This window comes from Niastella sp. OAS944 (assembly GCA_024809215.1).
GTDB lineage: Bacteria > Bacteroidota > Bacteroidia > Chitinophagales > Chitinophagaceae > Niastella.
The window spans coordinates 1-115,343 of sequence record JANUBW010000011.1; the positions used below are offsets into that span (position 1 = coordinate 1).

The following is a 115,343-nucleotide window of genomic DNA, read 5'->3' on the forward strand; positions in this document are numbered from 1 at the left end:
TGAATCTGTTAATTTTTTCGAGTCGCTAAATCTTACCTTGATTTACTTGAAAGTATTTCAAGTGCTGTTGCTTCCAAACTTTCAAAGATCTTTAAGTATATTAAGTTTTCCTTACCTCTATCCACTCTTCACTTACTTGCTATCTGCTTTGTTATTTTTGCTCTCTCCTCTTCTTCTTTCTTCGCTATCCCATCGTTTCGATTGGGGCTGCAAAGTTAGTGTTTTTCGAATATTGCTTCCTAATTTTTTTCTTCGTTTTTCACAATTTCTTTTCCACCGTTTTCGTTATATTCTGTCGCAATATTCTGTAAAGAGCTTCGTTCAAACCGGGCTGCAAAGATAAGGTCATTTCTTTTTCACTTCCAAACTTTTTTCGATCTTTTTCTTCCAGTTTCTCCTCTCAAAATGGCGCTTATTTTACCTGTGCAGTTGGTGAACTTTTGTATGAAAAGAGCTGTGTGATGTGTGCTTTTTTGTAAAGCGGGCGGCAAAGATAGGAGTGTTTAACTTACTGCCCAATAATTTCACAACTTATTTCTACTATTTTACAAAAAACATCCAACAACGCCACTATCATGCTTAACCGCTTTTAACATTTCAGCTTTTTGAAAAGTAATGTTCGGGATACTCTACTTTTCGCAAAAACAAACCATGCCCGGGCACCGCAAAATCGGCCTTTGTACAGTCCTTCGCTTCCACAACATGCCTTAATTCCTGCAACGTTATTTTACCCCTTCCCACCTGCAACATAGTACCCACCAAACCCCGCACCATACCCCTCAGAAACCGGTTCGCTTTTACCCTAAAAACAGCCCCCTGCTCCAACACTTTCCACTCACTGTACACAATGCTGCAGTTAAAAGTATGCACCTGCGAATTGCGTTTTGCAAACGAGGTAAAGTCAGTATACTCCTTTAACACCCCGGCCGCCGCCTGCAACGCCTCCCAATTTAGCGTATAGGGGTAAAACCAGGCCCGGTCAACCTGGAACGGATCTTTAACCTGATGTATAAAGTATTCATACTCACGGGCTATAGCATCAAAGCGGCAATGCGCCGTTTCGGGCACCGGTACAATTTGCTTTATAGCAATATCGTGTGGTAAAATAGCATTGAAATTATATATGGCCTTGGGATTCAATGGCTTTTCAAGGTCGAAATGGTAAAAGTTCTGACTGGCATGCACTCCGGCGTCGGTACGGGAAGAGCCGGTTAGGATAATTGGCTGCCGGCAATACACCGCCATGGCCTTTTCAAGCTCCGACTGCACCGTTAAGGTATTCAGCTGCACCTGCGACCCTGCATATCGCCCGCCATGATATGATACTTCGAGAAAATATCGGTTCATCGGGCGAATATAGTTCTTAGTTCATAGTTCTCAGTTTACAGTTCTCCCTTATTCGGGGCTCGCAATAAATCAGGTTATTCAGTTTGTTCAGTTCTATAACTCCAGACTCGCAACTAATGGCTATCACCCCAAATTTCAAAGCGACAGGCTCCATCATTCCTCCTAATCTCCTCTTATTCTCCTTCTGATCTCATGGCACCTTTCTCCCGGGATTCTCCCACTTTCTCCAGGCAAACCTGCGAAAACCCGGGAGAAATCCGGGACAAGTCCTGAACGAGGTCAGAACAAGGTCGGGAGAATTGGTTGACGAGTTGACAGGTTGACGAGTTGACGAGGCTTCTGCGCGGGCCTCCACCAAAGCCAGCCCCTTCAACTTGCCTTGGGTCTTATTTTGTGTAGCTTAACTTATATTAAAGAAAATACTTAATTAAGGACTAAAAAAGAAAAAACTAAGGTCAAGCAAAGGAAATCTTCTTATCTAGTCTTTGTTTGGTCTTTGTTAGGTCTTTGTTTCGTCTTAGTTTGAATGTACCATAAACACACCCAAACCTTGCCTTTACCTAGTGTTTTAAAACAAAAAAGCCCTCCCGACGAATCGAGAGAGCTCCCATTATCTTTAGCCATTTTGCGTATTACTGCAAACGCACCAGCTTTTTAAACTTTGTTACATAGGCTTCTTCGCCCAACAGTTCATACAATTGTTTGAAATTGGCCGTATCGGCTGCAAATGGATAAGCCAGTTCCAGGAACTTATACTTGCTTTCATCACTGGTAAACAGTTCGGACAAACCCTTTATTTGCTTTGCATACAAACACATGGTTTTGAAATACTTATTAGCAACAGTGAGCTTCTTTTGCAGGTCGCTTTCGGCCATCATTTTAACCCGCATTTTATCTACATCATTATCGGTAGCCAGTTTTATACAATCTGAATTTATCATTACCAGTTTGGTGGCCTCTGGTTTCTTTTCCTCAACCACCTGGGGCTTTTCGGGCTCCGGCTTTTTTACTTCAACCGATGGTTGCGGTTCTGTTTTTACCACCGCGGGCTCTACTTTTTCTTCTTTTACTTCTGGCTGAGTAAGCACGGCTTTTGGCTTTTCCTCAACAACAGGCCTGGCCGTTTCAGCTTTTGTTTCCTCCTTTGGCCGGTATAAAGGCTGTGGCTCGGCAGTAGCTGCCTTTTTTAACTGGCTCGATTCCAAAATAATGGTGGTGGTATCTTTTGCCAAAGTCTTCTTCTCTTGGACCGAAGCTGCAGAATACGTTTCTTTTTTAATTTGCTCAGCCACCGCTTCTTTAGTAACCGGGGCTGTTTTAACTGTATCTTTCGCAACAGGCGGTGTAGCATTAGTTACCACTTCCACCTGTAACTCCTGTTTAACCGAAGGCAAAACCGTCTCCTGCCTGGGCTGGGGCTTAGCCACTTCTACCGCAGCAGCACTATCAGCCGCTTTTTTATCATCTTCAATATAAACCGTCACAAATTTCGCCGGCGATTCACTGCTATCAACGTAAACAATTTTGGTTTGTCCATCTTTTGTCTGCTGTTGAACTTTGGCTACCCCGGCCGGTTTCTCAGGCTTATCGCTCAGTCCTTTTTCTTTGGGGTCATATTTTGTTACCACCGAATCAATCGTAGTTACGGCCTTAGTTTGTGCCGAATCAGCAATGACAGGCGTTTTGGCCAGGTTAGCGGTTTCCACCTGGGGCGTATTGGGAGGCAGTGCGGCAGTAGTGCTATCCACAATTACTGCTGCCTTTTCTTCTACCTTAACCTCCTGCTTTTCTGCCGGCTTTTCTACATTAGCGGCCACGGCAGGCACAGCTGTATTTTCTTTCTTAACTATTGACGTGTACAGCACCGAGGAATCGTTTACTACAGCAGCCATCAAATTGGCAAAGGCATCATCGCTTTTGCGTTCACCATATAATATAGTTGTATTACCGGTTTCCTTTACAGGCTTTATAATTTCATCGGTTTGCCAGTCTTGCAGGGCATACCCCTTTGAACCGTTCTTAATAAGCTGATAGCCATGATCGCGGTTTTGAAGGGGAATAGCAAAGCGCTGCGGTTGAATGGCGTGTTGTGGAAAACCAACTTCAAAACTGCAGGTTTGATCGGGCAGGTTGCTGATCACCAAATGCCCAATGCTGGAGGAACTATATACTTTATCGCCTATTTGCACATAGAATGGCTGCCAGTTCTCCGACTGCAAATAGACAAATAAAGACTGCTGTGCCAGTGCTGTTGTACATGAAACTATACAAAACCCTGTTACAAAAACTAATAGCTTTATAACGCGGTAACGATTGCTCATAAAGGCAAATCTAGTTAATTGCCTTTTCATGACAGCCACTTATACTTTTTTTTACATTTCTTAAGCACCTCCTTGCCTATATTTACCGCCTAAATTCTAAAAATTGATTATGAAGAAGCTTTCGTTAGTATTTCTGGCCCTGGGAATTCTGCCTTCGCTCTGGGCTCAACAGCACGAAGAGGCTGCTCAGGACACCTCCTGGAAAAAGCTGTACCGGGAAAGCGCTCCACGTATTAACGACCTGGTTCACACCAAACTAGACGTTAAGTTCGATTACAGCAAATCACAAATGAATGGTAAAGCCTGGATAACCCTGGCCCCTCACTTCTACCCTACCGATTCGGTTACGCTCGATGCCAAAGGCATGGATATTCACAAAGTGGCCATCGTAAAAGGAGCTTCTTCACAACCTTTGAAATTTGATTACGACCAATGGCAGCTGGATATCAAACTCGATAAAACCTATAAAGGCGGCGAAAAGTATATTGTATATATAGAATATACTGCAAAACCCGATGAAGTAAAAGTACAGGGCAGCGCGGCTATCACCGACGCCAAAGGTTTATACTTCATTAACCCGCTTGGTGAAGAAAAAGATAAGCCTACACAAATTTGGACACAAGGCGAAACGGAAGCTACCTCGGTATGGTGCCCCACTATTGACAAGCCCGACCAAAAAACTACCAACGAATTTGCCATGACCGTTCCGGCCAAATACGTTACGCTTTCAAATGGTAAACTGGCCTTGCAAAAGAACAACAGCGATGGTACCCGCACCGATACCTGGAAAATGGACCAGCCACACGCCCCCTACCTGTTCTTTATGGGTGTTGGCGATTACGCTATCATAAAAGACAGCTATAAAGGCAAAGAGGTTAATTATTATGTAGAAAAACAATATGCACCCGTTGCCAAAAAAATTTTCGGCAATACCCCTGAAATGATGGGCTTCTTTTCAAAAGCACTGGGTGTTGAATATCCCTGGGTAAAATATTCACAAATAGTGGGTCGCGATTACGTGAGCGGCGCTATGGAAAATACCACCGCTACCCTGCACCAGGAAAGCGCTCAACAAGATGCCCGCGAACTGCTCGATGGCAATGGCTGGGAAAGCACTATTGCTCACGAACTGTTTCACCAATGGTTTGGCGACCTGGTTACCTGCGAAAGCTGGAGTAATCTTACGTTGAACGAATCGTTTGCCAACTACAGTGAAACCCTGTGGGATGAATATAAATATGGTAAAGACGCCGGCGATGCACAGAACTTTGGCGATATGCAAGGCTACCTTGGCAGCCAAAGCGACAAAAAAGACCTGGTACGCTTTTATTATAATGACAAAGAAGCGATGTTTGATGCAGTTAGCTATAACAAAGGCGGCCGCATTTTACATATGCTGCGTAGTTATGTAGGCGATAGCGCGTTCTTCAAAGCACTTAACCTGTACTTAACTACCAATAAATACAAATCGGCCGAAGCACATCAACTGCGTTTGGCTTTTGAAGAAGTTACCGGTAAAGACCTTAACTGGTTCTGGAACCAATGGTATTTTGGTGCCGGTCATCCCAAACTTTCAATAGACTATGCATACGACGATAACGCCAAAAAAGTAAAAGTTACTATTACGCAAACACAAACCAGTGATAAAACTTTTACTTTACCCATTGCTATAGATATTTATAATGGGGCAGAAAAAGTACGTCATGAGGTTTGGGTGAAGAACAGAGAAGAATCTTTCACTTTTAATTACACCGCCCGCCCCGACCTGGTGAATGTAGATGCCCAAAAAACATTGCTGACCGAGAAAAAGGATAATAAGACGCTGGAGAACTTTATACATCAGTATAAATATGCAGGCCAGTACCTCGATCGCCGCGAAGCAATTGAATTCGCAAGCAAAAGCCAGGATAATCCAAAAGCACTGGCGCTGATGGCCCTGGCGTTAAAAGACAAATACCATGGCTTACGTTCATTTGCCATTAGCAAGCTCGATTTAAAAAATGAAACAGTAAGAAAAGCAGTTGAGCCTGCTCTTGCTGAAATAGCACAACGCGACCCAAAAACAACTGTACGCGCCAATGCCCTGGGAGCACTTGCCCTGTATAATGATGGTACTTACAAATCGCTTTTCACCAAAAGCGTTAACGACTCATCATATACTGTAGCTGGTACAGCCCTTGAATCACTCTTCAAACTGGATAGCGCAGCCGCTGTTGCCGAAGCAAAACGCCTTACTAAATATGAAGCCAAGAACAAGCTGATGGAAGCCATCACTGTTATCCTGGTTAAATCGGGCGACGAAAACAGTTTTGACGTAATAGCCAAAGCGTTTAAGAACATGCCTATTTCACAGGCGAAATTCAATCTGCTGCAACCCTTCTGCGATTTTCTTACTATAGTAAAAGACACCAAAAAAGTAAAAGAGGGTGTTGACCTGGTAGTTGATTTCAGAGATGAGCTGGCTCCGTATGGCGCTGTTCCTTTTGTAAATAATATGTTGCAAACGGTGATCAATAAAAAGAATGCCGCCTTTACTGCCGAAGCAGATAAAGCAAAAGCGAAAGAACAAACTGATTATATCAATTCGAAAATAAAAGGCGACGATAAGAAGAGTTTCTAAGTAGTTGCTTAATTAAATTAATAAAGGCCATCCCAATAACGGGGTGGCCTTTTACTTTTATGAATGTCTTAATAATTCACTAATCATAACTTCCTGAGGCGCCGCCACCATCGCTGCTGCCACCACCCGAAGAGCCGCTATCACCAGAAGACAGCGATGAGTCGAAAGAAGATGAGGAAGAATCTGAACTAAATGAAGAAACTGATGCCGCTGCGTTATTGTTTGATGACCAATCGTCATTACTGCCAGCATAAAATACAGGCGAGCTGTCGGGAGTATTATCATCAGAAGCTCTTGTGCTACTTGCAGCTCCTGAAGATCCTTTAAATATCGACTGGCCAACCACAAAGAAAATGATCAAAACGATAAACACAATAAATATAAACATAAGCGTGCTTTTTAAACTTATTTGCATACCGAACACCAACCGTGCACATTGTGAACAACAGGCATTTACAAGCCTTACAAATGAAATTCAAGAGCACCTACCGCTTATTTTTTGCAACTTACCAACTCCCACTGGCGCCGCCACCACTGCTGCTTCCACCACCATAACTACCCGAAGCACCACCAGACGATGAGCTGCTGCTACCCGAATTAGAAGAACCGGATGAACCTGAAGAAGAACTTTTACTACCGCTAAACCAGCTGCTGCTGCCCGAACTACCAAAATTAAACCAACTTCTTCTGCGGTTTGAACCACCATTGCCACTGCCCCAGTTATTATTGCTTATTCTGTTTATATTATTAACAACTACACCATCGCTATTATACCCGTTACCGGAATAAACACCCGGCCTGCCAAGTGCCGCTTTCTTTAACCTGTACCTGAAGTACAGCCATGCCAGCGTAACCAGGGGAATAAATCCATACATGAATTTAGCAAACGTCATTTCTTCACGCGGCTGCGCTACCCCCTCACTGGTATAAGCGGGTTGCGTTTGACCCGCAGACATATTGGCTACATCCTGTGCTTTATTGGCTGCTTCATTATCATCGATATGTGATTCAATATCTTTAACGGCATCTTTCAACCCGGTAAAATACAGATCGGCTTTGAAGTTGGGTACCATAGTATGGTTTATGATGCTTGCGCAATTGGCGTTTGTAAGCAGGGATGCCATACCCGAACCGGTATGTATTCTTATACGGCGGGGTTGCTTGCTAAGCAAGATCAATACGCCATCATTTTTTACATTATCGCCAATACCCCATTTATTGAAATAGAGCTGTGCCGTTTCTTCAATAGTAAATTCGGTACCCTTATTATCGGTTAAGCCTGGAAGTGTGATCACAACTACAGAATAGCCTTTTCTATCCCGAAAGGACCTTAACTCTCTTTCGAGGTTAACGTTTTCGACCTTTGTAAGGAACTTACCAAAATCGTTCACCAGCTGCGCAGGCAAAGGCTGATCTTTAATAAAGGTAGATCGCTTTTCCTGGGCAAAAGAAACTATGTTCAGCAGGAATACGGCTACAAATAAGAGGAATCGATTCATAGGGGTTAGTTACAGATATTAAAAGACCAGTTATTCAGTTGGTCAGTTAGTAAGTTCAGTTGAAGGCAACTCAATAACTTACTAACTGAACAACTTACCAACTACCAGCTTCCACTGGCGCCACCGCCGCCACTGCTGCCGCCGCCAAAACCGCCGAAACCACCACCACCGCCGCCAGACCAGCCGCCGCCACTGCCCCAGCCGCTATCGCCGCCCCAGCCGCCACTGCTGCCACGACCCATCATATTACCTAATATAAAGGGGCCAAGCCAGCCCGAACCACGACGACTCATGAAGCCACCACCGCCGCCGCGATTGCGGCCACCGAAGATGGCAATAAGGATGATGATAAATACCAGGAAGCCGAATGGCAGGGCGCTACCGCCGCCTTTCTTCTTTCTATAATTTGCAGGCGCTTTATATTCACCGGCTGCAGCTTTAATTATTGAAGCTGCCGCATTTGATAAGCCCTGATAATAATCACCCGATCTGAAATTGGGTTTAATATCGTTTTCTATAATATGATTGGCAATAATATCAGGGATGGCCCCTTCTAATCCATAGCCAACCTCTATACGAAGCTTACGATCTTCAATAGCAGCGAGAATCACCACTCCATTGTTATTCTTCTTATTACCAACGCCCCAATCACGAAACAGCTTTGTCGCATATTCTTCAATGGGATAATCGTTGAGGGTATTAACAAGTACAATAGCTATCTGGTTACTCGTACTGTCGTCGTAAGCTACCAGTTGTTGTTCAAGCTGTTGTTCTTCCTGCGGTGATAATACGTTGGCGAAATCATTTACCAACCTGGGCGGGTTTGGCCGGGCAGGTATGTTTTGCGCCACCGCCAAAAACGACACGAATAACGACAACGAAAGAAGAAGGACTCTTAATTTACTCATTACTGTAGGTATAATTCCTGTCACGTTGTATCTGTTTCAGGTTACAAGTTTCAGGTTCCAGGGGTTACCCGTGCAACTTGCAACCTGTAACATGTAACCCGCTTACTTGCCAAACACAATGTCATCGGGTAATTCATTTTTATCGTTCGACCGGTCGTATGGGAAATGCGTTTTCAAGGCCTGCCCCACATCATTTATCACCGCTTCAATAGCTTCGGCCGGATGTGCATTTGAAAAATGCGCTTTCATAACCGATACTTCCTGGTTCCAGAAAGCCTGTCCTACCTTTTCGTGAATACCCTGGTCGGCCAGCACAGCAAACTGGTGATCTTTCATGGCCACGTATATCAGCACTCCGTTACGGTCTTTTGTCATATCCATTTTCAAACCCCAGAAAATTTCTGCGGCCCTGTCGAGCGGATCAACAAAACGGCAACGGCTTTCGGTATACACTCTTATTTCACCGCTGGTTTGTTGCTCGGCGTTACGGATAGCACTTACGATACGTTCCTGTTCGTCGTGCGAAAAAAATTCTTTCCTTTTTGAGAAGGGGAAAAATGCCATGGATATTATTTTAGAATGCTACTTTAGGCGCTTTTTCTGAACCGGCATCGGCAGTAAAACCTTGTTTTACACTAAAGCCAAACATACCGGCGAAGATGTTATTAGGAAAACGACGCACTGTAGTATTATATGTCTGCACAGTGGCATTAAAATCGTTACGGCTATTTTTAATGCGATTCTCAGTTCCTTCCAACTGTACCTGCAGATCTCTGAAGCTTTGTGTAGCCTGCAACTGCGGGTATTGTTCAGCAACAACAAGCAACCTGCTCAATGCACCACTTAACTGGCCTTGTGCCTGTTGAAATTGTTGAACTTTTTCAGGTGTGAGGTTTTCGGCATTCACATTAACCGATGTAGCTTTTGCCCTGGCTTCAATTACCTGGGTAAGCGTTGTTGTTTCAAAATTGGCAGCGCCTTTTACTGTGCTTACCAGGTTTGGTATAAGGTCGGCACGACGCTGGTAATCGCTCTGTACATTGTTCCAGCTCTTCTTTACATCTTCATCAAGATTTACCATTTTATTATATCCATTGCAACCACAACCGCCCAATATCAATATGAATACAACTACAACGATCAGCACCAGATTACGAGATTTCATAACTATTTAGAGTTTTATGTCTTATAAATATACAATTTTTCACTACACCTCATCTATAATTCCTATGATTCACAAATGGTTAAGAACAGCCCTTTCATTACGCCGGGCTTTAACGCCCCACATTGTGGATCTTACCTTATTTAGTCGCAACACTATTACTTTAATTACAACCGCTGCTATTGTTTTTGCAAAGTGGTAACGTTGGTTGTGTTTGTGGTAACCTTTTGCGTTATGCCGGCATCGGTTTGTGTGGTGGTCTCATTTATTGCCAGCGTGAGATACAATTTATTGCCATCGGATTTCAACTTGTAACCGGCCGGCTTTGTTTCAACAGACCCATTGAGGCCTATGCCAGTAACAACACCTATGGCAAAGTATAATGAATCGGCACCTATTTTTTTGTAATAAGCTGCTGAGGTAGTAGCAGGCAGCGCGCCGGTAAACGGCACCTGCTGGGTAACATTGAACACGCCATTGGTATAATAAGAGACCTGCATGGTACCATTTGCGGTAAACGCCACACTGGTGAAGAACATGGCGTTACCATCGAACCTGATGTTACCGGTATTATTTTCTGAAGTATATTCCCTGGTGGTAATTGTTTTTATTGCATCGCTCCCCGTATTTACTTCAACTATTTGGGAAGTAGTTTCTTGAAAAGAAATGAATTTCCAATTGCCTGCTTCGGCCCCGCTGGCATTTCCATTACCGTTACCCGTGCTGCCGCCAGGTGTTATATTGGTGGTATCAACACTTCCATCCTTTCCGCAGGAAACGAATAGCAGCAAACAGGTGCCGAAAAACATCAGCCGGGTGAAATATCGCATTCGGGTTACTTTCATAACAAAAGTAATATTTCACCCAGCATATGCAACTCCGGTAGCGACAATTATGATAGTTGCGCCAAACTAATACAACAAGGCAGTTATTAATTTTTCTGTAATGTGGCTACCAGTTCGGTATGCACCTTAATTTTTGCCGGAACACCCTGGTAATCCTGGGTTGTAACAGTATCGAATATGATGGTCATTTTCATGAGGTTGCCTTCAAACTTCAGTTTGCAACCTGTTGGGGTGCTTGGCAATAAACCACCTGTGAGGGCATTTAAAAAACCACCGTCGGCAAAATGAAGCGAGTCGGCGCCCACTTTGGTATAGGCAGAAGTAGCATCTTGTGCAGGAAATGATTCGTTAAGGGGCGTTTGCCTGGTATCGACCAACACACCATTGAGGTATGTTTTGGTAGTGGTAGTTGCATTGACCGCCATGGTAATTCCATTGGCTGTCATGGTTGAATTATTAAAAGTAACGGTACCGCCATTGTTTTGTGAGGTAAATGAACCGGTGTTCTCTAATTTTCCGCCCACACCAGCCTGAGAAAATTCGGCGGTATTGGCCATGGTGCCGGTGAGATTTACAAATTTCCAAACACCTACCTCGGTATTACCGGTTGGTGTTGTGTCTGTAGGTATAGGCCCACCAGCTGTAGGCGGAGGTTGCGTAACTCCGTCCTCATTGCTTTTTTCTTTTTTACAGGAAATAACAGTTGTCACAAAGGCAACGAAAAGCAGCAAATAATAAAATTTTCTCATATAATTGATCTTTCAGGCTACGAGTATGTGCTAAAAAATAATGCCACGCACTTTTGGGGTACGTGGCATCAACTATATAACGAAGTTACGCTTTAAGTATGTAGCATGTGAATATTAGTTATGGGCTAGTGGTAAATGGAAAATGGCCAGTGGGGCTTTTATTTAAGACTCGCTATTTTCCGTAGTTTCCGCTACAGTCAGCATTTCCTTTTAACTTATTACCACTCTTTGCCTTTCCCTACTAGCCGCTCTCTACTAGCTACTAGCTGTTTTTTATAGCAGCTATACCGGGTAATTCTTTTCCTTCAAAGAATTCGAGCATGGCGCCACCACCGGTTGAAACATAGCTAACCTGATCGCTATAACCAAACTGGTTAACAGCAGCCACAGAGTCGCCACCACCAACGAGAGAGAAAGCGCCATCCTGTGTTGCTTCGGCAACTGCGGTTGCAATAGTTTTTGTACCGTGCTGAAATTTTTCCATTTCAAAAACACCCATAGGGCCATTCCATAAAATGGTTTTTGAGCGTTTTATTACATTGGCAAATTGTACGCAGGCGTTTGGACCAATATCGAGCCCCATCCAGCCATCGGGGATATTATTGCTGGGTGCATTTGAAGTAAGTGCATTTGCATCGAACTTATCGGCGATCACTGAATCGCTGGGGAAATGCAGACATACACCTTTTGCCTCTGCTTTCTTCAATAGTTCGCGGGCCATATCGAGGCGATCATTTTCGCACAGCGAGTTACCAATGGTTCCGCCCTGTGCTTTTTCGAACGTATAGGCCATACCACCGCCAATGATAATATCGGTAGCTTTTTCGAGCAGGTTTTCGATAATGAGGATCTTGTCAGAAACCTTGGCGCCGCCAATGATAGCAGTGAAAGGCTTCTCGGCATTGTTCATCACTTTTTCAGCACTGGCCACTTCATTTTCCATGAGCAAGCCGAACATTTTTTTACCGGCAGCAAAGAATTGAGCGATCACAGCAGTAGAAGCGTGCGCACGGTGAGCGGTACCAAAGGCATCGTTCACATATACATCGCCCAGTTTGCTTAATTTTTCAGCAAAGCCAGTATCGCCTTTTTCTTCTTCTTTATAAAAGCGCAGGTTCTCTAACAACAATACTTCACCTGGTTTTAACGCAGCTGCTTTATCAGTAGCTTCTTTACCAATGCAATCATCGGCAAACTGTACGTTAACACCCAGCAGTTGTGAGATATGGCTAACCAGGTGTTTGAGTGAAGATTTTTCTTCGGGACCTTCTTTTGGCCGCCCGAGGTGGCTCATGAGAATAACACTACCGCCGTCGCCCAGTATTTTTTTAATAGTGGGAATAGCCGCTGTGATGCGGGTATCGTCGGTAATGGCAAATGTTTTTTTGTCAAGCGGCACGTTAAAGTCAACCCTGATCAGGGCTTTCTGACCCTTGAAGTTATATTGGCTGAATGTAGACATGAAGGAATGTTTTAAAAAAACTAACCACAAAGGGTATTGATCGCGGTTCAGGCTTTCAACATCTTTGTGGTTAATCCAGGTATTAGCGTGTACTAAACCTGTTGGTTATTTATTAAGCTTTTGCTTTTTCTTTTGCAGCGCCTTTGTTGATGAGCTTTGCAAAGTAGTTCACAGTACGAACGAGCTGGCTAACATAGCTCATTTCGTTATCGTACCAGCTAACTGTGCGAACCAGTTGAACATCGCCTACAGTTTGAACGCGTGTTTGCGTAGCGTCGTATAAAGAACCGTAAGAGATACCGATGATATCGCTGCTTACGATCTCGTCTTCAGTGTAACCGAAGCTTTCGTTGGCGGCGCCTTTCATTGCGGCATTGATCTCTTCAACAGTTACTTTTTTGCTTAATACAGCAGTAACTTCAGTTAAAGAACCAGTGAGGGTTGGAACGCGTTGAGCAGAACCATCTAATTTACCTTTCAGGTTAGGTAATACCAGGCCGATAGCTTTGGCAGCACCTGTACTGTTGGGAACGATGTTTTGAGCAGCAGCGCGGGCGCGACGCAGGTCACCTTTGGGGTGCGGAGCATCCTGGGTGTTCTGGTCGTTGGTATACGCGTGAATGGTGGTCATAAGACCGTTTACGATACCGAATTTTTCGTCGAGTACCTGCGCCATTGGGGCCAAACAGTTGGTAGTACAGCTTGCGCAGCTGATAACAGTTTCAGTACCGTCGAGGATGCTGTGGTTAACGTTGAAAACGATTGTTTTCAGGTCACCGGTAGCAGGAGCAGAAATTACCACTCTTTTAGCGCCGGCAGTAAGGTGCGCTTCTGCTTTTGCTTTATCGGTGAAGAAACCAGTACATTCCAGCACTACATCAACATCATGCTCTTTCCAGGGAATTTGAGCAGGATCTTTTTGAGCGTAGATCTTTACTTCATCACCATTTACTATAATTGAGTTTTCGGTACTTTTTACTTCAGCGTCGAAACGACCCTGAGCGCTATCATATTTAAGAAGGTGGGCTAAAACTTTAGGACTAGTGAGGTCATTGATAGCTACTACTTCTATGCCGTCCATTTTATAAATCTGACGATATACTAATCGGCCGATACGACCAAAACCGTTGATCGCCACTTTGACTGTGCTCATGATCTGGATTTTTGTGTTAGTTAAAAATTGCGGGGGCTAAGGTACAATTTTGGTTGTAAATGAATGGCTGAAATTTGTGTTCAAAACGGGCCGCAACCGGTTGCGTTGAGGCATTTCTACCCAAATGGGCTAAACAGGTATCATACACTTACTTATGAAATCAATTACCCTAGCTTTTGAGGGGGCTTTATAACAATTTGAAAGCAAATGGAGCAGAGTGAAAGAAAACGGGCAGAAACAAGAAAGCGTGCTAACAAATCGTTAATTGCGGCATGCGATATTTTTTATTGATCTTCTGTCTGTTTTTTGTTTGGGGCCCGGGATATGGGCAGAAAAAAGAGTGTCCGTTTCACCCTAAATTGATCAGCAGACCCGATAGCACGAAAACCCATTAGCTGATTAGAGAACAATTACGGCGCTTGATTTAAAGACATATTACGAGGTTGATAAAATTCCTGCGTTTATCAAAGAAGCATTTCTTTGCTGGAATGATGAATGGACAATCGTTAATGCGGAACCGCCCCCTTTTTACAATTGATACTGCCCGCATGCTACTCAGGAATCCAGAAGATTCAGTATTGCCCTGGCGGTAAACGTTTCAGTAAGCGTCCCGAAAGGCGATTAATGTATTTGGGTTTAAATAAGCAGTATATGCTAATTGCTTATATAGGCGATAATATTTGCTGGCAATATTGCCCTGTTATGTTGTTTAGGTTTCAAAATAAAAAGATCATTTCTGTAATGTATTGGCGAAGCATTAGTGAGGAAGTAAAGACAAAGGAGGAAGTAATAAAGTATTTAAAATGCTATGATGAACCTTTTCTTCTCCTTAGAATATTGCGGTTGGCCAGGGGCGCCACCGGCAAAACAGTGTCTTTATAGCCGAAAGCCAACGGATGGGCTTTGAAAAATATTTAAAAAGAATGTACGCTTTTTTTTGGTGATACAGTACAGTTTCCTATTTTTGCACTCCCAAAAACGAGCCGCGTTCGTCTAAGGGCTAGGACACCACCCTTTCACGGTGGTGATACGGGTTCGAATCCCGTACGCGGTACAAAGGTTCAACCTTGGCAAAATTGGAAGAGCTGTTCTGAAAAGAGCAGCTTTTTTTATTTAGTATATATAGAGGCGATTAAATATAGGATCAGGAAGAAATTTTAGTAGATAATGGAAAAATGATCCCTATATTTGCACTCCCAAAAACGAGCCGCGTTCGTCTAAGGGCTAGGACACCACCCTTTCACGGTGGTGATACGGGTTCGAATCCCGTACGCGGTACAACCTTCCGAAAGAGGAAAATGTACAGAGGGCTGTTCTAACAGGAGCAGCCCTTTTTCTTTGATATTATTGTAGTTGCGAATTAGTCCGGAAGATCTTGCTGCCCATTTAAACATTAGCGCCGCATATATTGGCCAGGTAGAAAGTCCGAACTTCCGGGCAAAGTACAAAACGCTACACCTAAATGAGCTAGCTAAACTGTTCGGATGTTCGCCGCGGGATTTTGGCCGGAGAAGCCATTGTGAGAATTTCCTTGATGAAATTGTAATCTATTACTAGGAGAAAGTTCTAAGTAAAGCCAAGAATGTAATGATAAAGGTTATCTAAACTTCCGCCATTATGGAATGAAACAAAGCAGTACTGAGATTTTTCATTTACAAATTTCTTTGACAAACATTCTCCATTCCTCATTTCCGCTTTTAAAAGATTGTTTATTTTTTCAACTACCGCTTCAGGATTCCCTTCCAAAATATAACCTACAAGACAACCACGAGGATATATTCCTTTTATAAAATTCTGAATGCCTGTATTAATGTATCTCTTCTGGTAATACTTAGCATCGACTGAACTTTTGTGACCTACTTTTGTAAAATTATTTTCGTAAAGATTTTTGGATTCAAAAAAATACTCAACTTTCTCAGCACTTGACCAATTCATAAGTCTGATATCAATACGAGGAGATTTGTCAGGATCTTTCAAACCGGAGTAAACTTCATCAGAATCAAAATATTGTTCCCTAGTTATATCAATCTTATAATCATCACTTATTGGGTTCTTCTTCATACATCCAATCAACTGAACAGTAATTGCATTTTCGTCTGACTCTTTAAAACTCTTCCCTGTTTTCAATAACTCTTTATGGCTATCAAGCAGTAACTGGACACAGTTATCTTCAAACTGCATCCTGAAAGAATGAATTATATTTTTATTGAGAAAGCCGCTCATTCTGAATATTCCATCTTTAATATATCACTGATTAACTCCTTTGAATCGTTAATAGCCATTGAGCGACACCAAAATCTTTTCTGATTCGGTTTTATAATGTAAATGTCATTGTTGTCATAATACTTTATTTGTCTCCGGATAAATATGTTCGTTGCTTCCTGCTTTAGCAAAGATTTATCAATATCAGAAAGATATTGCTTGAAGTCTTCAACCCCCGATTTCCTGACGCTATTTTTAACTCCATTGAAAGTAAGCTTAACCATATTTAACGGCTGCCGTTTATCAACGGAATAAATATTTGCACTTGCGCTTAAGGTTGTACCAAGAAACTTATTAAGTTCCTTACAAAGCATTTCAGCGTATTGAAAATTCTCATCCTCATTTGTTGCCTTAAGAGCAACAGCATTGTTTCCATCAAACATCATCCCCATTGTATACGTGATAAAATCTGAAATTAAAATCCGCTCATTCCCCGACAACGTAAACATTTTGAAAATCTCTTCATTGACAGCTACTTCAATTTCGCTAATATCTACGTGTTTTAAAAAGTCTTTCTTGATTAGTTTTTTTATTTCATCAAGATACTTTTCTAAATGACTAGCAGAGTCTTTTTCAAAGATGAAAGGAAGCTCATATAGCTCATTGGGCTTTACCCTTTCTCTTTCAATTCCAATCGAGGATGAAATAAGAAAAAGATAATAAGTTGCCAGTTCCGAGTTAATATAACAAGTGAGCGATTTTAAAATTTCCTTTTTGGCGCCGTTAATTCCAAGGACAGTACTATTAAAAGAACAACTTTCCTCAATGTAAGATGCACCCAGCTTTTTGTTGGTCAATCCTTCTTTTATTAAAACATGAGGCCCTACAAATGCCTTCTTTGCCGTTTTGCTAATTCGTCGAAAAGCATCAATTTTTTTAAGGGGCTCATTAAATTGTACTTTATAATATTTTTTATACAATAAAATTGATTCTTCCGTTAACCCTTCCGAAAGTTTATCTAATTTATCTTTTGATGTATAATATCTTTCAATTTTTTCAGGTTGAATATAAGGCAAATTTGACACCTCAATATCAAACAAAGGCTTTGTAGTTGATTTATTTAAAAACTGTAAACCAGTAGCTTTATTGATCTTTCCTTCCTTTAAAAATGATTTTAGTCGCGAGTATTCATTTAACTTATTAATGAATTTAAAATCCTCAATAGTTCCCCACATCGCAATCTTCCAGATTTTTGTATCCGGCTTTTGACATTCTTCTCTCGGCAAAAATTTAATATCGGTTGCATCAATAATTACGCCCTCAACTAAATTATTTTTCACATAAGTTTTAGGAGCCCAATATTCAATTGTAGGAGAAATCTTTTTAGGAATTTCCTTTTGATAAAATACAATACTCACAGGTCCTACAGCTGATGTAAAAAGCTGCCCACCAAAACTTTTGGGAGCTTTTCTAAAAATAGAGAGATTGTAAATTTTCTCTACATAAGTTTCGTTCATTAACCACTTTCTAAACCTCTGAAATGAACCTTCTGTATTAGTTAATAATTTAGAGTTAAATATTAAGGCGATAGACCCGTGATTAGTAAAATCAATTGCCTTATGAAGAAAAGGAATTACTAAATCTTTTCCATAACCATACTTATCAATATACTTATTTATAGAATCAAGTTTAATCTTTGTTCCAAAAGGTGGATTTCCGACAATCAAATCGAAGGATGGCAACTTAGAAGGATTTACTTCTCCTATAGTATCTGCGCGAAAAAGATTGTTCCCTTGATTCTCTAACAATTCATCTTCTGGATCATTAATCAGATATGGAAATTTATATGACCGATTAATCCATAATGTTTTAGGATTTAATTGCTCAATAATAGCCAAATAAATGCTGAAGGCCGCAACTCTAATGGCATACTTATCCAATTCAATTCCATAAATATTAGACCTAACGATTTCCCTTAAATCTTTAAACTCTATTCTCTTACCTGGATTAGCATTCCTCCATCTTTTTACTAAGCGTTTGAAACTTTCTACTAAAAAAATACCAGATCCACACGCCGGATCAAGAACTTTTATGTTCCAGTTAGTTTCATTTTTTACTTTCAGCTTTTCATTAAGAATAAGTTCAACTAATGAAGGCGGTGTATAATATTGTCCGGCTTCCTGTTTACTTATTACTTTAAACTCCTCTAAAAAATTCTCATAAATTTCACTTAGTAATTCAATTTGAATTAAATCAAATCTAAACAGACGCCATTCAAACAGTTTAAGATTATGTGATAAATCCCCATCTGTTAAACACTTTTTAATTATATTTAAATGTTGTTCTGTTACCTGCCGTTCTTCTCCTTTAAGAATTGGAAAAACATTTCCGTTAAAGTGTTCTTCTACTTTTTTAAAAAGGGTATAAGTGTCGCTTTTATTTTGAAGAATATCAAGGTAGCTTTGAGCCCCTTTACTTATTTGTGAGTATAATTTTGTCTCCTTCGCTGCCCCTTTATCTTCCAGATACATAATGAAAATAGAACGCATCAAAAGGGAATGAATAAAATTATCATTTAAATCAAACCGCTTTAGTTCTTTTGCTGCTGTAAGGAGAGATTGCACCAAATACTTGTCAATCCTTTGTTGTATATCAACTTGTTTACGAAGCTCATTTTCAGAAGTCCAAAACAAACCAGAGTCAACCGCAATTCGGGAAAAAAGATCTTTAATTGTTTCCATCGCTTTTTTGTCTCTTTGCGATGCACCTATAAGCTCTAACTTTGCGGTCTGTTCTTGAATATCAATTCCTGGTTTATCATAATTGAAAGGTTTCTTGCAACAGTTATATATTCTAATTTCTGTCGGTGAAACAGCAATCAAAAACATCACCTTTCTATAATTCCATGCTAAGTGTTGAACTTGAGCAATTTCCTTCAGTGTGTTATAGTCAAACTGCGCAATTTCCTTGAAAAAAATAGCCGGATAATCCCCTGAAAAATAAATTTTATCCACTCCTAAAAGACGAAAGTCTTCCAAGTCTTGTGAAATATCTTCTTCTTGAAGATCATATGCCTCCGTGAAACCAAAATCTTTATAAAAATTGGCAATGGTCATAAAGAATTAAGATAATTGTTTTGGCATAAAAATACTAACAATATTAGCATTTATTACTTTGCCCAAAGATTATATTTTGCTTTAGAATGCAAACTTATGGGGTATTTGATTGTATTTCAATTATTTCTACCCCCAATTTTGCCACTAATAAACCAACGATACTAAATTTTCAATTTTGAGAAACATTAATTGCTATATAACATGTAATAAAACTTTAAAATACCCTATAAAGAATTGATTGTAAGGCATATATTTTCCATCAAAGACTAACGACGCCCCTTTTAGCCAGTTCTTTCAGATTGATTTAAGTTACTTCTTTATATCATTCAAGAATACACATAAAATCCACAAATTCCCCAAGTGTTCGCTCCCACTGCCATACCCGGTACAGGCAAAAGGCTTCGATTATACCTCAGCCTTTTTTTTATATCCTATACATAAATTTTACACCCCGAAAATCCGCTATTAAGTACTTTTACGACAATGTTCCAGTCACCAAGTATATCAAAACAATTTTAGACAACACATTACCCCCCCTCATGGATAATAAGCTTGTATATATTAAGCCAGGCAATGCCCCTTTATCAAAGGAGCAACAGAACTTCAACAGAATCGTGAAGCGTATTGAAAAATTGCAAAATCAAATCCTGAACGAAACAGATAAGCTGGAGAAGTTGAACAACTTGTATAACGCTGAGGTATACCCAAATGTAAAAGAACTGGGCAGCTTAAAAATACAGTTATGCCACCTGCTGCATAAAAAAAGACAGGAGATAAAGTTGTCTGCCAGTCAGAATAATAAGTTGGATGACTTGCTGTTTGATTTTTTAGACGATGCTTTTAGTGTGATAGAACCTGACGAGGCAACTAAAGAGCTTTATTCAAGATATAGCAATACCAGCTATGCCGAAGAGCTTTCGATCCAGGAACGGTATATGAAAGAAGATTTTATAGATATGTTATATAGCCGTTTTGGATTAAAGCTTGACCCTTCACTACTTACAGACAACCCCGATATTAGTAAAATTGAGGAAGAATTAAAAAAGCAGTGGGAGCAAAAAGAAAACGGAAAAAAGGCAAAACCTAAAACTAAAAAGCAACAGGCAAAAGAGGAATTGGAAAAACAAAAGGCCGCGTTGAAAAATAAAAGCATTCGAAGCATTTATGTTGCATTGGCTAAAATATTGCATCCAGACACCGAGCAGAATGAAGCATTAAAATTAGAAAAAGAAGAAATGATGAAGAAGGTTACAGTTGCATATGAGAATAAAGATCTAATGCAATTATTGCAACTTGAAACACAGTGGATGAGAGAACATGATAAAAATATTAATACCCTTGAGGCATCTACGTTAAATGCATATATTCATTTGCTGACAGATCAGGCAAAAGAGTTGGAAACGGAACTTCAAATGTTATATATGAATCCTGCTTATACAGCCATCCTCCCTTTTGGGCGTAAGGATCTGAAAAGCGCCAGCCGGGAAATTAAATATGCAGGTATTAGTTACAAGGAAATAAATAAAAAAATACAAACGGATATTCAAGAACTGGAGACTGGAAAAAAAACAAATACTACAGTCAGTCGATGTATACGGGATTACTACGTTGAGCCTGGAAGCGAATTTATTGATGATGAGATGATGGATATTTTTTAATGAAACAATGATATTTCATTTTACTTTTTATCTTTTCGGGCAGCTACCAATTTGTCAACTATTTTTAAATAAAGCTCCGTTGGCACCTGTCGCTCGTATTCATACTTGGTTTTATGAGCTATCACCAGATCAAGTTTTGGGATAACAGTAATAAACTGTCCCAATGCCCCACTTGCAGTATAAGCGCCTTCGTATACATCCTTATCAAAGGGCGCATCCCAAACCCACCACAGATAACCATAACCAAAATGAAAATAAGCAGTCTTGTTTTGCTCGGCCTCCTTATAGGTAGTAACAGGTACAGTAGTAGTTGTTACCCAGTTTGCCGGCAGTACCTGCTGGTTCTTCCACTTCCCTTTTCTAAGCATTAGATAGCCTAACCGTGCCATATCACGGGTTGAGAACCACATGTGATAAGCCAGATATTTGGACATGGTTGTATCGCCGGTTTTTCGTTGCGCGTCCATTTTCCAGTCTTGCATATGAAGTGGCTTAGCCAGTATAGAATCAATTAGTTCATAAATACTTTTCCCTGTCTGCTGCTCAAGTATATAACCTGCTATATTAAAGTCCCAATTATTGTACAGCCAGAAGCTGCCAGGTTGTACGCTGCCTCTTTTGGGAGCCATAGCAGAAGCATCACCTTCATTACTTGCCGGATGATAAACTCCAGAACGCGCCGTAAGTAAATCTTTTATGGTAGCCTTCATTTCAACAGGCAATAACCCACCCACATCATTAAGCCTTAGTTGCTCAATGGTGGTATTCAGCTTTATCTTTCCGTTCTCAACAAAAGGTCCATATAACATAGAAAGAACACTTTTTCTACAGGATGCCAGATAGCTAAGTTCCTGCACATCTCCATAGTCAAATAATATTTTACCACTTTGAACTACCATAAACCCTGTTGTATGAGCACTGTCAATAATAAATTGCCGGAGTTGTTTAAGCAACGTGTTATCCCATCCATAGTCGCCGGGATTGATAATTCTGTCCCAGGCCATATCAGGATATACTTCAATTGAGTTGTTGGGCGCAGGCGTTTGAGCAACAGAAAACAATGGAAGCAGCAAAGCAAATAATAGCAACTTCTGCATAATAACACTTATTGTAGGTGAAATTAATGATATGGCGTTAGCTCCGGCACGACTATAACTCATATTTATACATTTATAACGACAATCCACATCCCCATCAATTTGTGTAGCGTTCTGCTGAAAAAGAACATATATTACAAATTAACCAAAAACCTATTTCAATATGAAAAAGAAATCAATTGCCATCTTATTCTTTTTAACAGTGATACTGTTTAAAAATGAACATCTGTACGCTCAATGCGAGCTTCCTATTCCGCAGGGCAGCCATAATTTGTGCAATCCTATGGTTAACACTACCATATCCAATACATCCAATACCATAACCCTCGATAATGCAGGGCAGGTCCCTGTTGCCGGCACCTGTTCAATTACGATCAGTTATTACGACGAAACATCAGCCAGCTGCGCCCCCCTGATCAATTGTTCAAATGCCAGCCTCAGCACCTCGGGTTCAACGTTAACTCTTACACTGAATGGCTGCGCTATTCTACCCGACCTTCCAAACACAGCTATTTTTTATCTCAATATACAAACATCTGAAGGCGTTTACTTTTATCACGTGCGTAATTTTGCTTGCGGCTATGTATTGGGAAAGAAATTAACGCCCAATTCCAGGGAAGAAAAAGCTATCGCTGTTAGCAGTAGAGGAATAAAAACGCCAAAGGTGTGGGGCATCACACACCACTAACGAATTGAAAAGGGCTTCCTGAATTTTCCAGGAGGCCCTTCTTGTAAAAGCACGTTAAAAACTACCGGGGAACTTTTAGCAGGTCACACACTTCATTATAGCTCATTGAATGCAGATCGATGCGCCGCCCATTGCTGACTTTAGCGCCGCCGGGCACAATGATATAACGGAAACTATGCTGCGTACTGATGGAGCTGTAAATATTCAGGTTATTTACAAAATTGATCCGGAGTTTACCTACGCTGTCGAAAGCCGACCAGGTATCGGTTGTTGTATTGCCCTGCACATATGTGAGTGATATTGGCAGTTGCGCTATTTGGCCAGCAGGCCACACTTGTGGATTGTACCCTGCCAGCTTTCCATAAGTAAGCACAACGCCGCTGTCAATTATTGCCTGCGTAATTGCCGGCGTTTGCCGGGTATGATCAAAGTGTTTTATGCCGAAAATGGTTGACATGGTGTAAGAGGCAGGTATAAACCAATCTGAATAAATCACATTGGCTGTGCCTGCGGGCCCCTGGGGGCCTTTCGGGCCCGTGTCGCCTTTTTTGCAGGAGCAAACAAATACAACCATGAGCATTAATGAGGAAATAAACACCTTACTAATTGTTGGCGCTTGATTAACAGAATAAATCATCGTTCTTTGTTTTAATATGTATTAAATGATTTGGTACCAGTAACACTGGCACCAGGCCGAAAACAAAAAACACGAAAAATCATCTGTCAAAAAATCATCTTTTAGAGGGATACCGCCTCCCCCATGCAACCAGTGCTGCCATCACCGCAAAGAAAATGTTTACGCCTATCAAAGAAGCTTCACCTCTTATAATATGAAATATACTGGCCGCAACCATCAAAAGAATAGTTCCCCAGGCGGCATAAACGGTAATCTCTTTTCGGGTACGCAATAGTGCGGGTAACACCAGCCCTATACCAGCCAGCAGGTCAAGCACCCCTGTAACTTTTGTTAGTTTACCATTACCGGCAGTCCAGGGCCACATGGCAGCCAGTTTATCTGCAGACAGGAACAGTTTCATGGCGCTTGCCCAAATAAAACCAATGGCTAATACGATCTGTACAATCCAAAGCGATACATGTAGCATTTTCGATGCTTTCATAGTGTAATATTTTAACGGCTCGAAAATAACTACCTTTACTATCCATTAGATAGTAATATCCCATTGGATAGCACTATCCAACGGGAAAGTATCTTAATTTATAGATTATGTTATCCAAAGGCGGCTGTCCTAAAACCATGCTTTCCATCAAAGATGCACTTGAAGCACTGGAAGGAAGATGGAAACTACTTATTTTATTTACTTTATCTGAAGGGCCTAAACGCTTTCGGCAAATATCCAAGGACGTTGGCGGCATCACCGATAAAGTGCTTTCAAAGGAATTAAAAAGCCTGGAGGCTAACCGTCTTATTGAAAGAAACGTATACGATACCTTTCCACCCACAGTGGAGTATAGCATTACGGCTCACGGCCTTTCACTGGAAAAAGTATTGGATGAGCTTCATTTCTGGGGTTTAGCCCATCGTAAAAAGATCATTGGAAAGTAACTTGCACTTAATAATAGCTACATGAAGATCACCAACGAGTTTAAAACAAGAAGGATTGAATTCATTAAAATAGAATCCGTAAAAGAACACCTGCCCAGCCACAGGATACAAATACAAATTGAAACGGAAAACATTAAAGCCAATTACGATAATTATATATGGCTAAGTGAAGATGATATAAACCGGTTTATTATCGACCTGGAAAGCTTTGTTAAAAACAGAAAAGGCGAGGCCGTTTTGGAAAGCATGAGCCCTGGAGAATTACAATTGTCATTCCAGGCAACTGACGATCTCGGGCATCTTTCAGTGGGACTTTATTTTAAAAAAGAAGACAGAATTAATAAAAATTATTCTCATGAATTAAAGGTTGAATTTCAGATCGATCCAACATATTTACCAACCGTTAGAAATGAATTGATTGACCTTATCAAATAAGCCTTACAATTATTTCTTCTTCTTCTTCGACGACTTTGCCTTATCATTAAATGTCAAACACAAACCGGCCCAATATTCAAAATCTGCTTTCCTTTTAAACCCCTCCGGTTCAACATAGCAGTACCCTTTTAATTCTTTGCCTTTCATGATCATTGGCAAAAAACCATTCCGCTCAGCAACTTCTTCCTGCAATGCAGGATCAAAACGGCACATCAAATTATCTCCACTTACATTAATACACATCTTACCATTCACCATAAACGCCAGGCCCCTGAACATTGTCTTTTCTTCAATCTTTAGTTTGGAAAACTGTACCAGATATTCCCTGATCCTATCTGCAAGTTTAATATCATAAGCCATATAATGATCAATTTATTACAATATACCAAAATTCAAAATAGTTTACCTGTTCAAACAATCCCTGGCCATTGCTGAAAACCAGGCAGTGCCCTTTTTATTAACATGTAACGGATCGCCAAACATAATATTCGGTAACCATACAGCAGTTGGCAAAATACATAACCGGGAATACTTTTTGGACAACCCTTCCAGATACTGATCTGTAGTTGATTCATATACCGATTTATTATAGCTCTTATAAGATGCCTGGTTCATAGGTGGACTAATTAAATATACAGCTATATTATGATTAGCCGCAAGCTGCATCACCAGATCAAGATAATACTGATTGATCTTTCCCGGCGCAAAGCGAAGTTTAGGATTTATCTTGTCTGTATTATTAGAATCAGCTACACCAAAGTTTGTATAACCTCGGTATTTGCTCAATTGAGTAATTACTCTTTGCTTGTCAACTGCCACCTGAGCTTGAGAAAAACAGAAACTATTTAAGCCATCAAGAAATGTTTCGCGATAAGAGAACGGCGAATGCCAGTATTTTAGCCTTCTGGTAAACTGATCGTACCGAAGGTTACCATGATCTTCATCCTGATCATGAAAAACATAGTTGTATTTTCTTTCCAGTTGCTCCAGCTCTTTCAACTCGCTATAATTAACAAACCGGAATGGGATGGTCCTATGATTAAACCAGGGAGAATATTCGCTTATATACCCCATTCCATAAATCATTATTAACGTATCCACCTTATTATGCTGAAGGTATCTCTTCAATGTAATATACCCCTCAAACAAATCACTTCCCGGAATACATAAATTGATCCATTTTTCCCCAAGCTGGCGCGGGTTAACACATGCATTTCCCCGTGAGTCGCCAATGATAATATTTGAGAAGCCGGTTTGCTTCTTAATTTGACCGTATTGATATTGGCATTGAAAATAATCCACAGCAGGCCCTAAGAAAAACTCGGGCTTTTGGGAAATGAACGTATAAATAATTCCCCCTGACAACAATACCGTTACCAGAAAGTACAGCGTGGTCTTTATTAAAAATTGCTTCATTGCCTAAAACTGAAAATAAATAAAATTGGTTTGCTTTCCAAAGTAGAAGAGCACCAGCAACGCCAGTACAATGTATACAACAGGTTTAATACCCTTTGGGACCTGTAAGCTTCGCTCATCTCTTCGCACATACCAGTCGCACACTATTAATGGAATAGCATAACAGCATACATTAAGGCACATTAAAAGATCTTTCGGTTGCTTAAAATTGATAACGGAGCCTGTTAAATAACCGATTGCTTCTTTCATATCTGCGGCGCGAAAAAATACCCAGGCAAATGTTACAAAAGCAAAAGTGAGGGTCATTTGTGAAAGTTCTTTTACCGTAGGCAAGCTGCGTTCCTGGGCTACAACATCGGTTGTGTGTTGCCGGTTACGGTTTAACAACAGCAATGGCAAAAACCCACAGGCATGTATACCTCCCCATACAATATATTTCCAACTGGCACCATGCCAGAAACCGCTTACCAGGAAAATGATAAACGTATTTCTCACAGCTTTTAATTTCCCTTGTTTAGAACCGCCCAGTGGAATGTATAAATAATCCCTGAACCACGATGAAAGGGAGATATGCCAGCGGCGCCAGAATTCGGCAATGTCTCGTGAAAAATAGGGGAACCTGAAATTAGTCAACAATTCAAACCCAAACAACTTGGCTGTACCCAATGCAATATCAGAATATCCGCTAAAGTCGCCATAGATCTGAAACGAAAAAGCAATAGCTCCCACAATAAGAGAAGAACTATGCTGGTGGCCATAATCGGAAAATATTTTATCTACGATCACCGCCAGACTGTCTGCAATCACCACTTTTTTAAACAGGCCCCACAATATCAATCTACAACCTTCTACCGCCTGCGTATAATTAAAAAATCTTTTCTTCCTTATCTGTGGCAACAGGTGACTGGCCCTTTCAATAGGGCCTGCTACCAATAATGGAAAGAACGATACAAACACGGCATAATCAATAAAATTCCTTACAGGCTTTTGTTTTTCCCGATATATGTCAAACACATACGACATGCCATGAAAGGTGTAAAACGAAATGCCTATGGGAATGGCCACCTGTAGTAAAACAGCATTTGCCTGAAAGCCCAGTAAGGCCAGCCCCTGCTGAAATTGTAATGCAAAAAAATTATAGTATTTGAACACCGCCAGTATACCCAGGTTATTTAAAACACTCAACCATAAAAAGAACCTGGCTTTTCTTCTGTTTTGCAATGCCAAGCCAAAACCATATAAGTAATCGAGAAAAGTGCTTAACGCCAGTAGCACCATGAATTTCCAGCTCCACCAGCCATAAAAGAAATAACTGGCTATTAAAACTAATATATTTTGCCAATGTAACGACCTGTTAAAGACAAACCAATACAGTATAAAAACGGATGGTAGAAACAATAAGAATTCAACTGAATTAAATAACACTAATTGTCGGTTTTATTACAAAATTCCAGGCGGAAGGTCTTTTGAATGTATAAAAATATAAAAGATACCCATATACATGAGCATGTTGGTGTAATGTTTGACCTAATTTACAACAATGAAACGTAACTATCCGGGGCTGCTTTGTTTATTGTTCTTTACCGTTGCCCAGGCGCAGGCGCAGGCCGATAAATTTACAGGTACCTGGCAAATGAGCCGAAAACCTTACGCGGGTTCATCAACTTCTATTATCATGAACCTTCAGATTGGTATTCCTGACCAGAAGCAATTGTATCCGGCAAAAGTAAAACTGCAATATGGCCAGTTTAGCGGAACTTATGAAATGTTGCTAGTGCGCAAAAACGACGGTCAATTAGGCATTAGCCGGGGCAAATACCCATTACAGGAAACTCCCTTTAAATTGGGCATCTGGATGTGGTACCTTAACGGAACACTGGATTTCCGGAACAATAATCTTTCGCTACATCGGAAGTGGATCGATAAGGCCGACTTTTGGATGCGTGGACTGTACGATGGAGATGAAATATGGGTATCTACCAAGGTTAACCTGCGTGAATTTCTTTATCGGGATAGCATCACACTGAAGAAGATCAACAATACTCCCCTCGCAGATTCAAGTGTAAGGCGTATTCTTCAACCCGAAACAAGCGGCATTTACCTGGGCATCTATGACCGCATTGTTACAGGAGATGCCATTGCCAAAATGAAAATAGAAGATCAGGAAAAATATGATAAGGATACCGTGACCTTATTGCACAATGGCAAACCGCTGTTCTACCAAAATGAGATCAACGACCATAACCGCGAGTTACAGGCAACGCTGGATACAGGCAGAAACCTGTTCATATTCTTTGCTGATAATTATGGCGGCATTCCACCTAATACCGGCTTTTTATATATGAAGACCGACAACAAGGAATATGGATTTGATCTCAGTAACCGGTCGAACGTATGGGGAACCTTTTTAGTAGCAGATGTATATTATAAACCCACAGCACAAAATGATCTTAACGACCGGGTAGCGAAAAGAACGACAAACCCAGTGGCCACTATTACAGTTGATACCGCTGCAATTGTTTTAGAGCTATGGGATGGCGAGGTGCAGGATGGCGACAGCATCTCCCTGCGGCTTAATGGGAAATGGGTAACAACCGGTTTTCCCGTTATGAATGCGGTGCAAAAGATCCCCATTCAATTGCAGCCTGGAGAAAATGAATTATTGTTCATGGCCGACAATCTTGGATCGATAACGCCGAACACAGCAGAACTTCGCATACGTTATGGTCAGAAGACACAAGTGCTGCGATTAAGCACAGACATGCGAAAAAACAATACAATAAAGTTGATACTGAAGTAACAGTTAATTAGCCTAAGGAATATGGGTATTTAACAATCCCCATTTGGCCGTAAAAGCCTCCTATTCTACCTTAGTTAATTTATATAAACTGATAAACTGTATCTTACTTCACATGAATGCATTAATGAACGCCCTGAAAAAGAACAGCCAGGAGGAAGCTTTAACGCTTATACAGCAGGGAGAAAAAATACCACGCGATGTACCCGGCTATTTAATAAGGCAAATTTTTGAGGGACTGTTGCAGGCTAAAGCCTATGACCTGATCATTGAACTGGCAGGCGGCGGCTCCATAGAAACAGATATTTACGAATACGAAAAACTGGATGGCACCATTTTCGAAAGCCTCTTTCGAAACGTGACCGCTTCAGAAGAGCATCAGCAATTCCTGCGCAATTTTGTTGCAAAATTGGACAACATCAGCGACGCCGTCCAGAATAAAACCATACTTGAACTTGCCTTTGTAAACCAGGCGCCCATAGAAACAATCACCACATTGGTGAATGCGGGTTGCGACGTACACTATAAAGACAACTCGGAAGCAGGCTACCTGTATAAGATCGTGCAGGAGTTCAACATCCGCGAAGAAAAAGGGCTTGAATACTTCAAACTTCTCATTGAACAGGGACTGGATGTTAACGACGGCAACATTGTAGGTGAAACGGCCCTGCACCTGGCTATAAACAAAAACAAAAAGAGTTATATAGAATTCCTGCTGCAACAGGGTGCAGACCTGAACCAAACCAACAAAGAAGGGGAAACGCCTTTTTATGCCGCCGTGGTACACCAGGTATGTGACGCTGATACTTACAGGAAGCTGACTGCTTACGGCGCACCCGACTTCAACATAGCTAATAAGAATGGAGAAACATTGCTGTTAGGCGCTGTACGTATGCGCCGCAAGGGAACCGACAAGGACGTAGAACTGCTGAAAGCTTTGCTCAATGATGGGGCAGATGTTTATCAAACCTCGCCGCATTATGGTAATGAAAAGTCGGCGTTGGATTGGATCTGCGAACAGCCGGCCGGTATGCTTGAGGCCGTACTGGAAACAGGTATTGATGTTAACCGGAAAAACAATGCCGGCAATACCCTGCTGCACCAGGTATGCGCGTACAATGTGAACTATGAGGAGGAAGCTGCCCGGCAGTTGTACCGGAAAGTAAAGCTGCTTATTGAAAAAGGCGCCGATCCCAATGCCACCAACGACATGGAGCAAACGCCCATGATGCTGGCCGTGCAGGATAACCTCAAATCAAAAACAGTTGAACTATTATTAAAACATAAAATATAGGACCTATGTCCATGTCATTTATACTTGCCTGTGAAAGCGGCAAACGAAAGATAGCAGAGATACTGATCGCCAATAAAGAAGTGGATGTAACCTACACAGACGAAAAAGGACGCACCGCATTACATTATGCTGCACACCGTGGTTACCTCGACCTGGTGAAGCTGCTAATAGAAGCAGGCTCCGACATCGACTACGAAGATCATAATGGGGAAACACCCTTTTATTTCGCCTGCCTGCAAAAACAAAAGCAAACGGCCCTCTACCTGCTTGAAAATAATGCCCGTATCGACATCAACGACAACCAGGGTAACAGCCTGCTGCACCTTACAGCACAAACGGGGCAAAAAGAACTGGTAGATAAACTGCTGCAGCTTGATATGGACGCAGACCTGAATAACAACAATGCCGAAACGCCGCTGATGATAGCCGTAAACGCACGCAATAAAGATATTGCCGAACTGCTCTTACAACGCAACGCAAATGTGAACGCCACCAACAAAGTGGGCGACACGCCGCTTTTGATGGCCGTTCGCACCAAGAACCAGCCCATGGTAAGTTTTCTGCTCGAAAACAATGCCGATGTAAACCATACCAACCATGCCGGCGATTCGGCATTGCTTATTGCCTGCTACGATACAAACAGGGCGCTCACCAACCTGTTGGTACAAAATGGAGCCGATGTACTGGTAACATCCAAGGAGGGGCTTTCACCGATCTGGTACGCCTGTGCCAAAAACCAGAAAGAAATTGTAAGTATGTTCCTCGATAACGGGGTGGACGTGAATTTCAGTCAGCCCGTGTCGGGCAATACGGAAAGCATGTATGGTTATCTTGCCTGGGTAGAACAGGCCAATAATATAACGCTGGAAGCAAGCTTCAACTTTAATCACAGCTATAGCTATGGTGGTGAAAGCCTGTTGCATGTAGCCGCCAAGAACGGACATTTGAGCATGGTAAAACTTTTAGTGGAACGTGGCGCCAATGTGAACATCAGCGACGAGTCGGGAAATACGGCACTGCATTATGCAGCTTCTGCCGGCAAAAAGGACATTGTGAAATACCTGCTTGAGCAAGGTGCAGATGCGTCTATTGTGAACGCGAAAGAACAAAAGGCCCTTGATTACGCTACCATTAAAGGATTTAATGAAATAGCTGCCCTGCTACTTACGAATAAACCATAATAGCGCATTTCATAGAACTATAATTTTCAAAAGCTGTTCGAAAGATCAGCTTTTTTTCATTACCACACATTCCGCGGGCACGTATCGCCATAGCGGTTACCATTTAAAAAGCCAATAATAAGCTCATGAGTGCCCTTGTTCGCCGTATTTAATGCGGTTTTGGGGTTTCGATGTTTGTCAGGGGGTGTCCGGGGTAGAAAATACACTTATTTTTCTGTGAACATTCCCTGAGTTTTTTTGTTTCGGGCCCATTTACAACTATCTTAGCCATTCATGAAAGGCCTGATCTATTACGTTTCGCTACCGTTCGTTTATTTTCTCTCCATCCTACCCTTTCCAATATTATACAGGGTAAGCGATGGGTTCTATTTTATTCTTTACTACGTTTTTGGCTATCGCAAAAAGGTGGTCATGCAAAACCTCCGCAATTCTTTCCCCGAAAAATCGGAAAAGGAGTTAAAAAGACTGTGCAAGGACTATTATCACTATCTCTGCGATCTTTTCCTTGAGAGCTTTAAAACGCTTACGATTGGCCCCAAGTCAATGTTAAAACGATGCACCTTAAGTGCGGGTGCAAAAGATATATTCGATCGCTATCACCAGGAGGGAAAAAGCATTATGCTCGTAATGGGGCATTATGGCAATTGGGAATGGGCAGGAAATACCTACAGCCTCACCTGTAAACAAAAATTGTTTGTGGTTTATCACCCATTCGGCAACAAGTACTTCAACGGTTTAATGTACCGCATGCGTACCCGCTTTGGCACCGGGCTTATTGCCATGAAAGATACTTATAAAGACATGGTGAGAAACAAATCGATGATCAGCACCACTGCATTTATTGCCGATCAAACGCCATCGCCGGAAAGTGCATTCTGGACAACCTTCCTTAACCAGGATACACCCGTTTTTCAGGGCACAGAGAAAATAGCCAAAAAAATGGGATACCCCATTGTATATATAACAATAAAGCGACAGAAAAGAGGTTATTACAACATCCTGGCGGAAGTATTGTCGGAAGACTCGAAAAATACCGCCGATGGACAGATCTCTCAGTTACACACCGCCAGACTGGAAAAAGACATACGAGAGCAACCAGAATTATGGCTTTGGTCACATAGACGATGGAAGCACAAACGCCCGGCCCAAAGTAAATCAACTGTATAAAAAACACCTATAGAAACCAGACATGCAAAAAAACCCGGGAAAGGAACTGATCCTTGCTACCAAACCATTCGCCAAAGAAATACCCTGGAAAAGCTGGTATTTCACCCTTACGACGCTTGCCATCCTTACAGCGCTTTTCGCTGGCATTTATTTTTTAGATAATCCCTACCTGCGAATTGCCTGCAGCACTGGAGCCGGGCTTACTATGGTCCGTATGTTCGTGATCTTTCACGATCACCAGCATCATAGTATTCTGAACCGCTCGTTGCCGGCAGACATTCTTTTCAAACTGTATGGCATTTTCATACTTGCGCCGGTGAGCATCTGGAAGCGTTCGCACGATTACCACCACAATCATAACTGCAAATTATTTACGGCCAGTATTGGGTCGTACCCGGTTATGACCAAACACAGGTTCATGCAATCGTCCAAAGCAGAGCAACGCAGCTACCTGGCCATAAGACACCCGCTTACCATTTTCTTCGGTTATATTACCATGTTTATTTTAGGCATGTGTGTACGCTCTTTTGTCAGTGCGCCCAAACGTCATTGGGATTCACTGGTAGCGCTGATCGTTCATTTTACTATCAGTATTTTGGTGTTTGTTTACCTGGGCTGGTTTACCTGGCTGCTGGCAGCCGTAATACCCTTTATGGTGGCTTTTATGATAGGTGCATATCTATTTTATGCGCAGCATAATTTTCCGGGTGTAGTCTTCCGCGAAAAAGACGACTGGTGCTATGAAGATGCAGCCATGTTATCTTCGAGCTACATGGTCATGAATCCTTTTTGGAGATGGGTTACCGCCAACATCGGTTATCACCATATTCATCATATCAATTCACGCATTCCGTTTTATCGTCTTCCCGAAGCAATGGCTAAAATTCCGCAACTACAGGAAGCAAAAACAACTACCCTGAACCCTGCAGATATCATTGCCTGTTTTCGATTGAAAGTGTGGTGTACACAAACGAATACAATGGTAGGAGTTAAGGACGTAAAGTATCCAAGCCCGCAGTTGGTTTGATCAGTAAGCCTGATAATCAACCATTATAGTCAAAATTGCCCGCGGACAATGATTCATTGCCAGCGGGCAATTTTGTTTTGCCCCTGGATAATTACTCTTTGTCCGGGGCAAATATGTCTTTGTCCCGGGCAATTATATCGCTGCCAGGGGCAATTGTATAATTGCCCATTGAAATTGGATAATTGCCCCGGGCAATTGGATTTTTGCCCCCGGCAATTACCCGTTTGCCCTTGCAGTTATATAATTGCCTGGGGGCAAAGAACTGTTGCCCTTGGACAATTTTGTTTTTGCCCCGGGCAATTATTCATTGTCAACAAACAAAAATGCTTTGTCCATTTACAATGAACGTTTGCCGATGGACAACGAGTCATTGCCTGGCGGCAGGGTAAAATTGTCCATAAGAAATCGATGGTTTGTTTATGGACAAAATACTTTTGCCCGGTGGCAATGAACTTTTGCCACTGGCAATTATTTGCCATCCTGCGCAATCAACGCCGGTATAATATATTCCGTCATCATTTTATCGACCTGCGAATGCGCATACGATGCACCATAAGCACTGGCGGTAATTACAATAACCCAGGGATGATTGGGAAAAACAAAGATCTTGTTGCCGCCATTACCTGCACAATAGTAAGTTTCATATTCTTTACCTGCTACTTTGTATTTTTTATTCCAGAATAGATAACCGTAATACTCTTCTACCCTGCGCGGGATAGCTTTATGCCTGCTGAAAGTTTTCTGCACCCATTGCACAGGTAATAGCTGCCGGCCATTCCACTTTCCTTCATTCTTATACAACTGCCCATATTTGGCAAAATCAACTGCCCGCAATTGTATGCCCCCTGCGGTATTGGCAACATGCTGTGGCGTATGCTGCCATTTATAATCTGTAATACCAAGTGGTTTAAACAATTTTTCATCGGCATATTTCTCCAACCCGCCCGGAACAGTTCTGTTTAAAATATCGCCTAATAAAACAACACCTGCTGTAAAATAATGCCATTCACCTTCCGGCCTGGTGCGGTTCACCGGCAGATTCAATGTAAAGTTCACCCAGTTTTCGGTTGGGTACATATTCTCTTCATTACCCGGCGAATTGGTATTATCGTCGCCATCAAAAACCGGGCTCATGGTAAGCAGGTCTTTAATAAAGACACTTTCTTTTTCTGCTGCATAATTTTCAAACCGGTGCATATCATAAAATTCCTTCAACGGTTGTTCTTCGCTTTTCAGGTAACCATCCTGTATAGCCATACCTGTTATTGTTGAGGCAAACGATTTTCCAACCGACCGGGGATCGTGCAGGCTATACCGGTTAGCGCCATTAAAATATTCTTCAATAAGCAGCTTACCGTTACTGACAACCACTACCCCGTTTATGTGTTTGAAAACACCTTCTTCTATATTCCCTTTCAGGGCACGTATCTTATCCCGGTCAAATGGTTCTTTACTAATGCCAAAACCGGCGTATGGTTTTATTGTATTAAGCCTGATGTTTGCCAGGTTTATCTTCACTTTTCGCAGCACCATAAGGTTTACACTCCCTTCGGCGATTATATTACCAACCTTAACAACCTCATTTAACTTAACATAGGGTCTTATTTGCATTTGAAGCAGGTGTTTGCCATCAGTTAGCGCACTGTCGCCCCCATTTGCCAAAAACCGGTTCCAATAATATTGGGTCCAATAAACGCCTTCATGATTATAATCAGCCAATGGTTTGCTTATAAAGGTAGCGGTGTCCTGCACGTTCCGGTTGGGCGCGCCGGGATACAGGTTGCTTTCATATACCAGCCGGCCATCAACATATAAAGCAAACTGGTAGTTACCCATCTTTACCACACTGTCGGCCGGCAAATCGGGCGCCAGCTCATGCAAATAGTTGGTCATGGAGTTAGCCATGAACACGGTTATAAACAGATCGCTTTTGTTTGTAAACACATATTCCTGCAATACATCGGCCTGCCGCAGCTCCGAAACTGAAATGTTTTTAGCCGTAAATAGAACCTTACCCATGTTTGCCCGGTGAAAGGCTGAAGTGATACCCTGATTGGTAACAACATTTGTTGTTTGCGCAAACAGCGTACCCACAAAAAATTGTAATAAGATGAAGACAGATAAACGCATAACGTAGAGGTGCATTTTTCACAAAACTACCCGAAAGCCAATGGCCAAAATAGAACCAGATTAACGTGGTGTTTATTTCAGGAACAATTTTCTATAATGTAATGGCGTAAGTTGATGGCAGCTTTTAAAGCTTCTTATAAAATGGCTTTGATCTGCAAAACCACATTCAGCGGCTATTTCTGTAAGCGAAAGCTGTTTATTGGGCAAAAGCGAAAGCGCCTTTTGTACTTTAATGGTTCTAATATAATCGCCCAGGGTAACTTTAAAGTATTTGGAAAAATGGCGCGATAAATGAACGGGATGTACGTTGGCGAGCTTTGCCAATTCTATTAATTTCCATCCGTCTGGCGAATCATGCAGCACTTCTCTAATAACCTTCACCCAGGCCGGCACCTGGCTTTTAATTAGTACTTTTTCCTTTGTAAAGGCGCCAAACAATTGCACCAGTAATGCATCTATTTCCAACTGGCTTTTGCCATTATGCAATTTCATTTCCTTAAACACATTATACATATTCGTTATGAGCGCAGGATCAGTTATTCTTATACTTCCTTCAACAAGGTTTACAGGCATATCAAAATAAGCAAACCACGAAGGCTTTAGTTCAACATGAAACCCACGGGTATATTGCTTTGAGCCAACATTATAATGGGGCTCCTGCCAGTTTTGAAAAAGAAGACTGCCGGCAGAACATTCATGAGTCACTTTGTTATTTCCATCGAGCACCCGGCCGGTAAGTAAAAAAGTGAAGTAGGCATTTTCATGATAATGCCAGTCAACATGATCATGGGTATAGTCAGCGTCATTAAGTATGATGCCGTTTAAAACAAGGGTATCATTTGTATTCCCATAAAACTGGCCCGCCCTTCTATAATTCATACGGTAATTTAAGTTATTCCCAGTTCATGCAAGCTTTTATTCAATTGATGAACTCAGATATTTTTACGCAAAAGGAACGAGAGTAGCTTTATGCTTACTAATACAAATTACATATGCGTTCTATATTCAGCTGCATGGCATTGGCACTGTTGTTTGCAACAGGTAATGCACAAACAACACTCAAAGGCGCCGAAATTCCCGGCTTTCTCGAAAGAATGCCCGCACTACCAGCTTCAGTAGACGAAGCATATAAGGCCATGTACCCAAAAACAAAGAAACCGCCCTACCAGCCATACAGCGACTCGCTTAATGCCATCATTAAAGCAATGGCTGTTGAAGCAGCCGGCAAAAGCTATCTGCTAATGGCAATGAGCGACAGGTTTCGGCAGGATGACAGGAAATTCGACCGCATTCACAACGAATTACCTACCGACAAAGAGCTGGAAAATAAAATGCGGGACCTTAACAACTCTTATTTCAGGGAAGCCGATAACCTAAGCCACGCCCTCGGGAATGTATTGGACTCTATAAACAAATTGAATTATCCCGCCGTTGACAGAACTGCGTTGCAGCTGGAAATATATCGTAAAGAAATTGCCCGCCACATCAGGAAAGTAAAACAGGTCCTTGTTGAAACAAATGCCTATATGAATAAACGAGGTTATAATGCAGTGCTCGACAACCATGAAACATCGCACAAATATTATATACAATTACTTGAAGTAAGAGGGCTTATGTACGACCGTATTCAAAAAACATTACAACAGGTTACTGCTACCTGGATATATACAGCAGACATGGTTGATATTTGTAAAAGACACCCTGAGTCCTGTAAATAACTACGCATTATTCGCTCCTGTTCTCTTCTTCCTAAATTCCGTAGGGCTCATTCCTGTATATTTTTTGAACAGTTTATTCAGGTGGCTTACATCGGCCAAACCAAAATCACTGGCAATTTCATTTAGTCTTGAAGAAGTATGCAATAAGCGGGCTTCAATTAATTGCATTCTGTATATGTTGATATAGTTCTGTAGCGTGTCGCCCGTTTGGCGTTTGAAATAATCGCTCATGTACGTGGGCGACATATTAAAATATTCCGCTAACTTCTCTATTCGTAATGCTTCGGGTGTATAAATATTAAGATGTATATAACCCAGCACCGACACAGGTTGAGACGCAAGCCGGGGTGTAACAGTTTGCTGCAACTCGATATTGGTTGCAGCTATGGTAATGATCGTGTTCAGTAATTGCTGAAGTACTTCCAGCCGGGCATCATGCCCTCTTTCCTGCTCGCGCACCAATGCCTGTACCAATGCCCGGATCAACGGTTTATCTTCAACATTCTTAAGAATACAACCCGGAAGGTGGTTGTGGTTATGAAAAATATATTCCAGCTTCTGCAGCCATTCCTTAGACTGTGTTCTTAAATAACTTTCATTAAAGCGCAAAAAGAAAAACCGCGTTCGCGCCTCTATCTCAAAGCCATACGTATCGCGGGGAAAGATCAAAAACAACTTATCGGGGCCATAAGGTAACTTATGCCTGTTAATGACCTGAATGCCTTTGCCTTCCAGAATAAATACCAATTCAAAATATGTATTCTTATGCTCGGCAGCCAGGTAATTGTCCGATTCAAATACACCTAACTCGAAGGGCTTATGTAGATTACTGACCTGCATCCTTTTAAAATACAAATTTTTCAATTAAAAGTACAAATCTATCCAATGCCGGCGGCCGAGTTTTGTATAATTCAAAACAGCAAAACTTACTTGAATGAACACAATCTCTTTCTTACTTCTGCGCCTTGCCATTGGCATTAGTTTTTTCGGGCATGGTCTGGTTCGTTTTCCCAAGCTGCAAACTTTCAGCAATTGGATGGTTGGCAATTTTAAGAAATCATTATTGCCTGAGGCGCTGGTTGTACCCTTCAGCATGGTGCTTCCCTTTGCAGAATTTGCTATAGGCCTGCTGCTGCTTACCGGTTTATTTACCAAATACGCATTGATAGCCGGCAGCCTTGTAATGTTACTATTACTTTTTGGCACCACCATGATCGAGAACTGGGATGCTATTCCTTCGCAAATAATTCACATAGCGCTGTTAGCTTTCCTCCTGCATTTTATTGATGCAAATTCGCTGGCATTGGACCAATTATTAAAAAAATAAAGATACAAATGCAATCGCGCAGAAAATTCATGAAACTGGCCGGCACCGTTGGTATCGGCGGCATAATGCCCTTCAATAATTTATTTCAACAAAATACAATACCTCAACAAATGAATAAACAATCAAAGTGGGCCGATGGATCAAGATTGGTAGTGTCTGTTTCAATGCAGTTTGAAGCAGGCGGCCAGCCGGTAAATGCAGAAAGTCCGTTCCCTGCCAACCTTCAACAAGGATACAAAGACCTGCCGGCAGATACGTGGTACGAATATGGTTATAAAGAAGGCATTCCACGAATGTTAGATAACTGGGATAAATATGGCATCAAGGTCACTTCGCACATGGTAGGTACGGCGGTGTTAAACAACCCGCAGCTGGCAAAAGAAATTGTAGCGCGCGGCCATGAAGCAGCGGCGCATGGAATGAACTGGAGCTCGCAGTACAACCTTCCTTACAACGAAGAAAAAAAATTCATTGAGGACGGAGCAGGCGCTATTTACAAAGTGACCGGCGCAACACCCAAAGGGTATAATGCCAACTGGCTGCGCCGTGGAGAGAACACCTTAAAGATCCTGCAGGAACTCGGTTTCAGTTATCACATCGATGACTTAAGCAGGGATGAACCATTTATTATACAGGTAAATAACAGCGATTTTGTTGTGGTGCCTTATACACTGCGCAACAATGACATCCTACTAATAGAAGGAAAAAATTTTTCTGTTGACCAGTTCTTTAACCAGGTAAAACAGGAGTTCGATCAGCTATATGCAGAAGGTGAATTTAAAAGAAGGCAATTGTCGATAAGTTTTCATGACCGCATAGGAGGAACACCACAAATGGTGAAAATAACCGGCGATCTGATCCGGTATATGCAACAACACAAAGGAGTTTCTTTTAAAAGAAAGGATGAAATTGCAGAAATGGCCCTGCACGATAAAACAAGTATCAGGGAATAGGTGTTGTTAACTATATAATCGTATGGCAAGAATATTTATAACCGGTTCGGCAGACGGTCTGGGATTTTTGGCAGCCAGGGAGTTGATCAATGAAGGGCACCAGGTTGTTTTGCATGCACGTAATGCCCAACGAACAGCAGAAACAAAAAGAAAGCTACCGCAGGCGGAAGCTGTGCTAACGGCCGACTTACAGAGCATTGAAGAAACGAATCAACTGGCAGCAACAGCCAATGCATTGGGAACATTCGACGCCGTAATTCATAATGCAGGCGTTTACCAGGCTGCACCACAACTGATATTTGCCGTAAACACGCTGGCCCCGTATATTCTTACCAGTTTAATAAATAAACCCAAACGCCTTATTTATTTGAGTTCTGGTATGCATATGCAGGGCCGGCCTAATTTTGAGAACTTCGAAAACGGCCGTATCAGTTACTCCGACTCGAAACTTCATGTACTGATGCTTTCCATAGCTGTGGCGCGCCAGTGGCCGGGTGTTTATTCAAATACCGTTAACCCGGGTTGGGTGCCTACCAAAATGGGTGGCCATGGCGCTCCCGACGATCTGCAAAAAGGATACGAAACACAGGTATGGCTGGCTACAAGTAATGATGATAAAGCCACTGTTAGCGGCCGGTATTTTCATCATAAAAAAGAAAGGCCGTACAACAGCACGGCCAACGATGTAAAGCTGCAGGAGGAATTGTTACACCTATGCGAAAAGATGACAGGTGTAGCATTCCCTAATGCATTATAATAACTGATTCAGCTTAACATACTGCAACAACATAATGGTTTTTCCATCTTTGATGTCGCCTGCCTGTACCATAGCCATAGCCTGGTCAATACCAATTTCCATAACTTCTATGTTCTCTTCTTCATGCGCAACACCACCGCCATCGGCCACTTTCATTTCTTTTGAATATTCGGCAACAAAAAAGTACAGGATCTCGGTAACCGAGCCGGGCGACATATAAGCTTCAAAAACCTTTCGAACATCTTTTATTTTATAACCTGTTTCCTCTTCTGTTTCGCGCCGGATGCAGTCTTCGGGATTATCCTTATCCAATAACCCGGCACACGCTTCAATTAACATACCATCGCCATTACCATTGATATATGTAGGTAAACGGAACTGCCTGGTAAGAATTACGGTACCCTGCGCCTGGTTGTAGAGAAGAATGGTTGCGCCATTTCCCCGGTCATACGCTTCGCGGGTTTGGGTTTGAACAGAACCATCTTTTTTAGTGTACTCGTAGGTTATTTTTTTGAGGATATACCAGTTGTCGGAAAGTATTTCGGTCTTCAGGATCTTTACGTTATTTATCATAAGACAGAAATACGACAAACTCCCCGTATTCTAAAAACTCAAAAGGTTAAATTTATAAAGGCCCGCATTGCTGCAGACCTTTTTTGTTCACATGGACAAAGCAATTATCCTATCATCGTCCTTCTTTAACCTTATTTATAACCGCGAAAATTAAAAGAATAATTATAGCAACCATTACCAATATCATGACAATAAAAAAAACTGCCCTTATTGTCAACAACTGGCTTTGTATACCCATCGCCTTTGCTATCAGCATGTTTGTAATTCCGGCAGCCTCACCCGCCGTGTACCCTTTTGAAATAAGGATACCTTTGTACAGCTCCTGCCGCTGCGAAAAAACGGCGCTTTCCGGTATAAGCTTATCCAAAAAACTCGTTTTGTACTGCTGATTATAATTTAATTGTAAAGTATAAAACCCGGCTATTGAGTTTAATGTTGCTATAAAACGGGCATAGGTAAGAATAACAATACCGGTCATTCCTGTACTTTGCGGTACAGATGCCATGCAAAAGATGCTAACTGGTACAAACAATAAACCACAGGCAAAACCATGAAGGAATATGGGAATACAAAGCTGGGCGAATGACAGATCTGGTGTAAGGTTAACGTGCACCCATAAATGATAAAAGAACAGTAGGCTAAAACCGGTCAATAGCAGTTTAGGCAGGTTTTGCTTTTTTGCCTGAATTACCTTTACCGCTATAAAAGTTGCCATTATTACCCCTGCAATATTGAACATACCTGCGTTCACTACATTGGCCGAATTCCAACCCAGCACCAACGCAGAATAACCATAAATGAGATTGATACTATCCTTTACCCCCCAGAATAACAGCATTAACAAGATGGCGAAAATAAATTTACCCGATCTGAATACTGCAAGATCGATCAATGGTCTTTTAAGCATTGCTTGCCTGTAGAGAAACAAGGCAAGAGCAACAAACGCAAACCCCGCAGCACATTTTATTTCATTATCGGCCAGCCAGTAACGTTTGGGGCCATATATCATTACAAACAAGGTTGCAATGGACCCAAACATAAATAAAACACATCCCGCCCAGTCAATTTGATACAAAGGAAATGGTTTCATGGCAGGCCTGGGTTTAAAAACGATGATACAAAACAGCATGGCCATTGCCTGTAGCCCTATCAATACATAATAGAACTCTGTATAATTGGTGCGTAGTACCATCCATGAAGCGCCTACACCAATTATAAGTCCGCAGGTAAGTATCAATGTAAAGAACAGCGATACCCCAACCAGCATCCTTTTCGATTCGGGCAATGTTGAAAAAAGCACAAGAAGTAAACAGCCTGCAATTACACAGGTTACAACCCCGGTTAAAAATCGTAGAATGGCAAAAAGAAAAAGATCATGAACAAACAGGCAACCGATATTAATAAGTATGCCCACTAAAAAAGCGGTCAACAAATAACTGCGGGTATTGAAATACTTTACCAATCTGAATTGTACCGGCAAGGTGGTGATTATACCCGCATAAGCAATCTGTAATGCAAAGGAAATGTCTTCGGCCTGGGCCCCATAAAAAGAAACAACATGTGCCTGAATAAGCCCAAACGAAGCAAACTGGGCCATTGCCGAAAACAAGATCAGCACCAGCATAACCATCAGTAAGCCTGCGTACCGGCTGATGCGGCTGTTTAAATATATCGATTGCACCATCTTGTATTATTTTGTTGCTTTCTTAACCGTAACCTTTACGTTCATACCTGCTTTAAGTTCATCAACAGAATGTTCACCAAATACGATCTTAACAGGAACACGCTGAACGATCTTTACAAAATTCCCGGTTGAATTGTCTGCAGGCAATAAGGAAAACTTTGAACCGGTAGAAGCGGATATGGCCTCAATTTTTCCATGAAATATTTTACCGGCAATGGCATCGGCCTCAATTTGAACGGGCTGCCCTATATACATTCCACTTACCTGGGTTTCTTTAAAATTGGCAATAACCCATTTATCATTTGTATTCACTACCGATACAAGCGGTTGCCCGGCCTGTACCTGCTGCCCTTCAAGAATATTTTTCCTTCCTGTAAATCCGCTATAAGGAGAGGTTATAACTGTATAACTCAGGTTAAGCTTTGCAAGTTCGAGCAATGCCTCTGCACGTTTGCGGGCCGCAAAAAGCGAATTATACCGGGCCTGCAATTCAAGCACTTTGCTATTACCGGTTTTTAAACTGTTAAGGGCAGCACTGTAATCACTTTTCGATACATCGTATTTTGTTTGAACCAGCTCGTAATCGGCCAATGTCACTGCTTCATTATTCAACAGATTCTTAAATCGTTTAACATCCTGCTCCTGTTGCCAAAGCCTTGCCTGCGCTGCATTGATCTGGTCCTGATTGACCAGTGTAGAAGTTTGCGCCGATCTGATACCTGCTTCCAGTATCACCTGTTGTGCTTTTGTATCTTCCAGTAAAGACTCGGCTTCTTTTACTTTCTGAATATATTCCCTGTCGTCGAGGACCACCAATGTATCGCCCCGGTTTATTTTTTGATGCTCGTTAAACAATACATCCTTTATAAAACCACCGGCCCGTGCAGAAACCGGATTTATAAAAGACTCTACCTGCGCATCATTCGTTTCTTCATAATCACCTGCATCTATGAGGTATTTAAAAAGATAAGCCAATGCAACAAATACAACCAGCACGGCTACCCATACGGTAAGCTTATTCATAAAGCCCGTGCTTTTCTTTTTTTTCGTTTCCATTATATGTTGTTTAGAGTTTTCCCGTAATAAAAAGCATGCGGTAGTAAATTGACAAGGCAGCAATATGAGCTTGTATGTAATTATATCTCGATTCCTGGTAAAGGTTATCGGCATCTAACAGATCGGTAAGCAAACTGAGTTGATTGGCATATTTCATATTTTGTATATTATAGTTCGCCTCGGTTTGTTCAATATTCTTTTTAATGACCAACATTCGTTTGGCCGTTTCATTATACTTAATTGCCAATGCCTTTACTTCCTGCACAATATTATCTTCTATCCAGTCTTTCTGCTGTTTTAATTCGGTTTCCCGTATAGCCGACGCCCGTACCTTGTTTTTGTTTTGATACAATGAGGAGATCTCATACGTAACCCTTACGCCGGCCATACCAACAGCAACTGTTTGGGCCTGGGGCGGAAACACAAGTGTATTAGGGTAATTGAATCCATAACCGCCAAACAAGGTAACCGTGGGAAGATTGGAAGATTTAGCCAATACTGTTCTGTTTTTCTGAAGCTCTATATTCTTGCCGGCCTTTATAATAGAATAGGTGCCCGACAGGTCCTTCAACATAGCTTCAAATTCCAAACTATCGGGCAGTACCAACAAGGCGGTATCAACCGGAATGATCTTTGTACATTCATCCAAATTTAAAAGCGTATTAAGGCGCTGATTACTTATTAAATAATCGTTTTTATTTGCCGTTTCGCTCAAAAGCGCATTAGCCAATAATACCTCAGCTCTTAGCAGATCGCTCTTTGTAACTTTGCCATTTACATAATAAGCGTTTATATTTTTAGATCGGGTTTGCGCTCTTTCAATCTGATCTTTTATTAGTTGTTCCTGGTAATACACCCTAACCATATCGAGGTATTGAAGCGCTACCTGTAACCCGATATTTGCTTCCTGCTCTTTTGTATTTATACCGGCCAGTTCTTCTTTATGTTTAAGATCGTTGATCACTGCCCGGTGCCGGCCACCGGAATATAAATTAAAACCGGCTTCGATATTCAGGCCACCGGCATTTGCATTGGGTGGTTTTGTGATCGTGTGCGATTCGCCAAGCACATCTTTATACAAGGTTACTTTTGTGAATCGCTGATACGTAGCATTACTTGCAATCCGGGGCAAAGCGCCCATTCTCGCATCCTCCAGATCTAACTGAGCAGCATTCTCTTCTGTTTTCATAACGCCTATCAATTTGTTGGACGCCTTTGCATACCGGATTGCTCCTTCCAACGAAAATTTAACGGTGGAACTTTCCACCTGCTGTGCATTGAGCCCGATAACTGTTGCACATAATAACATGATACAAATGCCTGGTTTTACCAAACACCCAATACTGTATATTTTCATTTTTATAAGATTAATAATACATACAGGCAATACGCTGCCTTTAGGTTGAGAACTCAACCCTTGCCATGGAAACAATCTTTACCTTTTAGTATTTCAGTGGGTTACTGCCTGTTCGATTTGAATATGCTACGAAAGCGGCCCGGTGAAATGCCAACCAGCTTGCTGAAGATGCGGTTGAAATATTTCGGATCATCGTACCCCAAATGCGATGCGATCTCTTTAATACTTGAATCAGAATAGCAGAGCAATCTTTGTCCTTCCCTTAGCATTTCCTGTTGAATAAAATACGACGTAGTGAACCCGGTTACAGCTTTAACCGTATCGTTCAAATAACTTATCGAAAAATTCAGCAAGCCCGCATAGTCGCTCGGTTTCTTTAACTCCAGGTAATTCTTTCTTACCAATCGTTTAAACTTCTTCGTAAGCTCAATACTTCTTTGAGAGTGCTGCCCGGTGAGCTTATCGCTATTTGCCTGAAAGGCGGCAGCCACCTTAAATATAAATGGCAATGCCAATGCATTAACGGCCGATCTTTTCAGGCTTCCGAAATTATTATCGTGGTACGTTTGAAAAAGCAATTCAAAATACTGGCTATACCATGTAAGGTCTACCTGTGAGGGTGATAAAAGCGGACCCTTATGTAACGAATCTTCTATCATCATTCTCGACTGATCATCAACCAGTTTATTATCTAAAAACAAGATCCATCCCTTACTATTATTACTGAATTTTACCGCTTTTTGTATTTGACCGGGAATAAGGAAGGCCAGCGTATCCTTTGCAATAAGCACCTTCTTAAAGTCAACCAACAGTTCTGCACTACCCGACGACAACAACAGGCATACAAAATGATCATTGCGATGAAGCTGAGTGATCTCGTTTATAAGAGAAGATATAAAGGCATCATTGAACCGCTCAATTCTAACGCCGGAAATATTTTCCTTTAATTGCCAGACGGGTATTTTGCCTTTCATCCTTTTCAGTTTAATTACATCACAAAATTATCGCATTCAACACCCGAATTATCCTACTTTTCACATCATTTGGTGGACAAATCACATATTTGAACCACACAACCTCTCCTTTTCTCGAGCCTTATTTGTAACTTAAACTACAAACTATTAACCATGAAGCCATTACTATTAACTGTTTCAGCCTTGCTGGGCCTTATCTCAATTACCTGGTCACAAAAAGCCGTTAAACAATATACCATTGAACAATTCTATAAAACGGTAGCTTTCGGTGGCGGTGATTTCAATAATCAGGAAAACAAGGTGCTGTTGCACGATAACAGTACAGGTATTTTTAATGTATATGAAATTGACCTGGCCACTAAAGAAAAAAAGCCATTGACCAACTCCGGAAAAGAATCTTATTTCGCCATAGATTATATACCCGGCAGCAACAGCTTTATGTACTCGGCCGATAAAGGCGGGAACGAGAATTCGCACATCTATTTGCAAAATGCCGACGGATCGGCAACCGACCTCACGCCTGGTGAAAAAGAAAAAGCAAGTTTCGTTGGCTGGAACCGCCCGAGGACCGCTTTTTATTATTCCAGCAATCTTCGCGACCCCAAGTTTTTTGATATCTATAAAATGGAGCTCAGCAACTGGAAACCCAGCCTGCTTTACCAAAATGAAACAGGGATGGATGTAAGCAGTATTTCGCCCGATGAAAACTGGTTGCTGTTAACCAAAAGCATTACATCTGATAAAAATGAAATGTATTTATTTAACAGGAAGACCAACGAACTTAAAAAAATATCGGGCGAAACAGAAGCGACCTACGGCCCCCAAAACTTTGAACTGGATAATAGTGCATTCTATTACGGTACCAACGATGGCAGCGAGTTCACCTATTTGGTAAAGTATGATATTGCCTCGGGCAAAAAACAAAAGATCTTCTCCGACAAATGGGATGTGAATTATATGTACACCAGCGAGAATGGCAAGTACCGTGTAATAGGGGTGAACGCCGATGGCAGAAATAAAGTGCTGCTGTTTGATCATAAAACCGGCAAACCATTACCGTTCCCTAAACTGCAGGAAGGGTATGTACAGGGTGTTAGCATTTCACCTACCGAAAAAAATATGATCGTGTACGTTGTCAGCGATCGTTCACCCGTAAACCTGTATTCATTCAACTTCGCTTCGCAAAAGTTTGATAAGCTTACCAACTCACTTAACCCCGAAATTGATGCCGCCGACCTGGTTGATGCCGAAGTGGTTCGGTTTAAATCATTCGACGGATTGCAGATACCTGCCATCTTCTATAAGCCAAAGAATGCTTCGGCCACAACTAAAGTACCTGCCCTGGTATGGGTACATGGCGGCCCGGGCGGACAAAGCGTTGCCGGCTATTCTCAATCTATTCAATATTTCGTGAACCATGGTTATGCCATTCTTGCCGTAAACAACAGAGGCAGCAGTGGCTATGGCAAAAGCTTTTACAAAATGGATAACAGAAACCATGGCGATAAAGACCTGAAGGATTGTGTATGGGGCAAGAAATGGCTGGCACAACAGTCGTACATTGACCCGGCCAAAATTGGTATTTATGGTGGAAGCTATGGCGGCTTTATGTCACTGGCCGGTATTATACAATACCCCAACGAATTTAAAGTAGGCGTTGATCTTTTTGGCGTTACCAACTGGCTGCGTACTTTAAAAAGTATCCCGCCTTATTGGGAAAGCTTTCGCAAAGCCCTGTACGATGAAATGGGCGACCCGGCCACCGACTCCGTTCGCCTGCGTTCTATATCACCGCTTTTCAATACCGACAAAATAAAAACCCCGTTATTAGTGCTGCAAGGTTCCAACGACCCAAGAGTATTGCAGGTAGAAAGCGATGAAATTGTTGCCGGCGCAAAAAAGAACGGCACACCCGTTGAATATGTGCTTTTCCCCGACGAAGGCCATGGCTTTAGAAAAAAGGAAAATCAAATGAAAGCGGCGAAAGTAACACTGGAGTTTTTAGATAAATACCTTCAATAAACTGAAACAACATGAAACATCTGATAACAATTGCATTCCTGGCAAGCATACTTTCCTTACCAGCCAAAGGCCAGGCAAAGTACCAGGCGCCGGCTTATAAACCCGAATCACAGGCGCTGTACGATAGCATTGCGCGTATGGACAGCACCTGGGAAGATTCGTATAACAATTGCAAAATGGATGTACAGGAGCAACTCATATCAGACGATCTTGAATTTTACCACGACCGCGGCGGCGTAATGACATCAAAAAAACTATTGATAGAAGCGCTAAAGAACAATATTTGTGGCAAAGTAACCCGCGAATTATTAAAGGGAAGCATAGAGGTGTACCCCATTAAAAACTATGGCGCTGTTGAAATGGGGTACCACCGCTTCCATAATAAGAATGAGAAAAGCACGTCGCATTATGCCCGGTTTGTTCATATCTGGCATAACGAGAACGGGCAATGGAGAATTACCCGGGTTATCAGTCTTCATTAATTATGTGTATGAGATTAGTACCCTTTATATTTATTTTTCTATTATACGCCCCGGCCCTGTTGGGCCAGCAGGTTGCAAACACGGCAACGCTCGACAGCGTAAGAGCGTACCTGGAAAGGAACTATGCGGGCTTTGCCGATAAAGTGAATGCGCAAACACAAAATGCTTATCTGGCGCATGCAAAACAATCGGCTGAGTATGCTCAGCAGGCTGCATCACCTGCTGAGCAATATTTTGCTATTAATCATTATCTGACATTCTTTAAAGACCAACATCTTTATATAAATCCACCACCCGACACAACGCATATTGAAAACATACAACTTGACGACAAGAGAATACAACAGCTACGCCATTCAACCAGGAACAATATAGAGGGTATTTACTATACCGGTGATTCTGTTTATAAAGTAGCCCTGGTTAAAAGCAAAAAGGGATTGCGGTCATATGCAGGTATCATTCTTACATCCCAGGCTGCCGGCTGGAAAAAAGGCCAGGTAAAATTTGAGCTTATTGAAACAGGTACCAATCAATTTATGGGCATATGGTACAACCGCGCGCATAATCTACTTTTTTCATCGGTGCGGTTTAACCCACGTAACGGGCTGGGCGATCAGGGTTGGTACAAACAAGGTTCATCACCCGAAGTAGAAGAAGCCTCCTTTCAACTATTTGCTGAAGAATCCAAACTAAATACATTCTTCAAATTCCTAAACGACAGCACCTGTTACATACGCATCAAAACGTTTAACGCCACCAATGCAAAAAATATAGATTCAGTTATAAATACCAATAAAGCGTACCTGCAAGCGAAGCGAAGGCTTATTATCGATTTGCGTGGCAATGGCGGGGGCAGCGATAGAAGCATGTCGTTCCTTAAACCCATTTTATATACCAACCCTGTCAAAAACATTGGGGTTGATATATTAACAACACCCGAAAATACGGCCGCATGGGATACTCTTCTCGATCAATATCGCAACGACCTGCCCAAAGATTATCTTGATAACATTTCGAAACGAATACATCAATATGACGGCCTGGGCAGCACCATGGTAAATTTTGCAGCAGACGAAACAGACACATTACCAGAAGTATGGCCAAATCCTGCCAGGGTAGCTATCGTTATCAATGGCGGCTGCGGCAGCAGTACCGAAGAATTTTTGTTATTTGCCCGGCAGAGTAAGAAAACGATCATGGCGGGCGCACATTCACTGGGTGTGCTTGATTATTCGAATGTAGTACCGCGGCGCTTTTCAAACCCCTCGTTTGTTTTGCATTATCCTACTACCCGCTCGCGCAGGATAGATGTTGGGCTTGCTATAGATAATAAAGGTATACAACCCGACATTCCGCTTAATCTTGATGGTAACTGGCTTAATGAATTAATGAAGAAGTGGTAAGGAGGTGGCAAAAAAAATCCCGGACTGAAAAGTCCAGGACCATAGAGTTACCATCACTGTAACTCAACACTATTTTTTCAGGTTCCAGCCCTGGCGGTAATCGCGTTTCAGGAATTGGTTCACCTCATCGAAATTCGTCACTTTCATATTATCGTTATCCCACAGCAGTTTGATGCCACGACCGGGGAAACTGAATTTACCATTATCTTTTGGCTTGCGTACATCATGTGCACGAATGGCCAGGTTGGCCATCAGCAACGCCTCGGTAAGCGGACCAGCTGTTTCAAATGGTGAGCTTAATTCAATTTTACCATAACCGGCTATACAGGCTTCTACCCATTGCGTATAGTGACCATCTTCCTGTCCAACTACGCGGGCATAACGTTGTTTTGCTTTTGCATCTTTTGTGCGGGTGGTAGGCAGTAATTGCGGGTTTCTTGAATAGGTACCAGCCATCATCTTGCCTTTGGTGCCAATAAACAACATACCATTGCCACCATCGCCAAATACTTCGTTAGCGCCAAGTTCTGCAGGGCGTTCGGGTTGTATACCACCATCCATCCAGTGTACGGTTACATCGCCTTTCGTTTTTGACGTTTTAGGGAAGGTAAGCGTAATATGGCTCGAAGGGGGACAGCTTTCGGGGAAGTAGCCTTGTTTAAATTCATCTACATACACCGTACCCACACTTGCCTGTACGTCTTTTGCATATTGAATACCCAACACACGGAACGGCGTTTCCAACAGGTGACAACCCATATCGCCCAGGGCGCCGGTACCGTAATCCCACCAGCCACGCCAGTTAAAGGGCACCAGCTTATCAATATAATCTTTATATGGGGCCGTACCCAGCCACAGGTCCCAATCGAGTGTTTTTGGAACATCGGCGCGAAGGGCAGGCCATTGAATACCTTGTGGCCACACGGGGCGGTTCGTCCAGGTATATACGGTATGCACATCACCAATTAAACCTGCATCGTACCATTCCGCCATTTGGCGGGTGCCATCGTGCGAAGCGCCCTGGTTACCCATTTGCGTAACTACTTTATATTCTTTTGCGGCCTGGGTAAGCAAACGGGCTTCATACAGATCATGCGTAAGGGGCTTTTGCACGTATACGTGTTTGCCCAGCTGCATAGCATGATAAGTTATGATGGCATGGTTGTGATCGGGTGTTGATACCGAAACGGCATCAAAGTTTTTATGTTCTTTATCGTATAGCTCGCGCCAGTCTTTATAATACTTGGCCTGCGGGAATTTCTTTACTGTTTCGGCAGCGCGATTGTCATCCACATCGCACAGGAAAGCGATCTCGCACTTACCGCCTTTATAAAAATTTGCAATATCAGATGCGCCTTTACCGCCTACGCCTACAGAGGCTATCAGCAGTTTGTCGCTGGGGGCTACATACCCCCTTCCTAACACATGGCGGGGAACAATCATAAAACCGGCTGCAGCTAGTGCGCCGTTTCGAATAAACTGGCGCCGGCTGGCGCCCTTTTTATTTTCACTCATACTAAAGTGTTTTTTTAATTCTGACCAATGACGGGTTTTACCAGTTTCCGGTTGCAGAACCGGCATCAGTTAATAATGCCTTAATCAGCAACTGTATAAAAATAAAGGAACCGGCACATGGACCAAAATAAAACCACAGGCAATTTCACGCAAACGTTTACGCATACCGTTACCCCTTCGCCCATGGCATTGCTTTTTAAGCATAGTAATTACGCCCAGGCGGTTTGTACGCTCACGGATATTTTTAATTTATCTCTTTTTAATAATATGAGAACATCTATTATAATGGCTGACCTTCAGTTTCCCGAAGGGCCCGCTTTTGACCGTAATAAAAACCTTTGGTGTGTTGAGCAAAAAGGCGCTTCACTGCTTTGCATAAATGGCCATACGGTGAAAAGAATACAGGTAGGCGGTGGCCCCAACGGCATTGCTATTGACAAAGCCGGACTGGTGTGGTTTTGCGACTCGGGTGAGAACAGCATTCGCACGCATAATCCTGCTACGGGGGAAACATCAACAATTCTCAAAACGATAGACAGCCAACCCCTTAATATGCCCAATGACCTGGCTTTTGATCACCTGAACCAGTTGATCTTTACCTGCCCGGGCCCAAAACCTGACTCAGCTGAAGGATATATTTGTGTTTATAATTCTAAACAAAACTTACATAAGGTTGCTACCGGGTTTTATTATCCAAACGGGCTGGCCTTTACCCAAAACGGTGAGCAATTGCTGGTGGCTGAGACTGGTAAACAACGAATTTGGATTGGCGACTGGAATGCTGAAGAATGCAACTGGACCAACAGAAGAGTTTTTGCCAACACCGGTGGTGCCATAGGCCCCGATGGCATGGCGCTTGACGAAGATGGCAATTTATATGTAGCAGTGTTTGGCGATGGTTGTGTTCGGGTATTTGACCCTGCAGGAAAACACGTTAATGATATTCAGGTACCTGGTAAGAATCCAACCAATTGTGCTTTTGATCCTTTTCAACGGTGGGGGCTGGTGGTTACGGAGGCAGAGAAAGGTTCTCTTATTAGTGTTCCTATTATGATGAGAGGGATTCTTTAGAATATGTTGAAGTAAGAGGTAGGATGTAAGAAGTAAGAAGTTTCCGAATGTTGAAAGGACCGAGTAAATGCATGAGTTTGAAAGTTGGGACATTTCCTACATCTTACTTCCTACCTCGTGAAAATAAAAAGGGAAGGCTCCCCTTTAAAAAGAACCTCCCTTAATCATATAAGCTTACTCTTACAAAGCTGGTGTCAACACTATATTCCTATACGACACAGGGCCATGATCACCTTGCAGGTAAATAGGGCCGGGTTCGCCTTCTTTGCTATCTAAGGCTCCACCAGTGATACCGGGAATTTCCTGATTACTGATAACAGTTTTGCCATTGGCAACCACGGTAACCATTCTACCAATTAAAGTAATATCAAAGCTTTGCCATTTATCGGGTCCCAGGGCCGGCATTTCGCTGGGCACCAGGAAACCATAAATACCACCAAACAAGTGGCTGTTGGGGTGTGCTCCTTCCGGATTATCTATCACCTGTGTTTCATATCTGCCTCTTAAATACACGCCGCTGTTGCTTTTGGGTTTAAGCTTAAACTCAATATGCAATTTAAAATCGCGGAACTTCTCTTTGGTAATGATGTTACTGCCCGACTCCGGACTGATCAACTCACCATCCTTAACAAACCACTGCTGCTTTTTACCATCCTGCTCCCAACCGGTGAGGTCTTTACCATTGAACAACTTAATAGGTTTACCCCAAACTATTTTCTTGTTCTCATTGAGCAATGGTGCTTTTACTCCGGTGAATGGATAGTCTTTTCCATTGCTGGCATGAATAACGCCTTTAATACCTTCCCCTGCAGGTTCGCCTTCAAACACCATATCTTTTTCTTCCCGTTCCCATTGCGGGGGAATGGTAAAGGTGAATTTGTTATTCTCAAGAATGATCTTGCTAACAGGTCTGGCGCTTCCGCCCGATGCAACAAAACGTCCCACCAGTGTTTTGAATCCGCTTATTTCTATTTCAAGCCAGCTGGCTCTTTCTTTTCCGTCTTCTGTAACTGTTAAATCCCAGCGGCCAACCAGGTCGCCACCGGTTACTGTTTTTGCATTAATGGCCGATACCTGTGCATGGCCCAATTGTGGCGCCAGGCCCAACAGTGCTATACAAACGACCGCTATGTTTTTTTGTATGTTCATTATCTCAGTGTTTCAAATTAAAAATACAATTAGCCTATCACTTTCATGCCAACGGGATCCCATTTAATGGGTTTATGCTGAAAGTAACTATCGTTACAGATTAACGCCGGTGCAGCAGCGCGATAACCAAATACCGCATCTTCTACAACAGTACCATTGTTACGAATAGCGGTAAAGAAATTATTGAAGTGATCGTAATGCGCGCCTTTATATCCTTCTTCGGCCTGGAAAACAAAATTCTCAGGTGCCAGCATTTTCTTGCGGGTATCATTTCCGTTCCCTGCTTTTGCCATTTGAGCTTTCATAAAAGGATCGTTTGAATCGAAGCTTTTATTTCTTCTCAAAGTAATTTTATCCCACTCCACATCCATGGCGCCTTCGCTGCCAATTAAACGCAGGTAAGTAGTACCACTGGTACCATCCACAAAATTACAACGCAGCGAAAGGTTAAAGGCAGGTGAATTGGCTCTTTCATTATAATCGAAAGTACCCAGTAATACATCGGGCACTTCGCGGCCATCGTTCCAAAAACGTAAACCACCGGTTGCGTATACCTGGTTTGGTCCTTCCGATTCTGTTATGAAGTGCAGGCTCGAGAACAAATGCACAAACAGATCGCCGGCCATACCGGTACCGTAATCGCGATAATTCCTCCAACGGAAGAAACGCATTTTATCAAAACTACGTTTGGTAGTGTTGCTTATGAACGTATCCCAGTCAACAGTTTTTTCATTTGCATCTTCAGGAATGGGATATTGCCAAACTTCAACAGGTGCACGGCGTGCCCAAAAACCTTCGGCATAATTTAATTTACCAATGGCGCCATCTTTCAACAGCTCACGTGCTTTTTCATTGCCGAGCGATGACAAACCCTGACTGCCCACCATGAATACTTTACCATATTTCTTTTGCGCGGCAATTACTGCGGGGCCTTCATCAACACCATGCACCATGGGCTTTTCGCAATACACGTGTTTGCCGGCAGCCATGGCATCTATGGATATTTGTTTATGCCAGTGGTCAGGTGTACCAATAATAACGGCATCAATATCTTTCCTGTCGAGAATATCTTTATAATGTTTTGTAGTGAACAGGTCTTTGCCCCATTTCTTTTTTGCATCTTCCAGGCGGCCATCGTACAGGTCGCAAACGGCTACCACTTTTACACCCGGCACTTTAAGGGCTGTATTAAGGTCTGAAGTGCCCATTCCGCCTGCACCAATTAATGCAACATTAATATTATCATTAGCTGAATAACGCTTTTCACCTTCTATTTCTCTTCTTATACTTTCAATATGTGCGGCAGATGCCTCTGTTAAAGCCCCGCCGGCTAATATTCCGCCGGTAGCAAGCGTAAGGTTCCTTAAAAACCCGCGACGATCATATCCTTTTTTCATACTTAGCTGAAGTTTATTAATTGAAGATGTATATTAATCAAAATCGTTGCAACGGCACCATTTTTCCACGCAACCGTTTGCACTTCACCACTCCAACCGGGCAGCATAACCGCAAACAACATATCAATCCACTCAAAATGCTACAGGCGAAAGGTAAAAGCCCCCCTTGGGATTGACGCCAACAGGCTTCTCAATAAATACGGGTTTTTATGGGTTTAAAAACAAATGCTGCCTGTTTGGGGCGCAGTGGCCATCATTGGTTTCAAGCAGAACGCAATCTAACTGTTTTAGCAATTCAATGAAATTACAGCGATTTAAACTTCAAAGAAATCAACTATTATGTATACAATTTAAAAGACAAACTGTAAACTATTTATCCTGGCTAAATACAAGCAAGCAGGTAAATTGGTGGTCAAAACCTGGTCTTTGCCAACTCTGTGGCACCTTTCATCCTAGGGTCATCCTGGGGTCATCTTAGGGTCATCCTGGGGTTATCTTAGGGTTTAAAGCCCAGGATGACCCCAGGAATACCCTAGAAATACCCCAGGAAAACCCCAAGAAGAGAGGTTGCATAAACAGGGCATAAAGAAGGCCCGTAGGCATAAAAAAAGCCGCTCACAAATTGTGAACGGCCGCTATTGTGACAGAACGGTAACTATGGACTTGTTAACTTTCCAGGGGAACCATTTCAAGCATCAGCTTTTCGCCCCGGTTAAGGTGTTGCAACAGTGTTTGAGAAGCGGCTTCCAGATCATTGTTTTTAAGACACTCCACTATGCGGCGATGTTCGGTATCGGTTTCGGAGTAATCGTTCACATGGCCCGAAGAGCTTAACTTAAAGTGAAACAGGGGAATGTTGCTGTTGGTATAAATGTTCATGAGGCGAACATTACCAGCGCCTTTTATAAGGGTTTCATGGAATTTTACATCAGCTTCGCAGGCGCCGCTGTGGTAACCCCGTTCAACCATGGAACTAAAGTCATCACAGATCTGATCCAGTTCTTTAATTACCTCCTTGTTGCGGTTGCGGAAAAGGAGCTTAAGCGCGCCCAGTTCAAGCACTTCGCGCAGCTCCCGGATCTCCTTCACATCTTCGGTAGTAATGGAGCGTACAAAACACCCACCCTTTTCACCAAATTCAACCAGCCCTTCGCCCGACAGGCGGATGAGGGCTTCCCGTACAGCCACACGGCTCACCTCTAATTTAGTGGCCCAGGTGTTTTCGGCCAGGCGGGAGCCGCCGGTTAACTGATTGGCAAGGATCTTTTTACGGATCTCACCATATACAAAACTGGCAAGAGAGTTCTCTTTCATGAGGTAGGTGTAATTTTACAAAACAAAAGTACACAAATTTTGTAAACAATTTAAGGCGTAATTAGCTAATGTGATGATGTGATAATTGAAATGCAGGTCAAAGGCAACCTGGGCCTCGGCCGGGGAACAAGGAACTATAAACTGTGAACTATGAACAAAAAAAGCGCCCTGGCAAATAACCAGAGCGCTTTTTATTTGCCCTCTTCTTTCTTAATCAGCAAACCACAGTTACCCGTAAGAAATTTGCGGGAATGAACGTTACATCATTGGAGCCGCTTTTATTTTCCCTTTTAAACAACTCCTCCAGTTCATGTTGCAGCTCAGTAGCCTTACCATTTTTTTCCGCTGCATCAAACGCATTCATAGTTGGGCCATAATACGTTCTAAAGATATTTACGAACTCAGCAGGTGAACAGGCAATCTGGAACACAAAAGAATCTTTAATAAAAGAGATGTTTTCCTTTGCTATGCCGGCTGCCGTAAAGCGATCGACAACATGGCTTTCAACACCCCATAACATGGGGCTTACAAAACCCTCGGGCGGTGGCGGTGTATAGGCAGAACTGATCTTTAAAATTTGCGCTACCAATGTTGGGTCGCCGGGGATCCAGTTGCCCATTACAATTCTTCCGCCCGGGCGTGTTACCCGAACCATTTCTTTGGCCACATCAAAAGGGTTCGATGAGAACATGGCGCCGAAGATAGAAACCACCAGATCAAAACCTTTTGCACTCAGTTCATATAAGTTAGCGGCATTGCCTTCCTGAAATGTACAGTTTAATAATCCTTCCTCTTTTGCCCTTTTGTTACCTGCGGCAACCAGGTTACTGGCAATATCAACACCCAGCACATCAGCGCCCAGTCTTGCTTCAGGAATGGCTGTTGTTCCATCGCCGCAACCAAGATCAAGCACTTTCATCCCTTTTGTAATACCCAGTTGATTTACCAGGTCAGTACCACTGTTACGCATACTCTCCGCGATCTTTGTAAAATCACCTTTTTCCCATAATACTTTGTTCGGGTTCACTAATACTGTGTTCGTACTCATAATGGCTTGCTTTTTTGAAATGAATAATTTTCAACAATATTACCCACTTTAATATGCCGGCACTTGCCCCAGCAGTTCAAAAGCATGACTTAAAAGCCCGGCGTACCCATGTAGGAAATTTCTTAACTTTAGGGTAAATGCAAAACTTCTTCGAACGCGTACTGCAGCATCCACAATTTTACCGGCAGTTCAATTGCGGCAATTCATTGATCACCGCTTTTAACTGCCCAATGGAAGCCCGTTTGATGAAAACCCGTTTTGCCGATCTGTGGACGCAATACAATTACCTCTTTTATGTGATAGATGGCCGCAAAATATGGCATACTGCACGGGGTACTTATGATATTCAAAAAGATAGCTGTGTATTTGTAAGAAAAGGTGGATTTATATTAGAACAAATTACCGATGCAGGTTTTTGCGTTATGCTGTTCTTTATTCCCGATGAATTTATTTGCGATACCCTGCAAATGCGATCGAGACCGCTTGCCAGGCAGGAACAGCATTTTGAGCCCGTAATGCTCATTGAATCAAATGAAACGCTGAAAAGCTTTTTTATATCGATGTCTTCGTATTTTAACGAAACCCGCGACCCCGATCCCATCTTACTCGAACTCAAGTTCAAAGAGCTCATTTTGAACATTGCCGACAATAGCGCCAACAAAGAACTGCTGTCCTACTTCTGCGCGCTGTTACACGATCCGCAAACCGCCACCTTAAGAAGGGTAATGGAAGATAATTTCTGCTTTAACCTGAAACTGGAAGCGTATGCGGAATTAAGCAACAGAAGTTTATCGGCCTTTAAAAGAGATTTTGAAAAGGTATTTGAGAATACCCCGGGCAAATGGTTGCTGGAAAAAAGACTTCATTTTGCCATGCAGCTGCTAACCAACCGGCAGAAAACCGTTAGCGAAGCAGCCTTTGAAAGCGGCTTCGAAAGCCCCTCGCACTTTAGCCGCGCTTTTAAGAACAGGTTTGGGAAAGGACCTTCGGAGATGAAGGAGGGAATGAATTCACTTCAATGATAGTAATACAGGTTGACGAGTTGACGTGTTAACAAGTTGACGAGGATTTGAAAAGATATTATTGTAATAAAAAAGTTCTTAGTTCTCAGTTTTTAGTTCTCAGTTCATTCATTCCATCCTTCACGAGTAATGGCTACCTCGCTGCGGTTTCGAGTTTCGAGTTCCAGGTTTCAGGTTTCAGGTTTCCGGTTTCCGGTTTCAAGTTCCAGGTATCGAATCTTTATACCCAAACTCATCATTAAATGCAGTCCTCGCTTGTATTTCCTTACAGCTTAAAGCTTGCAGCTTATAGCTGTATTTGCTTTAGGCTTTCAGCTTTAGGCTTTTAGCTGTATATAACATGATTAACACTACCCACTCAATTTGATTTAAAAAGAACTTGCAGATATCAATACCGTTCATTAACTTTGAAATGCAAAGTACTTTCATCATGAATGAAAAACCTGATTACGCCCGTGATATAACTGAGATCCGCTCTATGATGGAGCGATCGACCAAATTCCTGTCACTATCAGGTTTGGCCGGCATAATGGCTGGTATATATGCATTGGCCGGCGCCTTTGTTTCGTACCAGGTGCTTGATTTTAATCCTGATAAGCTTGCCGAAGGCAACACCGAAACTGATGGTGCATTATGGAAGATCGTTGGGGTGGCCGTTGTTGTTCTGGTACTTGCACTTGGCACTGCTATTTATCTTTCGTGGAAGAAGGCTGTTAAAAGCGGAGAGAAATTCTATAACGCAACCACAAGAAGGGTCATAAGCGCTATGCTGGCACCCCTGGTTACCGGCGGCGTGTTGATGCTTGCTTTATTCACAAAGGGCCTTACCGGGTTAATGGCGCCCTGCTCCTTAATATTTTACGGACTGGCACTATATAATACCAGCAAGTTCACATACGACGAGGTAAAGTCCATGGGACTTATTGAAATTGCACTAGGGTTAATAAGCACTTACTTTGTGGGGTTAGGCTTACTTTGTTGGGCTTTGGGCTTTGGCGTTGTGCACATTATTTATGGCATTTATTTGCATTACAAGTACGAACGGTGAAAATATCAATTGATGGATTACATAAAGCATTTGAGAACAGGATCAGGCTCGGCATAATGTCGGTGCTGGCTGTTAATGATATGCTTGACTTCAATTCACTGAAAGACTTTTTTGATATTACCGATGGCAAACTGGCCAGCAATATAAAAGCGTTGGAAAAGGAAGGGTTTATAAACGTTAAAAAATCATTTATAGGTAAAAAGCCCAATACCAGGTATTATATGTCGAAAAAGGGTAAGAAGGCGTTTGACGATCACCTGAAAGCATTGGAACAATTACTAAAATCGCAGAAATAAACATGACCACCAATAAGTACATAATAAATAAAAGAAAAAAGATTACAGCTGCATTTGAGCTGATGAGGTGGTTATATTTTTTTGTCTTTATACTTTGAAATACAAAGTTCTTTCAAAATAACTTATCACTATAAAATCTATTTACGATGACACAAACAAATAACGCAATACCAACGAACAAAGGCGTACTAAGCAAAAGAATGCTGATGGGTGCAGGCATTGGCTTACTATTAATATGCCTGTTCCTTAGCTCGGCAGGGCACCCCAACCCGTTTTGGCCAAAGCTTTGGTTCTTAAGACCACTGATCATAGTTCCATTTGCCGGCGCCATGGGTGGGTTATGCAATTACTATCTCGTTTATTTTCATAACCTGATGGGTGTAAACAAAACCGTGGCCATGATACTGAGTGCGGTGATCTTTCTTATTGGCCTATGGCTTGGGCTTATTTTAGGACTTGATGGCACCTATTGGAATTAACTCCTGCATAACAATACAATAAACATCAACCGAGCAATTATGAAAGACCAGATCCTCAGCTACATAAACAATCCCTCCGAATTGGAGAAACTGTACAGATCGAATAAGAGTTTGTTCAGGCGCGAGTTCAACACGCTGTATCCACAGATCAGCGGCAGCCCCATTGCCGGTTGCTGGAACGAAAGATTGAATTATGAGGGCGCAGAGCTTAATTGGGCTACTGGTAAGGACCTATTGTTTGTTATAATTGCCGGGTTGATCGCCGGGGTAGCTTCCAAACTACAGGACATTCTGCATATTAATGAAGAACACTTTTATGCAAGAAATACCGGCTTCCTCATTTTCCCGGTCTTGTATGCGTGGTTTGCCTGGAAGAATAAAATGCCTGTTGGTAAAATAATATTTATTACCAGCATGACCATTATTGGTTTACTATTTATCAATTTGCTTCCCAATAACAGCAATAGCGACACCGTACAATTAACATGCATTCATATGCCTGTATTCCTATGGGCACTATTAGGTTTTGCTTTTGTGAACGGGGCGAATAACAATACGGAAAAGCGGCTTGGCTTCTTAAGCTATAACGGCGACCTGGCTGTGATGACCGCACTTATTGTTATTGCTGCCGGTATGTTAAGTGCTGCAACCGTTGGACTTTTTTCATTGATCGGTTTAAATATTGAAAAGTTTTATTTCAGGTACATAGTACAATTCGGTTTTCCGGCTGCACCTCTTTTAGGCACCTGGCTTATACAAAGCAATCCACAACTGGTAGGCAGAGTATCGCCGGTTATTGCAAGAATTTTCAGTCCGCTCGTATTAGTAATGCTGGTTGTTTACCTTACAGCAATAATATATTCGGGCCGCAATCCTTATAACGACAGGGATTTTTTACTGGTGTTTAATATCCTGCAGGTTGCGGTAATGGCCCTTATCTTCTTTTCTGTTGCCGAATCAACCAGAACATACAAACACAAGGCGGAGGTTTGGATACTTACGCTTCTTTCAATTGTGACCATAATTGTAAACGGCATTGCACTGTCGGCCATTTTGTTCCGAATTTCCGAAGGTGGTATAACGCCAAATCGCGCAGCCGTATTGGGCGGCAATATTATAATACTGATAAACCTGTTATTGGTAACTGTACAACTTATTAGAACACTGGCAAAGAAAAATGATATAACCAGTGTTGGTAACGTGATCACCCGTTACCTGCCTGTATATTTAATATGGGCAGCAGTTGTAACGTTTTTATTCCCATTCTTATTTGGATTCAAATAATGTAACACTTCTTCAAATACCATATAATGAAAATAGATATCATTATTGCCTATGTTCAGCGATATGAATTTGGGCACGAGCGGGATTTTGTGCCTCCTATAACCGGCATTCATTTAGCAGCCATAACACCAGCCCCACACCAGGTGCGCATCTTTCATCAGCAAATTGATAAAATACCACTGAACTCAGATGCAGATGTAATAGCCATTTCCTTCTTTAGTGGTTTTGCACTGGCGGCTTACAAACTGGCTGTTGAATTCAGAAGCCGGGGAAAAATGGTGATAGCAGGCGGACCGCATGTTACCTATTGCCAGAAGGAAGCCCTCACCTATTTTGATGCTATTGTAACCGGCGAAGCGGAGAACGTTTGGCTTGAACTGTTGCAGGACATTGAACTTAACCAATTGAAACAGGTATATAAAGGTTCGCCTTGCGATATGACCAGTTTGCCAACACCACGGTACGATCTGCTGCCCAACAAATTCTTTATAAAGAAAGTTATTCAGGCAACAAGAGGCTGTCCTTTTAGTTGTTCCTTTTGTACTGTTCCTTCCCTAAACCCCGGCTTTCGGTTACGGCCGGTTGCAGATGTAATACGCGATGCTTCGTATGATAAGTTCAGCCATTGGTGGCAACGAAAGATCGTTTGGTTTTGGGACGATAATCTTACCATAAAGCGCCCCTACATAAGGCAACTGCTTGCTGAAATGATACCGTTAAAAAAATGGTGGCTTACCCAGGCCAGTATGGATATTGCCAAAGACCCCGAACTGCTCGATCTTATGAAAGCCTCTGGCTGTATAGGTGTATTTCTGGGTATAGAATCATTTGGGGTTGATTCGCTGGCCGATGCCAACAAACGGCAAAACAAGATCGCTAATTACAAAACAGCTGTAAAAGAAATAAGAAAACGTGGCATTGCGGTAATGGCTGGTTTTATTGCGGGCTTCGATCATGACGATGAACAAAGCATCATCAACATGGCCGATCAGCTAATGGAAATAGGCATCGACGTTCCCTTCCTAAGCATTATGACACCATTCAGGGGTACTCCTATTTACACCAGGCTAAACCAGGAGGGCCGCATATTACACGACAGGAACTGGAATTATTACAATGGGTATAATGTAGCGTTCAAACCAAAACAAATTACCGAAGATCAATTATTACGCGCGCATAGAGCCTTGTGGAAAAAGTCGTTCTCGCCACTGTATGCATTTAAACGAATTGCACGCGGACTATTCACATTAAGACCGGGCGCTTTTCTGATGTCATTTTTTATGAACTCATTTTACAGCTTTAAGCGGGTACGAAAGAATTACCCCATTGATATGACAAAACGAAAAGACCTGAACAAACGGGTTGAACCGCAGATCAGGTCTTTTGGCGAAAAAGCTATAGAGTATGTTACAACTTATAGTTAAAGTATTTTGTAAACAAACCTTATACCAGTGGTGTAATTGAATGCGGCGCTTTTGCCGCCCTTAGCTGCCCGCTCAATATTTGCACCTCTGAAAACAGCATTTACATCATCTGGCTCAACGAATGCATCGCGATCATATTTAAATTGCTGGTTCGTTGTTTTATAATTTCTGAACCGTACGCCTATGCCTTCATACACTTCAAACATAAAGTGTTTACCAATATCATCCTGCCAGCCCCACAAGGCATTGAGGCCCCAAACTGTTTTGGTAACGCCAATACCGTCTTTTAGATCGTAGGCGCTATAATCACCTGCATTATAGTCAATGACCGTATTGTATTTATGATTGGTATAAAAACCATTCATGGCAATATAATGCCCATGAAATTTCTTATAACCTAAATTGCCTTCGCGAAAATAATAACGGAACTCCGACTTCAATTTAAACCCACTGGGTGAAACAAAGTTGGTATCAGGCTTTTCATACCATCCTTTCCGGTATCGAATGCCTACTTCATTATACATACTGAACTGTGGGGCCAGATGCACCTCCACACCAGCTGTTATTGTAGGAAAACTTACGACATCGATTGCAGCAAGGGGTGCTAACTTTATTAAAAGCCGGACATCAGGGAGGCTCTGGGATTTTCGGTTCTTACGCCATCTCTCAGGCACCTGGGCATAACTATGAAAGGCTGTTGCTAAACAGATCACAAGAAGTAGGGAGCGCATAATTTAAGGGTTTAAGCAGCAATACGGCTTTACAGCGGTTGCGTTTCGCCCAAATATATACGTTATTTGTTAACTATGCAAACCAGCCAATAACGCGCTAAAACAGCCGGTAAGCAAACCTAACACCAATGGATATATTGATCGTTGTTGTTTTACCGTCTTTTAATTCGGGCCTGCCGCCAGTAAGGTCAGTAAACGTCCAGTGATGACCTCTGCTTTCTCTGTCACGCTCATGATCAAATTCTCTACCCACGGTAACTATATCTCTCAACCTCAAACCTAAACCACCATAACATTCAAACAAAAACCGTTTACCCAAATACATTTGGTTACCTATTATAAAATTACCACCCAAAACTTTCTTTGTCATGCCAAAATCATCCTGGGTAAAAGCACTCGTATCCTTCTGGTAATAATATCCAACATATTTATTGTCAACATTCTTTATATAGAAAAGATTGACGGCTAAATAATACCCAGTAAGTCTGCCTCCTATTTTACTATCAGGGTCTTTAAAATAATATCGTACTTCCGATTTGATCCTATACCCGCGGCGAGCAACAAAACCGGTATCGTCATTTTCATACAAAGCCTTTCTGTACCTAAAACCAAATTCATTATACCAGCTCATCTTGTTTGATAGAGCAATTTCCAAACCACCCTGTATAGCCGGGAATTCTATTTCGTCGATGAGGGCAAGGGGCGCAATTTTAAATAACAGGCGGGAGTCATAATATTTATAAGGCTTTGAAGACCTCCGGAACTTCAATGGTACCTGAGTAAAGCCACTGTAAGCCGTAAATAAACAAAATACTATAGCAATCAGGCGCATAAGTTAGGGTTTGGCAACAATATGATCTTCCATCTGCATATAAACGTTGCATCGCGTTCAAATATATACGCAATTCTAAAAAAATCAATACCTTAATATATCATTATGCAAGCAACCTTTTTATCTTTAATAATATTACTTACCAGCTGCCTTCACCTTCAGGCCAAAGTGCACCATGTAGGCGCTGGGCAACAGTATGCAACAATCAATCATGCATTGGTTGTAACCAAACCCGGCGATACCATAATGGTACACGAGGGAAATTACGAAGGCGGTAATTATATAGCCAGTTTGCAGGGAACGGCTGCCAGGCCAATTCATTTTGTTAGCGCCCCAAATGAAAGGGTTGTCTTTCAGGGCGGTGTTGATGCCTGGCACCTGGTAGACGCTGCACATGTATATATAAAAGGTTTCACATTTCAACAGCAAACAGGCAACGGTTTTAATATTGACGATGGGGGAACGTATAACACCCCATCGCACCATATTATTTTCGATTCCTGTACATTTCGCAATATACATGCAACAGGCAATAACGACCTGCTTAAAATGTCGGGCGTTGATTTCTTTACCATCAGAAATTGCCATTTTCTCAATGGCGCAGCCGGTGGCAGTGGCATTGACATGGTTGGCTGTCATGATGGAACTATCAGTGGCAACCGGTTCGAAAACCTGGGCAGTAATTCCATTCAGGCAAAAGGCGGATCAAGGAACATCAAAATTGAATACAACTATTTTAACAACGGTGGCGAGCGTACGCTTAACCTGGGCGGTTCTACTAACATGCAATTGTTTCGTCCGCCCGATGCGCGCTATGAAGCAGCACAGTTAACCGTATACTCAAACATTTTCATTGGTTCTGATGTTCCCATTGCCTATGTAGGTTGTGTGCAAACCAGTGTGCTGAATAACACCATTTACTTACCTCAAAAATGGGTGATCAGGATCTTACAGGAAACGGCAGACAGCGCCCGGTTTTACCCCTGCGGAAATAATATTTTCAGCAACAACATTATCTATCACGATAACCGCGTAATTATTGACTGTAATATTGGGCCTAATACCAATGCACCCAGTTTCAGCTTTTCGAACAACCTGTGGTACCATTCGCAAAACGCTGCATGGGCTGGCCCTGTTCTTCCCGTAAAAGAAACCGGTAGCGTCATTGGTAAAGACCCACTGTTTATGAATGCACCTGCTGGTGATCTTTCTTTGAAGAAAGAAAGTGAAGCAGCCGGCAAAGGTTATAAATTCAATGAAAAGGTCCCGCCGAAACGGGACCCCTTATAGAACCGTCTATGCAAATTCAATATATAGTTTCTTTCACCAGATTATCACTTACCGAACTAAGTTAACAAGCTTTATTGTATATGACCGGGCAATTTGATAAACGTGCATTTTTGGCAATAGCCGTGTTGGTTTTGGCAATAAGTGTGTAACATTTATAAATGACCGGCAACTTTATTATATTGAGGCGCAATTAACAATACGGTGATGGAAACCATAATATTTTGCGGAATACAGGCTACAGGCAAAACAACCTTTTTTAAAGAGCGATTCTTTAAAACCCACATCCGCATTTCCCTTGACCAGCTTAATACCCGGAACAAAGAACAAAGATTCATTGACACCTGTATTGAAACCCGGCATCCTTTTGTGGTAGACAATACAAACCCAACAAAAGAAGACAGGGCTAAATATATTTCTATTGCAAAAGCCAACAAGTTTAAAGTTATTGGTTATTATTTTCAATCGAAACTTGCCGAGGCCCTGGTGCGTAACAGCCAACGAACCGGAAAGGAAAATATACCTGAAATTGGTATAAAGGGAACATTCAATAAATTAACACTACCTTCTTTAGAAGAGGGATTTGATGAACTTTATTACGTTGAGACCGGGAACGATGAATTCAGAATAAAAAAATGGACAAATGAAATTTGACGATCTGGACCTTAAAATGCGGGTATACGAAACGTCGCACGACCGTTGTGTTTTACCCAATATGTACCTGGTGGCAAGAATAGATGGACGCAGTTTTACCAAACTAACCAAGGAAGTTCAAAAGTTTAAAGCTCCGTTCGACGAGCGCTTTCGCGACCTTATGGTAGAAACCGTTAAACACCTTATGAACTGTGGTTTCAATGTAATTTATGGCTTTACAGAAAGCGATGAAATTTCATTATTATTTCACCATAATGAGAGTGCATTCTCCCGAAAAACAAGAAAATTCATTTCAATACTGGCGGGTGAAGCAAGCGCTAAGTTCTCCTCAATGCTGGGCGATGTAGGCGCTTTTGATTGCCGTTTATCTGAACTTCCCAATAAAAAACTTGTAGAAGATTATTTCAGGTGGAGAAATGAAGACGCGCACAGAAATGCGTTAAATGCTCATTGCTACTGGCGATTGAGACAGGATAATTATTCCCAAAACGAAGCTACTTCAAAAATTGAAGGATTAAGTATTGCTGCCAAAAACGAACTCCTATTTCAATATGGCATCAATTTTAATGACGTGCCCAACTGGCAGAAACGTGGCATAGGCGTTTATTGGAAAAACGTAAAGAAGGAAGGGTTTAATCCTAAAACCAATCAGGCAATTTGGGTTGACAAACGTGAATTGTTTGTAGATTACGAATTACCCATGCGCGATGAGTACAATCAGTTCATAAAAGATGTTATTGAGAGAAATGAGAAAGTGATAGCTTAATTTTACTCGCTTAAACCATGCTAAAAATGGAAAACAAAATAACCGAACAGGTACGTTTACTTTTTAAAGGCGCCGACGAAAGGGATTGGGAGAAATGCAGATCTGTTTTTAACAAAGATGTTTTGCTCGACTATTCTTCAATGACCGGCAATGCTGCCACGCTTTTATCATCAGAACAAATAATTGCAGCATGGGCCGCCTTTTTACCAGGCTTTGACAGAACACACCATGAGTTATCAAAGTTCAATATTGAGAACAATGGTCTTCTTTCCACAGCGCATTATTTCGGAAAAGCCGATCACTTTCTCGATGCCGAAGTTTGGACGGTAGAAGGAACGTATGATACAAAACTGGTACGCACCAATAATGATAACTGGCTCATAGTTGAACATAAATTTAATTTAGAAAAGCAAAGCGGCAACACTTCCCTTCCCCAGTTGGCAACGCAAAAACTGGCAAAGCAGTAAAGGAAATATTTTATAATTGCATTAATAAACCCGGGCCGGTTGGCGTGGGTTTATTATTTTATACATGTTTCACATAAAGGAGCTTTAGCTCATTCTGCCCAATTTCTTTTACACACTTATCAGGCAAATCAACACGTTTATTGCCCAAATCAACACGCTTATCAAGTGTATATTTATTAATCTAAAAATCTGTTATAGTTTTACAGCCTGACACTATCCTGCCAGGATACCCAGTTTTCAATTTTTATAGAAACTGAACGGTCCGAGCTGTGGCAAATAGTTACATATTGTGCGAAATATAAAAGTGTACACCTGCATGAACCTGGCAGATAAGAATATATCATTGCAAACAGAATGGCAATCACTGGGGCAATCGTATGCCAAAGAGGTAAATGCAATGATTGATTTTGGTGAGCAATTCGGTTGGGATAACTGGAAAGGTGATGAGCCTGCCGACAACCGGGAGGAAGCAGCGCATGAAGTATTGACACTTTTAAAGAAAGCCAACAAAGAAGGCACCATTACCACGTTCAGGAAAAGTTTCCCACCGGCTTATGCGCCTTTTGTAAACATCATTCACGAACAAGGACAGAATATTGAAAACTTATGTTATATAAGCAATAATACAATTGCTTTTATAGTTGGCTCGGCCTATGAAAAAAGAAGGGCCTATTTATTATCAGAAGGCTCCATTATAAGGCTTAGGGACAATATACAATCAATTGGCAGGTCGCCACAAAACAATATCTACGCCATTGCAGAAAACGGCGCTATAACAACTTACAAAGGCTGGGAAGGAAATAAAGTGTGGGTATTTAAACTTCCACCTGTTGATGAACAATCAATTTCACAAATAATCCCTTTTAATAACGGGCTTGCAGTTATACTCATTTCGCCTGAAGGTATTTATTTACTTAACACGAATGGGCATTCGCTTATTCATCCTGTTCCCGACCAGGAAGATCTTGACTGGACACCCAGCATTCATATGGAACATGCCGCCTTATCGGCCGACAATTCCTTTATTGCGCTTGGCGATCAATCATCTGTACATAGAATATTAAATAACCAGGGCGCTGCGGTTGCAGAGATAGGGCCGCAATCATCTTATCCACACTATGCCCTGTTCTCAAAGAATGGCCAGCAAGTGGTTTTAAACTCCTGCCATTTTTACAATGGCGTTACTATTGGCATTTCTACCACCGGCATTCATGGTTTGAAAATTGAGGCGCATACACAGGATAACAGGTATACAGTTATTGATGAAAACTGCCGCGTGTATGCAGCTGTTGCCACTACATCGTACTACATAATGGGTGACGTTGGTGGTTATATAAAAGCGTACGATTTTACAGGCAAACTGATGTGGCGCTATTTCCTGGGCTCTACCATTACAGGCATGACGATCTCTGACGATGAAAACACATTGTGGGTTGCCGCCTGTTCGGGCATGATACATCAGCTTAAATTGAACCAGGGGCAACGAGACGATCATACCATTGGCAATGGAGATCATTATGAAGAGTTCAGAGTTATCTTCTGGAAAAATGAACCACAACCATTGATCTGGTAACCATGCTGTTTTGGGCAATTTGATTCCCTACCCTACACTAATTGTAAATATTTTTCCTGCATCTGCATTCCATACATACCATAACACTATGGCATAATAATACGTGCTATGATGTATTAAATGATATGTTATGGGCACAACACTAAAAGCGAAGAAAGAAAACCCGGTTGAAAAATATCCCGCACCTCCCTATCCAAAGCAGGAGCAGGAAATGCCGGGTACAGAGCAGAAAATGGACCCCAAACCAGATCATGGTGAAACTACTTATAAAGGAAGCGGAAAGTTAACCGGCCGTAAAGCCCTTATTACCGGTGGCGATTCTGGCATTGGGAAAGCAGTGGCCATTGCCTTTGCCCGCGAAGGCGCCGATGTATTAATATCTTACCTGAACGAAGAAGAAGATGCAAGGGAAGTTGCCGATCATATAAGAGCTGCCGGCCAAAAAGCCATTATGGTGCCAGGTGACATAAGCAACGAAGCACATTGCAAACAACTGGTAGAAAAAGCAATTGCAGAATTTGGCCAGCTTGATATAATAGTGAACAATGCAGCTTACCAAATGGAGCATAAATCATTACAGGAAATATCGTCGGAAGAATGGGATTATACCTTCAGAACGAACGTAACAGCCATGTTCCATATTTGCAAAGCGGCAGAGCCTCATTTACAGCCTGGCAGTTCGGTAATAAATACAAGTTCAGTGAACGCGTATACACCTAACCGCTCTTTAATGCCATATACAGTAACCAAAGCGGCAATACAAAACTTCACAGCAACCCTTGCACAGTTATGGGGCGAAAAAGGGATCAGGGTAAATTGCGTGGCTCCGGGCCCTATATGGACACCCCTGATACCAGGCAGTTTTTCGGGCGATAAAGTAAAAGAATTTGGCAGTCAAACACCATTAAAAAGAGCAGGCCAACCTGCAGAGCTTGCCCCTATATATGTTTTACTGGCATCGGAAGATGGAAGTTATATGTCGGGCGCAACCGTACAGGTTACGGGCGGAATGCCTACCATATAAGATCAAAAAACAAAACAGGCAGGTAGCTTATATATAAGTTACCTGCCTGCTTTTTTTTCATATAAACCAATTATTGATTTAAAGGTTTTCCTTCTTCTTTTGAAGGATCCGCATCTACTTGTTTACCTTTCAGATCTTTATTCGTCACCATTTCACCCTTGCCTCTTTCCTCACCCGGCTTTTTATCAACCGCCTGCTGATCTTTGTTCTTCTTTTCATTTACAGCATCGATGTTCCCCGGCTTTTTCATTTGATCTTTCATACAAACAATTTAAATACTAAATAAACAAGGCTGCAAATCCCAGACCACTGTTAACATTACTGTTTGCAATAATGAGCGTGTTACCGGTAAATGAAATTAATGTTATCAAATAGAACATTGTATCCATTCATATGGTCACGCCCTATTTTCGCGTCGCAAAAATCAATATGCGTTAGAGTAATTATATGAAATTATCACGCTACATATATAGTACCGATTGTTTGTTTTGTGCGTCCTTATAGTACCCACCCCTCGATCATTACATTTTCTTATATATTTTAAAAGTAACCCTGCAATGAAGAGATCATTCTTAACCAAACTGTTATTCCTGCTATTTGCATGTTTAGCAGCCCGCGAGCTTTCTGCACAAACCACCCAGGCGTCTATCGTTGGTATAATTACCGACGAAAACAAAAAACCGGTACAGGGCGCCACTGTGCAGTTGTACAACGAGTCAACCGGTTTCACCACTGCAACATTAACAAATGCAAAAGGTGAATATATTTTTAAAGAATTGCCCTTAGGCGGCCCTTATACCATTAAAGCCACTTCCGTTGGTTATGGTGAACAAAAGCGTACCGACTATTCATTAAACCAAGGCGATCTGTTGAAAGTTAACATCGCCATGCAGGTTTCTGCCGCCAACATGAGCGAGGTTACCGTTACAGCTACAGGCCAGCGGAAGAAATCGGAAAACTTTGGCGCCGCCACATCGGTAACAGCGCGCGATATCTCGCGCCTACCAGTAAACGGCCGTAACTTTACCACCCTTATAGACCTGAGCCCATTGAGCAGTGGCAGCAACCTGGCAGGCCAGTTGGGTTCTTCTACCAACATAACCATTGACGGTACATCGGCTAAAAACCCTACTTCAAGCAGTGGTACCAACAGCCGTATTGGCGGCCCTTATGCTGTTTCTATGGAAGCCATCAGGGAATTTAAAGTGGTAACCAACCAATACGATGTTACTTATGGCCGAAGCGGCGGAGGCACCATTAGTACCGTTACCAAATCGGGCACCAATACTTTTTCAGGAAGCGTGTTTATGTTCTCCCGGGCCGATTGGTTATCGAGCAAATATGACATGCGCGGTGTTCGTCGCATTAACGATTTCTCAACCAACCAGTATGGCTTTTCATTAGGCGGCCCCATCATCAAAAACAAAGCGCACTTCTTTATAGCCTGGGACCGGCAGGATGATGCGCGGCCTTTACAGATCGCCGATATTCAGTCAACCGCTGATGAACGACGCTTTAGCATTCAAAAAGATACCCTGAACCGTTTTCTTAATATTGCCAGAACTAAATATGGCGTTTCCGATGCCAACCAAACCGGCTCATTTGATAAGAAAAGGCATACTGATGCCGCTTTCCTGCGGGTTGACTGGCAACTGAATGAAAAGAACCTGCTTACACTTCGTAACAATTATGTGAACGACCGCGCTCCACTGGGCCGCGACGATAATACCTCCATCAATCTGTACGAAGTATACGCCGATGCACATGCCTGGAACAACAGCTTCCTGGCTACCCTTCGTACCGTAGTAAACTCCAAACTCACCAATGAATTGAAGCTGCAACACCTGTATACCTTTGAAGAAAGCACACCGGGCAGTCAGTTACCCAAAGCTAATATTCCACGTGGTATTGTTGAACGCATTTCCAGCACCTCGGAAGGCACTAACCTCACAACCAATATTCAATTGGGCGGACAACGATATTCTCCCGAGCATTTTTACAATAATGTATTCCAGTTGGTGAACAACGTTTATCTCAACACCAACAAGTTCAACTACACGTTTGGTACCGACGTTCAGTATACGCATATGAACTCTTTGTACGGCAGCGAAATGAACGGGCGGTATTATTTTACCGGAATGAAGAATTTTGACGCACTTAAACCTTACCGATATGCCAGGGAAGTAGCTCTGTTAGACGACCCAAGCGTTGACCAGAACGTTCTTAATGCAGCCCTGTACGCCCAAATGAAAACAGAACTGATGCCTGGTCTTGATATGACCGCGGGTTTACGGGCCGATTATACCAACTATTTCAATAAACCAAATTTCAATCAGCTTGTATCCGATGAATTGGGGTTAACAACCAACCGCTCGCTGAAAACATTCCAGGTGCAGCCCCGTATTCAGTTCAACTGGGATATTAATGAAAAGCACCGCGATTATGTTCGTTTAGGCGCCGGCGTATTCGGTTCCGATATTAACAACTATGCCATGATCAATAACATGGTTTTTGACGGAACTAAAGTGAAATCGGTAGATATTCAAACCGATATACCAACGCCTAATTTTCCCGGCTATCGCAATGATCCATCCAGCGCACCCGGCAGAGACCTGCTTACCCGTGGCGTTCCTACCATCAACATGAATGGTAAAGATGCCCGCATACCGGTTGTGTATAAAGCCAATATCTCTTACAGCCGGTTTATTACCAATAACCTGAAATTGGGCGTTACATTCTATGCTACACTTGCCCGCAATAACTATATGTATGTTGACCGCAACATGGTTGACGAGCCATTCTTCCGTTTAAGCAACGAAGGCAACCGCGGCGTATATGTTCCAGCTAAAGCCATTGACTCCAATGGTATCGCCGACTGGATGCAAGGCCGCAAAAGCAACAGTGTTGGACGTGTGCTTGAATTGAACAGCGAAGGTAAAGTAAACCAGTTTGCCGTTGTATTTGACGGTACCTGGCGCTATTTCAAAGATGGTGAAGTTTCTTTCAGCTACACCTGGAACGATACAAAAGACAACACCACTTATAATGGCGACGTAGCCAATACGGCCACATTGAATCTTATGGTGAATGATGACCCGCGCGACCTGAGCAGAATGACATATAGCGATGGACATTTCCGTCATAAAGTAGTGTTCTATGGAACGTTGCCTACATTCTTCGGCGTTAGTGTTGGCGTAAGATATTCCGGTATTGGCGGCACCCGCTATTCGATGGCAGTGAATGGAAATATCAATGGTGATTTTGTAGCCAGCAACGACCTCGCTTATATCTTCGATGTTAACGATGCCAAAGTGCCGGAAAAATACCGCACAGCTATCACTAACATTTTGAATAATCCCAACGCCAGCGGAAGCATAAAGGATTATATCAATAAAAACATGGGTAAAATTGCCGAGCGCAATGGCGGCATCAATCGCTTCTATGGCACCTGGGACCTGCGTTTTGCCAAGAAGTTCAATGTATGGAAAAAGCAATACATTGAATTATCGGGCGATATCTTCAACGTAGAGAACCTGATCAATAAAACCTGGGGCGGCAGCAGAAACCTGGGTAAACAAAACATATATACAATTGCATCTTCGAGTGCCACTACAAAAGGCTTCGACCAGGCCACACAAAATTACAATTACAATGTAAATGGCAATACAGGCGTAATAACACCTGGTGGTAATCCATGGCAAATACAAATTGGAATTCGTTGCGGATTCTAATTGGCTAGTGGTAAGTGGCTAGTGGGGCTTATATTCAAAACTCACTATATTCCGTACTCTCTGTATTTCCCTACTCGCTACGTCCCATTTACTACTAGCCAACAAAAAGATCCCTCCGGCTGAGCCGGAGGGATCTTTTTGTTTTAAAGTTTAGCTCTTTGAAAAAAGTAAAAGCGTTATTAGTGTTTATGGAACTGGTAAAAAAGACCTACCTGCCAAACCCGGTTCTGATAGTCGGTGGTATTGCTTTTTGTAACATCCGTTAACCCTAAATTATAACGGGCATCAACACCTACACCACTACGTCCTACATAGCTGGCGCCAAAACTCCAGGAGAAGTCGGCATTGCTGAAATTGTCAACATCGGTCTCTGTTTTTCCACTCTTGTATTCAGAGGTAGTTAAAATACCTACCTGCGGACCTGTTTGCAGTCTGAATCCATTTGCAAACATGTACTGGGCAAGTATGGGAACGTTAATGTAATTCAGTCGTAATTTATCATCGCCATATTTAGCACCTTGTGTACTATAAACTATCTCTGGTTGAATGGCGAATGAGCGGGTAAGATGAATATGAGCCAGACCGCCAAGATGATATCCGGTTTTTGTGTCTGCTTTAGTATCAGCGGCATCGTTAGAAAGATTTGCAAAGTTAACACCGCCTTTAATACCATATTCAACATGTTGTGCGAAGGCACCCTTGATCAGCAGGAACATAACTGCCGAAATAATGATCTTCTTCATAATGCTGGTTTAATTAACAATACGCATACAGTATTGCAAAGTGAATACCAGCCGTTTTATGTGGAATTTACAATTTAAACTATTGAATATTAGAAGCTTCGCACTGTGGAATCAGAGTAGCTTAGTGGTTGTAAACACTGATGCGCTGAAAATATTATTAACGATCTTACCGATCACTACTTTTTCAAGATAATAACCAAAGCGCTCATACGCTTCTTTTAATGCATTGTGCAGAAAGCGGTCGATCTGCTTATTCTGTTTATATCAAGCTCAATGAGGTTGGTACCGGATTGCTGCATATAGTAGTGCTAATTTGTACAAGTATAGAAGTAATATGGCATAAATGCAAGTAGCTCGTTTTTCATTTTTAATCTGTAGCTTGCCATTAATAATAAATATTATAAGTCATGGAATCGCATATTGTTAAAATAACAGCCATTCACCAGGTTACGCATGATGTAAAGAGCTTTCGTATTGAAAAGCCTGCGGGTTATAAGTTTGTACCCGGACAAGCTACGGAGGTAGCCATCAATAAACCGGGTTGGGAAAATGAACGGCGGCCCTTCACTTTTACTTCGCTGAATAACGAACCATCACTTGAGTTTACAATAAAACGATATGCCGATCATAATGGGGTAACCAATCAACTTCACCAATTGGTTCCCGGTGATGAAATTATATTACATGATGTATGGGGCGCTATTGAATACAAAGGGCCTGGATATTTTATTGCCGGCGGCGCGGGTATAACACCCTTCATTGCTATCCTTCGCCAATTGCACCGCGATAACCAGCTTGCCGGTAACACCTTGTTCTTTTCAAATAAGACCGCTGCCGATGTTATTTATGAAGAAGAATTAAAGTCTATGCTTGGCACAAATGCGGTATATATTCTCAGCCGCGAACAAAAAGAAGGTTATGAAAATGGAATGATCGATGAAGACTACCTGCGCTCACACGTCACTGATTTTAATAAACATTTTTATGTGTGCGGGCCGGATAAGATGATCAGTGATATTAATGCTACACTGGAGAAACTGGGAGCGAAACCGGATTTGGTTGTGTTTGAAAAATAATTTGAAATAAGAAGTAGGAGGTAAGAAATAAGAAGAACCTTTTTAAACCTCCTACTTCATCTTCCTAAATCCATCTATTTCTATTCTTGGCAGCCCGCCGCCTCGCTATAAATCCTTTCGCGAACGTTCCAATCAACAGCAAGCCAAATACAAATCCACCAATATGTGCGGCATAAGCAACACCACCGGCTTCCTGGCCACCCAACGCACCCAAACCATTCACCACCTGAAAGGCAAACCAAATACCCACTGAAATAAATGCCGGTACTGAAATAATGAGAAAGAAGATCCAGAGATGTACACTTTTACCGGGGTACAATCGCAAATAAGCACCCAGAATGGCTGAGATAGCGCCAGATGCACCTAAACTGGGCACATACATACCGCCGCCAAAAACAACCGTGCTAAACACATGGCTTAAGCTGGCCAGTACACCACATAACAAATAAAAGAACAGGTATTTCACATGGCCTAAGGCATCTTCAACATTATCGCCAAAGATCCACAGGTACAACATATTTCCTAACAAATGCGCCAACCCGCCATGCATGAACATAGAGGTAATGAGGGTAAGCTGAACTGGCTGCGGGGTAATACCCAGGCCCGACTTGGTTGTAATATCCTGGCCGCTGAGTACTTCGGCAGGAATTGTAGAAAAGGCCAACGTAAAATTGTCGTTACGCCCTAATCCCTGCCAGTAAACATATACAAAAATATTAAGCGCTATTAGAAGATAGTTTACATAGGGGACCGTTTTCCGGTCGCGGTTATCATCACCAATGGGAAATACCATCTTTTTTTCTCAAAAATAGGCAAAAGAAGTACCAGTTACCGCAAATACAAGTTACAGGTTACATGTTACAGGGTGCAGGGTGTTTGCTTCGCATTAGTATTTCCCTGAAACTTGAAACCTGTAACGTGCAACATGGACCAAATCCTTAATTCGCCAATAATTGTGTTAAAGAGAATATGTAATAGCAGTATAATAAAACCCACCAATTTGCGGTCCGCCCAGCATGGAGTAATAATAGTGGTTCAGCACATTGGCGCCGCCTATTTTAACAGTAAGCGAAGGGTTGGCAAATGAATACTGTAACATAGCATCGGCATTAAATATGGCCGGCACATTGCCATTCACCAGGAACGACTGCCAGTAAAAATTGCTTTGATATTTGAAAGTTACATTAAACCCAAGCTTCTTATATACGTTCGTTCCGCGTATACCACCATTCACCATCCATTTGGGCGTATTGAACCCATCTTCCAATCCGTCGTTGGTCTTTGTTCTTTTCAGGGTTTGGTAACTGGCATTGGCAAAAACGGAATACTTATTACTGAGTAAGTACAACACATCGAGCTCGGCACCATAGTTATGAACAATGGTCTTTGAGTTTGTCCACAAGCGGTAACGACCCTGTTTGTTGCGATCGTACAAATAAGCGGGGATCTGCGATTCATCGGAGGTATTGGGAATGCTGGCTTCAATTTGTGCAATAAAATTTGAATAGAAATTGTAATACACATCACCATCTACAAACAACCGGCTGTTAAGCAAAGTACTTCTATACCCTACTTCAAAAGAATGCATTTGCTCTGGTTGCAGGTAAGAATAAGTATTGCGTTCCAACACGCCTTTGTTCTTTTCCATGGCAGCGGCCTGCGTTAATCCCTGCGTATTTACATCTTTGTTCACAACAGCCACAAATGCATCGATGCCACTTTTTAACCAGGAATTTTCAAATACACCATTCGACATTACCTTCAACCCGCCTACCCTTTTCACACCACCACTATTGATATTCGAAAAGCCTTCAAAGATGCTGGGGAAGCGGTAACCATTCTGGTAAGAGAATCGCACTGCATTATTCCTGGTTAATTCATATACTGCCGTAAGGCGGGGATTCCATTTTAAATTAAAATACTCATAACCGGTACCACGCAGCACAGCGCTGAGTTGTAATTTTTCGTGCAGAAATCTTTTTGATGCCTGTACAAAAAAACCATAACTGGTGTAATTTAAATTATGTCCTGAGTCGGTTGGATTGATAAAATAATTTCCATCAGGCACAATGATATAATCTCTAAAGTCGGCGCCTATATGTAAATTATAATTTGTGTGAAATAATTTCCCCAGGTCAAGTGATGCTTCTGTATGTACCAAATGCGCTTTTACTTTTAATGCTGCACCAACATCCCAGTTATTGATCTCCTGTAATTGTTTTAACTTTTCTTTAAACTCATTGGTGCCTGGCTGATAACGGCCAAGGTCTGCATCCTCGCGTGCCTTGCGATGTGCAACAGCTACATCAGCATTTGTCGCAATGGTTTTATTAAAAGAGTTGGTATAATCCTGAAACCATTTATTATTGTCTTTAAAATTAACATCCATATTCTCGGCCATCGAACGCAGGTTATACGAATGCCCGGTATTTTCTGAATTAATATATGCACGGCCCTGCACCAGCGCGTTTCTGAATTGCACAATATGTTGCTGTAATCTATAATCCTCTAAACGGAACCGGTTCGAACGCTGATATATATTGTTGAGGTAGGCGGAACGATAAGTATACGAGATCTCTGCTTTTTCTGTTGGCCTGAAGAACAACGATACATCACCCTTTACATTCTGCAAATTATAATCGGCCACCTCGCGCTCATAATACCCGGTGCGCGACACCACGTAATTCTTTCCGCCAAGGGTTAATGTTTTTCTGTTACTGGATTCATTACCATATCTGTTTACATCATCATAAGCAGGATTGTCGGCGTCTGTCAGACCAACAAATTGATTGGCCGTTGGGTTCAGATCGTTGCGGTTATCGGCAATCCAGTCGTAACCGCGATTGTACCCTGCATTTAGTTTAAAGGCCCATTTCTTTCCTATGGCTTTGGCCCAACGGATATTGGTTTCATTATACAACCTGGCCGAAACATCGCCGGGATCGTTCACATGGTTCACCCCAACCTGTTGTTGTATACTGAACCCTTGTGTAGTGAATGGATCTTTGGTAGTAAAATTGGCGAGGCCATTGGTGGCGTTCATGCCATATAATGCAGAGGCAACGCCCTGTATAACCTCCACATGATCGATATCCAGGTCGCCGGGCGATAAGGCGCTGGCTATAGGCGCACCAATATGCGGCGACTGATTATCGACGTTATCTATCATTTGTACAAACCGAACATTGGTGATATTTGAAAACCCGCGGGTGTTGATGATCTTGAAACCCATACCCGGCACTATCATGTGAACGCCTTTCATACTGCCAATAGCGTCAAAAAAACCGGGCGCAGCCGTTTGCTGTACCTGTGAACTGCTGAGCTTTGAAATGCTTACCGGCGCAGTCAATTGCTTTTCCTGTAAGCGGGAAGCGGAAATAACTATTTCCTGTAATACATGCACCTTGCGGGCAGTATCCTGCTCTTCTACTTTCTGCTGGGCATTAGCTGGTAATTGTGATGCCAGCATTATTAAACCTGCAATACCGATCTTATAATAATTTTCCCTCATAACAGCAGTTGGCTATCGTTATTTCCTTTTGGAAATAACGACACAAATATAGGGAACGCCGGGACTCCTTAACAAATAAAAAAGGGCGAGCCTCCTTTGAAAGGGGACCCGCCCGAAATAAGAAGTAAGAGGTAAGAAGTAGGAAGTACGACATTCGCGAACTTCTTACCTCCTACTTCTTACTTCCTACTTCCTGCTTACTGCTTACTGCGGATAGCCGTCATTCTGGGTAAGATCAACATTCAACTCCCGCTCCGATTGAGGGATGGGGTACAATAACCTGTTCTTATCTACCTGGTATGAGTTTGCAGGCAAATAACTATACTGTTGTTTTAGCTTAGCTCCTTGTGCATTCATTACGTCAATGGCTTTACCGGTACGCACCAGGTCGTGCCAGCGGTGGTTCTCAAACGCCAGCTCTACCCTTCTTTCGTGGGCAATGATATCAGTGAGCGCAGTAGCATCGGTAGTTGTAATATTATTGCTTGCATTACCAAAAGCCCGTACACGTACTTTGTTCAACGGCACCAATGCTTCTGCAGATCTGCCTTGCAGGTTCAATGCCTCGGCCAGTAACAATAAGGCATCGGCATAGCGGTATATTGGCCAGTTGTCATTGGTGTTATTTGAGTTGGTGTGTGGGTTCAGGTATTTCTTGATATAAGGTACACCTACCTTACCAGCAGCCGGTGTATAATTTATGATGCTTTTGTTGGCAGAGAAAATAAACATATTACTTGAATTGTAGGTACCTTCTGCAACAGCAATGGAAGCATCTTTGCGGGTGTCGCCCGCTTCATACGCGTTTATCATATCCTGCGTAGGTGTATTCCAACCGCCTATACCGCCATTATCTGTTTTAACTCCTGTAATGAGGGTGGTGTTGCTAGAGCGGGGCAGAAACACATAAATAAAATTGCTTTGTTGACCGCCAAGTAAGCCTTCGAGGTATTGTATTTCAAAAATTGATTCTTTACTGTTCTTGTTGGCTGTTGAAAATACATCGCTGTATTTTGCCAGCAGGTCATAGCCCATACCCGCGAGCGTATTGAGCAAAGCTTCCGCATCGGCGTACTTCTTTTGCTCCATATATACTTCGGCCAGCAACATTGTAGCAGCCCCCTTGGTAGCCTGTCCGCCCTGTTTACCCGAAGCAAACACGGGTTTGGCCAGTTTGGCAATAGCGTCTTTTGCATCATCAATAATTTGAGCATATACTTCATCAACAGATGACCTGGGAAGAAATGCCTGTTCGGCCTCTGTTACTTCATGTAAAAACAAAGGCACTCCGCCGAAATAACGCACCAGTTTAAAGAAGTTCCATGCCCGCAGGAATTTTGCCTGTCCAATAATGTCATTCCTTGCGGCATCAGCAAGTGTAATTCCGTCTATACGATCGAGGATCATATTAGCCCGGGAAATTGTTTTAAAACAATGAAAGTAAACCGCATTGCTATAGTTATTTGAAGGATCGTCGGTAAAATCGGCAATAGCCTCGCGCATGGTATATGCGGTACCGCGATTGCTGGAGTAAAACTCATAATGCGTATTATCGGAACGCATTTCATTGATGTAATAGTCGTTGTCCATAAGGTCGCGCAGGGGAACATAGGCTGCGGTGAGCGCCATCCTGAAATGCGCTTCGGTCTTATAGAAATTATCGATCCCAATTTCGTCTTCGGGATTTAATTCAATAAAATCCTTTTTACATGATATAACGGTGCATGCCAGAACCGCTATGATAAATATTTTGTTCATAATTCTATTTTATATCTATGTTTCCATTAAAGAAACAGGAGGTAAGAGGTAAGAAGCAGGAAGTACGAAGAACCTGATATTCGAGGCTCGCGATCGCTGCCGCTGTTTTGAAATTCAAGCTTTTCCTACTTCTTACGTCCTATTTCCTACTTCGTATTAATTATTTAAAGCTTGCCGATAAACCAATGGCAAATACTCTGGGCACAGGGTAAGCGTTCTCATCGATACCAATACCGGTACCATTTAAGCCATTCAAACTGATCTCGGGGTTGATGCCGGAATAGTTGGTAAAGATGAGCGCATGTTGAATGGAGCCAAACACCCGCAGGTTTTTGAGTACCAGGTTACTTTTCAAAGGCAGGGTATAACCAAGCGTAATATTCTTTACTGCGAGATAAGAGCCATCTTCAACCCACTGGCTGTTCACTGAACGGCCAATGGCAGTAGTGCCGCTTTTTGTTCTTGGATAGATGCCTGAACCGGGATTCTCTTCTGAACGCCAGCGGTCTTTTACCGCGGAGATCAAACCCCGGGCGCCATCTATATTGGTGAGATAAGCCCATTTGGAAGGGTTCAATATTTTGCCGCCATACGAACCGGCCATGGTGATAGAGAGATCAAAATTCTTATAGTCTAACTGATTGGTAAAGCCGAACAGAAAATCGGGATTGGGATTGCCGATAAATGTACGGTCAGCTTCTGTGATCGCCTTATCGGGCGTTACGTCTTTCATTTTTATAGTTCCTATATCTGAAACCATACCTGAGATATTCAGTTTGGGCGAGTTGGCCAGGTCGGCCGCATCCTTATACAACCCGTCGAACACGAACCCATAAAACTCACCCAGCGCATGCCCTTCCTGGTTACGATAATAATCGGAAGTAATGGTATTATTGCGGCGAATAAAGCCTGGCGCCAACAGGGTTTTGATCTTATTCCTGTCGAACGACATATTATACGTAGCATTCCATTTTAGCGCACCGGTAAGAATGGCGCCGCTTACGGTAAACTCATGTCCCCAGAATTCCAGCACACCTACGTTGGCTGTTACGGTTGCAAAGCCCGATGCCCGCGGAATAGGTCTGTCCTGTATAAGTCCATCAGAAAGCTTATGGTAATAATCATACGTAAAAGACAGGCGATTGTTGAAGAGCGAAACATCAACACCAAGATCCCATTGTTTGTTTCTTTCCCATTGAAGCACCGGATTTCTTAAGGTGGCTACAGTGGCGCCATAGGCCAATGCCCCGTTAAAAACATAATTGCTGTACGGTACGTGCGAAATGCTGGTATAGTTACCAATGTTATTATTCCCGGTGATACCATAACTGGCACGTACTTTCAAAAAGCTGAAGGCACGGAACCTTTCCATAAATGCTTCGTTGCTTACGATCCAGCCGGCAGAAACCGAAGGAAAATCTCCATACCTCGTATCAGCGCCAAAACGCGATGAACCATCACGACGTATAGAGGCGCCAAACAGGTAGGTACCTTTATAGTTATAATTCAACCTGCCAAATGCAGATACCAGCGAATAGGCGGTTGTATTACTGGCTCCTGCGCTTAAAGCTGTTGCTGCGCTCAGGTATTCCACATCATCGCTTGGGAAATTGGTACCTGTTACCGTATTGCTTTCCTGTTTAAACTGCTGGGCCGAATAACCGGCCAGCAACTCAATATGATGATCATTGAAAAGTGTTTTTGTATAGGTTGCCGTTGCTTCCCCCGTCCAGGAATAGTTATCAACCGAACTGCTGATACCTGTGGCAATACCATTGGCTACAAGGGAACCGGGCGAATAACGATTACGGGTTTCAGCGCCTTTATCCATTGCTATGTAACCTTTCACATTCAAACCCTGCAGCAATTCATAACTTACATAACCGCTTCCCAAAATGCGCGTGGTTTTATAATCATCCTTTGTTTTCGTGAACTGCGCATACGGGTTAACATTCGTTACCATACCTGCCGACTGCACATTCAATGGCATATTGCCGGCACTGTCTATTGGTGCTATTAACGGACTGGCCTCTACGATCTTTTCAATTAGTCCGCCCACGCCTTCTGTTGTTAACCGGTTATTATGATCAATACGGTAGCTGGGTGCAATACCAAAACCCATTTTTAATTTATTATTAACCAGGTTGAAATCCTGGTTATAACGCAACGAGAACAATTTGGTACTGGTGTTTAAAATAACCCCTTCCTGCGCCTGGTAACCGGCCATTACGGTTGATGATGATTTACCATTGGCCGATGAAACAGTGATATCATAATTCTGGATGGGCGCTTTACGCGTGAGCACATTGAACCAGTTGGTGCCATCGCCATAACGTTCGGGGTTTTTATATTCAGCCGCCAGCGTTGGGTTAGTGAGAGGCTCATATTTTAGCTTGTCCTCATAATATTCATTTTGAAACTCAGCAAACTCGCGGGCTGTCATCATATCGGGCCGGCCCTTTTGGGGAATTACCTGCGTACCATACCAGCTGTTTAATTCCACTTTGGCATCACCGTTCTTTGCATGCCTGGTTGTAATTAACACCACGCCATTGGCAGCTCTTGAACCGTATAGCGCACTGGCAGCGGCATCTTTTAAGATGGTGAAGGTCTCTATTTCTGAAGGATTGATATTATTGATACTCCCTGTAATTGGAATACCATCTACTACAAACAATGGCTGGTTGTCTGACGATAAAGAAGCGGCGCCACGAATGCGGAACTCCATTCCCCTTCCCGGTGTACCGGCATTTTGTGCAACCTGCACACCCGCCACCTTACCTTGCAGTTGCTGTGCAAATTGCCCTACCGGCATATCTTTCATCTCCGATGCATTCTGTTGTACAACTGAACCGGTCACTTCCTGTTTGCGTTGTTTACCATAACTCACCACTACTACTTCGAGGTTTGCGTTGTCTTTCATTACAACATAAATAGCTTCCTCTTTTTGTGGATCGAGCTTTTCTTTTTTTATTGTTTGTGTAATATAGCCTACGTGCGAAACTGTGAACATCCAGGCGCCTTTATCGGCTGGCAGCTCTAATGCAAACACGCCTTTTTTATCGGTGGTAACCGAACGCTTTATATCGCCCGTCTCCTGCTTAATGTCGATGGTTACACCTTCAAGCGCCTCCCCTTTTTCATTCTCCACCAATCCCCTGATGTTCGGATTCTTTTGCTGGGCATGCACTGGCATTACCAATATAATTTGTATCAATAGCGGCAGTAACCATGTTAATGGTAAACGCCGTTTCATAAAGGGCATGGCAAACCCCTTCACTACGATGTAGCGTTGTGTCATCTTACTTAATATTTAATTAATGAGATTTCTGAATAATGAACTTGTTACCTTTTTCTTTGACGGTCAGGTTGTACAAAAGGGACATACGATTCAAAACCTGGGATAAGGAGTCTTTGGCCCGTATGCGGCCAGTGAAGATCATATCGGCTAATGCGTCTTTGTCATATTGCAGCTGAACAGCATATCCTTCTTCTATTGCATTCAAGACGTTAACAATGGGTTCGTCGGTAAAAGCAGCTTCCAGTCCGGTACGTGATCCTAATGAAGGCGCCGCAGTTTTTACCAGTACAGGATGTTGCATGGTTGCTTTACCTGTTATTATATTACAGCTTACTTCCTGACCGGGCGTCAGGAACACATCATTCATGTGTGCTGTATTTCCGGTTTGCTGCACCACTACTTTACCGGTATGCAGTGCTACGGAAACATTATTGTTATTTGGCAAGGCTGTTATAGTAAACGATGTGCCCAATGCTGTTGTAGCAATATCATTACTGTACACCGTAAACGGCCGGGCAGCATCTTTTGCTACTTTGAAAAAACCTTTTCCACTCAGGTAAACATGCCGGTTTACGGCACTGAATGGTTCATCGTAACGCAGTTCACTTCCGGCACTCAACTCCACCGCAGAACCATCCTGTAAATGCACAGCGGTGTTTTTGTCAGTGCGGTTCCTGACAGCAACAATATGTTGTTTTGAAGCGGGCGCCCCGGTTGTTTTGTTTGCAACAACCGTTGTTTGCTTGGGCGAAAGACCATAATATAATACGCAGGTTCCGGCAATGACCACCAATGCAGCCGCAGCTATATTAATATATATTCTGCGCAGCCGGCTTTTCCGCTGCCGGTCTTCATATTCAACAAATTGTATATTATTGACTATTGAACCGTACAGCTCCGTTTTATACGTTTCTGTCGTTTCATTTTCCGCTCCTTCAAAGAGTTTCGTGTCATTCTCACCCTGCCGTCGATACCAGTTGGCATACTCCTGCAGTTCCTCTTCCGTTGCGGCGCCGGACAGGTACTTATTGAGCAAATATTTCAACCGGTCATTTGTCATGGAATGCACTGGTGCTTTTTATCATTATCGCACAACTCATCATTTCCCCCCATATGTTTGAAAGAAATTTTAATTCTTTTTAAGTTTATTAAACCTTAATCATAAGATAACCTTGCATTTTTTTATATTGCAAATACTTTTGCCTGCCATGCCAACTAACTATAATACTAGTTATTATACCAGCCATCAATTATGGGCAGCCATACAACAGGGCGATGAAAGCGCTTTCAAAATGTTGTATAGCAATACTGTTATATCCCTCTCAAACCAGGCATTCAACATCTTAAAAGATAAAGAAATTGTAAAGGACATCATACAGGATGTGTTTGTAACCTTGTATACGCGGCGCAACGAACTGCCCGCCGATATGAATATTATTGGTTATTTAACCAATGCCGTTAAATACAAAGTATCTACGCAGCTCAGGGACCAGCTTTCGCGCAATACGCATCACACTACTATATTACAGAGCGAACTTCGGGAATCGCTTGCACAATCATTCCCTTATGAACATAATGAATTAAAGACCCGCATCAGGGCAAGTATTGAAACATTACCACAGAAGTGCCGCCAGGCATTTATGCTGAACCATTATGGAAGCATGAGTTATAAAGACATTGCGCATGAAATGGGCATTTCGGTTAAAACAGTGGAGAAACATATAGGGAAAGCGCTGCAGGTATTGCGGAATAATTTGAAGGAAGATAATCGGTTAGTGTAGCATTATTGTTATTAAGTATCTATTTCGTATAATAGAAGTCTGAAGTAAGAAGTAGGAAGTAAGAAATGCGCGTGAACTTGAAAAATTAAGACACTTCATACTTCCTACTTCATACCTCCTACTTCGCCTTCCTACTATGAAAAATAAGTCCCCCCATTAATATCAATATTAGCACCAGTAATAAAACTGCTTTCATTACCTGCGAGGTAAGCAACCAGGTCGGCCACTTCACTTGCCTGTCCTTCGCGGCGTAATGGTGTTCCATTGGCTACCGCGGTGCGCACTTCGGGTTTGGTAAATGTATCGTGAAATGTAGTGGCTATCATACCGGGGTCAACAGCATTTACCCTGATACCCTTAGGCCCAAGTTCTTTTGCCATAGCCCTTGTAAATGTAGCAATAGCGCCCTTTGAGGTAGCATAGGCCGATGCGCCAAAGCCGCCACCATCTCTGCCCGCCTGTGAAGCAAAGTTGATGATACTGCTGCCGGCCGGCATATACGACACCACTTCTTTTGTCATTAAGAAAGCCGATTTTATATTCAGGTTCATCACCTGGTCCCAAAACGCTTCATCCATATCGGTGATCAACTTACGGGCAACCATACCGCCTGCTACGTTGGCAAGAATATGGATCTCGTGCCCAAAAGCGCGTTTTGTTTCTGTTACCAATCGAACTACTTCTTCGCGTTTGGTTATATCTGCTTTTACAAGAATGCCTTCTCCACCGGCTGCTTTTATCAATGCCAGGGTTTCCTGGGCCAGCTGTTCGCTGCTGTTATAGTTTACTACCACTTTTGCACCTTCCTGTGCCAGCTTTACCGAAACGGCCCTGCCAATATCTCTTGCTCCGCCGGTTACTATTGCTACTTTTCCTGTAAGTTTCATTATGGATGTTTTTAGGTATTTACTTAATTTTTTTCGTTGATGTTATAAATGTTATACAGGCCCAGGCAATGGGCACCATGGCCGCGCCCATTATAAAAAAAGAAGTGTAACTGGTTTTGGTGATCACCGGTACTATCCAGGTGGTGATGAGTGTGCCAAGCACGGCGGCGGTACCACCCATACCAGCAACCGTTCCTACGTTCTTACCATTGAAATAATCGCCGGGTAATGTTTGCAGGTTGTTGATCAGAAATTGAAAACCGAACAAGGTAATACTGATCAAAGTAATGGCTATTGAAATATTATCCTTTAAATGATCGAGGTAACCGGCAATACAAACCAGCGATATCAGCATCAGTACTGAACCTATGGCCATAGCCCGTTTTCTTGCTTTTGCAGCCGGCATTCCGCGTTTGATATAATAAGAAGAAAAGAAACCGCCCGACAGTCCGCCAATTGCGGCAAACAGGTAAGGCACCCAGGCAAAGGCACCAATCTGTTTCATATCGAAATGATATTGCTCTTTTAAAAAGGTGGGCAGCCAGGTTACAAACAACCACCATACGGGGTCAATAAAAAACCGTGATGTAATAATGCCCCAGGTATTTTTAAAATGTAACAATTGTTTCCAGGAATACACGGTTGATTCAGGAACCGTATTCACCGCATCGGTATGGCATTCGAGAATATGTTGTTGTTCTTCCTTAGTGATCCAGGGATGTTTGTCGGGTGTTTGTTTATTGATGAGCAGCCAGGGAACAATCCATATTATGCCCAACACCGCAATGGCGGCAAAGGTAAATTTCCAACCAAAGGCCAGGTACAATGCGGCGATCACGGGTGCAGCCACAACACTTCCCAATGAAGCGCCGGCGCCAAATATTCCCTGCGCTATTGCTCTCTCTTTGGCAGGGAACCATTCTGCATTGCTTTTGGTGGCACCGGGCCAGTTACCCGCTTCGCTTATGCCCAGCAAAAAACGAAACACGCTGAACGATAAAATACTTTTTGCCAGGGCATGCAAGGCAATGGAAATGCTCCAGCCTACTATCGATACCGTCATGCCCAACCGCGTACCAATGGCATCCATCATTTTACCAGTAATGGTTTGCCCAATAGCATAAGCCACCATGAAGAAAGTAGTAATAAATGCCAGCGCCGTTTTGCTATCGGCATCGGCAATACCAAAGTCTTTATAGATGTAGGGCCACATGAAATTAATGGCGCCCCGGTCTATGTAATTGATAATAGTGGCTAAGGCTATTAACCCCACTATCCACCACCGCAGCCCTTTTACTTTAAAGGCTGTGCCCGGTACGGGTAACTCAGCCACGGGTTGTATGTTTTGTGTTACTTTCAAAATGACAAGTTTTTTGAATGATCGTCTTTGTTATTGATGCGTTACCGATACTTTATAGATCACTACTTCACCATAAGCATCGCACAATTCGCCCGGCACTTTCTTTTTACCCTGGCAACTTGATTGCACATAAGTGCCTGCCTTAAAATAAGCGCCTGAAAAATGAACAGGATATGTTTCTACCAGCGCATCGTTGTAATAACTTTTCACCTGATTGCCCGATACTTCAAACTTTACTTTGAACTTAGTGCCCAATTCATAATTATTTGTAAGTACAGCGCCATCATCGCCATTGTGATCGATGAACAGTTTCCTGCCTTCCAACCTGAATACGATCACATCGTCATTTGCATCGTGAATTTGACCGGCCACTATATGTGGTTTTACCGTTGGCAAATGCGTAATGGCCTGTTCTATTTCCATTATATGGGTACCGGCATCTGACGACCAGCCGGCGTTGCTTTTTCCATTATTGATCATCTCGCGCAACTCACTTCTGGGGTAACCCGAACCGCTGGTTGTTGTGCCACCGCAATTGGCCCTGAACACCACTCCGGAATTTGCTTCGTTGTTTTGAAACCAGGGTGTAATGGAATAGGTATTCAGTTTAGGTTGTTTTATTTCGTCGCTCCGGCCATCGTTGTCTTCATCCAGTGGAATATTCAATTTCCAGTTGGTGAGGTCTAACACATTGGCCGGATAGTTTGTAGCCGGCTTACCAGCCATACAAGCTATCAATCCGCCAACAATAAACAAGCTGTTTGCTTTTATCATTTCGCTATGTTTAATTCCTTCAGGAAAACGATGATCGATTTATTCAGCTCCGAGTTTTTATCCTGGGGAAAGTTGCCATGCAAACCGCCGGGGATGGTTACAAAGGTTGTTTTAACACCTGCCTCTTCAAATTTCTTGTGGAGGTCAACTGATTGTTGATAAGGTACAACCGGATCGGCATCGCCATGTACAATGAATGTGGGCGGACTATTCTTAGTTACATAGTTGATGGGCGAAACTGATTTTATGAAAGCCGCGTCTTTAGCTTTATCCCCCAACCAACGCGTGGCCGACTTGCTGGTAATGCGTGGGCCATAAGCCCAATCGTTTACATCGGCAATACCATATTTATCTATAATAGCTGCTACTTTAATATTTTCTACGCCTTTGCAATTGCCATCAAAGCGATGATCATTGGCCAATAAACCGGCCATCAATGCCAGGTGCCCGCCGGCGCTACCGCCCATGATCACAATTTTATTTACATCAACATTCAATGCGGCTGCGTTCTTTACAATATAGGCCAATGCACATCTTGCATCTTCCACGGCAGCGGGTGCGGTAGCCTGCGGAGTTAATCGGTATTCGATATTCGCCACGGCAAAACCCGCTTTGAAAAATGTACTAAACCCGGTTTGCGATTCCTTGGTGCCATGGTTCCAGCCACCACCATGAATATTTATAACAATGGGCACTGGTCCTTTATCTTTTGGCGCCAGGTACAGATCGAGCTTTTGCTCCCAACCAGGGCCTGAAGCGTACACAACATTAAACAGTGCATTATAACCTACAGGGTAATTAACTTTTTTTACCGCAGTATCTTCCTGTGCGTTTCCGAATAGGCAAGCGAATAGCCCTGCCATTAAAAATGACATTTTTTTCATTAGAGCAAGTTTATGTTCTTTAAGTGGTGTAAGGTTATTTCAGAAAATCTTCGCGATGGGGTGAGAACACGTCTACCAGCATCCCGGCTTCGAGGCATACACAACCATGAATAACATTTGGTGGCACATAGTAACCATCGCCCTTGCGAATGATCTTTTTTTCATCGCCAATGGTCATTTCAAATACGCCACTTTCAACATAGGTTACCTGTACATGCGGATGCTGATGCAGTGAACCAACGCCACCTTTCTCAAACTTTGCTTTTACCAGCATGATCTGATCATCGTACCCATATATCTGTCGTTGAATGCCGTTACCTACATCTTCCCAGGGTATCTCCTGCTCAAACTGAAACTCATTGCTACGTAACATATATGCCTATTTTATAGTAATAAATGATTGTTTATTGTTGTACTGCAGCGCGATGGTATACTTCTTCTTATTATAAGTAAATTCAAAGGCGGTGACTTCTGCCCCATCGCTTAACAGCTTTATTTCTTTTGTTTGCGGTTTAAACCCTACCGTATATTCTGCTACCGGGTTGGTTTTACCATGTGGTTCGGTAATATTTATGAACGTATGTGCAGCCTTGCCTCTTTCAGAAATGATATATGCTTTTTCACTACGCAGGTTAAATTCAGGATCATTAGCGCCACAGGTCACAAAGGAAACATGGGTAGCGGTATCGGCCAGGAAAGTAGTGGTATAGAACCGTTTGTTATTGATAAAAGTGATAGCGCCATTGGCCGAACTCAGTTTGGTTTCGCCATTTACCCACATATGCTGATACCCGAAATTATCGCCGGCCGGCAGCAGTTGGTTATTATTAGTAGTAACAGGGAAATTAGTATCTGTAAGATGCCCCTGGTACCAGAATGGCAGATCGTATTGATGCGGGGTTGAACTATTTGCTCGGAACACATCGATCAGTAAGGGCATGGTAGCGCCATCGGGTTTAAAAAGAATGGCTGTACGCATCAGTTGCACGCCTTCAAAAGCATGATCTTCTTTTGCACTCACCACCTGGTATTGCGGGGTTGCATTAAAGTAGATCAATTCGGGCGAAGCTTTCTCCCCCGCTTTCTCATTACCCTTGTATTGCGATTGTTTATCTACCGCTATGGTATTATGGGCAATGGTTTGTTTACCCCAGGTATTGTTTTCTTTAGTATAGTTGCCGCCGTTCTTCGTTTCGATATTTAAGAACCGTACCGCACCATAATCACTGAACACTTCGGTATTATTGTCGTAATATAAAATATTCAACCGGTCAAAATGGCCATGCCCCATGCCCTGCGAAGCTGCTTTTAGTACTACACAAGCCTGGTCATCGTTATTGCCGTCGCGTAAAATACCCAATCCGCCATCTTTACCATTGGCCCCATCGCTTATCCACATGGGCTGATAGGCGAATGGTTTGGTTTTACCTTCTGCAATGGCTTTGGCTACTCTTAAACCGGCATCACTGATGATCACCTTCTTTTGTTGTTGAACAACATCAAGCAGATCGTCGTTCGATTGCATATCGCTGTAAGCTATATCAACAGCATACACCATTTCTTCGGTCTCTAAACTTTTATCCTTCATGGCGTCGTTCAGCGGGAAGAACATTTTATTGGTATAGGTGCATTGTAATGCCGTGTTCACCGCTTTCTTTAACAACCCACCGCGGTAATCATAAATACCCAACTCCGGCTGATATTGATGTATTGTTTTAGCCAGCATTATGAAAGGTAAAATTGCATAGCGTTGGTAGTAGGGCCCTTCAGTATAATAACCATCGGGTGAGAACAACTGGTTCAACTGTGCCAGAAAACCAGCTTTATCATCTTTCCTGCCGCCATGCAGGGCTATCTCAACCCAATCTTTGCGGCCGCACACATAACCAGTCATTCCAACTGCGGCTACCGACCAGGTGCCATGGTTATGGATCTTATTGAATATTTCACCATTCACTTCCGACAACTCTTTTACAATGGGTTCGAATAATTCGCTCTCGATCTTTTTTCTTTCTTCCGGTTTCAGGTAATCGTACACACAATCGTACCCCTGTATTACATATACCTGCCACACACAATCGTTGAGGTTTTGCCAGAACATTTTACCACCGGGTTGATCTTTACGTTTTGGATGACGGCCCCAGGTATTATACACTGCCGCATACTGCAACAACAAGTCCTTTACATAACGGGCATATTGCTCATCTTTGGTTATTTGCCAGGCAATGCCGCAGGCCAGTATATTCTGGTAATTCTTTTTATGCTGCTCATGCGTGGTACCACCGCCGCTATCATGTGGCGTAGGTACATCAATAGCTCCCTTAATAGCTTTATCGGCATCTTTCTTTAACTCCTTCCACGACTGTTGTAACAAAGGATATTTTGTAACGCCATTGCGAACGGTCTCAATATTTTGCCGGGTAAGCAACAAAGAGGGATGCTGTTGTTGCGCCCGCGTGGTTTGCAACAATCCGGCTATCATCGATACAACTAAGCACAATCTTTCTATTCGTAGCATGCGTTATTAATTTACACCCAATCTTTTTCCATCGGCAGCTACCAGGTTACCGGAAGCCAGTCTGAAATCGTACAGGGACGGATTGTTAAATACAGGGGTATTGTAAAAAATATGTTTACCGGTCACATTATTAAAGAACGAACTTACCCGACCGCTTTTATAAAAATTACAGTAATCAACTTTCAGTTTGTCCCAACTCATTTCTTCAAACCAAATGCATCGGCCTCCGGCGCCGCTTTTATTAAACACACAATTGGTAACGGTAGCTATTTGTGCACCCAGCAGTTTTACCACACAGCCCTGCATGCGGTTCTCTACTTCGTTGAAAGTGCAATGATCTATCAACACATCCGGACCTGTGGTACTTTCATCATTACCACCGCGGTATACATTAATGGCGGTGCTGAGCATATTGGTGAACACACAACCTGTTACAACCAGGTGGGCTACATTGTAAATACCTTTATCATCTTTTTCGCTGGAGAAATCGATACCCGTACCTGAATTATGATGAAATAAACTATTGGTGATGATCACCGAATCGGCATATGTACTTTTTGTACCCCTTATACAGGCGAAACTGCTTTCATTGAAGTTGAAGAACTCGCAATTGTTTACTTGTAATCGGTAATGACTGTTCATAGGTTTTACCGTGGTGCTGATGGCAGCCTGCACATCGTCATAACTTTTATAGGCGCTATTGAACTGAATGTTTTCTACAGTTACACTGCCACCATTTTCAATTACGATAAACGCGGGCAAACTTTTTTCACCAACATTTACTAATTGTGATTTTGCACCTTTAATAGTTAATAGGGTACGGACCACCAGTGGTTCTTCGATTTGGTATAGCCCTGTATCGGTGAGTTGAATAATATCGCCGGCTTTTGCTTTGGCAACAATGGCTGCCAGTTGCTTACTTTGCGCGGCCGATACTGAATAAGTTACAGAAGCAGTTAGTGTTGGCTTTGAGGGAGTGTACCAGGCTGCACCGGTTTCCTTTGCATTCATCACCGGCAATTGTTCAATATCTATCCCTTTATCATGTTTTATCATAGGATATATATTAATAAGCGTATCAAGTCCTTTGCCAGCAGTGAACCCCTTTACAATTGTAGTAACACCTGGTGCAACGTAGGTATTGCCTGAGAACAAAATACCGCCATCATTATTGGCATCTTCATAAAGGCGCTTTCCTTTGGATGCAATAAAATTGTTTCTAAAAACCACATTTTGAGGAGCAGCTGTACGCTCAGGATCTTTGCCTGCCCCAAAAACAATGCTTTTACAATTGATAAAAGTATTATGGTGTATTTGTACATCTTTTACCTGCACATAGCGATTAGGTAAAGAATTCGGCACACCATTCAGTACGCTGAACGCGGAATGAAATCGCTCGCCGGCCAGATCAACAAAAAAATTATTACTTACGGTATGGCCAGGGTTTATAACACGCACGCCACCAGTATATGGTTTATTACGACCAAAAAATACATTGTTGCTTACGGTGTTGCGTTCGCCATGTCGCAGCACCAGTCCGCCCTCGCACTCTAAAAAGGTGTTACAGTTAATCTGGTTGTCACCGCTTTTTATAGAAATGATCTCTACCTCACCGCTACAGCGTTCAAAATAGTTATGATGAATATTGGTGCGGGAAGAAGTCAATGCATAGCGTGACACTCCCACCCTGATGGTTTCGCCACCATTGGAGCCCAGGGGTAATCTTCCGTTGAAGTAATTGCTGTCTATTTCATGGTGGTTCTGCTGACTGCGTTCATCATTCAATTCAACAATAATAGTAGTACCGCCTGTAAGTTTATTGCCAATGGTGCAATGATCGATTCGGTTGTACTGCCCCCATAAAATGATCCAGTTCTCGTTATCGAAACGGCCAGGTTTATTATAGCTGTCAATTACGCAATTGGTAAGGCGGCAATGGTTAGCCAGTTTATCATTATTCTTTCTAAACTCAATCACGGCGCCTTTTTCGGCAAACCCATCCACAAAATGAATGCCCGATACCACCACATAATCGCTACCAAATTTTATAAATGAGTTACCAGTGAATTGTACAGCGCCCGGCGTGGCAGCAGCAATTACAACAGGTTTTTCTTTTGTACCGTTTGTTTCAATGGTAAGCGCTACATCTTTCCAATTGCCTTTATCAAGCAAGATGGTATCGCCGGGCTGGGCGTTTGTGAGGGCGTTGTTTAGTTGTTGGGGGTTGCTTACTAATATGGAAGCGGCTTGTGCACCGTGCGCGAGCAGAGCTATAACTAGGAAGTATATGTATCGTATCTTTTTCATTAGTATTTGTCTGATTTGAAACTAAAGGCCCCCTCCCCAAACCCCTCCCCCGGTGGGGGGAGGGGCTTCCCTTTATAAAATCATTGTGATTGAGGTTTGCCATTTATTAAGCTGCCGCACAGAAACTCCGCGAACTAAGAACTAAAAACTGAGAACTAAGAACTGAACAACTCACCAACCTTTTTTCTCCATGCTTATTCTCAAAATATCATCAAGATGCGCCGCCATCGCAGCCCCCGCCGCATCGGCATCCTTATTTTCAATAGCCTGTAATATTTCATGATGCTCTGCCATAGCCTGTACACCACGGTTGTCGCCACAGATCTTTTGATCAATAATATTCTTAATAATATCGGGCAACAACATCAGCAGCATCGACTCAAACACTGAGTTCTTGGTGGCATTGGCTATACGCAGGTGAATAAACATGTCTTCCTGCACCGCATCCTGTTTGTTGTTCACTTTATTATCGTAATCAGCAACGGCCGACCGCAACAATTCCAGGTCTTCATCGGTGCGCCTGATGGCCGCCAGGCGGGCAGCATTGATCTCCATATAATACCGGGCTTCTATCAGCGCAGAAAAATCATCTTTATTGAAATTGATGATATCGGTTAGTACGCCCTCGATCATTTTGATACTGTAACCCGATACATAGGTGCCACTTTGCGGCGAGGTCTTCAGCAATCCAAAGAACTCCAGCTTGCGAATAGCTTCGCGCACATAACTGCGGCCAACGCCCAGTCTTTCGGCCAGTACCCTTTCAGCCGGCAGGCGGTCACCAGGTTTTAGTTGTCCTGTGGTGATCAGCTGTTTTAATTGCTGTATGATCTTATCGGTGGGACTTTCCACTTCTATGCTTTTGATACTTTGTATTATATCTGCGGTATCCATAATGTTACTTTTATTTACAGGTGTAAGGTTAATGATTTTTTTTATTGCTCTTTCATTATGTCGATTGTTAATGTAGAAGTTCCCTGTGAGGGTACCGCTACCACGTTGATCGCATTAACTTTGATCAATATATTTTTAGTTGCTCCGGTGCCGCCTGCAGGTGTTACTTTAGCCCAGATCACTGAAGAAGTACTAAAGGTACTATTGTTTGGTGCATTGGCAGAGGGAGCGCTCACCCCGGTGAAAAATGCATCGTTCAACTCGGTAATGGTGTTGGCATTGAACTTAGTGATAATATTACTTTCTGCCGATCCTGTTCCCAATACCCTGAACAGGGTTTTCTTCAGGGTGTTTGCCGTTGGCGTAGGCGGCGCCCAGCTGGCACCATTGCATTTAAAGGTCGATAAAGTACCCGCCGAAATATTCGCCGGGTTATTAAAGGCTATCAGTGGCGTACTGTTACAGAAGATGGCAAAATCAATACGCGCATTATAACTGGCATCATTAATTGCTTCGCACGGCCCAACCACCGGCGCCGAAGGTTCGCCCGTAAAGAAACAGGTGGTTGAATTGGTGCCGGTAAGTCCCTGCGCCATCATGGTAAGATTTTTCCAGTAATAATACGGCAGTATTACAACCGGTACGGTGGCCGAATTCTGACTATTACTGGCATCTTTAGCTACCAACTTACACCCCGTTACTGTAGCGCCATACCCAAATGTTGAATAGGTGAATGTATAATTATATTCATTGGTCGTAGATCCGGTTAGCGTTGGCGTAAGCGTTCCCTGCATGGTTTCGCCACTGCCGGTAAGGGCATATACCGTAACTGTACTTAAGGGCGTATATGATTTGAGGGTACCGCTTATTTCAGGTTTACCGTCGGGCAGGGCAGCTTTAAGCTCAGTAGCATTGAATGTGATCACAGGTTTAAATGGAATGTTGATAAACTGTATCACTTTTTCTGTTCTCAATCCATATATATCAACCGCCGTTACTTTCAATTGCCCGGCGCCATCGCCATAGGTATAATTATAATTAATAGTATACTCTTTTGCGCCATTGGCGGCCATACTATCAAGAGCTTCGAAATTACCGTTGCGGTTATCCGAGATATAGATCTTTGACAGTCCCGTTTCGGTAGTGGCCCTGGCACCGATTGCCGTTGTGCCCGTTAACGAAGGAGTTATTTTATCGGGCAAGCCGGTTATTACAGGTGCATTGGGATCAAAGTAGCTGATCCTGATTATTTTTTCGAAAGAAGCCTCATTATCCTGTACGCACAACAGCTTCAGCCCTTTTACGGTGGCCAGATTGATACCTGCCCAGGATACGGCCTTTACCTCAAACTTGTAGTCGCGCCGGTTTTCTGCAGCAGGAAAATCAACCTGAATAAGTGTATCCTGCTTGCCATCGCGTTGTAAATAATAATAGATCACTTCCATATTAATGCCCGAACTAACGTTACCGCTAACGGTGGCCTGTGGCTGAAAACTTTTTAAAGCCACGTTATATACAAATTCCTGGCTTTCCAAAGTGCCCTCAGGCTGTACAAAGTCTTTTTTATGACAGGCTACCATTACCAAAACCATAATGGCTAACCCGGTAATTATTGATGATTTGAATATTTTTATCATAAGGCAAGTCATAGTTAGTTAATTAAGGAGTTTCAAGATGGGGCACCTTTTGCAGAATGTTAAGCAATTTCAGCCATCTGGTAAAGGCACCGCGCCTTTTAATACCCTTTATTCTGTTCAATCGCTATTTCATTATTCGTATCCAATTCACGTTGCGGTATCGGCAATAGCGGCCGTATATTAATATTAGCCTGCAACTCGGTCAACAACAATGCCGGTTTGAATCTTTTATAATGTGCATCGTATTCAGACGCGTAATAGGCATTCATGGCCGTTACAAACTGACCGGTGCGAATAAGATCGAACAGCCGATGGTTCTCATACGCCAGCTCCAATCTTCTTTCATCGAGCAGCTTAGGAAGGAAGGTTGTGGCCGTAATTGCTTCGGCGCCAGATGAAGGATACTGATAAAATTGCGCAGAGAATGTTCCTGTGCCAGGATATACACCAGCCCCGGCCCTGGCCCTGATGCGGTTGATTAGATCTACAGACGCCTGATCAAATCCAAGCGCTTCAGCTTTCATCAACAATACATCGGCAAAACGTAGTACGGGGAAATCATTCTCGGCATCATTCTTTACCATCACGGCAGATAAAAATTTCTTTACATAGTTCAGCGAATTGTACCGCGCAATGGTGGCATCCTTGCGTTTATCGGCAAAACCGGTAGTGGGCACAATATATTTGGCCACCATATTATCGGTTGGGTAATTCAACCCCGAGCCATTTCCATTTACAATGGCACTCCCGCTGTTGAGTGCCGCAAATGAATTGGCCATATAATTACCAAGCCCCAGACCACCCGCTTTGTAACGAACCGCGAAAACGATCTCTTTGTTCATTTCATTGCTGATAGAGAACACATCGGCATAGGCCGACATCAGATCATGCCCGCTGTTTGTGATCACCTCATCGAGCAAGGGCAATGCATCGGTTTTACGGTTTAGGGTTAAGTATACTTTCGCCAGCAATGATTTGGCAGCCCAAACAGTGGCCCGGCCCAGGTCTTCCTGTGCCATAGCACTATAGGTTTTCTTTAGCATAAACCCTTGCGCAGCTTCCAGGTCGGCCGTTATCAGTTTATAACAATCCTCTACCGAAGAGCGATTGACAGATTTCAATGCAACCGGATCTTCTTTTGTTGTAAGCAGGAACACCCCGCCATACAGGCGCACCAGGTTAAAATAGTGATAGGCTCTTATAAACAATGCCTCTCCGGCCAGTTGTTTCCGTTGCGCTTCGTCCATTTGCGCAATGGGCTCGCCCATGGTAATTTGTCCATTGGCATATTCAATACCCAAACTTCTCAAAACATAATTGGCGCTGCGAATATTCTTGTACGTATAATACCAGTAATCGTATACCTTATCGTGCGATGAGTTTTGCAGGTAGGTGTTCAGATCATTCAATTCAATATTTGGCACCGATGTACTACCCGGTGAGCCTTGTTTTGCAACATCGGCCCGCAACTCGGTCATCATCCATTCGGTTTCCAATGGTTTTTGCAAACCGTTATAACAACCGGTGAGCGCCACCTTCACTTCTTCATAATTACGATAGTAATTTTCTACCGTCACATTCGACTCCGGCTTCAGGTCAATGATCTTGTTACAGGCCGCAAAGCTGGCAACAAGTAGTATGATGGAAGTTTGTTTAAGCAATTTCATGACGAATATTTTTCTATGGCAATCGTTAAAAATTAATATCAATACCCAGGGTCACGGTCCTTCCGATGGGGAAACCACCACGCTGATACCCATCTATCAATGGCGAAGAATAGGCGCCCGATGTAGTTCTGGCTTCGGGATTAATACCACGGTAGTTCTTCGACATAATATAAAACAGGTTCTCACCGGCCGCATACATCCTGATACCATTCAACCGCATACGTTTTACCTGTTTGGCCGGCAAAGAAAAACCTAACATACAACTGCGAAGGGCGGCATAGGATCCATTTTCAATTACGTAATCGGTCAGCATCCAGTCGCTGCCGCTGGAAGCGTACGGCGTTTTACCATCGCCGGGGTTGGCGGCACTTATCCAGCGGCCGGGTGTATTGTAATTTCTATTATACCATTTCGATTCGTTGTAATAAGCATCGCCATTGAAAATGCTGGCGCCCTGTACACCCTGGATCACAAAAGTGAGATCGAACGATTTGTATTTAACGGTATTGGTTACCCCCCAGGTAAAATCAGGGAAGGGTTTGCCAAGTATCGTACGGTCGGCTTCATCAATGACCTTATCGCCGGTTACATCAACAAACTTCAACCCGCCGGCTACAAAGTATTTCGACATGGCGCTTGTATAACCGGCCGCTTTTGCATCGGCAATTTCCTGATCGCTTGTCCAAACGCCATCGGTTTTATAACCAAAGAACTGTACTGAAGGACTGCCTACAATAGAAGCATATATTTCATTGCGTTCGCCATAATTATATTGGTACGGCTCGCCACCCATTTGTAATAATTTATTGCGGTTACCCGAAATGTTAAGATTGGTTGACCATTGCCAGTTCTTTTTACGCACGTTCACTGACGACAATTCCAACTCTAAACCCTGGTTACGCACTTTGCCAATGTTATTCCAGTATTGGTTTGAACCGGAGAAGCTCATGGTTGCCTGTTTGTACAATAACCTGTCAGTAACCCCATTGTAGTACTCGATGCTTGCAGTAAAACGATCGCCAAACAAACCAATATCAATACCTGCATCATATTGAAAGGTACGTTCCCAGGTAAGCACATTGGGCAACACGTCATTGTTAGCCGCCAGTCCGCTACCCAGCGTTCCGGTTCCAGCGCCAAAAGCGTAATTAGCGATATTCAACAGTTCGAGGTACGAGAAGGGTTCTATCTTATTATTACCGGTAGCACCATAACTGCTGCGCACCTTCAAATTACTCAACCAGCGAACATCTTCCATAAACGGCTCGCTGCTGATGCGCCAACCGGCAGATACCGCGGGGAACCAACCATATTTTTGTCCTTCTGGAAAATAACCGCTGCCATCGGTACGCAGGCTGGCGGCAAAAAGATACTTGCCTTCATAATCATAGGTGAGCCTGCCCAGGTACGACAACAAACCTATGGGGGTTTTCTTTGTATACGTACCTGAAAGATCAATAGACGATGCCTGGTTTAGGGTTTGAATATCGTCGCTGGGCAGGTTCATACCTGTTATCTGACTTTCATTAATGCTGGTCTTTTGTGCAGTGAAACCCATTAAGGCAGAAATATTATGTTTGCCTTTTATACTGGTGTTATAGTTCAGCGTATTCTCCCACAACAGGTCGATAAACTTTTTAGAATAGTTTACGCCTCTGTTCACATCGCCATCGGCTTTGGCATTCTTCTTCGAAAAACTATTTGATTCTATATAATTAAAGTAAGCGCTCCCCTGTGTTTTTAGTGTTAATCCTTTATACAGGTCAATTGTGATATCGGCGCCGGTCAATGCCCGATAGTTATCGGTAAAACTGCTTTGACGCTCGGCTATCGATTTTGGTGTATTGTTACTGCTGCTGAATGGGATCACTTTTCCATCGGTAACACTGGCATCGGTAGCACTGTTATAATAAGTGCCATCGGGCATATAGCCCTGGTAAACGAGATTGCTGAAATGCCCGGCCTGTGCCCAGTCGCCCGGTTGCAGGTTGGCCCATTGCGGATTTTGTTTTACAAAAGCGGCAGTGGCGGCAGTATGTTTAACGGGTAAACCTGAATAAAAGCGATAGTAATCGGTAAAGTTCACTGCTGGTGATTCAGAACGGGAATACGATGGATTGAAATTAACGCCAAACTTTACTTTAGGGCTAAGCGCACCATCTATTTTGGCTTTGAAGTTCATTCTATCTAACCCGCTATGGCCCATAATACCTTCATCGCTTTGATAGTTACCCGATACATAATATCGAAGGTCTTTACCACCCGAAACGCCCATTTGCACATTGTAGATAGATGCGTTTTGCAAAGCTTCTTCCTGCCAGTTGGTACCATCGCCATTACGCAATACCTGTTCAACCAGGTAACGCGCTTTTTCCTGTGGTGTAGTGAGGTTTTGATTGGCAGCCGTTACTGTTGGGTCTTTTGCGCGCATTGCCGCCTCTTCATACATTTTCGTGGTGTACTCGCCGGTACTCATAATAGGGTGCAGCTTGTACGGCGCTTTTTGACCGTAGTACGCTTTTACCGCATATTTGGGTTTGTTGGTTTTACCGCTTTTGGTGGTAATGATGATAACGCCATTGGCGCCACGCGAACCGTAGATGGCCGAAGAGGCAGCATCTTTCAGTACTTCTACCGACTCCACATCAAATGCATTTACCATCGATAAACCATCGGGCACCGGGTGACCATCAACCACCACCAGCGGATCGGCGCTGGCGCTGATGGAACTTAACCCACGTACCCGTATTCGTGGGTTCGATGCCACTTCAGAGCTGGTGTTCTGCATCGTTACCCCCGCAATTTTACCAATGAGGGTTTTATCTAAACTGGATGTTGGAATTTCATCGAGGTTCTCATTCTTTACTTTCGAAACGGCACCCGTTAAATGCGACTTGCGTTGCTGGCCATAACCAATTACAACAATATCGTCGAGCACTGCTGCCTGTACTTCCAGCTGAACGGTAATGCTGGTTCTTCCATTCAGTTCAATGATCTGCGATTTATAGTTTACCGCGCTGATCATCAATTTGGCTTTAGCGCTGTTGACTTTAATTGTGAAGTTTCCTTTTTCATCGGAACTGACGCCTGTGGCGTTTTTGGCGCCTACCACCGTTACCGATGCGGCCGCCAACGGCGCTCCCGATTTGGCATCTGTAATTTTGCCCTCAATGGTCTTCTGCGCCAGCGCTACCACGCTTAGGAGCAGACACACGATGAGGCTTCCCAAATTTTTTTTCATATAAGCAGTTTATCGTTAAATCAATGGGCAATGAACAATAGGCAATTGGCAAGAAAGAAAGAGGATGGAACGTTAAAACATTGACAGTCAATTTGTTTTGCGGTTAGCCTGCGCCGAAGTTTCGGCGAATGAAAGGAAATCTTCATTGGCAATGGGTTTTGCTATCGTTATGTAATCTTTTGGTCGGGCCACCAATAATTGGTTAACCAATAATTGGTTGACCAAAACTAAGCGATATAACTTCTAAACCAAATTAATTTTAAACAGATGACAGAAAGTGGTTGTGAGAACTGCAATTAATGAATTGATACTCAGGCAAATTATCCATGAAATAGCACTAGGATTAAAAGTTTTTAATAACCCGGAAAGCGTATGTAGAACACCTTTTTTTGAATTCATTATGGCCATCATGAATTCAAAATTTGAAATTTTGAATTCATTGTGGCTATAATTGTTTTCATTATAGCCATCTTTGTTTCAATTGTCGCCATCTTTGTTTCAATTATAGCCTTCATGAATTCACTTTTTTAAATAATGAATTCATTACGCCTATCATTGTTTTCATTATAGCCATCTTTGTTTTCATTATGGCCATAATGGTTTCAATTGTCGCCATTTTTGTTTTCATTATAGCTATAATAGTTTCAATTATCGGCATTTTTGAATTCATTATGCCTATAATGGTTTTAATTGTCGCCATCATGAATTCAAAATTGGCCATTCCTGCATCTAAAATGGCCTTATTATTTTCAAAGACAGCGCCAATGAAACTCATGATGCCAATAATAGAAATCATAGCATCACTCATCAAAACAGGTGCGGCTATAATTACTTCAGGCATAGTTATAAGTATTTCAAACACCATAAATAATACCTTAACCATGATTAAATTCATTTCCATCCTGGCCATTTTTACTTCACTTGCCCTTACAACGAAAGCACAAACAGCTCCCAACGTCACATTTATTGACCCCGAGACTCTATCTACACCACGCGGTTATTCGCATGCTGCGATCATTGATTTAGGCAATTGCAAAATGGTGATCATGAGCGGACAGGTGGCGCTGGACCCCAAAGGGAATTTGATTGGTGCCAATGATATTGCCAAACAAACAGAACAGGTGTTCCGCAATATTAAAAGTATTGTAGAAGCAGCCGGCGGTAAAATGGACCATCTGGTGAAGCTGTGTTATTTTACAAGAGATGTATCGCGCATTCAGGATGTTCGTAACATTCGCGATCAGTTCATTACTACTAAAACCAAACCGGCCAGCACGCTGGTAGAGGTAAGTAAATTGTTTCGCGAAGATGTGTTGATAGAGATTGAAGCCACGGCTATTATACCGAAATAAAAAAGGGCAGGCCCACTTAGCAACGGCCCACCCTTTAGCATTTACAGAACACTAATACTGCCAGCGCACAAACGCTTCCATGGCAGCATATTCGGCTAAACCTAACTGATTGTAAAGGTCGGCTGTCGCTTTATTTCTTTCTTCGGCGCGTTGCCAGAACTCGCGACTATCGCTTCCCTGGAATACCACGCCATCTTTTTGCGACTGATGTTTAAAAATACCGGCACGCTTTTTCAACACCTGGTCGGGACTTAACGGCACTGCCATTTCAATTTGATGAATGTCCCACTCGGCCCAGGCGCCTTTGTATAACCATAGCCAGCAATCTTTCATATAATCTTTTTGCTTCAGGCGCTTCATGGCTTCGAGAATAGCATCGAGGCAAACCTTATGTGTACCATGCGGGTCGGCCAGGTCACCAGCTGCATATACCTGGTGGGGCTGCACTTTCTCAATCAGGTTCATAATGATCTCGTAATCTGCTTCCCCCAATGGTTTCTTTTCAACCAGTCCGGTTTCGTAAAAAGGCATATTCAAAAAATGCGCCTGTTCGTCGGGCACGCCGGTATAACGGCAGGTATTCAACGCTTCCCCACGTCGAATGATGCCTTTTACATACCGCAGCTCATCGATGTCCTTCTCGCCTTTGGCTTTTGTTTTCAGAAACCGGGCCGCCTTTTCGTACAGGGCCGTGCTTTCTGTATTGGTGATATTGAATTGCTTATTGAAATCGAGCACAAACTGAATAAAGCGGAATGCTTCATCATCGGCCACAGCAATATTACCCGATGTTTGATACGCCACATGCACCTCATGTCCCTGATCGACCAGGCGCTGAAAGGTGCCACCCATGGAGATAATATCATCATCGGGGTGCGGACTGAACAACAGCACGCGCTTCTTATGCGGCGTTGCACGTTCGGGGCGGTTGGTATCGTCGGCATTTGGTTTACCACCCGGCCAGCCGGTGATGGTATGCTGTAGCCAGTTAAACACATCGATATTAATATCGTAGGCCTGGCCATACAGCGCCAACAGATCACTTAACCTGTTTTCGTTATAGTCGTTATTGGTTAACTTCAAAATGGGTTTATTAACCGTTAACGCCAAATGCGTCACCGCTTTTTTTATCATCTGCTGGTGCCACATAACCGTATCGGTTAACCAGGGTGCTTTGTTACGGGTAAGTTCAAGGGCGCAGGCATCATCTATTACAAACTTTACATCGCTGTGCGCCTGTAAATAAGAAGCCGGCACCAACTCAGTCACTGCACCTTCAACAGCCTGTTGTACAATGCCGGCCTTATTTTCGCCCCAGGCCAATAGCACAATCTTCTTCGCCTTAAGAATTGTACTAACACCCATGGTGATGGCTTTTTTGGGCACATTGGTTGTGCCACCAAATTCAGGCGCCGCATCGAGGCGGGTGCTTATATCGAGCGTGATCAATCTTGTTACAGAACTGTTGTGCGAACCGGGCTCGTTGAACCCGATATGTCCGTTACGGCCAATGCCCAGCAATTGAAAATCTATTCCGCCTGCATCTTCAATAAACTTTTCATATTGCTCGCAATGCATTTTCATAAATTCCTGTGGCACGGTGCCATCGGGAATATGACAATCATCCTGATCGATATCGATATGAGCGAACAGGTTCTCTTTCATAAACCGCTTATAGCTTTGCCAGGCTATGGGTTGAATGGGAAAATATTCATCGAGGTTAAAAGCGATCACATTGTGAAAGCTGAGGTCGCCTTCACGATGCAGCCTAACCAATTCTTTATATACTTTTTTTGGGGTAGAACCGGTAGCCAAACCCAATACGGCGCGTTGGCCCTTTGCCTGTTTATCTTTTATCAGTGCGGCTATTTCATGCGCCACCTGTACAGATGCTTCGGCAGCGGTGGCATATTGTTGTACGTGGATCTTTTCGAAACTTACTGTTCGTTTATTGTTTAATACGGTTATCATAGATGTAATACTTTATCGTGAAACGGCAAACGTGAAACGTGAAATAGTTGCCGGGCTTTGAGACTCGCTTCTTCGGCAATCGTGAATCGGCAATCGGCAATCGGCAATAGAGACTCATAACTATTTTCATTTTCGCTTCAATTCAGACTTCCTACTTCTTACTTTCCACTTCTTACTTCCTTCTTAATTCCCTATACAATCAGATATTACTTATATACTCTCTATATCTATTATACAAATGCCCCGCCTGCAAATAGGAAGACTGCGGGCTCATGAAATGTGAGAATTCAAACGTGATGGCTTTATCGTATCCGGCCCGGCGGGCGGCTTCGAGCTTCAGGCGTAGCTTTTCAAATTTGATAGGCAGAAACTTTATGGGCATATCGCGGTCGAACGATTCGGCGTTTGTCCAGCACTGTAAACCAAATTGATCGGCCATCTTTTTATTGATGGCGAAGAAATCGTCGAGCTCATGATAATCGATATGTCCGTCCTGGAAGGCCACTGCATCAACGGCGCCTTTTACACCAGCAAAGATCTCGCTCCACTCCTGCTCATGTTCTTTTAATGAAACCGCATCTTCTTTGGTGAGTGTACCCGAAGCGGCCATTACGGCTTTCTTACCATCTATCCAGGGCGAAATAAGGGTGGGCAAATTGCCACTCACCTCTTTACATTGCATACCCAGCGTTTTAAATGCCTCGGTAGCGCCTTTTGTTTTACGGCTGATCTCCATGCTCAGGTACCAGCCTTTAAAACTTCTATGATGACCGTATTGGTTCCATACTTCATCTATCACAAAGCGGTTGCTGTCTATTTCATGTTGCATATTACCGGTATCCCAGTACTTACCACTGTCGTACAAACCAAAGTAGAAGTTCATACCCAGTTCATCGGCCAGTTGTAAAAACATATCAACCAGGTCAACGGGCGGGGTATAACACCCATGTTCTTTTATTAAATATGCAGAAGGATAAGTGATGAACCGGCGATAGCCGCTGCGGATAAGAATTACTGTATCTATGCCAATGGCTTTCATATACTCAAAATCGCGCCGCCATTCCTCTACACCCCAGTTCTGATGGGGAATATCGTGACTGATCTCATCCAAAAAAGTACCTGTGATCTTCATAATACGCTTTTATTTTATCAGGTTCTGATCGTCTTTTTTTACCAGCACATGGACCGGCTTTAGCTTTTGCTTTATGGCTTGCTGCATAAACGCATCCATTTCTTTAAACCGGCGAAACATATAATTGCTTACTTCGTGGCCGCCGCCTTCATAAGAGTACAATACCACCGGCCATTTTCTTTTAAGCATTTCATCGTATAAGGTACGGGCGCCAAACATGATCATCCAACCCTGGTCAACGGCTTTGCAAAAGCGGTGGGCCGAAGTGGCATAGGGCACCAGTTGATCGTTTGTACCATGCATCATAAACACCGGTAAAGGCGCGTGATCGTACACTGTATTTATATCGAGCACAGCGCCGGCAAATGAGAGCACACCGGCATAACGAAATGTTTTGTACATGTTGTAGGTAGTATCGTTTTTACGGGTGAATGGATTGAACACCAGGTTCAGCACCGCCTCGGCGCCTGCACTGCTGCCCGCTAAAAATATCTTTGAGGTATCTACCTGCAGTTCGCCGGCATGGTTCACTAAATAAGTGGTAGCGTCTCTCCCATCTTCCACAGCCTGCTGAATGGCTTTTAATTTTTCGGGTAGAACCATATCGCAACCAAAGCTTTTGCCTTTCAGGTATAACCGGTATTTGATCACAAATACGGAATAACCCAATTTGGTCAATCCATCGGCCATTGGTTTTTGATTTACCGGATCACCACCTGTAAAGGCGCCGCCATGAATAAACAGTACCGACATTCCATTTGAGGTGGTGGTTGGCTTATACCAATCGAACCACAGGGTGCTGGTATCTTTTACGGCGTAGGTTATTCGTGTAGGCTGGGCATGCATTACTATAGGCCGGCAAAATAGAAAAGCAATTATTGTAATTATTACCCTCATTATAAATACTTTCTCTTTTTAAGAAAATCAACCCACAAAACATAAGCAGCTGGCTTCAAATGAATGCCATCAGCCGTATACTCTTTCTTCAAATCACCGTTCTCATCTGCAAAGATCTCATGCAGGTTAATATAGGTTAAATTGAATTTGGCTGCCACCTGTTTAATACCCACATTCAAATTCAGAATACTGTCCTTTTTATTTTTCAGGTACGCTTCTTTGGTATATGGTTCATACAAAGGCAGCACACTTTGAATGTAGATCTTTGTTTTAGGCGTATGCGTAGTAAGGTATGTAAGGATGCGGTTGTAATTATTCAGGATCACCTCTTTTGGTAATCCGCGACTGAGGTCGTTTATACCTATCAGCAGAAAGATTTTTTTGGGTTTTGCTTTTGCCACTCCTTCTAACCGCGCCAGTACGCCAAATGTATTATCACCACCAATACCACGATTCATGATGGGTTGCCCGCTTAACAATTCGCCCCAGGCGCCCCGTTCGGTGATACTGTTACCCAAAAATACGGTAGCATTCTTTGGCGGGGTTAAACTGTTGAACAGCTCCATTCTGCCCTGATAATAGGTATTGTTATAGTTACTGTCTATTTTCTTAGGAGCGTCTTGTGCAAATGTGGGAAGACCAAGTAATAACAAAAATCCTATTCGTGAAATCATCTTATAAATACTTTTTCTTTTTTAAATAGTCTGACCATGCCAAATACCCCGCCGGTTTGCAATGCAAGCCATCGGTAGTATACTCACGGCGCATTTGTCCTTTTTCGTCAACAAACACTTGATTGTACAGGTCGATGAAAGGCACATTATACCTTGCAGCCACCTGCTTCAAGCCTTCATTCAACTGCTTGATCTTTTCATTACTGATCTTCGCATAGATGTTTGCCAGCATGGGCTCATGCACCGGCAATACGCTTTGCAAATGCAATTTTGTTTTGGGCAATGCGGTTTTGATAGCAGCGGCTATGCGATCGTAATTCTTTACAATATATTCTACCGGCACCCCCCGCTTCAGGTCGTTCACGCCAATAAGCAAAAAGATCTTTGCCGGCTTTACATCAATAACCTGGTTCAAGCGGTTCAATACGCCCCAGCTATTATCGCCACTGATACCACGGTTTATTACATTAATACCAGGCAACACTTCGCTCCAGGGCCCTGCTTCGGTAATACTATTTCCTAAAAACACAATGGGCCTGGGGGCAGGGTGTAATTGATCGAAAAATTTAGTGCGTTCAACGTAGTAGTTGTTAGCATAACTGCTGTCAACCGGTTCGGTTTGTGCAACAGCTTCACCCAACGTAGCCATCATCGACAATACAAGGACCATTTTTTGTATCATGCCGCTGTAATTTTAAGTCTGTTGTACCAGGTAAATTTTAAAATAACCATACAAACCAGCCATACGCCCATGGCGGTAAAGCCATAACTCACAAAACCAAACACAAAGAACACTGGCATTATCACCATACTCATTTGCCAGCAAATACCAACCAGCACGTTCAGCATATCCCATTTAAACTGGCGGTTAGGTTCAAATGTAGGCTCTACCTTTTGTACCCATTGCAATACGGGTTTCCAGAACCCCCAGGGTTTGGTGTTGGTATAAAATGTTTGTAATACCTGTTTATCGGGCATTGGTGTTACCAAACAACCAATGATACTGGCGCTTATCGATAAAACCAGAATTATAAAGAAGGAGATCAAAGTACCTATACCGCTGCCAAACAGTTCCTGGTAATTGGTAAAATAAGTTGCACTTAACCAGGCCATTAGTTTTGGAACAAAGGTGGCTGATAGTAACCCAGCCAGCATACCGGCAAAATAACCATACCCATTAAAGCGCCACCAGATCCATTTAAGTACATTGGCTGCCGCATAACCACCATACAGGGCCGAAGAGATCCACAAGGTTAATGAACTAAGCGAATTGGCAAACAAGCCAAAGAAACAGCCGATTAGAATGATGGTTACAGAAGTAAGATAACTGCACTTTACATAGTGACGGGGCGACTCGTTGGGTTTGAAATATTTTTTATAGAAATCATTTACCAGGTAAGCAGGTGCAGCATTTACAAACGCCGAGAAAGTACTCATAAATGAAGCCAGTAAACCCGCCAGCACAATACCCCTGATACCTGCCGGCAAATAATTACTTACCACCTGGCTTAATATTATTTCAAAATCGGGTTTTGGTTGTCCCTTCAATACAGGCATAAAGGAATTGAAAGCGATGAGCGTTAAAGCGCTTACCATCATAAACAGCGGAATGTACAATACCAGGTTGGTGAAACCTGAAAGCTTGGCTGCTTCCCAGGGTTTCTTGGCACTGAGTATACGTTGCATATCGAAACCGGGTACCGGACCGGCCAGGCTTGCAAAGATACCTTTACCGATCATCATCAACACCAGCGCACCAAACCAAATAAATCCGTCTTCCGAAATTTTATCATTTACCTGCGAGAAGTTACCCCAGTTGATATCGAGCTTCCATTGTGGCCAGAAGTTTGCCCAGCCACTGGGCAATTGCTGATGCAGCTGATCGTAGTTAACGCCTTTTACGGCAAAGATCACAACCAGTATACAACTCACTACCAGAATTCCATATTGCAACACCTCTGTTGCCACCACACTGTACATACCGCCTTTTACGGTATATAAAGTAGTTAATGTAACAATGATGAACGCATAAGTTTGCTGATTGGTAAGCACAGCGTTGGAAAGGTCCCAGGGCAGAATGTTCGCAGCAAATTTTCCAATGCCTACGAATACATAACCAATAAAACCGATCACACTTACAATGGCAAAGATCACTACGATCATATGCGCCAGGCGGCCGCTACGATCGTCACCAAAACGTTTAATGATCCAGTCGGCGCCGGTGAGTGCATTACTTCGCCTTATCCAAACTGCCAGGAACACCATTACAAAGATCTGGTTCCAAATGGGCCATAGCCAGGGCAGCCAGGCGGCTTTAAATCCATAGATAAATAACAACGCTACATAAAAAGCGGTACCGCTTACATCGAACATGCCACTGCTGTTACTGAACCCCAGCCAATACCATTTAATGCTGTTATCGCCTAAAAAGTACGACTGCATATTCTTCGAGGCCTTCTTCGAGATCCAGAACCCCAGTCCAATGATCACCAGTAAATACAGGATGATGATCACTATGTCAATTGTAGATAGATTCATGAGTATTTTATTTCGCTACACTAGTTTTCAAGTTACGTTTTCCATTGCCAGCCTTTCTTTGTAAATGATACTGTTACCAATGAAACAATACCGGTGAACAGCAGGCCACTCAACACGCCGCCAATAACATTCTTTTGCATACCTGTATACAACGCAAATCCGCCGGTAAGGTGGAGCAATGGCAACAACAATAAATTGCCGGTCACATACGCCACCATGGGATTTTTTCCATTAAGGCTAAAATAGTTCACCACCTTTTCGCCCGGCTTTGTTAATTGAAGGCCATTGAAAGCCAGCATCATAAAAAAGGCCAGTCCGGCAGTAACAAAATAATAGCTGAACGTTGATGGATCTTTTTTAATACCGCCTTCCCAGGCTTCAAAAAAAAGCCCAAGCAATAATAAGTATGTACCTGCTGTAAAGAACCTTGTTATCAGTGAAGGGTGCTCCCTGCGTATTTTCTGTAGGATAAAATAGTTGGCGGCACAGCAACAAACGGTAAGCACACAATTAATTACCAGGTGCCGCCCAAACAGCAATATAATATTCACCGCTATAATTACACCCGATAGGGCGGCAATAATTTTTTCCGTGGCCGGCGGCGTCTGTTCTTTCCGGGCTTTTATTTCACCGGCCTCTGCTACCAGCCAGTCGCCCGCGAGGGTACCAGGTATTATGATGAACAAATACTTAAGGTAATAGAACTTGTACATCCAGGGCAGCGGCGACCATTTAAACACCACTTCATTCCAACTGCCAGGGATTTGCGCACCCAATATAATAGCCATTACAAATGGCAGAATGCCTATTCTCAACCAGGGATTGTTTTTTGTGAACCACCAAATGATGATGCCGAACAATGCCATGTTTGCCAGTACAATAATTATTATGTCGTGCCGGTTGAATGAAAATCCTTTTCCATCTTTAAATGGTAACATGAATAACAGCCAACCGGCGCCAACAAATGCAGTCACTTTTATTACCAGCCAAAATGTTTTGTTTTCTGTATTGGCCGGACTGTACCATTGAAAGAACAATAAGATAAAAGAGATAATTGACAACCCGTAATACGAGGCAGCAGGTTCACTAGTCATCATAGTACTGCGAGCATGCACGGTGAACAGGGCAAAGAATACCAGTCCAATATATCTGCGCACGGCAATAGATAATATATCCCACAATCCTTTTCCTTCCTTTGCTTTTTTATGCAAGGCCAGTGGAATGGCAGCGCCCATGCTGAACAGGAAAAAAGGGAATACCAGGTCTACCCAACTGATGCCCGGCACTTCGGGATTGTACGCATGCGAGGGCGGCGGCGTTTGCGCATGGTACATCCATGCCGGCAAAATGCCGAAGGCAATGCTGCTTGAGAGGACCATTGCCAGGATGGAGATACCTCTTAATGCGTCAAGACTTTGGTTTCTTTTCATCAAACTTTCCTTTGTCATTATTCCACCACTCGTCAACTACTTCTTAATCCCATCCGCAATGGCATCCCACAACGGTTGTTTTAACAAATTGGTGTTGGGAGCATATACATGTATAAGATCGAACAACATAACGCCGCCGCTTGTATTGGCCATAATGTATTTTATAGCCCGGGTGATCTCTGCTTTTGACGACCACGATAAATTACCCATATCTATACTTCCATAATGCGGCACCTTGTTCTTTGTTATATACTTAATACCGTTTATTGACCCCTCAATGCTCCACCAGTGGTATTTGAGGTTGGCGGTAGCACTATTCTCTGACAACATTATTTGAGTGTAGTAATTACCTGTCATTAAGATATCGAGCTGCTCGGTATAACCGGTTTCATTGTAACCGGGGTAAGCCCAGTCGAACCTAATACTTTGATCGGCAAACGGATCATAATCCTGGCTGGCCCAGTTAACACCTACCTGGTAGTAGGTTCCGTACCACGCGCCCACATATACGCCAAAGCTTGCATTGGGTTTTATGGCTTTAACTGCGCCCCTTGCTTTTTTGAAAAAATCGTAAATAACACCTGAGCGATACAGCAACCATTTTTGCCAGTATTTACCAGTGGTGTTGGGCAATATTGTGCCGCTGCTGTTCTTCCACGATGAAACAATATCGCCGGGGAAATTCATAGATGAAGCGGTGTTATCATTGTATTTATTCTTTAAGAACTCAATGAATTTTGTTTTACTGAAATCGGAGAAATCGGCATATGCATCGGCATAGCGGGCATAGTCGAGAATAAGCCCGTCAACATTATATTTGGTTACAATTTCCTTTACAATATTCAGCGCTCTTTCCTGTACGGCCGGTTGGGCCGGGTTTACAAATCCATTACGGCCGGTGCTGGTAATTGGCACGCGATTGCCATTTACATCGCAAACAATAGATTCGTAATTGCTTTTAAAAGTAGGATTATCATACAGGGTGCCCATACCTCTACTGGCATCGCCTTCAACAAATGTTACTGTAGAAGCATATACCTTGAAGTTACGTTTATGCGCTTCCTCAACCATGAACGCTACATAATCTACATTAGGCGTAAAGCTAATGCCACCGATAGAAGAATACTGCGTAGTGTATGCACTTGGGTACATGGTATAACCGGCGCTGCCTTTTACATCGAGTACCAGTCCGGTTACGCCTACATTCTTTAAGGTATCGAGTGTTTTTCTTATTTGGGACGTATCGTTAAACCGGCCGCTGCTGCTGTATACGTTCGATCGGCAGTCGATCCACACCAGCACATTGCGCGCCCGCACTGTATCGGCATTTCCTGTTCCTTCACCACCGCCATTGCCGCCATCTGATGAGCCGCTTTTTTTACAGCTTACCGCAAATAGCAGGCTCAATGCTGCTATTGCGGGAATGAGTGACATATATTTTTTCATACGATAATTATTGGTTGGAGTTGAAAAAGCGGGTATTAAGGAGCGTATTTAGTGAATTCGTATCCAACAATACCGCCATTGGTAAGCAACATATACACACATATTCTTTCGCGGTCGTCGTTCAATACTGAGCAAACATCGGCCACGCCATTACCGTTTGATACAGCAGTAAGATCATTTGCATCGGCAGAAGTAAATATGCGGAAGCTGTTGAATCCGGCACTGCCAGAGGTTAGGCCTATATTAGATGTTCTTGTTACATCGAACACACTTAAACCCGCCTTGGTGCTGTTGACATTTTTAAAAGTTACCACCGCCAGGAAATTCGCATTGTTGAAATTGAAATAATCCATGGGCATATGCAGCGTACCAACAACTGAGGTTTCGGTTGTGAAGGCAACAGAACGTCCATTGCTGCTTCCGTTTACCAAAGCTATTTCGGCAGGATAGTTTACAAAGTAATCAGCAGTGGCAGTTGTACCAATTGGTTGCGCCTCTGCATAGAACGACCAGGGTGATGCACCCTGATAAACCTGAGTGGTCGGCGTATTGCTTACCAGCGTTCCGTTTGAAATTCTCCAGCTAAACACCACATTCGATACACCAGCTGTAGCCATGATCACTGCATCTTTGGTTACATCGCCATATACATTCACTCTTCTGCCTACGCCACCATCGCCGGCAATTGCAGCCGGGTTGTTATTAGTCCATTGTATAAGTTTTACAGGCGCGTTATCAAACACGTTGTTGTATTGATATACATAGAACACACCACTGCCTTTTGCCGCGTAAGAAGTAACGAGAATATGACCCGCAGAATCGTTAGCAATGGCAAAGCTGCGCAGGCTACCGGGAGGCACGGCCATATCCTGTACATACGCACCGGTTTTACGATTGTATATTTTATAGGTAGATGGCGTATTGCTTAGCACTACCACCAGGTAATCGCCGCTTACCGCCATGGCGCGATTTACATCATTACTGGTAAGACCTGTAAGTTCAGAAGCGGTCTTTTTCCATAACATACGGCTGATACCTGCACCGGAACTCAGCTTAACTGGTTCTTTTGCAACAAGCGTATAGGTTTTAGAGGTACCATCAATGCCGGTAACCGTAAACGGTACAGATTGATTTAAATTAAGCACTGTTCCATTGTCAATAGAACATTTTGAATGGGGGCTCATGGAAGATGTAAGCGTTACCGACGAAACATTTGTTCCTGGTACTATGTAAAAAACGGCTTCGTTGGTGATATTATTAATAATAGCATCTACCTGTTGTGCAGCGCCATTCTCTGTATAAGTGATG

General features: G+C 42.7%; 97 protein-coding genes and 2 tRNA genes (1 of these 99 running past the window's edge). 37 read left to right on the plus strand and 62 right to left on the minus strand.

The window, feature by feature from the left end:
* Nucleotides 1-597: 597 nt before the first annotated feature.
* On the minus strand, nucleotides 598-1,347 hold the full coding sequence (truA, locus tag GGD38_RS31515; RefSeq protein WP_375296343.1) for a tRNA pseudouridine(38-40) synthase TruA: 750 nt from the start codon (nucleotides 1,345-1,347) through the stop codon (nucleotides 598-600).
* Nucleotides 1,348-1,979: 632 nt separating this feature from the next.
* The gene (locus GGD38_RS31520) at nucleotides 1,980-3,698 is read right to left on the minus strand and encodes a DUF4476 domain-containing protein (RefSeq protein WP_375296344.1); all 1,719 of its coding nucleotides are present in this window, start codon (nucleotides 3,696-3,698) and stop codon (nucleotides 1,980-1,982) included.
* Nucleotides 3,699-3,777: 79 nt separating this feature from the next.
* Here GGD38_RS31520 and GGD38_RS31525 point away from each other — a divergent pair, with 79 nt between their 5' ends.
* Nucleotides 3,778-6,288 (plus strand): M1 family aminopeptidase, encoded by a 2,511-nt coding sequence (locus tag GGD38_RS31525; protein ID WP_375296345.1) that lies wholly within the window; start codon nucleotides 3,778-3,780, stop codon nucleotides 6,286-6,288.
* Nucleotides 6,289-6,367: 79 nt separating this feature from the next.
* Here GGD38_RS31525 and GGD38_RS31530 read toward each other — a convergent pair whose 3' ends face one another.
* The 9 genes from GGD38_RS31530 to gap form a co-directional block, all read right to left on the minus strand.
* A complete protein-coding gene (locus GGD38_RS31530) occupies nucleotides 6,368-6,676 on the minus strand; it encodes a hypothetical protein (RefSeq protein ID WP_375296346.1) in 309 nt (102 codons plus the stop codon).
* 118 nt (nucleotides 6,677-6,794) lie between these two features.
* Nucleotides 6,795-7,787 (minus strand): TPM domain-containing protein, encoded by a 993-nt coding sequence (locus GGD38_RS31535; protein ID WP_375296347.1) that lies wholly within the window; start codon nucleotides 7,785-7,787, stop codon nucleotides 6,795-6,797.
* Between the two features lie 101 nt (nucleotides 7,788-7,888).
* Nucleotides 7,889-8,695, minus strand: a complete 807-nt coding sequence (locus GGD38_RS31540; RefSeq protein ID WP_375296348.1) for a TPM domain-containing protein — start codon at nucleotides 8,693-8,695, stop codon at nucleotides 7,889-7,891.
* Between the two features lie 102 nt (nucleotides 8,696-8,797).
* Complete coding sequence (locus tag GGD38_RS31545; protein ID WP_375296349.1) at nucleotides 8,798-9,259, minus strand: TPM domain-containing protein; 462 nt, start codon at nucleotides 9,257-9,259, stop codon at nucleotides 8,798-8,800.
* Between the two features lie 10 nt (nucleotides 9,260-9,269).
* Nucleotides 9,270-9,860 (minus strand): LemA family protein, encoded by a 591-nt coding sequence (locus tag GGD38_RS31550; RefSeq protein WP_375296350.1) that lies wholly within the window; start codon nucleotides 9,858-9,860, stop codon nucleotides 9,270-9,272.
* Between the two features lie 176 nt (nucleotides 9,861-10,036).
* Nucleotides 10,037-10,702: a hypothetical protein gene (locus tag GGD38_RS31555; protein ID WP_375296351.1), complete on the minus strand. Its 666-nt coding sequence runs from the start codon at nucleotides 10,700-10,702 to the stop codon at nucleotides 10,037-10,039.
* An 86-nt stretch (nucleotides 10,703-10,788) separates the two neighbouring features.
* Nucleotides 10,789-11,451: a hypothetical protein gene (locus GGD38_RS31560; RefSeq protein ID WP_375296352.1), complete on the minus strand. Its 663-nt coding sequence runs from the start codon at nucleotides 11,449-11,451 to the stop codon at nucleotides 10,789-10,791.
* Nucleotides 11,452-11,713: 262 nt separating this feature from the next.
* Nucleotides 11,714-12,913, minus strand: a complete 1,200-nt coding sequence (locus GGD38_RS31565) for a phosphoglycerate kinase (RefSeq protein ID WP_375296353.1) — start codon at nucleotides 12,911-12,913, stop codon at nucleotides 11,714-11,716.
* Between the two features lie 112 nt (nucleotides 12,914-13,025).
* Complete coding sequence (gap, locus tag GGD38_RS31570; RefSeq protein WP_375296354.1) at nucleotides 13,026-14,066, minus strand: type I glyceraldehyde-3-phosphate dehydrogenase; 1,041 nt, start codon at nucleotides 14,064-14,066, stop codon at nucleotides 13,026-13,028.
* Between the two features lie 651 nt (nucleotides 14,067-14,717).
* On the opposite strand from gap, the gene GGD38_RS31575 reads away from it, so the two are divergent.
* The 3 genes from GGD38_RS31575 (at nucleotide 14,718) to GGD38_RS31585 (ending at nucleotide 15,344) form a co-directional block, all read left to right on the plus strand.
* Nucleotides 14,718-14,948, plus strand: a complete 231-nt coding sequence (locus GGD38_RS31575) for a hypothetical protein (RefSeq protein WP_375296355.1) — start codon at nucleotides 14,718-14,720, stop codon at nucleotides 14,946-14,948.
* Between the two features lie 100 nt (nucleotides 14,949-15,048).
* Nucleotides 15,049-15,120: transfer RNA gene (locus GGD38_RS31580), tRNA-Glu, on the plus strand.
* Between the two features lie 152 nt (nucleotides 15,121-15,272).
* A tRNA-Glu gene (locus GGD38_RS31585) sits at nucleotides 15,273-15,344 on the plus strand.
* 288 nt (nucleotides 15,345-15,632) lie between these two features.
* Here the strand turns inward: GGD38_RS31585 and GGD38_RS31590 are convergent.
* Both GGD38_RS31590 and GGD38_RS31595 read right to left on the minus strand, forming a co-directional pair.
* Nucleotides 15,633-16,289: a hypothetical protein gene (locus GGD38_RS31590; RefSeq protein ID WP_375296356.1), complete on the minus strand. Its 657-nt coding sequence runs from the start codon at nucleotides 16,287-16,289 to the stop codon at nucleotides 15,633-15,635.
* Entirely contained in the window at nucleotides 16,286-19,384 is a 3,099-nt protein-coding gene (locus tag GGD38_RS31595) for a class I SAM-dependent DNA methyltransferase (RefSeq protein ID WP_375296357.1), read from the minus strand. The genes GGD38_RS31590 and GGD38_RS31595 overlap by 4 nt, the downstream gene beginning before the upstream one ends.
* Nucleotides 19,385-19,923: 539 nt before the next feature.
* Between GGD38_RS31595 and GGD38_RS31600 the strand changes: the two genes are divergently transcribed.
* Nucleotides 19,924-21,042, plus strand: a complete 1,119-nt coding sequence (locus GGD38_RS31600) for a hypothetical protein (RefSeq protein WP_375296358.1) — start codon at nucleotides 19,924-19,926, stop codon at nucleotides 21,040-21,042.
* A 20-nt stretch (nucleotides 21,043-21,062) separates the two neighbouring features.
* Here GGD38_RS31600 and GGD38_RS31605 read toward each other — a convergent pair whose 3' ends face one another.
* Complete coding sequence (locus GGD38_RS31605) at nucleotides 21,063-22,202, minus strand: serine hydrolase domain-containing protein (protein ID WP_375296359.1); 1,140 nt, start codon at nucleotides 22,200-22,202, stop codon at nucleotides 21,063-21,065.
* A 100-nt stretch (nucleotides 22,203-22,302) separates the two neighbouring features.
* Between GGD38_RS31605 and GGD38_RS31610 the strand changes: the two genes are divergently transcribed.
* Nucleotides 22,303-22,827, plus strand: coding sequence for a hypothetical protein (locus tag GGD38_RS31610; RefSeq protein ID WP_375296360.1), 525 nt, complete (start codon nucleotides 22,303-22,305; stop codon nucleotides 22,825-22,827).
* Nucleotides 22,828-22,888: 61 nt separating this feature from the next.
* Here the strand turns inward: GGD38_RS31610 and GGD38_RS31615 are convergent, their stop codons facing one another.
* Nucleotides 22,889-23,464 carry a hypothetical protein gene (locus GGD38_RS31615; protein ID WP_375296361.1) on the minus strand — a complete coding sequence of 192 codons (576 nt, stop codon included), beginning with the start codon at nucleotides 23,462-23,464 and terminating at the stop codon, nucleotides 22,889-22,891.
* Between the two features lie 94 nt (nucleotides 23,465-23,558).
* Nucleotides 23,559-23,945: a DoxX family protein gene (locus GGD38_RS31620; protein WP_375296362.1), complete on the minus strand. Its 387-nt coding sequence runs from the start codon at nucleotides 23,943-23,945 to the stop codon at nucleotides 23,559-23,561.
* Nucleotides 23,946-24,052: 107 nt separating this feature from the next.
* Here GGD38_RS31620 and GGD38_RS31625 point away from each other — a divergent pair, with 107 nt between their 5' ends.
* Together GGD38_RS31625 and GGD38_RS31630 are read left to right on the plus strand one after the other, a co-directional pair.
* Complete coding sequence (locus GGD38_RS31625; protein WP_375296363.1) at nucleotides 24,053-24,391, plus strand: winged helix-turn-helix transcriptional regulator; 339 nt, start codon at nucleotides 24,053-24,055, stop codon at nucleotides 24,389-24,391.
* A 21-nt stretch (nucleotides 24,392-24,412) separates the two neighbouring features.
* On the plus strand, nucleotides 24,413-24,826 hold the full coding sequence (locus GGD38_RS31630) for a hypothetical protein (RefSeq protein WP_375296364.1): 414 nt from the start codon (nucleotides 24,413-24,415) through the stop codon (nucleotides 24,824-24,826).
* 9 nt (nucleotides 24,827-24,835) lie between these two features.
* On the opposite strand, the gene GGD38_RS31635 is transcribed toward GGD38_RS31630, so the two are convergent.
* From GGD38_RS31635 to GGD38_RS31645, 3 genes are read right to left on the minus strand one after another with little or no spacing between them, the layout of a single operon-like run.
* Nucleotides 24,836-25,186, minus strand: coding sequence for a TfoX/Sxy family protein (locus tag GGD38_RS31635; protein WP_375296365.1), 351 nt, complete (start codon nucleotides 25,184-25,186; stop codon nucleotides 24,836-24,838).
* A gap of 42 nt (nucleotides 25,187-25,228) precedes the next feature.
* Nucleotides 25,229-26,242: a hypothetical protein gene (locus GGD38_RS31640; protein ID WP_375296366.1), complete on the minus strand. Its 1,014-nt coding sequence runs from the start codon at nucleotides 26,240-26,242 to the stop codon at nucleotides 25,229-25,231.
* Between the two features lie 3 nt (nucleotides 26,243-26,245).
* Nucleotides 26,246-27,667 (minus strand): MBOAT family O-acyltransferase, encoded by a 1,422-nt coding sequence (locus GGD38_RS31645; RefSeq protein WP_375296367.1) that lies wholly within the window; start codon nucleotides 27,665-27,667, stop codon nucleotides 26,246-26,248.
* 115 nt (nucleotides 27,668-27,782) lie between these two features.
* Here GGD38_RS31645 and GGD38_RS31650 point away from each other — a divergent pair, with 115 nt between their 5' ends.
* The 5 genes from GGD38_RS31650 (at nucleotide 27,783) to GGD38_RS31670 (ending at nucleotide 33,708) form a co-directional block, all read left to right on the plus strand.
* Nucleotides 27,783-29,042, plus strand: a complete 1,260-nt coding sequence (locus GGD38_RS31650) for a hypothetical protein (RefSeq protein ID WP_375296368.1) — start codon at nucleotides 27,783-27,785, stop codon at nucleotides 29,040-29,042.
* Between the two features lie 112 nt (nucleotides 29,043-29,154).
* Nucleotides 29,155-30,333: an ankyrin repeat domain-containing protein gene (locus GGD38_RS31655; protein WP_375296369.1), complete on the plus strand. Its 1,179-nt coding sequence runs from the start codon at nucleotides 29,155-29,157 to the stop codon at nucleotides 30,331-30,333.
* A gap of 11 nt (nucleotides 30,334-30,344) precedes the next feature.
* Complete coding sequence (locus tag GGD38_RS31660) at nucleotides 30,345-31,514, plus strand: ankyrin repeat domain-containing protein (RefSeq protein WP_375296370.1); 1,170 nt, start codon at nucleotides 30,345-30,347, stop codon at nucleotides 31,512-31,514.
* A gap of 273 nt (nucleotides 31,515-31,787) precedes the next feature.
* Complete coding sequence (locus GGD38_RS31665) at nucleotides 31,788-32,681, plus strand: lysophospholipid acyltransferase family protein (protein ID WP_375296371.1); 894 nt, start codon at nucleotides 31,788-31,790, stop codon at nucleotides 32,679-32,681.
* Between the two features lie 22 nt (nucleotides 32,682-32,703).
* Nucleotides 32,704-33,708, plus strand: coding sequence for a fatty acid desaturase family protein (locus GGD38_RS31670; RefSeq protein WP_375296372.1), 1,005 nt, complete (start codon nucleotides 32,704-32,706; stop codon nucleotides 33,706-33,708).
* 468 nt (nucleotides 33,709-34,176) lie between these two features.
* On the opposite strand, the gene GGD38_RS31675 is transcribed toward GGD38_RS31670, so the two are convergent.
* Together GGD38_RS31675 and GGD38_RS31680 are read right to left on the minus strand one after the other, a co-directional pair.
* A complete protein-coding gene (locus GGD38_RS31675) occupies nucleotides 34,177-35,838 on the minus strand; it encodes a serine hydrolase domain-containing protein (RefSeq protein ID WP_375296373.1) in 1,662 nt (553 codons plus the stop codon).
* Between the two features lie 72 nt (nucleotides 35,839-35,910).
* On the minus strand, nucleotides 35,911-36,717 hold the full coding sequence (locus GGD38_RS31680) for a helix-turn-helix domain-containing protein (RefSeq protein ID WP_375296374.1): 807 nt from the start codon (nucleotides 36,715-36,717) through the stop codon (nucleotides 35,911-35,913).
* Nucleotides 36,718-36,830: 113 nt separating this feature from the next.
* Here GGD38_RS31680 and GGD38_RS31685 point away from each other — a divergent pair, with 113 nt between their 5' ends.
* Nucleotides 36,831-37,556, plus strand: coding sequence for a hypothetical protein (locus GGD38_RS31685; protein ID WP_375296375.1), 726 nt, complete (start codon nucleotides 36,831-36,833; stop codon nucleotides 37,554-37,556).
* On the opposite strand, the gene GGD38_RS31690 is transcribed toward GGD38_RS31685, so the two are convergent.
* Nucleotides 37,557-38,396 (minus strand): helix-turn-helix domain-containing protein, encoded by an 840-nt coding sequence (locus GGD38_RS31690; RefSeq protein WP_375296376.1) that lies wholly within the window; start codon nucleotides 38,394-38,396, stop codon nucleotides 37,557-37,559. It lies immediately after the preceding gene.
* Nucleotides 38,397-38,490: 94 nt separating this feature from the next.
* Between GGD38_RS31690 and GGD38_RS31695 the strand changes: the two genes are divergently transcribed.
* The 3 genes from GGD38_RS31695 to GGD38_RS31705 are packed head-to-tail and all read left to right on the plus strand — an operon-like array spanning nucleotide 38,491 to nucleotide 40,593.
* A complete protein-coding gene (locus GGD38_RS31695; RefSeq protein ID WP_375296377.1) occupies nucleotides 38,491-38,883 on the plus strand; it encodes a DoxX family membrane protein in 393 nt (130 codons plus the stop codon).
* An 8-nt stretch (nucleotides 38,884-38,891) separates the two neighbouring features.
* Nucleotides 38,892-39,836, plus strand: coding sequence for a polysaccharide deacetylase family protein (locus GGD38_RS31700; protein WP_375296378.1), 945 nt, complete (start codon nucleotides 38,892-38,894; stop codon nucleotides 39,834-39,836).
* Between the two features lie 22 nt (nucleotides 39,837-39,858).
* A complete protein-coding gene (locus tag GGD38_RS31705) occupies nucleotides 39,859-40,593 on the plus strand; it encodes an SDR family NAD(P)-dependent oxidoreductase (protein WP_375296379.1) in 735 nt (244 codons plus the stop codon).
* On the opposite strand, the gene nudK is transcribed toward GGD38_RS31705, so the two are convergent.
* The 5 genes from nudK to GGD38_RS31730 form a co-directional block, all read right to left on the minus strand.
* Nucleotides 40,588-41,166 (minus strand): GDP-mannose pyrophosphatase NudK, encoded by a 579-nt coding sequence (nudK, locus tag GGD38_RS31710; RefSeq protein WP_375296380.1) that lies wholly within the window; start codon nucleotides 41,164-41,166, stop codon nucleotides 40,588-40,590. The two genes, GGD38_RS31705 and nudK, sit on opposite strands and share 6 nt — an antisense overlap.
* A gap of 112 nt (nucleotides 41,167-41,278) precedes the next feature.
* A complete protein-coding gene (locus GGD38_RS31715) occupies nucleotides 41,279-42,850 on the minus strand; it encodes an MFS transporter (protein ID WP_375296381.1) in 1,572 nt (523 codons plus the stop codon).
* 6 nt (nucleotides 42,851-42,856) lie between these two features.
* Nucleotides 42,857-43,906 carry an HlyD family secretion protein gene (locus GGD38_RS31720; protein WP_375303929.1) on the minus strand — a complete coding sequence of 350 codons (1,050 nt, stop codon included), beginning with the start codon at nucleotides 43,904-43,906 and terminating at the stop codon, nucleotides 42,857-42,859.
* Nucleotides 43,907-43,916: 10 nt separating this feature from the next.
* A complete protein-coding gene (locus GGD38_RS31725; protein ID WP_375296383.1) occupies nucleotides 43,917-45,263 on the minus strand; it encodes a TolC family protein in 1,347 nt (448 codons plus the stop codon).
* Nucleotides 45,264-45,364: 101 nt separating this feature from the next.
* Complete coding sequence (locus GGD38_RS31730) at nucleotides 45,365-46,237, minus strand: helix-turn-helix domain-containing protein (protein WP_375296384.1); 873 nt, start codon at nucleotides 46,235-46,237, stop codon at nucleotides 45,365-45,367.
* A gap of 153 nt (nucleotides 46,238-46,390) precedes the next feature.
* Between GGD38_RS31730 and GGD38_RS31735 the strand changes: the two genes are divergently transcribed.
* Genes GGD38_RS31735 through GGD38_RS31745 form a run of 3 tightly spaced genes read left to right on the plus strand, consistent with a single transcriptional unit; the run spans nucleotide 46,391 to nucleotide 50,144 of the window.
* Nucleotides 46,391-48,259, plus strand: a complete 1,869-nt coding sequence (locus GGD38_RS31735; RefSeq protein WP_375296385.1) for a S9 family peptidase — start codon at nucleotides 46,391-46,393, stop codon at nucleotides 48,257-48,259.
* Nucleotides 48,260-48,270: 11 nt separating this feature from the next.
* Nucleotides 48,271-48,741, plus strand: coding sequence for a nuclear transport factor 2 family protein (locus GGD38_RS31740; RefSeq protein WP_375296386.1), 471 nt, complete (start codon nucleotides 48,271-48,273; stop codon nucleotides 48,739-48,741).
* A gap of 8 nt (nucleotides 48,742-48,749) precedes the next feature.
* Nucleotides 48,750-50,144 (plus strand): S41 family peptidase, encoded by a 1,395-nt coding sequence (locus GGD38_RS31745; protein ID WP_375296387.1) that lies wholly within the window; start codon nucleotides 48,750-48,752, stop codon nucleotides 50,142-50,144.
* 69 nt (nucleotides 50,145-50,213) lie between these two features.
* Here the strand turns inward: GGD38_RS31745 and GGD38_RS31750 are convergent, their stop codons facing one another.
* Nucleotides 50,214-51,659, minus strand: a complete 1,446-nt coding sequence (locus tag GGD38_RS31750) for a Gfo/Idh/MocA family protein (RefSeq protein ID WP_375296388.1) — start codon at nucleotides 51,657-51,659, stop codon at nucleotides 50,214-50,216.
* A gap of 117 nt (nucleotides 51,660-51,776) precedes the next feature.
* Here GGD38_RS31750 and GGD38_RS31755 point away from each other — a divergent pair, with 117 nt between their 5' ends.
* On the plus strand, nucleotides 51,777-52,730 hold the full coding sequence (locus GGD38_RS31755; protein WP_375296389.1) for an SMP-30/gluconolactonase/LRE family protein: 954 nt from the start codon (nucleotides 51,777-51,779) through the stop codon (nucleotides 52,728-52,730).
* A gap of 180 nt (nucleotides 52,731-52,910) precedes the next feature.
* Here the strand turns inward: GGD38_RS31755 and GGD38_RS31760 are convergent, their stop codons facing one another.
* From GGD38_RS31760 to GGD38_RS31775, 4 genes are all read right to left on the minus strand, one after another.
* Complete coding sequence (locus GGD38_RS31760; RefSeq protein ID WP_375296390.1) at nucleotides 52,911-53,879, minus strand: DUF1080 domain-containing protein; 969 nt, start codon at nucleotides 53,877-53,879, stop codon at nucleotides 52,911-52,913.
* Between the two features lie 29 nt (nucleotides 53,880-53,908).
* Complete coding sequence (locus GGD38_RS31765; protein WP_375296391.1) at nucleotides 53,909-55,276, minus strand: Gfo/Idh/MocA family oxidoreductase; 1,368 nt, start codon at nucleotides 55,274-55,276, stop codon at nucleotides 53,909-53,911.
* A gap of 666 nt (nucleotides 55,277-55,942) precedes the next feature.
* A complete protein-coding gene (locus GGD38_RS31770) occupies nucleotides 55,943-56,590 on the minus strand; it encodes a GntR family transcriptional regulator (protein ID WP_375296392.1) in 648 nt (215 codons plus the stop codon).
* A gap of 214 nt (nucleotides 56,591-56,804) precedes the next feature.
* A complete protein-coding gene (locus GGD38_RS31775; RefSeq protein ID WP_375296393.1) occupies nucleotides 56,805-57,638 on the minus strand; it encodes a class I SAM-dependent methyltransferase in 834 nt (277 codons plus the stop codon).
* A gap of 137 nt (nucleotides 57,639-57,775) precedes the next feature.
* Here GGD38_RS31775 and GGD38_RS31780 point away from each other — a divergent pair, with 137 nt between their 5' ends.
* From GGD38_RS31780 to GGD38_RS31805, 6 genes are all read left to right on the plus strand, one after another.
* Entirely contained in the window at nucleotides 57,776-58,660 is an 885-nt protein-coding gene (locus GGD38_RS31780) for a helix-turn-helix domain-containing protein (protein ID WP_375296394.1), read from the plus strand.
* A gap of 430 nt (nucleotides 58,661-59,090) precedes the next feature.
* A complete protein-coding gene (locus GGD38_RS31785) occupies nucleotides 59,091-59,708 on the plus strand; it encodes a hypothetical protein (RefSeq protein ID WP_375296395.1) in 618 nt (205 codons plus the stop codon).
* Nucleotides 59,705-60,004: a winged helix-turn-helix domain-containing protein gene (locus GGD38_RS31790; RefSeq protein ID WP_375296396.1), complete on the plus strand. Its 300-nt coding sequence runs from the start codon at nucleotides 59,705-59,707 to the stop codon at nucleotides 60,002-60,004. The genes GGD38_RS31785 and GGD38_RS31790 overlap by 4 nt, the downstream gene beginning before the upstream one ends.
* Before the next feature lie 146 nt (nucleotides 60,005-60,150).
* On the plus strand, nucleotides 60,151-60,483 hold the full coding sequence (locus tag GGD38_RS31795; RefSeq protein ID WP_375296397.1) for a hypothetical protein: 333 nt from the start codon (nucleotides 60,151-60,153) through the stop codon (nucleotides 60,481-60,483).
* 39 nt (nucleotides 60,484-60,522) lie between these two features.
* Nucleotides 60,523-61,767 (plus strand): hypothetical protein, encoded by a 1,245-nt coding sequence (locus tag GGD38_RS31800; RefSeq protein ID WP_375296398.1) that lies wholly within the window; start codon nucleotides 60,523-60,525, stop codon nucleotides 61,765-61,767.
* A gap of 26 nt (nucleotides 61,768-61,793) precedes the next feature.
* The gene (locus tag GGD38_RS31805) at nucleotides 61,794-63,191 is read left to right on the plus strand and encodes a B12-binding domain-containing radical SAM protein (protein ID WP_375296399.1); all 1,398 of its coding nucleotides are present in this window, start codon (nucleotides 61,794-61,796) and stop codon (nucleotides 63,189-63,191) included.
* Here the strand turns inward: GGD38_RS31805 and GGD38_RS31810 are convergent.
* Both GGD38_RS31810 and GGD38_RS31815 read right to left on the minus strand, forming a co-directional pair.
* Nucleotides 63,188-63,922: a DUF3575 domain-containing protein gene (locus GGD38_RS31810; protein WP_375296400.1), complete on the minus strand. Its 735-nt coding sequence runs from the start codon at nucleotides 63,920-63,922 to the stop codon at nucleotides 63,188-63,190. The two genes, GGD38_RS31805 and GGD38_RS31810, sit on opposite strands and share 4 nt — an antisense overlap.
* 97 nt (nucleotides 63,923-64,019) lie before the next feature.
* Nucleotides 64,020-64,754, minus strand: a complete 735-nt coding sequence (locus GGD38_RS31815; RefSeq protein ID WP_375296401.1) for a hypothetical protein — start codon at nucleotides 64,752-64,754, stop codon at nucleotides 64,020-64,022.
* Nucleotides 64,755-64,859: 105 nt separating this feature from the next.
* Between GGD38_RS31815 and GGD38_RS31820 the strand changes: the two genes are divergently transcribed.
* The 6 genes from GGD38_RS31820 (at nucleotide 64,860) to GGD38_RS31845 (ending at nucleotide 70,525) form a co-directional block, all read left to right on the plus strand.
* Nucleotides 64,860-66,044, plus strand: a complete 1,185-nt coding sequence (locus GGD38_RS31820) for a right-handed parallel beta-helix repeat-containing protein (protein WP_375296402.1) — start codon at nucleotides 64,860-64,862, stop codon at nucleotides 66,042-66,044.
* Between the two features lie 204 nt (nucleotides 66,045-66,248).
* On the plus strand, nucleotides 66,249-66,695 hold the full coding sequence (locus tag GGD38_RS31825) for an AAA family ATPase (RefSeq protein WP_375296403.1): 447 nt from the start codon (nucleotides 66,249-66,251) through the stop codon (nucleotides 66,693-66,695).
* Nucleotides 66,685-67,461: a tRNA(His) guanylyltransferase Thg1 family protein gene (locus GGD38_RS31830; protein ID WP_375296404.1), complete on the plus strand. Its 777-nt coding sequence runs from the start codon at nucleotides 66,685-66,687 to the stop codon at nucleotides 67,459-67,461. Before GGD38_RS31825 ends, GGD38_RS31830 begins: the two co-directional genes overlap by 11 nt.
* A 26-nt stretch (nucleotides 67,462-67,487) precedes the next feature.
* Entirely contained in the window at nucleotides 67,488-67,928 is a 441-nt protein-coding gene (locus GGD38_RS31835; protein ID WP_375296405.1) for a nuclear transport factor 2 family protein, read from the plus strand.
* 289 nt (nucleotides 67,929-68,217) lie between these two features.
* Nucleotides 68,218-69,501, plus strand: coding sequence for a hypothetical protein (locus GGD38_RS31840; RefSeq protein ID WP_375296406.1), 1,284 nt, complete (start codon nucleotides 68,218-68,220; stop codon nucleotides 69,499-69,501).
* Between the two features lie 130 nt (nucleotides 69,502-69,631).
* Entirely contained in the window at nucleotides 69,632-70,525 is an 894-nt protein-coding gene (locus tag GGD38_RS31845) for an SDR family oxidoreductase (protein ID WP_375296407.1), read from the plus strand.
* A 70-nt stretch (nucleotides 70,526-70,595) separates the two neighbouring features.
* On the opposite strand, the gene GGD38_RS31850 is transcribed toward GGD38_RS31845, so the two are convergent.
* On the minus strand, nucleotides 70,596-70,787 hold the full coding sequence (locus GGD38_RS31850; protein ID WP_375296408.1) for a hypothetical protein: 192 nt from the start codon (nucleotides 70,785-70,787) through the stop codon (nucleotides 70,596-70,598).
* A 295-nt stretch (nucleotides 70,788-71,082) separates the two neighbouring features.
* Here GGD38_RS31850 and GGD38_RS31855 point away from each other — a divergent pair, with 295 nt between their 5' ends.
* Nucleotides 71,083-74,256, plus strand: a complete 3,174-nt coding sequence (locus tag GGD38_RS31855; protein ID WP_375296409.1) for a carboxypeptidase regulatory-like domain-containing protein — start codon at nucleotides 71,083-71,085, stop codon at nucleotides 74,254-74,256.
* 179 nt (nucleotides 74,257-74,435) lie between these two features.
* On the opposite strand, the gene GGD38_RS31860 is transcribed toward GGD38_RS31855, so the two are convergent.
* A complete protein-coding gene (locus GGD38_RS31860) occupies nucleotides 74,436-74,999 on the minus strand; it encodes a porin family protein (protein ID WP_375296410.1) in 564 nt (187 codons plus the stop codon).
* A 407-nt stretch (nucleotides 75,000-75,406) separates the two neighbouring features.
* Here GGD38_RS31860 and GGD38_RS31865 point away from each other — a divergent pair, with 407 nt between their 5' ends.
* Nucleotides 75,407-76,075, plus strand: a complete 669-nt coding sequence (locus tag GGD38_RS31865; RefSeq protein WP_375296411.1) for an FAD-binding oxidoreductase — start codon at nucleotides 75,407-75,409, stop codon at nucleotides 76,073-76,075.
* 64 nt (nucleotides 76,076-76,139) lie between these two features.
* On the opposite strand, the gene GGD38_RS31870 is transcribed toward GGD38_RS31865, so the two are convergent.
* From GGD38_RS31870 to GGD38_RS31890, 5 genes are all read right to left on the minus strand, one after another.
* Nucleotides 76,140-76,868, minus strand: a complete 729-nt coding sequence (locus GGD38_RS31870; protein ID WP_375296412.1) for a rhomboid family intramembrane serine protease — start codon at nucleotides 76,866-76,868, stop codon at nucleotides 76,140-76,142.
* 165 nt (nucleotides 76,869-77,033) lie between these two features.
* Entirely contained in the window at nucleotides 77,034-79,586 is a 2,553-nt protein-coding gene (locus GGD38_RS31875; protein WP_375303930.1) for a TonB-dependent receptor, read from the minus strand.
* Between the two features lie 204 nt (nucleotides 79,587-79,790).
* Complete coding sequence (locus tag GGD38_RS31880; protein WP_375296415.1) at nucleotides 79,791-81,344, minus strand: RagB/SusD family nutrient uptake outer membrane protein; 1,554 nt, start codon at nucleotides 81,342-81,344, stop codon at nucleotides 79,791-79,793.
* Between the two features lie 160 nt (nucleotides 81,345-81,504).
* The gene (locus GGD38_RS31885) at nucleotides 81,505-84,645 is read right to left on the minus strand and encodes a SusC/RagA family TonB-linked outer membrane protein (protein WP_375296416.1); all 3,141 of its coding nucleotides are present in this window, start codon (nucleotides 84,643-84,645) and stop codon (nucleotides 81,505-81,507) included.
* 16 nt (nucleotides 84,646-84,661) lie between these two features.
* Entirely contained in the window at nucleotides 84,662-85,705 is a 1,044-nt protein-coding gene (locus GGD38_RS31890; RefSeq protein ID WP_375296417.1) for a FecR family protein, read from the minus strand.
* A gap of 148 nt (nucleotides 85,706-85,853) precedes the next feature.
* Between GGD38_RS31890 and GGD38_RS31895 the strand changes: the two genes are divergently transcribed.
* Nucleotides 85,854-86,426, plus strand: coding sequence for an RNA polymerase sigma-70 factor (locus tag GGD38_RS31895; protein WP_375296418.1), 573 nt, complete (start codon nucleotides 85,854-85,856; stop codon nucleotides 86,424-86,426).
* A gap of 134 nt (nucleotides 86,427-86,560) precedes the next feature.
* Here the strand turns inward: GGD38_RS31895 and GGD38_RS31900 are convergent, their stop codons facing one another.
* From GGD38_RS31900 to GGD38_RS31955, 12 genes are all read right to left on the minus strand, one after another.
* On the minus strand, nucleotides 86,561-87,313 hold the full coding sequence (locus GGD38_RS31900; RefSeq protein WP_375296419.1) for an SDR family NAD(P)-dependent oxidoreductase: 753 nt from the start codon (nucleotides 87,311-87,313) through the stop codon (nucleotides 86,561-86,563).
* Between the two features lie 19 nt (nucleotides 87,314-87,332).
* Nucleotides 87,333-88,673 (minus strand): MFS transporter, encoded by a 1,341-nt coding sequence (locus GGD38_RS31905; protein WP_375296420.1) that lies wholly within the window; start codon nucleotides 88,671-88,673, stop codon nucleotides 87,333-87,335.
* Between the two features lie 30 nt (nucleotides 88,674-88,703).
* A complete protein-coding gene (locus GGD38_RS31910; RefSeq protein WP_375296421.1) occupies nucleotides 88,704-89,447 on the minus strand; it encodes a polysaccharide lyase family 7 protein in 744 nt (247 codons plus the stop codon).
* Nucleotides 89,444-90,331 (minus strand): alpha/beta hydrolase fold domain-containing protein, encoded by an 888-nt coding sequence (locus GGD38_RS31915; RefSeq protein WP_375296422.1) that lies wholly within the window; start codon nucleotides 90,329-90,331, stop codon nucleotides 89,444-89,446. The genes GGD38_RS31910 and GGD38_RS31915 overlap by 4 nt, the downstream gene beginning before the upstream one ends.
* Before the next feature lie 34 nt (nucleotides 90,332-90,365).
* The gene (locus tag GGD38_RS31920; RefSeq protein WP_375296423.1) at nucleotides 90,366-90,704 is read right to left on the minus strand and encodes a cupin domain-containing protein; all 339 of its coding nucleotides are present in this window, start codon (nucleotides 90,702-90,704) and stop codon (nucleotides 90,366-90,368) included.
* 6 nt (nucleotides 90,705-90,710) lie between these two features.
* Entirely contained in the window at nucleotides 90,711-92,849 is a 2,139-nt protein-coding gene (locus tag GGD38_RS31925; protein ID WP_375296424.1) for a heparinase II/III family protein, read from the minus strand.
* A gap of 6 nt (nucleotides 92,850-92,855) precedes the next feature.
* On the minus strand, nucleotides 92,856-95,156 hold the full coding sequence (locus GGD38_RS31930; RefSeq protein ID WP_375296425.1) for a chondroitinase-B domain-containing protein: 2,301 nt from the start codon (nucleotides 95,154-95,156) through the stop codon (nucleotides 92,856-92,858).
* Between the two features lie 171 nt (nucleotides 95,157-95,327).
* Nucleotides 95,328-96,050: a FadR/GntR family transcriptional regulator gene (locus tag GGD38_RS31935; protein ID WP_375296426.1), complete on the minus strand. Its 723-nt coding sequence runs from the start codon at nucleotides 96,048-96,050 to the stop codon at nucleotides 95,328-95,330.
* A gap of 41 nt (nucleotides 96,051-96,091) precedes the next feature.
* Entirely contained in the window at nucleotides 96,092-97,687 is a 1,596-nt protein-coding gene (locus GGD38_RS31940; protein WP_375296427.1) for a hypothetical protein, read from the minus strand.
* A 98-nt stretch (nucleotides 97,688-97,785) separates the two neighbouring features.
* Nucleotides 97,786-99,354, minus strand: coding sequence for a RagB/SusD family nutrient uptake outer membrane protein (locus tag GGD38_RS31945; RefSeq protein WP_375303931.1), 1,569 nt, complete (start codon nucleotides 99,352-99,354; stop codon nucleotides 97,786-97,788).
* Nucleotides 99,355-99,379: 25 nt separating this feature from the next.
* Complete coding sequence (locus tag GGD38_RS31950) at nucleotides 99,380-102,595, minus strand: SusC/RagA family TonB-linked outer membrane protein (protein ID WP_375296430.1); 3,216 nt, start codon at nucleotides 102,593-102,595, stop codon at nucleotides 99,380-99,382.
* Between the two features lie 511 nt (nucleotides 102,596-103,106).
* Entirely contained in the window at nucleotides 103,107-103,478 is a 372-nt protein-coding gene (locus GGD38_RS31955) for a hypothetical protein (RefSeq protein WP_375296431.1), read from the minus strand.
* Here GGD38_RS31955 and GGD38_RS31960 point away from each other — a divergent pair.
* Nucleotides 103,477-103,947, plus strand: a complete 471-nt coding sequence (locus GGD38_RS31960; RefSeq protein WP_375296432.1) for a RidA family protein — start codon at nucleotides 103,477-103,479, stop codon at nucleotides 103,945-103,947. The two genes, GGD38_RS31955 and GGD38_RS31960, sit on opposite strands and share 2 nt — an antisense overlap.
* Nucleotides 103,948-103,998: 51 nt before the next feature.
* On the opposite strand, the gene nagB is transcribed toward GGD38_RS31960, so the two are convergent.
* The 9 genes from nagB to GGD38_RS32005 form a co-directional block, all read right to left on the minus strand.
* Complete coding sequence (gene nagB, locus GGD38_RS31965) at nucleotides 103,999-105,918, minus strand: glucosamine-6-phosphate deaminase (protein ID WP_375296433.1); 1,920 nt, start codon at nucleotides 105,916-105,918, stop codon at nucleotides 103,999-104,001.
* 199 nt (nucleotides 105,919-106,117) lie between these two features.
* Nucleotides 106,118-107,050, minus strand: a complete 933-nt coding sequence (locus GGD38_RS31970; RefSeq protein ID WP_375296434.1) for a DUF4434 domain-containing protein — start codon at nucleotides 107,048-107,050, stop codon at nucleotides 106,118-106,120.
* A 9-nt stretch (nucleotides 107,051-107,059) separates the two neighbouring features.
* Nucleotides 107,060-107,947: an alpha/beta hydrolase gene (locus tag GGD38_RS31975; protein ID WP_375296435.1), complete on the minus strand. Its 888-nt coding sequence runs from the start codon at nucleotides 107,945-107,947 to the stop codon at nucleotides 107,060-107,062.
* Nucleotides 107,947-108,621 (minus strand): GDSL-type esterase/lipase family protein, encoded by a 675-nt coding sequence (locus tag GGD38_RS31980; RefSeq protein WP_375296436.1) that lies wholly within the window; start codon nucleotides 108,619-108,621, stop codon nucleotides 107,947-107,949. Before GGD38_RS31980 ends, GGD38_RS31975 begins: the two co-directional genes overlap by 1 nt.
* A gap of 1 nt (nucleotide 108,622) precedes the next feature.
* Nucleotides 108,623-109,303 carry a GDSL-type esterase/lipase family protein gene (locus GGD38_RS31985; protein WP_375296437.1) on the minus strand — a complete coding sequence of 227 codons (681 nt, stop codon included), beginning with the start codon at nucleotides 109,301-109,303 and terminating at the stop codon, nucleotides 108,623-108,625.
* Nucleotides 109,300-111,159: a sodium:solute symporter family protein gene (locus tag GGD38_RS31990; protein WP_375296438.1), complete on the minus strand. Its 1,860-nt coding sequence runs from the start codon at nucleotides 111,157-111,159 to the stop codon at nucleotides 109,300-109,302. Before GGD38_RS31990 ends, GGD38_RS31985 begins: the two co-directional genes overlap by 4 nt.
* A 32-nt stretch (nucleotides 111,160-111,191) precedes the next feature.
* Complete coding sequence (locus GGD38_RS31995) at nucleotides 111,192-112,589, minus strand: DUF5009 domain-containing protein (protein WP_375296439.1); 1,398 nt, start codon at nucleotides 112,587-112,589, stop codon at nucleotides 111,192-111,194.
* A 36-nt stretch (nucleotides 112,590-112,625) separates the two neighbouring features.
* Nucleotides 112,626-114,035, minus strand: a complete 1,410-nt coding sequence (locus GGD38_RS32000; RefSeq protein ID WP_375296440.1) for an alpha amylase family protein — start codon at nucleotides 114,033-114,035, stop codon at nucleotides 112,626-112,628.
* A 35-nt stretch (nucleotides 114,036-114,070) separates the two neighbouring features.
* Nucleotides 114,071-115,343, minus strand: the 3' portion of a protein-coding gene (locus GGD38_RS32005) for a DUF5018 domain-containing protein (protein WP_375296441.1). It continues 410 nt past the right edge of the window; the window shows 1,273 of its 1,683 coding nt (coding positions 411-1,683); the start codon falls outside the window, past its right edge — the gene reads right to left on this strand; it ends in the stop codon at nucleotides 114,071-114,073.

Excerpts from the sequence above, each read along its gene's own strand:
- truA (WP_375296343.1), bottom strand. The coding sequence starts at position 1,347 with ATGAACCGATATTTTCTCGAAGTATCATATCATGGCGGGCGATATGCA.
- GGD38_RS31520 (WP_375296344.1), bottom strand. The coding sequence starts at position 3,698 with ATGAAAAGGCAATTAACTAGATTTGCCTTTATGAGCAATCGTTACCGC.
- GGD38_RS31525 (WP_375296345.1), top strand. The coding sequence starts at position 3,778 with ATGAAGAAGCTTTCGTTAGTATTTCTGGCCCTGGGAATTCTGCCTTCG.
- GGD38_RS31530 (WP_375296346.1), bottom strand. The coding sequence starts at position 6,676 with ATGTTTATATTTATTGTGTTTATCGTTTTGATCATTTTCTTTGTGGTT.
- GGD38_RS31535 (WP_375296347.1), bottom strand. The coding sequence starts at position 7,787 with ATGAATCGATTCCTCTTATTTGTAGCCGTATTCCTGCTGAACATAGTT.
- GGD38_RS31540 (WP_375296348.1), bottom strand. The coding sequence starts at position 8,695 with ATGAGTAAATTAAGAGTCCTTCTTCTTTCGTTGTCGTTATTCGTGTCG.
- GGD38_RS31545 (WP_375296349.1), bottom strand. The coding sequence starts at position 9,259 with ATGGCATTTTTCCCCTTCTCAAAAAGGAAAGAATTTTTTTCGCACGAC.
- GGD38_RS31550 (WP_375296350.1), bottom strand. The coding sequence starts at position 9,860 with ATGAAATCTCGTAATCTGGTGCTGATCGTTGTAGTTGTATTCATATTG.
- GGD38_RS31555 (WP_375296351.1), bottom strand. The coding sequence starts at position 10,702 with ATGAAAGTAACCCGAATGCGATATTTCACCCGGCTGATGTTTTTCGGC.
- GGD38_RS31560 (WP_375296352.1), bottom strand. The coding sequence starts at position 11,451 with ATGAGAAAATTTTATTATTTGCTGCTTTTCGTTGCCTTTGTGACAACT.
- GGD38_RS31565 (WP_375296353.1), bottom strand. The coding sequence starts at position 12,913 with ATGTCTACATTCAGCCAATATAACTTCAAGGGTCAGAAAGCCCTGATC.
- gap (WP_375296354.1), bottom strand. The coding sequence starts at position 14,066 with ATGAGCACAGTCAAAGTGGCGATCAACGGTTTTGGTCGTATCGGCCGA.
- GGD38_RS31575 (WP_375296355.1), top strand. The coding sequence starts at position 14,718 with ATGCTAATTGCTTATATAGGCGATAATATTTGCTGGCAATATTGCCCT.
- GGD38_RS31590 (WP_375296356.1), bottom strand. The coding sequence starts at position 16,289 with ATGAGCGGCTTTCTCAATAAAAATATAATTCATTCTTTCAGGATGCAG.
- GGD38_RS31595 (WP_375296357.1), bottom strand. The coding sequence starts at position 19,384 with ATGACCATTGCCAATTTTTATAAAGATTTTGGTTTCACGGAGGCATAT.
- GGD38_RS31600 (WP_375296358.1), top strand. The coding sequence starts at position 19,924 with ATGGATAATAAGCTTGTATATATTAAGCCAGGCAATGCCCCTTTATCA.
- GGD38_RS31605 (WP_375296359.1), bottom strand. The coding sequence starts at position 22,202 with ATGAGTTATAGTCGTGCCGGAGCTAACGCCATATCATTAATTTCACCT.
- GGD38_RS31610 (WP_375296360.1), top strand. The coding sequence starts at position 22,303 with ATGAAAAAGAAATCAATTGCCATCTTATTCTTTTTAACAGTGATACTG.
- GGD38_RS31615 (WP_375296361.1), bottom strand. The coding sequence starts at position 23,464 with ATGATTTATTCTGTTAATCAAGCGCCAACAATTAGTAAGGTGTTTATT.
- GGD38_RS31620 (WP_375296362.1), bottom strand. The coding sequence starts at position 23,945 with ATGAAAGCATCGAAAATGCTACATGTATCGCTTTGGATTGTACAGATC.
- GGD38_RS31625 (WP_375296363.1), top strand. The coding sequence starts at position 24,053 with ATGTTATCCAAAGGCGGCTGTCCTAAAACCATGCTTTCCATCAAAGAT.
- GGD38_RS31630 (WP_375296364.1), top strand. The coding sequence starts at position 24,413 with ATGAAGATCACCAACGAGTTTAAAACAAGAAGGATTGAATTCATTAAA.
- GGD38_RS31635 (WP_375296365.1), bottom strand. The coding sequence starts at position 25,186 with ATGGCTTATGATATTAAACTTGCAGATAGGATCAGGGAATATCTGGTA.
- GGD38_RS31640 (WP_375296366.1), bottom strand. The coding sequence starts at position 26,242 with ATGAAGCAATTTTTAATAAAGACCACGCTGTACTTTCTGGTAACGGTA.
- GGD38_RS31650 (WP_375296368.1), top strand. The coding sequence starts at position 27,783 with ATGAAACGTAACTATCCGGGGCTGCTTTGTTTATTGTTCTTTACCGTT.
- GGD38_RS31655 (WP_375296369.1), top strand. The coding sequence starts at position 29,155 with ATGAATGCATTAATGAACGCCCTGAAAAAGAACAGCCAGGAGGAAGCT.
- GGD38_RS31660 (WP_375296370.1), top strand. The coding sequence starts at position 30,345 with ATGTCATTTATACTTGCCTGTGAAAGCGGCAAACGAAAGATAGCAGAG.
- GGD38_RS31665 (WP_375296371.1), top strand. The coding sequence starts at position 31,788 with ATGAAAGGCCTGATCTATTACGTTTCGCTACCGTTCGTTTATTTTCTC.
- GGD38_RS31670 (WP_375296372.1), top strand. The coding sequence starts at position 32,704 with ATGCAAAAAAACCCGGGAAAGGAACTGATCCTTGCTACCAAACCATTC.
- GGD38_RS31675 (WP_375296373.1), bottom strand. The coding sequence starts at position 35,838 with ATGCGTTTATCTGTCTTCATCTTATTACAATTTTTTGTGGGTACGCTG.
- GGD38_RS31680 (WP_375296374.1), bottom strand. The coding sequence starts at position 36,717 with ATGAATTATAGAAGGGCGGGCCAGTTTTATGGGAATACAAATGATACC.
- GGD38_RS31685 (WP_375296375.1), top strand. The coding sequence starts at position 36,831 with ATGCGTTCTATATTCAGCTGCATGGCATTGGCACTGTTGTTTGCAACA.
- GGD38_RS31690 (WP_375296376.1), bottom strand. The coding sequence starts at position 38,396 with ATGCAGGTCAGTAATCTACATAAGCCCTTCGAGTTAGGTGTATTTGAA.
- GGD38_RS31695 (WP_375296377.1), top strand. The coding sequence starts at position 38,491 with ATGAACACAATCTCTTTCTTACTTCTGCGCCTTGCCATTGGCATTAGT.
- GGD38_RS31700 (WP_375296378.1), top strand. The coding sequence starts at position 38,892 with ATGCAATCGCGCAGAAAATTCATGAAACTGGCCGGCACCGTTGGTATC.
- GGD38_RS31705 (WP_375296379.1), top strand. The coding sequence starts at position 39,859 with ATGGCAAGAATATTTATAACCGGTTCGGCAGACGGTCTGGGATTTTTG.
- nudK (WP_375296380.1), bottom strand. The coding sequence starts at position 41,166 with ATGATAAATAACGTAAAGATCCTGAAGACCGAAATACTTTCCGACAAC.
- GGD38_RS31715 (WP_375296381.1), bottom strand. The coding sequence starts at position 42,850 with ATGGTGCAATCGATATATTTAAACAGCCGCATCAGCCGGTACGCAGGC.
- GGD38_RS31720 (WP_375303929.1), bottom strand. The coding sequence starts at position 43,906 with ATGGAAACGAAAAAAAAGAAAAGCACGGGCTTTATGAATAAGCTTACC.
- GGD38_RS31725 (WP_375296383.1), bottom strand. The coding sequence starts at position 45,263 with ATGAAAATATACAGTATTGGGTGTTTGGTAAAACCAGGCATTTGTATC.
- GGD38_RS31730 (WP_375296384.1), bottom strand. The coding sequence starts at position 46,237 with ATGAAAGGCAAAATACCCGTCTGGCAATTAAAGGAAAATATTTCCGGC.
- GGD38_RS31735 (WP_375296385.1), top strand. The coding sequence starts at position 46,391 with ATGAAGCCATTACTATTAACTGTTTCAGCCTTGCTGGGCCTTATCTCA.
- GGD38_RS31740 (WP_375296386.1), top strand. The coding sequence starts at position 48,271 with ATGAAACATCTGATAACAATTGCATTCCTGGCAAGCATACTTTCCTTA.
- GGD38_RS31745 (WP_375296387.1), top strand. The coding sequence starts at position 48,750 with ATGAGATTAGTACCCTTTATATTTATTTTTCTATTATACGCCCCGGCC.
- GGD38_RS31750 (WP_375296388.1), bottom strand. The coding sequence starts at position 51,659 with ATGAGTGAAAATAAAAAGGGCGCCAGCCGGCGCCAGTTTATTCGAAAC.
- GGD38_RS31755 (WP_375296389.1), top strand. The coding sequence starts at position 51,777 with ATGGACCAAAATAAAACCACAGGCAATTTCACGCAAACGTTTACGCAT.
- GGD38_RS31760 (WP_375296390.1), bottom strand. The coding sequence starts at position 53,879 with ATGAACATACAAAAAAACATAGCGGTCGTTTGTATAGCACTGTTGGGC.
- GGD38_RS31765 (WP_375296391.1), bottom strand. The coding sequence starts at position 55,276 with ATGAAAAAAGGATATGATCGTCGCGGGTTTTTAAGGAACCTTACGCTT.
- GGD38_RS31770 (WP_375296392.1), bottom strand. The coding sequence starts at position 56,590 with ATGAAAGAGAACTCTCTTGCCAGTTTTGTATATGGTGAGATCCGTAAA.
- GGD38_RS31775 (WP_375296393.1), bottom strand. The coding sequence starts at position 57,638 with ATGAGTACGAACACAGTATTAGTGAACCCGAACAAAGTATTATGGGAA.
- GGD38_RS31780 (WP_375296394.1), top strand. The coding sequence starts at position 57,776 with ATGCAAAACTTCTTCGAACGCGTACTGCAGCATCCACAATTTTACCGG.
- GGD38_RS31785 (WP_375296395.1), top strand. The coding sequence starts at position 59,091 with ATGAATGAAAAACCTGATTACGCCCGTGATATAACTGAGATCCGCTCT.
- GGD38_RS31795 (WP_375296397.1), top strand. The coding sequence starts at position 60,151 with ATGACACAAACAAATAACGCAATACCAACGAACAAAGGCGTACTAAGC.
- GGD38_RS31800 (WP_375296398.1), top strand. The coding sequence starts at position 60,523 with ATGAAAGACCAGATCCTCAGCTACATAAACAATCCCTCCGAATTGGAG.
- GGD38_RS31805 (WP_375296399.1), top strand. The coding sequence starts at position 61,794 with ATGAAAATAGATATCATTATTGCCTATGTTCAGCGATATGAATTTGGG.
- GGD38_RS31810 (WP_375296400.1), bottom strand. The coding sequence starts at position 63,922 with ATGCGCTCCCTACTTCTTGTGATCTGTTTAGCAACAGCCTTTCATAGT.
- GGD38_RS31815 (WP_375296401.1), bottom strand. The coding sequence starts at position 64,754 with ATGCGCCTGATTGCTATAGTATTTTGTTTATTTACGGCTTACAGTGGC.
- GGD38_RS31820 (WP_375296402.1), top strand. The coding sequence starts at position 64,860 with ATGCAAGCAACCTTTTTATCTTTAATAATATTACTTACCAGCTGCCTT.
- GGD38_RS31825 (WP_375296403.1), top strand. The coding sequence starts at position 66,249 with ATGGAAACCATAATATTTTGCGGAATACAGGCTACAGGCAAAACAACC.
- GGD38_RS31830 (WP_375296404.1), top strand. The coding sequence starts at position 66,685 with ATGAAATTTGACGATCTGGACCTTAAAATGCGGGTATACGAAACGTCG.
- GGD38_RS31835 (WP_375296405.1), top strand. The coding sequence starts at position 67,488 with ATGGAAAACAAAATAACCGAACAGGTACGTTTACTTTTTAAAGGCGCC.
- GGD38_RS31845 (WP_375296407.1), top strand. The coding sequence starts at position 69,632 with ATGGGCACAACACTAAAAGCGAAGAAAGAAAACCCGGTTGAAAAATAT.
- GGD38_RS31850 (WP_375296408.1), bottom strand. The coding sequence starts at position 70,787 with ATGAAAGATCAAATGAAAAAGCCGGGGAACATCGATGCTGTAAATGAA.
- GGD38_RS31855 (WP_375296409.1), top strand. The coding sequence starts at position 71,083 with ATGAAGAGATCATTCTTAACCAAACTGTTATTCCTGCTATTTGCATGT.
- GGD38_RS31860 (WP_375296410.1), bottom strand. The coding sequence starts at position 74,999 with ATGAAGAAGATCATTATTTCGGCAGTTATGTTCCTGCTGATCAAGGGT.
- GGD38_RS31865 (WP_375296411.1), top strand. The coding sequence starts at position 75,407 with ATGGAATCGCATATTGTTAAAATAACAGCCATTCACCAGGTTACGCAT.
- GGD38_RS31870 (WP_375296412.1), bottom strand. The coding sequence starts at position 76,868 with ATGGTATTTCCCATTGGTGATGATAACCGCGACCGGAAAACGGTCCCC.
- GGD38_RS31875 (WP_375303930.1), bottom strand. The coding sequence starts at position 79,586 with ATGAGGGAAAATTATTATAAGATCGGTATTGCAGGTTTAATAATGCTG.
- GGD38_RS31880 (WP_375296415.1), bottom strand. The coding sequence starts at position 81,344 with ATGAACAAAATATTTATCATAGCGGTTCTGGCATGCACCGTTATATCA.
- GGD38_RS31885 (WP_375296416.1), bottom strand. The coding sequence starts at position 84,645 with ATGACACAACGCTACATCGTAGTGAAGGGGTTTGCCATGCCCTTTATG.
- GGD38_RS31890 (WP_375296417.1), bottom strand. The coding sequence starts at position 85,705 with ATGACAAATGACCGGTTGAAATATTTGCTCAATAAGTACCTGTCCGGC.
- GGD38_RS31895 (WP_375296418.1), top strand. The coding sequence starts at position 85,854 with ATGCCAACTAACTATAATACTAGTTATTATACCAGCCATCAATTATGG.
- GGD38_RS31900 (WP_375296419.1), bottom strand. The coding sequence starts at position 87,313 with ATGAAACTTACAGGAAAAGTAGCAATAGTAACCGGCGGAGCAAGAGAT.
- GGD38_RS31910 (WP_375296421.1), bottom strand. The coding sequence starts at position 89,447 with ATGATAAAAGCAAACAGCTTGTTTATTGTTGGCGGATTGATAGCTTGT.
- GGD38_RS31915 (WP_375296422.1), bottom strand. The coding sequence starts at position 90,331 with ATGAAAAAAATGTCATTTTTAATGGCAGGGCTATTCGCTTGCCTATTC.
- GGD38_RS31920 (WP_375296423.1), bottom strand. The coding sequence starts at position 90,704 with ATGTTACGTAGCAATGAGTTTCAGTTTGAGCAGGAGATACCCTGGGAA.
- GGD38_RS31925 (WP_375296424.1), bottom strand. The coding sequence starts at position 92,849 with ATGCTACGAATAGAAAGATTGTGCTTAGTTGTATCGATGATAGCCGGA.
- GGD38_RS31930 (WP_375296425.1), bottom strand. The coding sequence starts at position 95,156 with ATGAAAAAGATACGATACATATACTTCCTAGTTATAGCTCTGCTCGCG.
- GGD38_RS31935 (WP_375296426.1), bottom strand. The coding sequence starts at position 96,050 with ATGGATACCGCAGATATAATACAAAGTATCAAAAGCATAGAAGTGGAA.
- GGD38_RS31940 (WP_375296427.1), bottom strand. The coding sequence starts at position 97,687 with ATGATAAAAATATTCAAATCATCAATAATTACCGGGTTAGCCATTATG.
- GGD38_RS31945 (WP_375303931.1), bottom strand. The coding sequence starts at position 99,354 with ATGAAATTGCTTAAACAAACTTCCATCATACTACTTGTTGCCAGCTTT.
- GGD38_RS31950 (WP_375296430.1), bottom strand. The coding sequence starts at position 102,595 with ATGAAAAAAAATTTGGGAAGCCTCATCGTGTGTCTGCTCCTAAGCGTG.
- GGD38_RS31960 (WP_375296432.1), top strand. The coding sequence starts at position 103,477 with ATGATTAAATTCATTTCCATCCTGGCCATTTTTACTTCACTTGCCCTT.
- GGD38_RS31955 (WP_375296431.1), bottom strand. The coding sequence starts at position 103,478 with ATGGTTAAGGTATTATTTATGGTGTTTGAAATACTTATAACTATGCCT.
- nagB (WP_375296433.1), bottom strand. The coding sequence starts at position 105,918 with ATGATAACCGTATTAAACAATAAACGAACAGTAAGTTTCGAAAAGATC.
- GGD38_RS31970 (WP_375296434.1), bottom strand. The coding sequence starts at position 107,050 with ATGAAGATCACAGGTACTTTTTTGGATGAGATCAGTCACGATATTCCC.
- GGD38_RS31975 (WP_375296435.1), bottom strand. The coding sequence starts at position 107,947 with ATGAGGGTAATAATTACAATAATTGCTTTTCTATTTTGCCGGCCTATA.
- GGD38_RS31980 (WP_375296436.1), bottom strand. The coding sequence starts at position 108,621 with ATGATTTCACGAATAGGATTTTTGTTATTACTTGGTCTTCCCACATTT.
- GGD38_RS31985 (WP_375296437.1), bottom strand. The coding sequence starts at position 109,303 with ATGATACAAAAAATGGTCCTTGTATTGTCGATGATGGCTACGTTGGGT.
- GGD38_RS31990 (WP_375296438.1), bottom strand. The coding sequence starts at position 111,159 with ATGAATCTATCTACAATTGACATAGTGATCATCATCCTGTATTTACTG.
- GGD38_RS31995 (WP_375296439.1), bottom strand. The coding sequence starts at position 112,589 with ATGAAAAGAAACCAAAGTCTTGACGCATTAAGAGGTATCTCCATCCTG.
- GGD38_RS32000 (WP_375296440.1), bottom strand. The coding sequence starts at position 114,035 with ATGAAAAAATATATGTCACTCATTCCCGCAATAGCAGCATTGAGCCTG.